This is a genomic window from Alphaproteobacteria bacterium (assembly GCA_019635875.1).
In the GTDB taxonomy this organism is placed as follows: Bacteria; Pseudomonadota; Alphaproteobacteria; order Reyranellales; family Reyranellaceae; genus JAFAZJ01.
Genome location: JAHBYP010000005.1, coordinates 1 through 105,647, shown reverse-complemented (window position 1 = coordinate 105,647; position 105,647 = coordinate 1). Strand labels below are relative to the sequence as shown.

The window sequence follows — 105,647 nt, the reverse complement described above, 5'->3', positions numbered from 1 at the left end:
GAACCTGATTGGCGGCACGGGCGAGATCTCGGCGGCTGTCGCTGTCCTGCGTCGAGTTATAGCCCCGAACCACCGCGCCGCAAGAGGGCGGCGTGCTCAGTCGCGCCAGGGATTGACGATCTCCATCACCACCGACTGGAAATCCGCCGCGTTGCGCGTCACCAAGGTCAACCCGTGGACGGCGGCGGTGGCGGCGATGAAGGCGTCCATGGCGCCGATCGGCCGGCCCGCCGCGTCGCGTCGCGCCACCAGCACGCCCCACCGATCGGCGATGGCCCGGTCGACCGGCAGGATGCGGTCCGCGAAGCGCAGCGGCAGCTGCTCGCGCAGCCAGGCATCAAGGCTGTGCCGCCGCCTGCCGTCGGCCAGGCGATCGATGCCGTGGCGAAGCTCGGCCAGGCTCACCACGCTCAGGAACACGCGGTCCTCGTCGGCCGCCGCCAGCCAGGCGACGACCCCGGGGTCGGGTCTCGGCCTGACCCACTCCGACACGACATTGGTGTCGAGCAGGAAGCTCACAGCGCGACCTTGCGCGCCCGATCCTTCCTGCGTGCGACGGCGAGACCCGAGCCGCGCAGCGGCGAGGCGGCGAAGAACTCCGCCAGATTGCCGGTGCGCTTCGACTTGCGCTCCCATTCCTCGGCCGACACGACGATGGCCGCGGCCCGGCCGCGGCGGGTGATGGTCTGCGGCCCCTTGGCCCGCGCCTGCTCGATCATCTCGCTGAAGCGCGACTTGGCCTCGGCGACGGTCCAGTTGTCCATGGCCACCTCCCGGCTCAAATGACTATATGGTCATGATAGTCATCTGGCGGAGAAACGAGAATACCCTTCCCCCGGAGGGGGAAGGTGCCCGAAGGGCGGAAGGGGGATGTTGAAGACGAACGCAGGAGTCCGTCTTCGACATCCCCCTTCCGTCGCTGCGCGCCACCTTCCCCCTCCGGGGGAAGGTATGAGCTCACCACGACGGCAGGAAGCTCGCGAACTTCTGCGCCATGAAGGCCTTCACCTCGGGCGAGCGGTAGCTCTCGACCAGGATCTTCACCCAGGGCTTGTCCTTGTCGGCCGTGCGCACGGCGATGACGTTGACGTAGGGGCCCTGCGGGTCCTCCTGCAGGATGGCGTCCTTGGCCGGGTCGAGGCCGGCCTGCACGGCGTAGTTGGTGTTGATCGCCGCGGCGGCGACGTCGTCGAGCGAGCGCGAGGTCTGCGCCGCGTCGATCTCGACGATCTTGAGCTTGCGCGGGTTGTCGACGATGTCGAGCGGCGTCGGCTTCAGCCCGACATTCGGCTTGAGCTTGATGATGCCCTTGGCCTGCAGCAGCAGCAGCGCGCGGCCGCCATTGGTCGGATCGTTGGGGATGGCGATCGAGGCGCCGACCGGCACCTCGGCCCAGCTCTTGTGCTTCTTCGAGTAGATGCCGAGCGGCACGGTGTAGGTCTGGCCCACCGAGTCGATCTTGAACTTGCGGTCGTTCTTCTGGTTGTCGAGGTAGGGCTGGTGCTGGAAGGCGTTGGCCTGGATCTCGCCCGAATCGAGCGCGGTGTTGGGGATGATGAAATCGGTGAACTCGACGATCTGGATCGTCAGTCCCTTCTTGGCGGCGACCGCCTTCACCGCCTCCATGATCTGCGCCGGCGGGCCGGCGGTGACGCCGACCTTGATGGTGGTCTGGGCCGCGACGCTCGCGGCGCCGGCGAGCAGCGAGGCGGCGAGGGCCGTGATGAACAGACGACGTGAGGACATTGGGGGCTTCTCCTTATGAATGTCGCTTGCGCTTGTCGAGCCGGCGCGCCAGCCGGTCGCCCAGGCTCTGCACGGCCTGGACGATGAGGATGAGGACGACGACCACGGCGGCCATCACGTCGGGCATGAAGCGCTGGTAGCCGTAGCGGATGCCGAGATCGCCCAGCCCGCCGCCGCCGACGGCGCCGACCATGGCCGAGTAGCCGATCAGGCTGACGGTGGCCAGCGTGAGCGCCAGCGCGATGGCCGGCAGCGCCTCGGGCAGCAGCACCTTGATGACGATCTGCAGCGGCGTCGCGCCCATGGCCCGCGCCGCCTCGATCAGGCCGTGGTCGAGCTCGCGGATCGCCGCTTCGACGAGTCGCGCGATGAACGGCGTGGCGGCGACGGTGAGCGGCACGATGGCCGCCGCCGTGCCGATCGAGGTGCCGGCGATCAGCCGCGTGAAGGGGATGATGGCGACGACGAGGATGATGAATGGCGTCGAGCGCGTGGCGTTGACGATCAGGCCCAGCACGCGGTTGGCCCACGGCGAGGCGAACAGCTCGCCGGTGCGGCTGGTGGCGAGGAAGACGCCCAGGGGCAGGCCCAGCGCCGTGCCCAGGCCGGCGGCGACCGCGACCATCATCAGCGTGTCGAGCGTGGCGTGGAAGATCGCCAGCAGGACCTCAGGCGACATGGCCGAGCACCTCCGTGCGCAATTCCTGGCGCGCCAGCTCGGCGACGACCGCCTCCAGCGCCGCATCGGGGATGGCGATGGTAAGCGTGCCGAACGGCCGGCCGGCGATCGAGTCGATCTGGCCATGCAGCAGCGAGACCTCGATCGACAGCGCGCGCGCCAGCTGGCCCAGCACGCGATCGCCCGACTGCTCGCCGCTCCACACCACCTTCACCACCGCCTGGCTGCCGGCGAAGGGCTGCGGCTTGAGGCGGCCGGCGATGTCCTGCGGCAGCGTCGAGCCGGTCACCGAGCCGACGAAGGATCGCGTCGTCGGGTGCGAGGGATGGGCGAAGATGTCGAAGGTCGCGCCCTCTTCGATGATGCGCCCGGCCTCGAGCACGACCACCGTCTCGGCGATGCTCTTCACCACCGCCATCTCGTGGGTGATCAGCAGGATGGTGAGCCCGAGCTCGCGGTTGATGCGCTTGAGAAGCGCCAGGATCTGCGCGGTGGTCTCGGGGTCGAGCGCCGAGGTCGCCTCGTCGCTGAGCAGCACCTTGGGCGCGGTGGCCAGCGCGCGCGCGATGCCGACGCGCTGCTTCTCGCCGCCCGACAGCTCGGCCGGGTAGCGGTCGCGCTTGCCGGCAAGGCCGACGAGCTCGAGCAGCATGAGGACGCGATCCCTGATCTCGCTCGCGGGACGCCCGGCGATCTCCAGCGGCAGCGCCACGTTGCCGAAGGCGGTGCGCGAGGACAGAAGATTGAAGTGCTGGAAGATCATGCCGATCGAGCGCCGCGCCTCGCGCAGGCCGCGCTCGTCGAGCGCCGAGATCACCGTGCCGTCGACCGTGACGGTGCCCGAGCTCGGCTTCTCCAGCCCGTTGACCAGGCGGATCAGGGTCGACTTGCCCGCGCCGCTGCGGCCGATCACGCCGACGATCGCGCCGGCGCCGACCGAGAGCGACACGCCGTCGAGCGCGCCGACCTCGGGCGAGGCGCGGCGCGCGGCGTAGGTCTTGCGCACGTCCTCGAAGACGATGACCGGCCGCGAGCGGGCGGCTGGCGACTCGAGGTCGTGGGTTGCGGGCGGGGCGGTGATGGCGGTCACAGGGGCGAAACCGGGGGAAGGCGGCGCGCGGCTATTGCATCGACCGCACGCGGACGTCAACCAAGACGCCTGCAAGATAATCTATCCATTGGATATTACAGGGATTTATCGGGGCCCGAAATGGCGTCGATCGGGCCGCGATGACGGCAGTCGTGGTGCAGAAACGGATCGGGTCCGCGGGAATGTCCGCGTCCTCAGCACCGCGAATGATTTAAGGCAGGGCCGGCGACGGAACCGGGCGCGGGGCATCGTCATTGTTGGCGATGTTGGTGGCAGCGCGGGAGGAGCGAAGCGTGACGGACCCGGAAACATTGCTCGAGCGCGCGCGCGAGGGGCGCGCCAGCGCGGCACGTGCCCGGCGTCTGTCGGCGCAGCTGCTGTCGCAGGCCGACCGGGCCAACCTCGGCACCTACGCCGACTGGCTGGAGGCCGAGGCCGAGTCGCTGGAGCGCGCGGCCAATGCCACGACCGGCATGATGCGCGCGCGAAACACCGAGCCGCGGCGGCGATCGTCGTCGCACTGAGCGGGATCACGCCGAGGCGCGCGCCGCCATCAGCCGCGCGATCTCTTCGCCCAGCTGTGCCTGGTGATAGGGCTTCGACAGCCGCGGCAGGTCGGTGCCGGCCGGCGTCTCGGCATAGCCGGTCGCCAGCAGGATCGGCAGCCCTGGCCTTGCGTCGCGCGCCTTGCGCGCCAGCTGCACGCCCGTCATGCGGGGCATCGCATAGTCGGTGATCATCAGGTCGAACGGGCGGTCCTGGGCGAGCAGCTCCAGCGCGCGTTCGCCCGAATTGACCTCGATCGCCTCGTGGCCGAGATCCTCGAGCATGCCCACGGTGCTCATCGAGATCAGCACGTCGTCGTCGACGACGAGGATCTTCAGCCCCTGCGCCGGCGTCGCCCCGGGCGCGGCCGCGGGGCTCTCGTCCCGGCGCGGCGCGTCGCCGCCGGTGGCGGGGAACCACAGCTCGGCCACGGTTCCCTTGCCCGGCTCGCTCGACAGGCGCAGCGCGCCGCCGAGCTGCACGGCCAGCCCGTGCACCATCGACAGGCCCAGCCCGGTGCCCTTGCCGACCTCCTTGGTCGAGAAGAAGGGCTCGGTGGCCTTGGCCAGGGTCTCGGCATCCATGCCGCAGCCGGTGTCGGCCACCGACAGCCGGACATAGGTGCCGGGCGCGAGATCGGTGCCGGCCGGCGCCTCGATGCCCTGCGCGCGGATCGACAGCGAGCCGCCCTCGGGCATGGCGTCGCGCGCGTTGACCGCGAGGTTGAGCAGCGCCAGCTCGACCTGGTTGGCGTCGATCATGGCGCGCGGCAGGCCGTCGGGCACCTCGATGGCGATCTCGATGCGCGCGCCGACCGAGCGCGCCAGCAGGTCGCTCATGCCGCGCACCAGGGCGGCGACGTCGCTCGGCTCGACCTGCAGCTCCTGCTGGCGCGCGAAGGCGAGCAGGCGCTGCGTCAGCACGGCGCCGCGCTGCGCGCCCTGCGCGGCGCCCTCGATGAGCCTGACGATGCGCGCGTCGGGCGGCACGCGCTTGCGCAGCAGCTCGAGATTGCCCATCACCGCCATCAGCAGGTTGTTGAAATCGTGCGCGATGCCGCCGGTGAGCTGGCCGATCATCTCCATCTTCTGCGCCTGGCGCAGCTGGTCCTCGGCCCGCTGGCGCTGCGTCATCTCGGCCACGACCGTCTTGTGCGCCTCCTCGAGCTCGCGGGTGCGCTCGGCGACGCGATCCTCCAGCGTCTCGTTGAGCTGGTGCAGGCGCTCCTCGGCCGTCTTGCGCTCGGTGATGTCGGCGGACACGCCGATCAGCCGCGCCGCGCGTCCGTCGTCGCGCACGACGCGCGCGCGGATCTCGGCCCATTGCACGCTGCCGTCGCGCCACACCGTGCGGTACTCGATGGCGTAGTCGCCGCCGACCTCGATCGAGCGGCGCAGCGCGTCCTGCGCCCAGCCGCGGTCCTCGGGATGGATCGCCGCCACCAGCTCGTCCCACGACAGGCCCTCGTGCGGCTGGCGGCCGTACAGCGCCTTGCATGCCTCCGTCGCCGTCAATTGCCGGCTGTCGAGATCGAGCTCCCACGATCCGAGGCGGCCGGCCTGCAGCGCGCTCTGCAGGCGCCGCTCGCCCTCGGCCAGCGCGCGCATGTGGGTGCGTGCCTCGTACTGGCGACGCCGGCTGCGCACCGCCGTGCGCGCGAGGCTGACGAAGGTCGTGGGATGGAACGGGCGTTCGAGGAACGTGACGTTGCCCAGCACCTGCGAGAGCCGCGCCGCGGCGGGATTGCGCTCTATGTCGCCGCCGCGCCGGGTGAGCACGATGAAGGGCAGGTCGGACCACGCCGGCTGCGCCGCCAGCAGCTTGGCGATGCCGCGCAGATCGCCGGCCGCGGCCGCGCCCTCGGTGAGGATCACGAACGAGGTGCGCTCGTCGATCGCCCGCTCCAGCGCCGCAAGGTCGGCGCAGATCAGCGCGGCGATACCCGCCTCCTTCAGCAGGGCGCGTGCGACCTCGGCGTCGCGTCCCTGCGGCGCGAAGATCAGGGCGAGGGGTTCGGCGTCGGGAATGGCTCTTACTCGCTGTCTTTCGGCTGATCCAGCAGCGGCACCGTGCCGCCCATGAGGGTGGGCACGCCGCGCAGGATGCCCTGGAACTCGGTCAGCGGCGCGCCGAGCCGCAGCCCGCCGCGCCCGATCTGGAACTCGCGGATCGTCGCCTCGTGCCAGCCGGTGCGCTTCTTGATCACCGAGATCGCCCGGCGCACCTTGCCCAGCGCCTCGAAGTAGCGCAGCAGGATCACGGTGTCGGCGAGGTAGGTGACGTCGACGGGCGATTTCATGTCGCCGACCAGCCCGTGCTGCGCCACGGTGAGGAAGGTCGAAGCGCCCTGGCGGTTGAGGTACTGCAGCAGCTCGTGGATGTGCAGCGCCAGCGCGTTCTCCTCGGGCATCGCCGCCTGGTAGCCGTTGAGGCTGTCGATCACCACGGTCTTGGCCTGCGCCGTGTCGACCCGCTCGCGCACGCGGTGGGCGAACTCGCCGGGCGCCAGCTCGGCGGCGTCGATCTGCTCGATGTGCAGCAGGCCGCGCTCGCGCATGCCCTCGAGGTCCATGCCCAGCGCCTTGGTGCGGTCGAACAGCAGGCCGAGCTCCTCGTCGAAGGCGAAGAACGCCGCCTTCTCGCCGCGGGCGATGGCGGCGGCCATGAACTGCAGCGCGATCAGGCTCTTGCCGGTGCCGGCCGGGCCCAGCACCAGCGTGCTCGAGCCCTGCTCGATGCCGCCGCCCAGCAGGCTGTCGAGCTCGGCGATGGCCGAGCTCATCCGGCCGCGGGTGAACTTGGTGCGGTGCTCGGACGAGACGAGGCGGGGATAGACCGCGACGCCGCCGGTCCTGATCTTGAAGTCGTGGTAGCCGCCGCGGAAGCGCTGGCCGCGATACTTCGAGACGCGCAGGCGGCGGCGCTCGGCGCCGTAGACCGGCGCCAGCTCCTCGAGCTGGACGACGCCGTGCACCACGCTGTGCACCGTCCTGTCGAGCGTGTCCGACGTCAGGTCGTCGAGCAGCAGCACTGTCGCTTCCCTGCGCGCGAAATAGTGCTTGAGCGACAGGATCTGCCGGCGATAGCGCAGCGAACTCTGGGCGAGCAGGCGGATCTCCGACAGGCTGTCGAGCACCACGCGCCGCGGCCGGGCGCGCTCGAAGGCCTCGAGGATCAGCTTCGTGGTCTCGCCCAGCTCGAGGTCGGAGGAGTAGAGCAGGCTCTGCTGCTGGTCGGAATCCAGCAGGCTCTCGGGCGGCGTCAGCTCGAAGATCTCGATGTTGCCGTCGATCGTCCAGCCATGCGAGCGCGCGCTCTCGCGCAGCTCCGCTTCGGTCTCCGACAGCGTGACGTAGAGGCCCTTTTCGCCCTTCGCCGCGCCCTCCATCAGGAAGCTGAGCGCGATCGTCGTCTTGCCGGTTCCCGGATTGCCCTCGAGGAGGAACACCTTGCCGGCCGAAAACCCGCCGGCGAGGACCTCGTCGAGACCGCTGACCCCGGTGCCGGCCTTGACCGTAGCGTTGCCTGCAGAATCCATGGCCATTCCCCGCTGCCGGCCCGTCCCGGCCGCGGTTTCAGCGAGCGGCCCGATATGCGCTAACGCCGCCCGGCGCCTTTGGCTCCCTGGGGATCACGGCCGGGACGCTGGCGCGAGCCGGGCGCGCAGCCTGTCGCGCTCGGCCAGGCTGGCGACGAGCCTCGCCGCAAGCACCGCCAGGTGGGCATGGGCGTCCGCTGTCGCGCGGCCGGCGGCGCGCAGCTCGCCGATCAGCCCGAGCTGGACCTCGATATCGACCTCGCCCAGCGCGATGCGGTGCTCGACGATCTCCAGCCGGGCGAGGAGACTGGTCGGCGGCATGCGGCTCACGCCGTGCGCGGCTCGGCCGCGAGGAAGTGGCCGAAGGCGGCCAGGCCGCGGATGCGATCGCAGACGATCTTGATCGTGGCCAGCATCGGCACCGCCAGCACCGCGCCGGGAATGCCCCACATCCAGTACCAGAAGACGATCGAGACGATGACGATCACCGGGTTGAGGATGAAGCGCCGCGCCAGCAGCAGCGGCGTGATGAACTGGCCCTCGAGCAGGCTGATGGCGAGGTACAGCATGGTCGGCAGGATGGCGAGCAGCGGGTCCTCGAACGTCGCGACGCCGACGATCAGCAGCATGCTGCAGCTGACCACCGTGCCGAGGAACGGGATGTAGTTGCAGACGAAGGCGAGGCTGCCCCACAGGATGGGATCGGGCAGGCCGCAGGCCCAGACCGCGAGTCCCGTAGAAATGCCGACGGCGGCGTTCATCAGGCTGATGGTCAGCAAATAGCCCGAGACGCTGACGCGGATCTCGCCGGAGATCTCCACCGCCTGCTTCTTGTCGCTGAACGTCGGCAGGACCTCGACCAGCCGGCGCAGGAAGATGTCGCCCGACAGCAGCAGGAAGAAGAGCAGGAGGACGGTCGTCGCCAGGCCGACGACGATCTGCCCCGTGCCGGCGAGGATGCGGCTCGACAGCGGCGGACCCTTCACGGTGAGCGCGGTCGCCGGCGCATCGTCGGCGATCCTCGCCTCGACCTGGCGGCCGGCGCGCTGGATCAGGCCGACGATGCGGCTGATCCCGGAGAAGCGCTCCTCGACCTTGTCGAGCGTTGACGGCAGCCGCTCGGCCCACTCCGAAACCGGATTGGCCAGGGTGAGCGCCAGCCCGGCGACGCCACCGCACAACGCCACCAGCACCACCAGCGCGGCCAGGCCGCGCGGCAGATGATGGCGTACCAGCACGCGCATCGCCGGCTGCAGCACCAGGGACAGCATGAACGCCATCGCGATCGGGATCGCGATCTCCGCGACCAGCCGCAGCGCGAAGATCGCCAGCAGCCCGAAGACGCCGGCCAGCAGCAGCACGATCGGGTTGCTCGGCAGCGGCATCGGCTGGTCGTCCGGCGGCGGCGTCGGCATCTGCGTCTGCGTGCCGGGCAGCTCGTCGGTCAGCAGGGAGGGGATCGGAGGAGTGGGTTGCATCGATCGGCGCCTGCGTGGCCTAACGCCGCGGCTCGAACGCTGTTCCCTGCACAGGGGAGGGCGCCGGCAACGTCCGCGACGATGGTGACGTTCACCGAAGCGGCCAGCCGGCCGCGAACACGCGTCCACAGGAGTTCGTCATGAACAATCCGAATCAGAAGCCCGGCCAGCAGCAGGACCAGCAGGAGCAGCAGCGCCAGCGCGAGCAGCAGCAGCGCGAGCAGCAGCAGCGCCAGGATCAGCAGAAGCAGAACGAGGACGGCAAGCGCCAGGGCTTCGACAAGGACCAGGACCCGCAGCGGGGCGGCCAGCGCCAGTAGATCTGCGAGACCAGCGCCCGCCGCGCATCGAGGCGCGGCGGGCGGCGATGGTGCGGCGAGGATGGGCGTGGGATTCGCCACGGTCAGCGACTTAACGCTGACGTCGGGCCTTGTCTTTCGCGCGGCGGGCCAATCACTCCGGCGTCCGTGTGGCGCGCGCGGGTGGGGTCCACCCCGACCCGGGACTCCACGTGCCGCCGGCCGATCCGGGATGCGCCGCGGCGCGCAGCACCGGACCGATGAAGCGCCGCAGCTCACCCAGGACGTCTTCGAAGGGCGGCGGGCTCACCGCGGGCGGGTTGCGCGCGAGAAATGCGTCCCACATCCGGCGCTTCTCGGGCAATGCGGCAAAGGCGGCGGTCAGCGCGAACGGGATATCGGCAGGCAGCGTGGCCTGCCGGCGCTCGAAGGTGCCGCGCAGCGCCTGGACCAGCGTGGCCATCTCGAAGCCGAACGTGTTCGCGATCGCCCAGATGTCGTTGAAGTCCTTCAGTCGCCCGTTGGCCTCGCCGAAGCGAACCATGGCCTCGAACTTCTCGGCCACGACGGTCTCGGGGGGATAGGCGAGGATCCGGGGCACGCCCATGTCGGGAAGCAGGCACGGAAAGGTGATCTCGCGAGGCGCGGGGTGGACCGCGTCGCCGAACCCCATGTCGATGCGCACGGCGATCCTGATGTTGCCGAGCTTCGCCGTCACGGCGACGCGAAGACCCTGATACACCTCGTCCTCTCGCATTGCCTCCACGATGATGCTGCCGGTGTCGAAGACGATCGCATCGTCGGGTACGGCGATGGCGCAAATCTCCGCGACGATCGCTTTCATCGCCTCCGGATCGGCCGGCGCATAGGCGAGCAGGTCCAGATCGCCGGTGGGCCGATACACGGCTTGCGACCAGGTGACGAACAGCATCGCTCCTTTGAGGACAAAGCGGTCGCGATCGGTGTAGCGGGAGAGCCGAAACAGGAAGCGCTCTATTCCGTAGCGGACGAGGACGCGGTTGAAGACCTCGCCCTTCGCCGCCGCACCTGCGAACAGCCTGGCCCTGACCGAGGCGGGCAGGTTCTTGATCTCCTTCATGTCAGCGTCTCGACATAGGGGTGCATCACGTTGGCGACGCGGTCGAGCGCGGCCATCCGCATCACCTGCGCCGGCGTCGCCTTGCGTTGCCGGATCGCGTCGCGCAGCGCTTCGATGGCGACATCGAGTCCGACCCGGCGGCGGTGCTTGAAGCAATCGGCGACCGTCTTGGCGACGTCATAGATCGGCACCCGGACCCCTTCGATGTCGGCATGCTCGACATGGGCGTAGAGGGCCGGCTCGCTGGCATGGACGACCTCGATCGGAAACGGCGCCGATCGCGCGACGCGGGTCTTGCGCGGCAGCGTCATCCACACGGCGTGGGGAAGCTGGGTAGTGAGGCCGTGGTGGCCCAGCGCCGAGAGCAGGCACACGACACCCCTCGGCATCAGCCGCGCGGCGACGGCCAGGCTGTGCGCGGCGTCGGTGCCGGCGAGCTGCGGAAGCTGGTACAGGCCGCGCGCGAGCTGAACGAGCCGGCCCTCGTTGCAGAGGCGCTTCAGATAGACGAGGGGGATACCCGCTGCGTCAAAATCGCGTGCGCGGGCGATCCCGCGCCTCTTGGCGAGGGCGAGCGCCCGGGCAGCCGGAGATGCCGCAATGACGTTGGCCATGGCTTGTTATATAATGACGTCAATTAGTATCCAATGACATCAAAATATAACAGTCGACTCTTCGGCGGGAGCCGAGGCGGACGGGGTCGAGCATCTGGACGTCGGGCTTGCGACGAGTCAGCACCGGGCCTGGCCTGACGTGGCCATCGCGACGTCCACCACGGCCATCAGCTCGGCGTCGAGCGTCTATCTCCCGTTCGTAGTCCCGCTTGAAGCGCGTCGCGTGCCTGATCGTCGGCTATTCAGGCCTGCGATCAGCTCGTCCAGCGAACCTGCCGTAACGAGATCGCCCCGACGCGCCGCCTTCGTCGCCTCGATCGTCTCGGCGTTCGGCGTGAGAGGCTCGAAGGGCAGGGCCTTCTCAGCCGCGATCTTCATCATCAGCAGGCGCAACGCGTCGGACACGGTAAGGCCCATCGCTGCCAGCACCGCGGCGGCATCGTTCCTGACGCGCTGGTCGATGCGGGCGCGGACAATTGCGGTCTCGGCCATGGTGTCTCGATTACTCCGGCGCCTGCATCGCGCGCACCGGTGAGGCCCAGTCGAGCGCCTGGTCCTCGAGCAGCGCGGCGTTGGTCGAGATCAGGTTGAATCTGCCCGGCGTGGCGCCGCGGCGCACCTGCTTGAGCATGGTCGGGCCGCCGTCGGCGAGCTTGACGACGCAGAGCTTGCCGACGACGCCGGCGACGTCCTGCTCGGGGTCGCGGGTGTAGAAGACGCGCCAGCCGTCGGGGATCGAGGGCTCCATCGAGGAGCCGCGCACGATGGCGGCCACGGTGCGCTGCGGGTTGAGCCCGCTGGGGCAGGGCACCTCGTCGAGCCCGCTGCCCTTGGGGAAATCGTCGATCGGCAGGATCTGCGCGCCGGCGCCGATATAGCCGACGATCGGCACCTTGGGCCGCTCGCCGCCGAACATCACGTCGGCCGGATCGACGTCGTAGAGCCGGGCATAGGCCATCGCCCATTTCCAGTCGACGGCGTTGGGCACCGTCTCGTGGCGGTGCACCACCGAGGCCGAGGTGTTGAGCGCGGCGCCGACCTCCTCGAGCGACAGCTGGCGCGACAGGCGCAGCTTGCGCAGCGCCGAGTCGGTGGGCTGCGGGCGGCGGTAGCGGCGGATCTTGGCGGGCGGGCTGGCCATGGGCTCAGCATGTCCCGACTGTATGAAATTGTCCTTTCTATATTCGCGAAATTAATACTTGATGTAATTCGCGATATGCGAAATTATAGCGCATGAGCGACGACCTCCCCCAGCCCCTGACTCCCCCCGAGTGCGACCTGCGCGGCCTCGAATGGATGCCGCTGTACGGCCACCGCCTGTTCGCCTCCGACTTCGACGCCCATGCCGGCGACTCAGCCTTCCGCGCCGCGCTGTCGCTTTGGTGGTCGGCGTGGAACCAGGTGCCGGCCGCCAGCCTGCCCGACGACGAGGTGGCGCTGTGCCGGCTGGCCGGGCTGGGCCGCGACCTCAAGACCTGGCGCGCCGTGCGGACCCAGGCGATGCACGGCTTCGTGCGCTGCGCCGACGGCCGGCTCTATCACCGGGCGATGGCGCCGATCGCCGTCGACTCCTTCGAGCACCGCCGCAAGGAGCGCACCCGTCGCCTGAAATGGAAGGAGAAATCGGCCAAAGGCGACGTCCCCGCACACGTCCCTGGCGACGACCCGGGGACGGCTGACAGGACACGACACGACACGACAGGACACGACACGACAGGACACGACACGACAGGACACGACACGACCGGACACAACACGACTCAGGCCGCACCGCAGGTGCGGCGCAGCGCCAACGGCCTGCGGCAGGCGCGGGCGGCCGATCTCGGCCTGCAGGCCTCGACCGGCGGCGGGGCGGCGAGGCGGCTGAAGCCCCAGGCGGCGGCCGATCGCGACATGGTGCGCTGGCTGACCGACGAGCTGGGCATCGAGGGCCAGCAGGCCTGGATGATGGTGATCGCCGCGCGCGATCCCGAGGACAGCGAGCACGAGCGGGTGGCGCGCCAGCTCGAGGGCATCAGCCGCGAGCACCGCCTGGGCTGGTTCGCCGACGAGCGGGAGGCGTCGTGATGGCCGGCGACGCGGCGGCGAACCGCGCCCGGCGGCGCGACGAGGATCGCCTGGCGCTCGAGGCCTGGGCGGCGCGCCGCCGCGAGCGGCTGGCGCGCGAGCCCGAGGAGGTGCGCCAGGAGATGCTGAGCGAGGCGCGCGAGCGCCTGGTGCGCGCCGGCCGCATCGAGTGGAGCGGCGAGGTCAGCGAGCTGTGCCGCATGCGCGTGGCCAGCCGCCACCGGCTGAAGCGCTACGGCGCGATCCCCGACGGCGCCGAGTGGCTGCGCCAGATCGGCGAGATCCGCGCCGCGCTCGGCCTGCAGCCGCGCGATCCCCCATGAAGCGCCGCGCGACACGCAAGGGCGCCGGCTCCGATGCGGGCGTAGGCGCCTGGGCGGCCGCCAACGGGCGCGGCCGGCGGCCGGGCCACGTGCCGGTGCTCGCCTCGCCGCCGCTGGTCGAGGCGCTGCGCCTGCTGATCGCCGGGCGCGGCGGCCATCCCTGCCCGGACAACCGGCTGCTGGCCGAGGCGCTGGGCGTGCGGGTGGTGACGGTGCGCGACGCGCTCGACCTGCTCGAGGCCGCGGGCGAGCTGGAGATCCAGCGCTCGGCCTATATCGGCGGCCTGCGCCGGCGCATGCGGGTCAAGGTGGCCGGCCGCTGGCGGCGCTGGACGGCGCTGGGCCGGCGCGGCGCCTACGACCTGCGCATCACCGCGCCCGACCTGCTGCACGGCCCCGACACGCACCACCTGGTCCGCGTGCTGATGGCGGGGAAGTATGATTGAGGCATCGAGCGCCTCCGGCTGTGCCTCGGCAGTGGCGACAAGTATTGCCACGCGCCGGACTTGGCGCGATTGTTTGCGGTCGACTTGCGTCGGCAGGGAGGTCCCGGCGATGGCGCAGCTCATGCTCATGGACCAGGCCATCGGCACGTGGCCGGTCAGCGCGGGCAGGAACGCCTACGTCTACGTCGTCTACCGCGGCTCCTCGGTGAGCGACTTCATCGAGAAGGTCTACCAGGAGACGCCGGACCGCGTGATCACCTCGATGTCGATCTACGCGCATGCCGCCGGCTCCCAGGTGCAGAACTGGGAGAAGCGGCGCACCGAAACGTCGGTGGCCGGCTTCACCCTGGGACAGACCGTGGGCGACATCAATCTCCATCTGTTCGCCAAGCTGAAGAGCCTGTTTCCGAAACCCCGGACGTATATCTGCAATCTGCTGTCCTGCAACCAGGCGACCTCGGGACCGGATTATGCCGATCCGGCCGGGTGGGGCACCTCGGGCAAGAACCTCGAGCTCTGCAAGCTGCTGGCCTACTACCTCAATCAGTACGTCAGGGCATCGGACGCGCCGCAGCACTTCGACACCCACCAGGGACCTCTCGACAGGATCATGGGCGAGCGCAACGTCGATTTCGGCACCTGGGAGGGCAACGTCTATTTGTTCAGCCCCGACGGCAACACGTACAAGGACAAGCCGAAGGGCAGGTTCTAGCGGCGGCAAGGGGAGGCCGGCGATGGATCGCAAAGCGGCGTTGCTGGGCGGCGTGCTGGCGATCGCCGGCCTGTCGTCGCCCGCGCAGGCGGCGGCGACCTTCGTCTGGACCTGCAACATCGAGGGCGCGCCCGCCCGGCTCACCGCGCGGGTCGAGGCGATCAGCCCGGCCGGCGTGTACATGGATCCGCAGGGATTCTTCGCCGGCTCGATCGCCAGCGGCGAGGTGAACTTCTACTACGGCGGCTCGCTGGTCTCGGCCAGCGCGCGCTACAGCTTCACCGGGCAGAACCAGTACGCCGACTTCGTCGACCTGCAGAGCAACGCGCGCTTTCGCGTGCAGATGATCGTGCAGGGCCGCAGCCTGGTGATGGTGGTCAATCCCTTCGGGCCGGGACCCGTGCGCTACGCCTGCCAGCTGGCGTCGTAGCCGGCGCGCCCCCAAGCCTGGCGATGGCCATGTGCGATCGCAGCGCTCCCGCATCGTTACGATTCGATAACGCCGTCGCCTGTGGACTCGCGCTTTTGCGCGGTCTTATCCTGTCGGCATCGGAACACAGGGGAGAGCGCCATGAAGGCCAGCCAGTTGCAGGTCGCCGACGTCATCCTGTCGACGACGTCGGCCGCGGTGTCGAAGGCCATCAAGGCGGGCACGGCGGCGAGCTACAGCCACGCCATGCTCTATGTCGGCGACGGCAAGGTGGTCGAGGCGGTGGCCAACGGCGTGGTGCATCGCTCGATCAAGCTGGCGCTGGGCGACGCGAGGCTGGCGAGCGCCTTCCGGCTCAAGGACCTGTCGAAGGAGAAGGCGCAGAAGATCGCCGACCACGCCATCTCCAAGGTCGGCGGCAAGTACGCCTATGGCGGCGTGTTCGGCGGCTCGGGCCTGGTCTCGATCCTCACCCTGCCGCAGCAGCCCTGGCTGCACCTGGCGCGCTGGGGCGCCAACAAGGTCAAGACCGGCGTCGGCTCCAAGCGCACCTATTTCTGCAGCGAGCTGGTCGAGGACGCCTTCGAATCGCAGGAGCTGACGGTCAGCCGCTACTACCCGTCGATGACCAATCCCGGCGACATCGACGAATACAGCGAGCGCAACCCGACCAAGTTCCCCAAGCTCGGCGAGCTCGAGCTGCCGCCGGATATCGGCTGAGGTTGCGGCCGCGCTCTCTGGCGCCATTCAAGCAATGCCGACAGAACTTGAATAGCGTCGCCGCTTGGGAACGTCGCCTTCAATAAGGGCGGGGCGCGCCGGCGATGCTACGCTCGCGCCTTGAGCACGAAAGGAGGAGCGATGTCGCAGACGACCACCAGGACCGATGTCGACGAGGCGCTGATGCGCGAGATCTCGGCGGCGTTCAACAGCCGCGACGCCGACCGCATCGCCGAGTGCTTCGCCGACGACGCGGTGTTCTATCTCTCGCGCGGCCCCGAGCCGACCGGCCGGCCGCGGGGTATCCGGCCGCTTGCGGAAATTGCGTAAACTACGTATTTTACGCAGCAAGTGAGGAGGCCAGCCATGGCGGCGACACGCGGCGTGCCGGCGACGGAGTTCTCGCGCAACTTCGCGCGCTACAGGGACGAGGCGATCGAGGCCAAGGTCATCCGGGTGACCAGTCATGGCCGGGTGATCGGCGCCTATCTGTCGGCCAGCGAGGCGGCGCACTACGAACGGCTCAAGCGCCGCGAGCGGCAGTCGCTGATCGTCGGCGCCTTGCCCGACGACGTCGTCGCGGCGATCGAGGCGGCGGAGTACGGCCGGGAGCCTGAGTGAGCCTGCCGGTCCCGAAGCCGGGCCTGGTGATCCGCTACAGCTTCCTGTGGAGCGACGAGCACGCCGAAGGGGCGAGGGAAGGCGCCAAGGACCGCCCCTGCGCGATCGTCGTCGCCGTGCGCCGCGATGCGCACGGCGATATCCGGACCATCGTCGCGCCCATCACGCACCTTCGGCCGCGCGACCCGGCGACGTCGATCGCGATTGCGCCGGCGACGTGCCGGAGCCTGGGCCTCGACGAGGGCCGGCACTGGCTGCGTCTCGACGAGCTGAACAGCTTCGCCTGGCCTGGCTACGATCTGCGGCCGATTCCCGGGCGGCGCGAGCGTTACGACTACGGCATGCTGCCGCCGCGTCTCTTCGAGCGGCTGCGCGCCGGCATCCTTGCCCGGCAGAAGTTGCGGGCCACGCGCGTGCTGCGACGCGACCTCGAGTAGCGGACCTGCATGGGCGACCGGCGCTGTCTAAGCAATGTCGACAAAACTTGAATAGCGCCGCCGCCCGGGAATGTCGGCTTGACCAAGGGCGGAGCGCGCCGGCGATGCTATGCTCGCGCCTTGAGCACGAAAGGAGGAGCGATGTCGCAGACGACCACCAGGACCGAGGTCGACGAGGCGCTGATGCGCGAGATCTCGGCGGCGTTCAACAGCCGCGACGCCGACCGCATCGCCGAGTGCTTCGCCGACGACGCGGTGTTCTATCTCTCGCGCGGCCCCGAGCCGACCGGCCGGCCGCTGCGCGGCAAGGAGGTCATCCGCAAGGCGATGGCCGATCGCTTCAAGGTGATCCCCGACATGCGCTGGGAGCACAAGAAATACGTGCTGGCCGGCGACCACGCGGTCTCGGTGTGGACGGTCAAGGGCCGCGGCGCCGACGGCGAGGAGCTCAACTACCAGGGCTGCGACATCTACCGCTTCAGGAACCGCAAGATCGTCGAGAAGGACACCTACTGGAAGATCGTCGAGCACAAGGACCGGCTGTAGGGCTCTGCGTCCTGGCTTCCCCCGGAGGGGGAAGGTGGCGCGCAGCGCCGGAAGGGGGATGTCCCGACAACACCGCTGTCCGTCTTCGACATCCCCCTTCCGCCCTTCGGGCACCTTCCCCCTCCGGGGGAAGGGCAGGGGCAGCGCTTTACCTCGCGCGTCGTTGATGCTGCCCGGCCGCGGCGTGAGTGTCGCGCGATGGACGGGCTGGTGTACTTCGAGGATCTCGCGGTCGGCGCGGCGTTCGAGAGCGACGCGGTGCAGGTCGATCGCGCCGAGATGCTGGCCTACGCCGCGCGCAACGATCCATGGCCGTTCCACGTCGACGAAGCGGCGGCCACGTCGGGCGCCTATGGCGGCCTGATCGCCAGCGGCGGCTACACCATCACCCTGACGTACCGGCTGGGGCATCGGATCTACAACGTGCCCGGCCGGCGCTGGGCGGTGATCGGCGCGCGCCAATGGCGGGTGAAGTTTCCCGCGCCGGTGCGCGCCGATGATCGCCTGCGCCTGCGCATCACGGTCCAGGACAAGCGTCCCTCGAGCCGTCCCGAACGCGGCCATTTCGACCTGCTCTACGAGCTGCTGAACCAGCACGACGCACTCGTGCTGTGGGTGCTGATGGCCGGCCTGATCGCGCGCCGGCCGGATGACTCACTGTCATCCCGAGCGCAGCGAGGGATCCAGGAGGGGCCGTAGATCCCGCGCTGCGCTCGGGATGACAGGTGCCGCTAGCGTGTCACGGTCTCCGCCGGCAGCGCCGAGAGCAGGGCGAGCAGCCTTGCCCGCTCGGATCTGCGCGAGGCCTCCGACGCCTCGATGACCGCCAGGCTGGTCAGGGCCTGCGCCAGCGCTTCGCCCTCGAGCCCGCTTCCTTCCGCAAGCGCGCGCTGGCCCGTGGCGCTCTCCTGGGCAAGCGCGATCAGCAGGTCGGTGAGCGCGAGCTGCTTCTCGAGCCGGGCTCGCTCGCTGGCGACCGTGGTCGACCTCGGGACCATGAAGCCCAAGCCGTAGCACGGCCGTTCGTTGCAATCGATGCGCAAGAGGGCGTGGAGCCGCCGGCGCGCCGGCTTGTTCGCGCCCTGGCTCACATCCTTGTTGAAGAGAGGCGCGGGCTATGATAGAGGTTGCGATATTGACGATAAGTTAACGATCCCTTCACGGCACGAAAGCACATGCCAAGCGGCCGATGGGGGACAAAAATAACGTAAAAACAACATGATAACGAATACATATCAGGGGATTTGATGATGCCGGCCTCCATTTCACGAGCAGCGCCCAGCGCCCTCGATTCACGCTCCCGCAGCTACGAGAAATCCGAGCGGGCTTTTCGCACGATCGGTGAGGTTGCGATCGAGCTCGACGTGGCCCAGCACGTCCTGCGGTTCTGGGAGTCCCGGTTCAGCCAAGTTCGGCCGGTCCAGCGTGCCGGCGGCCGGCGCTACTATCGCCCCGAGGACGTCGACCTGCTGCGCCGCATCCGCGGCCTGCTCTACGAACAGGGCTACACCATCAAGGGCGTGCAGCGCCTGCTGAGCGGCGGCCGTGCCGCGCAGCTCGCGATGGTCGAGCCCGCCGCCGCGAGCCTGCCGGCGCCGGTCGAGCCCGCCTTGCCGAAGCCGAAGGGCAAGCTCGACGCCGCCCAGCGCCAGGAGGTCGAGACCCTGCTCGCCGACCTGACGAACGCGCTGGATCTGCTGCGCACGACGCTTCGCCAGCAGTAGCCGCGATCGCACCCCTGTCATCCCGAGCCCACCTGTCATCCCGAGCGACTGCGAGGGATCCAGGGCCGGCCGTAGATCCCTCGCACTCGCTCGGGATGACCAAACTGCGTCAGACGCTCCTGCCGGTGGTGTAGTCGGACGAGTCGCTGGGCTGCGCGGCATCGCCGCGCTGGCCTTCGCCCTCGGCGGTCTTCGCGCCGTGTCCGGCCTGCGCGCCGGCGGTGCGGCCGCGCCGGCCGCGAATGTCCTCGTCGCTGCCGCCGGGCAGGGCGGCGCTGTCGCGGCCCTGCGCGTTGTTGCGCGCGGATTCGCCGGCGCCGGGATGCAGGCGCTCGCGCTCGCGCTCCGAAGGCTGATCGTGGTCGATCGGCATCGCTTGCCTCCATCACTGGCAGGTCAACCGCCACGCCGCGGCCGGGTTCCGCGTGCTTGACCTGCGTGGCCCGCCGCCACCAGCCTGCCGGCCTGCGGGCGGATGAAGCGCGCGCGGGCGCTGTCGGCGACGACGATCAGGATCTTGGGCGGACGCCTGGCCATGGTGCTGCCTCGTGGTGTCGGAGGCGTTTTTACTTCCCCCGGAGGGGGAAGGTGGCGCGCAGCGCCGGAAGGGGGATGTCTCAACGAAACCGCTGTCCGTCTTCGACATCCCCCTTCCGCCCTTCGGGCACCTTCCCCCTCCGGGGGAAGGGAATTGGCCTACGCGACGGGCGGCGCGCTGTCGTGGGTCTTCACATCGCCGCGGCGGCGGCGGGCGTGATCCTCGAGCCGGCGGCGCGCGGCGTCGAAGGCGTCGGGGAAGGCCACTGTGCCGCAAGCCCGCTTGCGGCGGGTTGAGCGAGATCAATCAGGGCAGGCGGGTGACCTGGCTGGCGGCGATGCGCCAGACGCCCGCCTCGCGCACGAAGACCTGGGTCCAGCGAACCTCGTAGGCCGGGCCGTCGGCGCTGACCGACAGCGGGCTGCGGCCGGTCAGCACCGCGACGGTGCCGCCGGCGAACAGGCGCAGCCGCCATTCGCCGATGCCGGCATCCTCGATCATCGCCCGGCCGATCAGCAGGCGGGTGACATGCGCGTCGCGATCCTCGATGGCGCCGGACTCGTCGATGTGGCTGAAGCCGTCGGCGAACATCGTCGAGAGCCTGATGGCGTCCTTGGCCCGCATCGCCTCGTGCATCGCATCGCGCAGGGCCATCAGGTCCTTCTCGACGGCCAGCGCCTCGGTCATCGGCCGCGCCTGGGCCGTTGCGCCGGCGAGCGCAAGCACGAGCAGGGCGAGGATCGGAAGGCGCACGATCATGGTGGTCCCGCGAAGGCCCCGGACGGGGCGGGCTGCCCAGATAAACGCGCATCGCGCCTGCGCGTTGCCTCTGTCTTGCTTCCCCCGGAAGGGGCAGGCCCTACTCGATCAGCTCGTCAGCCCGCGCAAGCAGCAATGGCGGCAGCACGACGCCAAGCATGCGCGCGGTCTTCAGGTTGGCCACGAGCTCGAACTTCGACGGCAACTGGATCGGCAGTTCGCCCGGCTTCTCGCCCTTGAGAATGCGATCGACATAGCCTGCGGCTCGGCGAAACAGATCGGCGATGTCGGGGCCGTAGCTGAACAGGGCGCCGGCCCGCACGAATTCGCCGTGCTCGCCCACGACGGCGAGGCCCGCATCGGCGGCGAGGCGACAGATGTCGCGCATGAGAGTCGTGGTGAGAAAATCCCGAATGACGATCAACGCCCCGCCCCCTGCCTCGCGCAGCTTGCGGATGTGCCCTTCGAGCAGAGCAACGGAGGGCGCTTCGACCGACAGGCGCACAGGCTCGAGGCCCTGCCTGCGGGCGTCAGCCATCGTCTGCTCGCCCCATGCCCGGAACGTCGGATCCGTGGCGTTGTGCAGCACGCCGACGACCTTCAGGTGCGGCAAGACCTCCCTGATCATCTGGATGCGCTTGGCCGCGAGGTCCTCGCCGAATGCGGAGAAGCCCGTGACCGTTCCGCCAGGCCGAGCGAGGCTCTCGAACAGACTCTCCTCCGTGCGATCGGCTGGCAACGCGATCGCGACGATCGGGATCTTCGTCATGCGCAGGATGGCTCGCGTGGCGGCCGGGCCGGGCGAGAGAAATACGTCGACAGGACGGCCTATAAGCTCGGCAATCAGCTGCAGCCCCCTGTGCACATCGCCATCGGAGCTGCGCGCCTCGATCAAGACCGTGCGCCCTTCGATGTGCCCGAGGTCGCGCAAGGCTTCACGAAAGGGATTGAGCGTCCGATTGTCGGCCGGGGTCGAGGCAAAGCCGACAAAGCCCACAGTCGGCAGCCGCGCTGCGGGCTGCGACCAGCCCGGGCTGGACAGCAACAGACCCGCCGAGCCGATCAGAATCTGGCGGCGATTCATGCGCCAACTATAGCAGAGTTCATGTCCGCAGGCACAAAGCCCCGCCGCCTTGATCTGGATCAATGCGGCGGCGAAATCGCCGGTCCAGCCTGCCGGGCCCTGTCGGAGGCCCTGCATGCCGGTGGATCGCGCTTCGGTGCTCGTCGTCGAAGACGAGGCGGCCCTGCGCCGGACCATCGCGGCGTTTCTCGGCCGACGGGGCTTTCGCGTGCGCGACAGCGCGGACGGCGAGACGGCGGCGGCGATCCTGGGCGAGGACAGGCACATCGACATTCTCTTCTGCGACTTCAACCTGGCCGGCACGATGAGCGGGCTCGACCTCGCGGCCTGGACGCGCGCGCATCACCCCGAGGTGCGCATCCTGCTCACCACGGGCGCGAAGCTCCCGGCCGGCTGCGAGCAGGGCGTGCTCGACGCGCCGCCGCTGCGCAAGCCCTACTCGGCCGACGACGTGCTGGGGCGGATCAACGCGCTGATCGGCGGTGGCGCATGAAGGTCACGCCGGTGCTCTTCCGCTGCCCGGCGCGCGGCATGCTGGTGCAGTGGCAGTACACGCCGCAGGAGCCGGCGGCGGACGGTTCCGTCGCCGTTCGCATCGAGCTGGTCGACTGCCCGGCCTGCGCCGGCAAGCACCTGTTCAACGCCGGCACCGGCAAGCTGCACGCGCACCGCGTGCCGGAAGCAAGCGGCGACTGAAATCAGATTCACCCTGTCATCCCGAGCGCAGCGAGGGATCCAGGGCGGCCGTAGATCCCTCGCTGCGCTCGGGATGACAGGGCGGCGCCGAATTCGGGCTCGTCGCTCTAGAGTCTTCTGTCCAGGTCTTCTGGGATCGCCGGCGTCCCGCCGGCATCATCGTCGATACAGCGAAGAAGAGCCGGCGTGACGCCGGCGGTCCCAGAAGACCTGGATCGCTGCGCTGACAGATTGCGGCTATGCCGCCGGCAGGGCGATGACGAAGCGCGCGCCGCCTTCGGGGCGGTTGGACGCGCCGATGGTGCCGCCCATCTCCTCGACGATGCGCCGGCAGATGCGCAGGCCCAGGCCGGTGCCCTTGCCGCTGGGCTTGGTGGTGACGAAGGCGGTGAACAGGCGCGCCAGCACGGCCGGCGTGATGCCCGGCCCGTCGTCGTCGACGACGATGTCGATGAACCGCCGCGCGCCGTCGTCCGTCGCGCGCAGCGCCGCGGCGATCCGCAGATCGCGTGCGCCGGCGTCGCGGGCGTTGTTGATCAGGTTGATCAGCACCTGCTCGAGCTTGCCGGCGTGGCCCAGCACCTTGGGCAGGTCGCGCGCCAGAACGGGCTCGATCGTCAGGCCGGCGTGACGCGCGGCCGCGGCGGTGATGCCGATGGCGTCCGTCACCGCCTGCGCGGCGTCGAAGGGCTGCGGCCGCTCGCCGCCGGTGCCGCGGGCGAAGACGCGCAGATCCTCGATGATGTGGTTGGCGCGCTCGACCTGGCGGTCGATGGCGCCGAGCTTCTCGACCACCAGCGCGGTCTCGTGCGGCTCGTCGAGCGCCGACTCGCAGGCCATCATGATGACCTGCAGCGGCTGGCGCAGCTCGTGCACGACGGTGGCCGCCATCTCGCCCAGGGTCGCCAGCCGGTCGGCGTCGTGCAGCGCGCGTTCGGCCGCCTGGCGCTCGGTGTCGTCGACACCGAGGAAGACGATCTGGCGCAGGCAGCGATCGGCGCCGACCACCGGCTTGGCGGTGACGGCGAGCACGCGATCGGCGCCTGCGCCATCAGGCAGCGTCAGCGTGAAGCGCACCGGCTGCGCGTCCTGCCTGCTCAGCTTGCCGGCGCGCCAGCGCGCCAGGATGGCGGGATCGAGGCCGGCGGTGACGATGTCGGCGGCGGCCTCGCCTCCGGCGCCGTCGGCCCGGCGCAGCTGCCTGAGCTCCTGGTTGGCCAGCCGCACGGTGAGGTCGCGATCGACCAGCAGGATCAGCGCGCCGCTGGCGTCGACGATCGAGCGCAGGCGCTGGCGCTCCTCGCGCAGCCGCCGGGTCATGGTGAAGGCGACGCTGACGTCGCGCAGCACGCCGACCGCGACGGTGCCGTCGGTGTCGCCGGCGAAGGGCCGGCCGTAGCGCATCTCGACATGGCGCAGCAGGCCGTCGGCGGTGACCATGTCGTACAGCCGCTGGCGCGTCTCGTTGTCGCTCGAGCGCCGGAAGGCCAGCGCGTGCCGGCGCGCCTCGCCGACATCGTGCGCGGCGATGAAATCGAAGATGCTGCGCCCGACGATGGCCTGCGGCGAGACGCCGAGCAGGGACAGCACCGTGGGGCTGGCGTAGACGAAGCGGCCCCTGGCATCGAGGCCGAAGAGCGTGTCGGACACCGACTCGAAAAGCGCGCGGTAGCGGCCGACCTGCTGCTGCAGGGCGAGCACGCCCTCGGCGTCGGGCGGCTCGCTCGGCTTGGCCGGCCGCGGCCTCAGGCGCAGGGCGGCCAGCCCGATGGCGCAGGCCGCCAGCGCCAGCACGCCGGCGTGCTCGTCGCCGGCCAGCGCCGCGGAAGGCCGCACGATCAGCAGGGCGGCGAGCCCGGCAATGCCGAGCGCACCGGCCAGCAGGACGAGCCAGACATCGCGATGCGCCGGCCCCAGAAACGGCCAGCGCCGCGCAGGCGCGTCCGGTACGGCGGTGACGCGGCTGACGGTCATCGAAGGCGGCACGAGAGGCCTCCCTGGAGCCCGCCGCTGCCCGGCTGCTTTGCCTCGGTCTGTACCTTCCCCCGGAGGGGGAAGGTGCCCGAAGGGCGGAAGGGGGATGTCGAAGACGGACGCCTGATGCGTTGAGGCATCCCCCATCCGGCGCTGCGCGCCACCTTCCCCCTCCGGGGGAAGGGAAGTCGGAGCTCCATGTGCGATTGCCTTCCCGGGACCGTTGGGCGCGAATGCGCAAAAAGAGGAACGCCGGGCACTTGCTGCCCGGCGTTCATCAAACCTTACATCGCTGGCGGTGGATTTGATCTGGATCAAGCCACACGCTGGAATTGCATCCGATCCGGTTCCTTCGACCCCCGCCGGGCTACTCGACGATGCGCAGGGTCAGCTCGCTGGCGCCGGCGAGGCTCTGGGCGGCGGCGATCTTGAAGGCCTCGATCATGCCGTCGACCGTGCTGGTCGTGTAGGTGTAGGTCTTGCCGTCCTCGTCCGGGCTGGCGCAGTTGATGCGGCGGGCGTTGTTGGTGCTGCCCGAGACCTTGTAGCCGACGGTGTAGATCTTGATGCCGGCGGCCTTGATCTGCGTGCACAGCTGCTCGAACTGGTAGTTCGCCGTGCCGTTGGCCGACTCGTAGTAGGTGTTGAAGTCGAAATCCGAGAGGATGACGATCGCCTTGTAGGTCTTCTCGGCGTCGTAGGTGTTGGGCGCGGTGGTGCCGGTGAAGATCGAGCTCCACTTCGGCGACAGCATGTACCAGGACCAGGCCAGGCCGATATGCGCCGCGGTCGTGCCGCCGGAGGTCAGGCCGTTGACCGCCGTTTCCAGGCTGGTCTTGCTGCTCGACAGCGGGCGGATGACGTTGGCCGCGCCCGGCGTCTGCGAGGTCAGGCCCATGACGTAGCTGGCATAGTCGCCCAGCGCGCTGAGCTTCTTGATCTGGAAGTCGCCGAAATACTTGTTGGTCGAGTTCGGCACGTTGTCGGAGAACCTGTAGGTGCCGCTGCGCTCGACGACGCCGGTCCAGCTGCCCGACACGTTCTTGTTCGTCGCCGTCTTGAAGTAGGTGCTGCCGACGTTGACCGAGGAGGAGAACGGCGCCAGCGCGACGCGCGAGGTGTAGGTCGTCTGGCTCGACTGCACGACGGTGCCGATCAGCTCGATGGCGGCGCTCTGCTGCGCCTGCATCTTGGTGACGCCCTTGACCTCGGTGCCGCTGGCCATCGACGAGGACACGTCGAGCACCATGGCGACCTCGAGGTTCATCTTCTGGATCGGCGGCGAGAAGGCCACCGCGCGGCTGCTCACCGTGCGCGCCGAGGAGCCCATCACGACGTGGCTGAACAGCGAGGGCAGGTTGCGCGTGGCGACCACCTCGACCGCGCCAATCTTGCCGGCATAGGCGCCCGAGGTCGGCGGCGAGTTCACCACCAGGCTCTGGCCGGTGCCGTCGGCGGCATAGCCGTTGCGGGCCGCGTCGCGCTGGGCGAAGGCCGTCGCCGTGGTCTTGTCGAGGCCGGTGGCCAGGGCGCGGGCGGCACCCAGGGCGGCCGAATCGGCGATCTGCCGCACGCGCTGCTTCTCGACGTACCAGGCGCCGGTATCGACGCCGACGCCCAGCGCGCCGACCAGCACCGGCGTGGACAGCGCGACCAGAAGCGTCGTGCCGCCGGACTTGTCGGCGAGCAGACGGCGCGCGGCCTCACGCCACCGACGAGGCAAATATCCCTTGATGGTCATTGTCTTCCCCATTCCCCGGCCGGCGTGAACCCGGCGCGTTCCATTCAGTTGGTTTTATCAATACGTCAAATAAGCGTTATTTGAGGATTAATGATCCATTCTGGTGGTTTCGTCAACAGAGACCGTAAGCTATTGATATTACGGAGATTATGGGGGCACAATTCATCGTTAAAGTGACAAACGAGAGGGCGGGTTTCTTCATATGGAATAACCAGTTAGCGACGAAACCTCGCCTTGATCCACAGGTTGGGCGCTGTCGCACATCAAGTGCGAGGAAAGCCCGCGCCACGATCCCCATGAATCACGACGACGCCAGGCGGGCATTGCCGCCTGGCGTCGGGCAGGCGTCTGTCGTGCGGCCGGCGGCCGCTATTCGACGATGACGGCGGCGACGGTCCTGGGCTTGGGCAGGACGGAGCCCATCGCGCCGCAATCGTGGGCCGCGATGGAGCCCGAGCCATTGAGCACGATCTTGAGCGCGATGATCGACATGCAGGCCTTGCCGATCGCCTGCACCGTGCTGGTGCCGTTGACCAGCACCGAGCGCGACGGCGCGTAGATGACGCCCGACACCTGGTCGCCGCTGCTGCCGGTGAGGTAGACGCCGTACTCGGCCACGGTCGGCGAGGCGCGGCGGTCCTGGTAGACGGCGACGCCGACATAGGGCTCGCCCGAGCCGGGACCGGGCGCCGGCAGGACGACCCGGCCCGAGCCGTTGGAGAACAGGCCGCCGATGTTGCCGGCAGAGTTGGCGGTGAACACCAGGGTGACGCCGAGATTGCCGGTGCAGGTCGGGCAGGTGATGTTGCCCGAGCCGGAGTTCTTCACGTCGCCGCGGTCGATGTAGTAGGTGCCGGGCTCGAGGAAGAGGTTGTTGGAGCCGGGATTGAGGATGCCGCCGCAATAGCGGCCGGGCTGGATGGTGACATTTCCGCTTACGGTGAAGTTGGTCTTGGTGCAGCCGCCCGTCAGGTCCGGCTGGCCGAGGCCGGCGTAGGGATCGGGGACGCCCTCCGGCAGATAGGTGGCGGCCGGCTGGATGAAGGTAATGCTGCCGCTGCCGTTGGCGAAGTGGTCGCCCTTCAGCAGGCCGGTGTAGCCCGAGATGAGGCCGCTGCCGTTGAGGTAGAGCGAGCGCGCGTGCGTGGAGTGCGCCGCTATCGAGCAGTTCAGGGCGACGATGCTGCCCGAGCCGTTCATGAAGATCGCCTTGTCGCCCGAGCCGATCAGCGACATCAGGCAGACCGACTTGTGGATGTCGGGATCGATCATGGTCTTCACCATGCCGACGGCGCGCGCCGAGAGCGTGCGCGCGCTGCTGCCCATGAAGTAGCCGGCGAACATCAGGCTCAGCCGCTTGGTGACGATCGCCTCGACCGCGCCGTCCTTGCCGGCAAAGGCGCCCGAGGCCGGCGGCGAGTTGACTGTCAGCGTCGAGCTGGCGCTGGCGACGTAGCCGTTGCGGCCGGCGTCGTTGGTGGCGACGGCGACGATGACGGCGTTGATCTGGTCGGCCGCCTTCACGCGCGCGCCGCCCAGCGCCGCGGCGTCGGCGACCTGCTGCAGCTTGCGCTTCTCCACGTACCAGGAGCCGACATCGACGCCGATGCCGAGCGCGCCGGCGAGCACCGGCAGGGCGAGCGCGACCAGAAGCGTCGTGCCGCCGGCTTTGTCGCCGAGCAGACGGCGCCATGAGGCGGGAATTGAAAGAGCGGGCATGTTGGTAGTCCGGCGAATATGTGTGTCGGTATGAATACTTGAATCGACTTGTGACGAGTTACGTCCAATGCCGGCCAAATTGCATACGCGCCGAGATCTTGTCACGCCGATGCGGGTCCAGTTTGGACCGATCCTCCTTCGGGCCGCGCCGCTCCAGCGGCGCTCATGATGCGTCGCTGGAGCGACGCGGCCCGAACGCCATGAAGATGCTGCCTGGACGGGGAGCGCCGGTGCTGCCGCCGTGCGCCGCGGCCTATACCGGCAGCGGGTTGCGGTTGAGGCGCTGCGGCCGCTGGCCGACGTCCGGATCGTTGCCGCCCTGGTCGCGGAAATTGTAGGTGAGCTGCTGCGGCGTGGCGACCGGGTGCTGGGGGAAGCGCACCTTGTGCCGGGCGATGCTGCAGCCGAGGTACTTCACCTTGCCGTCGGGCATGAAGTCCCAGACCGGCCCGTCCCAGTCGCCGAACCGGTCGTAGTCGCGCATGATGAAATGGTCGGTGGTATAGGTCGTCTGGAATCCGTTGGTGTCGTAGTTGTCGCCGAACTCCTCGGACTGCACCAGCGAGGAGGCGCGCACGACGGCGCCCGCGGTGCGCGCCAGGGTCAGGCAGAACTCCAGGCCGTTCTCGCGGTACGACATGGGCAGCTTGCGCCACTCCTCGGTCCGCTTTTTCAAGCGGGCCGTTGAGTCCGCGTCCAGGCGGGTGACGACGTTGCGGCCGTTGATGTTCTGCATCCGCACCGGATCCTTGTCCATGCCGCCGTAGTACGCCTCGAGCACATCGGCGCTGTACTGGAGGGTTCCCTCGTTGAACGTGGCGAAGCTGATGCCCGCGACCTTGCAGGCCATGACCTCGATCAGGCCGCCATGGGCCATGACCGCGCGCAGCATGCCGCCGAACTGCGCGACGTTGTCGTTGGTGATGTTGCCGCTGGGCACCACGATCGTGCCGGGCAGGCCATGCGACTGGATCTCGAGATTGGTGATCTTGCCTTCGCGCCGGCGCCGCACCAGGGCGGTGAGGTCGGTCACCGCCGACTGCCAGGTCTTCTTGCCCCAGACCAGGTACTTGCTCCTCTCGTCGTTGACGCCGACGGTGATGGAGCCGTCGCTGAACAGCAGCACGTAGCGCATCGCAGCAGCCTCCCGACACGACAGCGGCCGACGCTATCGGGGCGGCGGGCGGCGCGCGCCCTTCATATGAAGGGGTGCGCCGCCGTGACCGAGTTCTGTCCGCACTTCGGTTCGTGCCGGGCGGGGGAACGGCGCGCCGCATCCGTCCGTTTGATCATCCCGTGAATTGCATGGAGCACGAGCCATGGCTGACCAGATCGTGACCAACCCCGGCGGTGGCGGCGGCCACGGCGGGCTCTACTTCGTCGTCGGTGCCATCGTCGTCGCGCTCGCCGTCGTGGTGGCGTTGTTCACCGGCGTGTTCCGCACCGATCCGCAGACCGCGCGCAACCCGGCGAAGGAGATCGACATCACCATCAAGCCGCAACCGCCCGCCGCGCCGGCGCCGACCAAGTAGCGCAAGTCTTCCTTCCCCCGGAGGGGGAAGGTGGCGCGCAGCGCCGGAAGGGGGATGTCTCAACGAAATCGGTGTCCGTCTTCGACATCCCCCTTCCGCCCTTCGGGCACCTTCCCCCTCCGGGGGAAGGAAAGACCGAGGCGGGATTGCGACGCCGACCGCGACATTGCGCGCACGAACCCGCGTCGCGGCCGGCGCGTTGTCCGGGTCACCTTATCGCTGGAGGACGCGCGTGACCCCACAGGAACGGTCCGCTCGTTGCGAGATGCTCGCCCGCCAGGTGCGGCGAGCCGTGATCGAGCTGACACACGACGACGCCGTGCGCCTGACCTCGATCCCCGAGGTCACGCGCCATCTGGGCGTGCAGGACGGCTACCTGCTGCTCGACGCCCTGGAATTCGCCGCGCGCCAGGGATGGATGACGGTCGCCTCCGGCATCATCTCGGTCGAGGATCGCTGCCTGCGCGCCGAGGCCAGGCAGGCGCGGCGCGCGCAGGCGGCGGCGACACGCCAGGCACGCGCCGGCCGGCGCCGGCACCTCGTTGCCACGCACGCCGCGCGCGAGCGCGCGCGCGGCTAGAGGCGAGGATCAGCGCATCACCGCCGCGCTGTACAGGATGTCGGTTGTACCTTCCCCCGGAGGGGGAAGGTGGCGCGCAGCGCCGGATGGGGGATGTCGAAGACGGACATCGGTGTCGTTGAGACATCCCCCTTCCGCCCTTCGGGCACCTTCCCCCTCCGGGGGAAGGGATGATCGATCCTACGCCGCCCTTCTGAGCGCCGTCAGGTCGTCGTCGGACATCACGACGATGCGCTCGGTGACATGGCCGCAGGCGGCGCAGGTGAAGAACTGGTCCTCGAAGCCGCTGATCTGCGGCTCGCGCCGCACGTGCCAGTTGGGCCCGCCGCAGGCCTCGCATTTGGGCCAGTCATTGAGCTCGCTCATCGCGCCACTCCTCGGTTGACGGCCAAAGCTGCACGCCGGCCATTACGCCTTCGCGTCGGGTCGATCACATCTGCGAGTCGGCCGGCCGCTCGCCCGGCAGCGGCGGCGGATCCTTCGGGCCCGAATCGCGCGGCACGATCGAGCCGACCGCCTGGCCGCGCGACTCGTCGAGCGGGGCGCCGTCGGCGTCGTGCAGCGCGGGGCGGCGATCGCCGGCGATGCTGCCGGCCGGCGCCAGCCGATCGGCGCCGGCGCGCGCCTCGGGCGGCGGCGCGTCGCTGCCGCCGAGCAGGCCGCAGCCCGAGAGCAGCCCGACGGCCACCAGCGCCGCCACCGTTCTCGTCCCATTCGCACCGCGACTGCGCATGTCCTGACGCTCTCGTGTTCGGGCCCGTGTCCGGGGCGCAGAGGGGAACAGGATTGCGGCAACAATCCGTTCCCGTGCCGCGTTCTTGCGGTGATGAAGATCACCATCGAACCCACCGGCGACGTCGCCCAGCTCGCCAATGCCAGCCAGGGCGCGGTGTGGAAGGGCGTCACCGAAACCGGCACGCCGGTGATCGCGATCGTCGTGACGCTGGGCTGCCGTCCCGAGCACCAGGCCGACTTCGACCGCGATTTCGGGAAGGTGCAGCCCGAGCCCGACACCGCTGCCGACGGCGAGACAGACGACGGCGCGCCGCAGGTGCCCAAGCCGCAGCCGGCGTGAGCAACGCGCGCGCGATCGCGGCGTTGTGCCGGATCGACCCGGAGGAACGCCCATGAACGCGACCGGCCTCGCGCTCGTTCTGATCGTCGCCGGCGCCGCCGCGCTGGCGCAGAATCCCACCACCGGCGGCCTGCCCGGACCGGGCGGCGGCAACCCGCCGACCGGCTGGTCGGGCGGCGCGACACCGCCGGGCATGGATACCGGCAAGATGCATCCCGACAGCAAGGGCCAGCCGGCCGGTCCGTCGACTGGTCCGTCGACCGCGACCTCACCGCCGCCTGGGGACGCGGTGCGCGTCACCAGCGAGTCGCAGGCGCGGCGTGTGATCGAGGCCGAGGGCTTCACGCGCGTGCGCGCGCTCAGGCGCGAGGCCGACGGCACGTGGAGCGGCCGCGCCGTCCGCGGCACCTCGCACGTCGCCGTGCGCGTCGATCAGCGTGGCAACGTCAGCGCCGAGTAGGCGCATCCCAAGCGCAGCGAGGGATCCAGGGGAGTTGCCTGGATCCCTCGCTGCGCTCGGCATGACAGAGAGATTTCCGGCTCCGGGAGCGCCGGCGTGCCGTCTCGCCTCAGGGCGAACGAAGCTGCATGCCGGCGATCAGCCAGACCCCGGTGCGCCAGAACGACCAGACCAGGATCAGGGGCGCCACGCCGACCATGCCCAGCAGCGCCAGGCGCAGCCACAGCGGCACGCCGACCTCGTCGGCGAGGCCGGCCGCCTGCTGCTGGCTCCACACCGCGCAGATGTCTGCTCCGCAGGCGACGATGCCCATCGCCCATACGCCGAGCGCGACGAGACCCAGCAGCCGTGTCGTCCTACTCAACAAGGACGAGCGCCAGGGTCTGGGGTTTCGGCAACTCCGCGCCCATCGTGGAGCAATCGGAAACCTCGTAGGCGCCGGAGCCGTTGAGCAGGATCCTGCGCGCGACGATGGACATGCAGGCCAGGCCCGACACCGTGCTGGTGCCGTTGACCAGCACCGTGCGCTTCGGCGTATAGATCACGCCCGACACCTGGTCGCCGCTGCTGCCGGTGAGGTAGACGCCGTATTCCGCGGCCGTGGACGAGGCGGCTCGGTCCTGGAAGACCACGATGCCTGGATAGTCGGGGTGGTTCGATTGCGCCGGCAGCACGATCCTGCCCGAGCCGTTGGAGAACAGGCCGCCGATCGATCGTCCCTGCGTCGCCGTGAACACCAGCGTGACGCCGCCGCCACCCTGGGTGACGATGCTGCCCGAGCCGGAGTTGGTCACGTCGCCGCCATCGATGACATAGGTGCCGGGCTCGAGCGTCAGCGTGCCGGAGCCGGAGTTCAGGATGCCGTTGCAATAGCGACCCGGCGAGATGGTGGTGTTGCCGCTGGCGACGAAGCTGGTCTTGTCGCAAGCGCCGGCATCCGGCGGGGCGAGGTCGGCGTGGGGATCCTCGACCTTGGTTTGTCTCACGCCCGCGGCAAGCACGATGCTGCCGCTGCCGTTGACGTAGTAGGAGCCGCCGGGCAGGAAGCCGACATATGCCGAGATCATGCCGCTGCCGTTGAGATACATGGCGCGGGCATGCTCCGAATGAGTCGCCATCGAGCAGTGCGCCATCATCTTGCCCGAGCCGTTCAGGAAGATCGCCTTCTCGCCCGATTCCATCAGCGCCAGCATGCACACGCCTGTGCGGATCTCGCCGTCGGACACGACCTTCACGGCGCCGACCGAGCGGGCCGAGAGCGTGCGCGGCGCGCTGCCCAGCGCAATGCGGGAGAACAGCGTCTTGAGCTGCGTCGTGACGATCGCTTCGACAGCGCCGACGTGCTCGACATACGCGCCGGAAAGCGGCGGCGTGTTGATCTCCAGCGTGTGGGTGGTGCTCGAATAGCCGTTGCGCGCGGCATCCCTGGTGGCGACCGTGACGACGACGCTGTCGGACTGGTCGGCGGCCTTCAGGCGCGCGCCGCCCAGCGCCGCGGCGTCGGCGATCTGCTGCAGCTTGCGCTTCTCGATGTACCAGGAGCTGACGTCGACTCCGATGCCCAGCGAGCCGATGACCACCGGCAGCGCCAGCGCCGCCAGTGCCGTCGTGCCGGCCGTCCTGTCCTTGACCAGACGCCTGCACCAATCAGCCAGACGCCGCGCGCGCGGCCGCGGCGGCACAGATCGAATGAGCATGTTTGACCCCAATTCGTATCCCGCCGGCGTCGCTGAGTTGGGCGCTTCTGGCGGGTCGTTTCGAAATGACTGGTTAAAACTGCTGTGAATATGTGAACGACTTTAACCGAACTACGGAGAAGAATGCCTCCGTCTGAATGTCCTATTCATCACTGGATATCTTGGGTTTGTCACGTTAATTCAACCATTTTGGATCCTTTTTTTATACTTCATATAAGACGCAAGATTACTCGCGCGACGCATATCGCGCGAGCGCCGACGCAGTCATGCACGCGCCGATCTGCGTTCTTGCCATGCCCATGAACGCACAGGGACGGGCTCTACCAGTGCGTTCGCCGCTCGCGTTGGAGCATCAGGGTCACGAGCGCCGCGGTCAGCGCCGAGACGGCGGCGACGCCGCCGACCGCCGCAAGGGGATGCGCACGCACCGTCTCGCGCGCCGCTTCGGCCTCGTGCTGCACGAACTCCCGCGCGCGATGCAAGGCGGCACCGGCGCGGCCGGCGATCTGCGCGCTCGAGGCATGGGCGATGTCGTCGGCCAGCGTGCGCGCCAGGCCGAGGATGTGCCGGCCCTTCTCGGCGAGGGCGATGGCATCGGCGCCGCCGTCGCGCGCCGCGTCCTCGATCGCGCGTTCGAGCGCCTCGAGCTGACGGGTGATCGAGCCGTTGCCGTTGCCGTGGCGGTCGGAGGAGGTGGCAGTCGCGTTCATTGCAAGAACTCCGGGGGCTAGGGTGGGATCAGCAGCCAGGCGGTGACGCCGCCGAAGAAGACCAGCAGGAATACAACCGCCGCCAGCGCGATGCGGTCGCCGGTGCGCTGGGAGATGGAGAAGCCGCGCATCGCTAGCGCAGGTGGCCGCGGCGCGGCGGCTGGCGCGGACGCGGCCTGGGCGCGGGCGGACAATCCTTCAGCCGGGTGAAGACGGCGACGCGGTAATCCTCCGTCACCAGGCAGCCGTCTCGCCACTCGCCTTCGTGCACCTCGCCGCCGGCGGTGCGGAAGACGCCGTGGCCATGCGGCCGGCCGTTGCGCATTTCGCCGACGAAGCTGTCGCCATTGTCCCAGACGAAGGAGCGCCGGCCTTCGCCGTCGTCGGCGACGCCATAGCCCTGCGCCTGCGCGGGCATACCGGCGCCCAGGGTGGCGGCGATGAACGGGACGACGAGAACAACGTTGCGCACGATCGGCACCTCGCAAGCGCCGATGCAACGGACGTCCATGCGCCGAGGTTGCGCACCAATGCCTCCCTCTCCCCGCACGCGGGGAGAGGGATTGGCTACCGCATATCGATGCGCGGCAGCGGCGCCTTGCGCGGCTTGGCGCGCGGGCAGTCGCTGAGCCGCGTGAACAGGGCCAGGCGATAGCCGCGGCTGCTCGCCAGGCAGCCGTCATGCCACTCGCCCTCGTGCACCTGGCCGGCGGCGGTGCGGAACGTGCCAGGGCCGTTGGGCTTGCCGTCGCGGAACACGCCGGTGAAGCTGTCGCCGTTGGGCCAGACGAAGGAGTGGGTGCCGTCGCCCGGCGTGCGCGGCTGGGCCGGCGCGGCCGCGGGCTGCAGGCTGAGCGCGAAGCCGAGGAGGGCGATGATGAAGGCCGTCCGACGCATGGTAAAATCCTCCTGCAATGGCGATGCAACAGGGTCGGCGGCCGGACCGTCAAGTCGTAACTCGGACTGCAGAATTTCCCCGTGAAAATAGATTGCTAGTGAACTGTATTGATGTTTAACTAGAAGGATATTCAGGCCCTGGGACACAACCCCATGGATTTCGACGGTTTCCTACTGCAGATGCGCATCGAGCTCGAGCGTCTCGAGCAGATGGCCGCGCCGCTGTGGGATCAGGCGCAGCCGGACGACGACGCCGACCTGTCCGACGAGGTCCACTGACCGTCGGATTCGTCGCCCGCCTCAGACCGCTTCCGGCATCTTCTCATCGAGCGCCGCGCGCACCGCGCGGGCGAGATCGACGCGTCTGAACGGCTTGCTCAGCAGGCGCACGTCGCGATCGAGGCGGCCGTTGCGCACCATGGCGTCGTGGGCGTAGCCCGACACGAAGAGCACGCGCAGGCCGGGCTGGCGTTGCCGCGCCTTCTCGGCCAGCGCCTTGCCGCCCATGCCGCCGGGCATCACCACGTCGCTCAGCAGCAGGTCGCATGGCGCGCCGTGGGCCAGCAGCGCCAGGGCCTGCTGGCCGTCGGCCGCTTCCTCGACTTCGTAGCCCAGGCCGCGCAGATGGCCGGCGACGATGCTGCGCACCTGGGCATCGTCCTCGACCACCAGGATGCGCTCGCCGCCGCCGGCCGGCGCCTCGACGGCCGGCGGGGCGGGCTGGTCGGTGGGCGTGACGATGCGCGGCAGATAGAGGCGGATCGTCGTGCCGTGGCCTTCCTCGCTATAGATCGCGACATGGCCGCCCGACTGGCGCACGAAGCCGTAGACCATGCTCAATCCAAGCCCGGTGCCCTTGCCGGTCTCCTTGGTGGTGAAGAACGGCTCGAAGACGCGGTCGAGGGCCGAGGCCGGGATGCCGATGCCGGTGTCGCTGACCGCCAGCATGACGTACTCGCCGGGCGTCACGCCGGGATGGCCGCGCGCGTATTCCTCGTCGAGCACGGCGTTGCGCGTGACGATGCTGAGCGTGCCGCCCTCGGGCATGGCGTCGCGCGCGTTGATGCACAAATTGAGCAGCGCCGATTCGAGCTGGGCGCGATCGACATGGGCGACCCACAGATCCTCGTCGAGCCTGGCCTCGATCTCGATGTGCTCGCCCAGCGTGCGGCCGATCATCCGGCCGGTCTCGGCGACGATGTCGTTGAGACGGGTCGGCGCGGGGCTGAGCGGCTGGCGGCGGGCGAAGGCGAGCAGCTGGCGGGTGAGATCGGCGGCTCGCTCGGCCGAGCCCAGGATGCGTTCGATCGGCTCGAGCCGCGCCGGCTCGTGCGCCAGCTCGTCGGCCAGCGCCTCGGCGGTGGCGATGATCACCATCAGGATGTTGTTGAAGTCGTGCGCCACGCCGCCGGTGAGCTGGCCGATCGATTCCAGCCGCCGGGCGCGGTTCAGCCCGGCCTCGGCCGCCTTGCGCTCGCTGAGGTCGTGAATCACGCCGACAAAGATGCGCTCGCCGTCGAGCATGGCCTCGCCGATCGCCACCGTGACCGGCAGCGGCGTGCCGTCCTTGCGCTGGCCGACCAGCTCGCGCGGGCTGCCGACCAGGCTGCGCCGGCCGGTCTCGCCGTAGCGCCGCAGGTGGCCGTCATGCGCCTCGCGCGTCGGCGAGGGCATCAGCCGCTTGACGTTGTGCCCGATCAGCTCGCCGCGCGCGTAGCCGAACATGCGCTCGCAGGCGCTGTTGCACACGCGGATGGTGCCGGCGGCGTCGGTGACCACCAGCGCGTCGATCATGGTCTCCTGCACCGCCTCGGCGATGCGGCGCAGCGGCGTCGGCTCCGGTGCCTCGCGCACGACCTCGCCGAAGCCCAGCAGCGCGCCGTCGTGCGGGTCGCGCAGCGGCATCAGCGTGACGCGCGCCGCGAAGCTCGTGCCGTCCTTGCGCCGGCGGCGCAGCGTCGTCTCGAGGCGGCCGCGCGCGGCGGCCTCGGCGAGCAGCGCTTGCGGCTTTCCCGCCGCGACATCCTCTGCGACGTAGAGGCTCGCCACCGGCTGGCCGACGACCTCCTCGGCGGTGAAGCCCATCAGCGCCCGGCCGCCGTCGTTCCAGCCCAGCACCCGGCCATGCGCGTCGAGCGTCAGCACCGCGCAATCGCTCAGGGTCTCGAACAGAAGCCGGGGCAGGGCGTCGGTCGGCGCGGTGGCCGGGCGGGCTGGCATGATCTCTCTTGAGCCGCGCGGCGCGGCGAATATGGCCCTTACCTGTGCGGCAGGCCGCCGCGCGCGGCATTGATCCACGTCAAGGGCGGCCGCGCTGCGATGCGGCAGATGATCGCTCATGTGATGAATGCAGATGGTGGGGGAATGGGACGATGATGCGGAGGCGGCCATGGCGCTGACATGGGCGGTCGATCACGACGCCCGTCTGGTCATGCTCGATGCCAGCGGCCCGCTGACGCGCCGCGACGTCGCGCACTACATGGCCGAGGTGACGGCGGCGGGCGCCGCCGACTATCGCGTGCTGCTCGACGCGCGCGCCGCGCAGTTCGAGCTCGGCGCGGCGGAGATCGCCGATTTCGGCCGCCGCACGCAGGGTGGCGGCGACGGTCCCATCGCCCTGGTGGTCGCCTCGGACGCCGAGCGCGAGATGGCCGACCATTTCGCGCGCCGCGCCGGCCGCGGACGGGCCTGCCGGCTCTTCGCCACGCCCGACTCGGCGCGCGCCTGGCTCGACGGCGCGGCGTAGAGATCTGTCATCCCGAGCGTAGCGAGGGATCCAGTCAGCAGCCTGGATCCCTCGCTGCGCTCGGGATGACAAGCGGATTTCGGCTGGCCCGCCGGGCGCGCTTCGTGAAAGGCTGCGTGCAGTTCGATGTCAGCCTCCAGTTCCGCCGTCGTCCTGCTGGTCGAGGACGATGCCATGCTCCGCCTGTCGCTGGCCGAGGTGCTGGAGCGGCTGGGCTATGTCGTGCGCGAGGCGCCCGACGGCGAGACGGCGCAGGCGATGCTCGACGCCGGCGGCATCGACGTGCTGTTCACCGACATCATGCTGGGCCGCGGCATCAACGGCGTCGAGCTGGCGCGCTGGACGCGCGCGCATCATCCGGCGACGCGCATCGCCTATACAACCGGCGCCTGGGACGTCTCGACGCTCACCGACGCGCCGGTGCTGCGCAAGCCCTACGCCTACAAGGATCTGGCGAAGGCGCTTCGCACGCTGCTGGCCGACGCGCGCTGAGACGTCCTTTCGTGCGACGTGCGAATTTCGCGCATAGAGGGTGCGACGAATTGTGCCGACACGCGGATCGCTGTGGCAAAAATTTCTGAGTGATGGCTTACTACGCAAAAGACAAGAAGCAGAAGCAATGGGACCCGCAACGACGGGTGGCCCTTGGGGCCGATGATATTGGGGGATGATATGGCTGAACTGGACAGGCGTCCGGAAGCGATCACGTCGTGCATCGACTTCCTGGAAGACGAACTCTTCGAAATGGGTCTCGACGCGCGCATGGCCGAAAAGGCCCTGATGCGTCATCCGACCTGCGAGCGCTACAAGACGCGGCTGGCGGAGATCTACGCGCTGGTCGGCGGCATCGCCTCGACGCTCGACACGCTGCGCGCCCAGGCGCCCAAGCGCGGCGCCGCCGCGCTGCACTGAGCAACGCCGGCCCTCGCTGCCCGTTGCTCCGCCGTGCAACGCGGCGGAGACAGCGATGGCAGCGAAGAAGGCAGCGAGCCGCAAGCGCACGTTCGTCGAGAGCGACGATGTCGGCCGCTCGCTGGCGCAGGACCGCCGGCGCAAGGCGAAGATCCGCGTCAAGAGCGGCCAGGGCGATCGCGGCGGCCGGCACCAGGGTGGTCACTCCCTCTCCCCGCAGGCGGGGAGAGGGTCGGGGTGAGGGGCTGCATCGAGTAGCGCACCACCATCGTGCGCAACCTCAATCGACCCCTCACCCCAACCCTCTCCCCGCAGGCGGGGAGAGGGAGAAGGAAAGCCCTACGCCCGCAGCCCGCCGTTGGGGCGCACGCCGATTGCTTCGAGGATGGCGGTCAGCCTTGTGCGCTCCGGGCGCGGCTCGAAATCGCCGCGCAGCGCCTTGAGCGCGTAGCGCTCCTGGTTGATCTCGTCGGCGGTGCGCACGCCCAGCCGACGCAGCACCGGCACCGGCGGACACCAGCCCTGGGTGGCGTGCTGGAACAGGAAGGCGCTCACCAGCGCCGGCAGCAAGAGCCAGCGCCGATCGTGCGTGACGCCCAGCGCGATGCCGGCGAAGGCGATGGTCGAGGCATTGGCCTCGATCGCCCGCTCGATGTCCCATTCGTCGTCGAGCTCGCGCAGCCGCGCGTCGATCTCCTCGGGATTGTCGGCATAGTGCGCCAGCCGTTCGGCGGTCGCCGCGCGGATGCGCCGGTTGATGGCCTCGGCGGTGTTGCGCGCGACGCGCTCCTCATGGTCGGCCATGGCGTTGCTCCGGACAATGAAAGGCGGGGCGGGCCATGCGCCACGCCCCGTCCCGGGTGCGCCTCTAGTACGAGCGCCAGACGCCGTAGGAGTCGTAGTAGCCGCCACGATAGCTGGTGGCCCGGCGCTGCTGGACGCGGTCGTCGACACCGTCGCGGTTGCGGTCGACCCAGCCTGGCGGGTTGTTCGGGTCTCGGTAGCCGCTCTGGGTGCGATCATCGATGCCGTCGCGGTTGCGGTCGACCCAACCCGGCGGGTTGCTGGCCGAGGAACGAGGCGGACGATCGTCCATGAGGGTACAGGCCGCCAGCATGGCAGCGGCGACGGAAGCGGTCAGGGCCACACGAATCATGGCAAGTCTCCGGATCGAAAGGTTGTGCCTGCCATTGCCAACGCCCGACCCTGTGGCGAGTTGCCGTCGGCAAGTGGCCCCGCGGAGGAGAGGGACGCGGGGCCACGAGCAGGTGGTCTTCGCTGTCACGGGGGGAGTCGACCACCGCGCGCTTCAACGGCCCCTCGTCTGTCCGGTTGCGCTCCAAACTGCGGACACCAATCGACCACACCGCCGCCGTGCCTGCACGCCGTCGCAACGTCACCGCCGGGTGGGCCGTTGCGGCACACGAGCCGAATTCTCCGCGTGGCTGCGAGTACGATCATGTCGATCGAAGTTGCCCAGGTTCGCGTTGGCGCCTGCTACCGCGCCGGACACGACGAACTGCGGCAGGTGAGAGCGATGGAGAACGACGAGGTGACGTTCGTGGTGATCCGCCACGCCCCGCATCGCACCTGCGTCGGCCCGCTCGAGCGCATGCCAGTCGACCGCTTCGCGCGCGAGGCGGAGCGCGATGAGCCCTGGCCCTGAGCGGGACGCAGGCGGGGCGCTAGAACACCGAGCCGACCCGGAAGGCGAATCGCCACGGGCGCGGTGTCGCAGATGCGGAGGTACGGCCTGCCAGGACGCGCGTCACCTCGACCTCGCCGGAAACCTTGTCGAACAATTGCAGGTGCACGCCGCCGCCGCCCGAGACACCCTCGGCGAAGAAAAGCGCGTTGCGTGAATCGCGCGCCCATAGCCGGCCATAGTCGACGAAGGCATAGAGGTACGAGCCGACGATCGGCTTGAGGGCGTCGAGCCAGCGCGGCGCATAGCGGATCTCGGCCGAGGCGGCGAAGCCGTGATCGCCGAGCGCTTCGGACGCGACGAAGCCGCGGCCATATTGCCGGCCGCCGAATGCGAAGGTCTCCGACACCGGCAGTGACGTGCTGGCCGCCTGGGCGGTGGCACGCACGATCGTGGTGAACTCCGAACCGAGCGGACGCTGGTGCTCCAGACTCACGTTGAGCTTGGCGAAGCCGGCATGGGCCACGGCGCGACCGCCGGTGCGGGCGCCGGCGAGATCAAGACCAAAGCTCAGCTGCATGCTGGCGCTCGATACGCCGCCGCCATCGTCGACGATGGCGCCGCTGCCACCCGCCCGCAGCACGCGCAGCGAGTCGCCGGGGATGTGTGCGCCCTGCAGCCTATAGTCCACCTCGATCACGTCGAAGGTGGCAAAGCCCACGAGGCTCGTCGTCCGTCGCAGGATCAGCGGATGGGAATACTGGGCGCGCGCCAGAAGGGACCGTCCCAGCAGAGAGGCGGGCAGCCCGTTGAGTGTCGTCGGCGGTCGCTGCCAGACCGCCTGTCCGACGAATCCCAGCCGGCCACCATCGGCGCCCACCGGCACGCTGTAGCGCACGTCGCCGAGATGCATACGGTCCCACGGCACCGCGACGATGTAGCGGGCCTCCAGCGCATCGCCCCCCAACAGCAGGGACCGGCCGATGCCGCCAACGCGGAAATTCACCGTGCTGTCGGCCGTCGTCTGGAAGCTGTCGACCTGCACGATGGGCGAGAAGCGCTCGAAGCTGCCGTCGACGACAAGCGCGACGGCACCCGGGCCCGCCGCGCTGTCGGCGAACGTGCCCACCTTCAGGGTCAGGCCGGCAATGTCGTTGGCGATGAGAAGCCGCCGTTCAAGCTCGGCTCGCGTCAGCGGCTTGCGGCCGACAAGCGGTGTCAGCACCTGGTTCAGGCGATCGCGCACGGCCGCGGAGTCCACGCCCTGACCGACGTCGATACGGCTGACGGCGCCCTCGACGACAATGACGCGCAAGCGTCCCGCGCTGAAGTCCTGCTGCGGCAGCAGCACGTTGTAGAAGACGTATCCGGCGTCCGCGTATCGCCCCGCCAACCGGTTGACCGCCGCGACGATCTCGGCGAAGGCCACTTCGCGATTGATCACGGGCGCAAAGACCGGGGCGAGGTCAGCCGCGCTGAAGACGCTCGAGCCTTCGACCGACACCTGCCGGATGGTGACGCGTCGGTCGCGCAGATCCGCGGGCACTTCCAGCACGGGTCCGTCCGGCACCGCGACGTCCGGGCGTTGGCGCGGCAGGGCGGGCTCGACCGGTACGGCGTCCCGACCGACAGTCGACGGCGCCGGCAGTGCTGTCGGCAATTGAGCCGATGCGCCGACGCCGAGCGCGAGATGGGACACCAGGACCACGGCAAACAGGACGAGGCGCATGCTCGTCCTTATGACACCGGCGGATCGGCGCCGTCGAGCCACTCCTGCAGAGCTTGCGCAGCGGAGCGTGGCCGCAAACCCTCGGAGGCCCCGCGACCGGTTCGCGGGGCCTCCGTCATTCAGTGCAGTATGCCCAGCAGCGGGGTAACAGCCGCTCCGGCTGTCGCGCCCGCCGCGACATTCGCCACCGGCGTCAGGGCCACGGCGCCGACGCCGACGCCCGCCGCCGTTTCACGATGCAGGCTCGCCGTGACCGACTTGAGCAGGCCTCGCGCGTGGCTCGATCCGCCGCGGCCATCCGCGATGTTGTTCACGCCATGGCCGAGGTTGGTCGTTGTATCGCCGACCGCGACGATCGGTGGCCCGAGCGGCTGACCGATGCCGGACCCCGTGTCGCTCGTCGCCGTGCCAGTGGTCACGAGCGTATCGCCCACCAGGCCGACCGCGCCATCCGTCACCGTCGGGACGACGCTCACCACGCCGTTGTCGGACGTCCCGTTGCCCGAAGCCGGGCCAGAGCCGTTGGCGCCCGGAGCTGACGCACCGAGATTGGCAGCGGAAGTTCCGGGGCTGGTCGGGCCGCTCTGGTCGTTACAGGCGGCGCACAGGGCAATCATTGAAGCCAGGCACAGAGGTGCCGCGAGGCGAGCAATCATGGACTATCTCCCTTAATCAAATGGATTGGACTATGTCCACATGCCGTCAAATTAACTGACTGAAAACAAGACAATACAGAACAACCTCAAGAGTACAGGCTAACTTAAGAGAGCGAAAGCGCGTTGCGCGCAAGAACGAATATTTGACATTCAATGAACACGTATTCGATGCTGACTCTTCTATACTTGCTTGCGCTCAACGCGTGCATAGGCGCCAAAGAGAACGCCCTGGCGCGATGATCCGATATCGCCGGGAGATGTCTTATCGGCCCTCTCCTCCGCACGCTGGCGGTGGCCCGCTACCGCCATCGTAGAGTGCAGTAGTGGGCACGGATACCAGTTCGGCGCCGCAATGGAGGTGAACGGTGCAGGGGATGCGGTCACGGAGGGAGAATCATATAGCCAGCAAAGTTGTGGGTGATGCCTGTCGCTGGCGCAACTTGTCGGCCGCAATGGCGTTGAAACAGATTGTGCGGAATCAGAACAACGATCCCGGCTCGCTCCTTGACCGTGCTCGCGCGATGCGAATCGAGGCGGCGCGCGCCATGGAGGCAGCGCAGAAGGCAACCAGCGAGGATGCGCGTGCCGGCTTGGCGAAGCAGGCAGCCAGCTTGCTGGAGCAAGCGCTGGGGTTGGAGCAGCGCGCCTTCACCGTTGTCCCGCCGCCGCAAGCCCAAAAGCACGCAAATCCTCAGCAGATGCAGCAAGCGCAACTTGCGCCGGGGACGGCTGGTGACGATGACGAGAAGCCGGAACGTTCAAAGTGACCCACGACTGCAAATGCCAGATGATTATGTTCAGTTGCCACATCAAACGCGCGACAGGTGCGTGACGTCCTAGTCGAAGCTCAAGCCCCGGTCTAAGTTCAACAGGTCGCTGAGTGTCTGAGTGTTGGAGTCTGGTGCGGACCAGCACGAGGGGGAAGCACGTGCCGCTCACCTGGACCATGAACCACGACAGGAAACTCATCATTGTGACGGCGACCGGGAGTCTCGCGAAGCCTGATCTCGCTTCGTATATGGCGGGCGTGATGCGCGAAGGCGGCAAGGGGTATCGGGTACTCTTCGATTTGACCGCCGCCCAGGTAGAACTCAGCGCGAACGATCTCAAGGGCATCAGCCAGGAGGTGCAAAGCCGAAGAGGCGCGGCGGCATCGTATGGCGCCATAGCCCTTGTCGTGAAGTCAGAAGCCGAGCGCGAGATGGCGGGATTCTTCGCAAAGAGAACCAACCGGTCGCGGCTGTGCAAGCTCTTCGACACCTTGGAGAAGGCCAGCGCCTGGCTCGAGCAACCAAAGGAATAGTCCTGATATCCGAGCCGTCAGTCACGGCGAAGCGCGTGGTGACAGGACGCAAGATGCAGTGTCGTGCAATGATGCACCATCACAGCAGCAGCCGGTCGAGCCAGCCGGTGGTGCGGATCGCGGCCCATACCGTGGCCGCGGTGACGGCGAACGAGGCCAGCGTGCCTGCCAGGGCGAAGATCAGCAGGACGCCGTCCTCCTCGAGATGGGCGATCGCCAGCAGCATGATGGCGATGGCCGGCGGGATCTGGCTGAACGGGAAGGGCCACAGCATGGTCGGCGCCAGCAACATGATGCTGACGCCCACGGCGCGGCGCAGGATCTCGAACATCTCCGGCCAGCGCGGCCGGATCACCGCCTCGAGCTTGCGCAGCGGCCAGCGCAGGCGCCGGCCGACGCGGCGCACCTGCTCGCCCGACAGCCGCCTGCGCGCGACGACGCCCGGCAGGATGGGCGTCTCATGCGCGCGCATCAGCTGCCAGGCGGGAAAGAGCAGCAGCACGCCGACGACCGGCGAGGCGCCCGGCAGCATGCCGAGCACCGCCATCACCAGCAGGACGATGCCGAAGGAGCGTTCGTGCAGGTTGTCGATCAGCCAGTCGACGGTGACCTCGTCCGGCGCGCGGGCGAAGAGATCGTCGAGCACTTCCGAGGTTGGGACGTAAGCGTCGGCCCGGACCATGGCGCCACTATAACGCGCGGCGCCGGGGCAGGGTGCCGCGATCGCGATCGCATGGCTGCCTTCGGGCCGCGCCACGTGAGCGGCATATGCGATCTCCCTTCCCCCGGAGGGGGAAGGTGGCGCGCAGCGCCGGATGGGGGATGTCGAAGACGGACACCGACGTTGTTGAGGCATCCCCCATCCGCCCTTCGGGCACCTTCCCCCTCCGGGGGAAGGTAAGACGAAGGCTACAGGCGCTGTCGCCGGGTCACCTGGGCCCAGGCCCAGGTGAACTCGGCGCCCAGCAGGAAAATCAGCGAGGAGTAGAAGATCCACAGCAGCAGCACGATCATCGCGCCGGCGGCGCCGAAGCTCGAGGCGATGTCGGTGTTGCCGATATAGAGCGCGATCAGGTACTTGCCGCCCGCGAACAGGACCGTGGTGATCGCCGCGCCGAGCAGCACCTCGCGCCAGGCGACCGGCGCGTCGGGCAGCACCTTGTACATGGCGGCGAACAGCGCCGTGGTGATGCCCAGCGACAGCACGAGATCGACGATGCCCAACACGATCTCCAGCGCCGGGAACAGCGCGCGCACGTAACCCGACAATGCCGTCAGCGCCGCGCTGGTGGCCAGCGACACGATCAGCACGAAGCCCAGCGCCACCACCAGGCCGAGGCTGACCAGACGCGCGCGCAGCAGGCGCGAGAACCCGCTCCTGCGCGGCCCCTTGACCTCCCAGACGCGGTTGAGGCTCGACTGCACCTCGACGAACACGCCGGAAATCGCCAGCACGATGCTGACCAGCCCGATCACCGTCGCCCAGACGCCGTGCAGGCTCTCGTCGGCGCTGCGGATCATCTCCTGCAGCGCAAGCGCCGTCTTCGCACCCATCAGGCCGGAGAGCTGTTCGACCAGCGCGCCCTGCGCCGCCTCGCGGCCGAACGCCAGGCCGGCGATGGCGATCACCACCAGGAGCACCGGCGCGATCGAGAACAGCGTGAAATAGGCGATCGAGGCGCCGCGGCTGAAGGCGTCGTCGTCGATGAAGGCCTCGCCGGCCAGCCGCGCGATGCGCCACAGCCGGCCCAGCCGGGTGCCGGGTTGGGGCGGGGGCGGTTGGTCCTGCGGAACGGGCTCGGCGGCGGCCGTCATGGCCGCGCAACGCCGGCCGGCCGATCGAGGTTGCCGCGCCTGCTCAGGATCCCGTCAATGCATATGCCAGGCTTCCGGGCGGCGCAGCCATTCCGCCTCGGCCTCCTCGTCGAGCATGGACTGGAGCTGGAGGATGTCGAAGCTCTCGCGGCTCATCGGCGCGATCTCCTGCGCGTCGATCTTCTGCGCGACCTCGGGCACCGGTTTGGGATCGTCGATGATCATGGCCTGCTCGCCTGCACGTCTCGTGCGCCCTGAACGGCACGATGGCCCGCGCGTTGCGCGCAATTCGCACGTGCCGCCCGATCCGTCGCAACGCGTCCGCGACGTGGACGTTAGCCGGCCGCAGCGCACCGCGCTGTGACCGATGGAGACCAGGAGCAATGCGTAGATCGATCGTTGCCGGCGCCGTGGCGCTGGCCTGTCTGGCCGCTCCCGCCCATGCGGCGAGCGAAGCCGAGTGCAACGACATGTTCCGGAAGGCGGACGTCAACGGCGACGGCGTGCTGAGCGACGCCGAGGCCGGCCGCTTCCTCGCCGCCATGCGGCTCGCCAACGTCGCCGAGCCGACCGACGGGCGCATCCCGTCGGCGACCTTCATCGAGCATTGCCGCAGCGACCTGTTCCGGACGGCGACGACCGACCCCGGCGCGCCGCTCAAGGGCGCCAACAGCTTCACCCAGGGCCAGGCGCGCGACCGCGCGGTGGCGCGCGGCTACACCGAAGTCGGCGAGCTGAAGAAGGACGACGACGGCATCTGGCGCGGCCCGGCGACCCTGGACGGCAAGAGCGTCTCGGTCGCCGTCGACTACAAGGGCAACGTCGTCTCCGACGCCGGCCCGGCGATCACGCCCGGCGCACAGCCGATGCCGACCACGCCCGCGACGCCGGCGCCGGCGACCAACGCGCCGACCACTCCCGTCACCCCCGCGCCGACGCGCTGAGGGGACACCGCCATGCAGACCATCAGGGAGGTCGCAGCCATGCAGACCGTCAGCCATGTCTACGATTCATACGGCCAGGCCAGCGCCGTCGTCCGCGATCTCGAGGAGGCGGGCATCCCGTCCTCCGACATCAGCGTGGTCGCCAACAGATACGTCAGCGAGCGCTACGCCGACGTCGATGACGCATCCGCCGCCGGCACCGGCGCCGGAATCGGCGCCGCCGCCGGCGGCGCGGCGGGCCTGCTCGCCGGCCTGGGCCTGATGGCGATTCCCGGCCTCGGCCCGGTGGTGGCGGCCGGCTGGCTGGCCGCGACGGCGGTCGGCGCGTTGGCCGGCGGCGCGGCCGGCGCGGTCGGCGGCGGCATCGTCGATGCGCTGCAGGGCTCGGGCGTCCCCGAGGAGCACGCCCATGTCTACGCCGAGTCGGTGCGGCGCGGCGGCACGCTGGTGACGGCGCGCGTGCGCGACGACAAGCTGGCGATGGCCAACGCGATCTTCGCGCGGCACGAGCCGATCGACTACGGCGCGCGCGCCACGCAGTACCGCGGCGAGGGCTGGGAGCGCTTCGACCCCGAGGCCGATCCCTACCGGCCCAACCAGGCCGAGATCGACCGCATCCGCAGCCGCGGCTACCTCGACGCCGCGTGATCGTCGGGTTGCGTCATCTTGCCTTCCCCCGGAGGGGGAAGGTGCCCGAAGGGCGGAAGGGGGATGTCGAAGACGAACACCGCGCGCGTTGAGGCATCCCCCTTCCGTCGCGCTTCGCGCGCCACCTTCCCCCTCCGGGGGAAGGAGTTGAGCCGGCAACTGCCGTCTGGACGGCGAGTTGATCCAACCACCCAGCCTTCAGGAGGTATCCATGAACAAGGCGCAGCGCGACGACCTGCTACAGCAGATGCTCGAGACCGAGACGGGCGGCGTGAAGATCTACGAGGCGGCCCTGGAATGCGTGCTCAATCCCGACCTCAGGGAGGAATGGGAGAAGTATCTGCAGCAGACGAAGAACCATGTCGAGATCGTGCGCACGCTGATGGCCGAGCTCGGCGTCGAGGCCAGGGAGACGCCGTCGCGCCGAATCGTGCGCCATCTCGGCGACTCGCTGGTCGGCGCCATGACCATGGCCAGGCGCAGCGAGGCGCCGGCGGCGGCGGCCGAGATCGTCGCCTGCGAGTGCGTGGTGCTGGCCGAGACCAAGGACCACAGCAACTGGGAGCTGCTGTCCAGGTTCGGCGAGGCGGCCAAGGGCGAGGAGAAGAAGGCGATCATGGCCGCGATCGAGGCGGCCGAGGACGAGGAGGACGAGCACATCTACCACAGCAAGGGCTGGTGCCGCGAACTCGCCATCGCCGCGCTGGGCATGAAGGCCGTGCTGCCGCCGCCGGAGGAGCAGAAGGACGTCAAGACGGCGATCGGTGCCGCCCGCGCCAAGGGCGCGCGCAAGCAGATGATGTAGCGGATCGGGGCGGGACGGTGGCAACCGCCACTGTCCTGCCATCTGTCGGCGCTTCAATGCTGATGCCATGAGCTTGGTTGTCGGTCATAACTGCCCCGGCTGCGGCCTCGACACGCCGGCGCTCGCCTGCGAGTCGTGCGGTGCGGCGGTGGTGTGGGATCGTGCGCGCGGATCGCATTGCGCCGCCTGCGGGTGCGCAGCCTCGACCCTGACCTGCGCGCAATGCGGCCTGCGCGCCGAGCTCGACGCCCATCAGCCCGAGCGATTGCCGCTCCGGCGCGGCAGCGTCGCAGCCGCGGCAGTGCCGTGGCGCAGGCTCGGCATGGGCGTGCTGGTTGGCCTGCACGGGCTGGTGCTCGCGCTGCTGGTCGGCGGCCACGACGCGCCGGCGCCGCCGCGCGAGCCGACTGTCGCCGCCGCGACGCAAGGGCTGCCGCAACGTCTGAACCGCGGCGCCGTGCAGCTGCCGCTCGACGCCATGCCGGTGCCTTTGCTGCTGCCGTCGCCCTCGCCCTCGCCCTCGCCGTCGCTGGAGCTGCCGCCGGTGCCGACACGCTACCTGGATCCGCCGCCGCCACGCGAAGTCATGCGTGCCAATACCGGCGACAGCCGGCCGCCCAGCCGCGAAACCTGGCTGCAGCGCGCGCTGAGATCGGGACGCAGCTCGGGACCGGACCCCGACCGCCTTCCCGCCGACGGCTATGGCATCGGCCAGTAAGCCACACCCGCAATTTATTTGGCGCCGACACGCAACACGCCGCCCGATGCGTCGTTTGCTGACGCTTGCGGGGTAGTGCCATGACACTGGTCGTCGGCCATAATTGTCCGGGCTGCGGGCTCGACACGCCCCAGCTGGCCTGCGAAGCCTGCGGCGCGTCGATCGTATGGGATCGCGAGAACGGCTCGCATTGCGCCGCTTGCGGGCGCTCGGCCGCGACCATCGCCTGCCCGGAATGCGGCCTGCGCGCCGAGCTCGACAAGCGCCACGCCGAGTACCGCGCGCGCGTGCCCGCGCGACCGGTCGTGGCCGTGGGCGATCCCGACGACGACGATGATGACGTCGACGAAGATGATGACGTCGGCGATGACCCACCGCCGCCGCCCCCGGCGCTCGCCCGGCTGCACGGCGCGCTCACGGCCTCGCCGGTTCGCAGCGCGTTCGCCATTGCCGCCGCGCTGGGCCTGCACGGCGCGCTGCTGGCGCTGGTGCTGGGCGGCGGTGGCGCGCCCGATCGCAAGGCGCTGTCGGCGCCGGCGATCGTCGTCGACAGCGCACCCGTCTCCCCGTCGCCGCCCGCCCGGGCGCATGCCGACGCGCTGCCGCCCGAGGTCCTGCCGCGTGAGGCCCTGCTGCTGGACGACCTGCCGGTGCCGTTACCGCCGCCGCGGCCCGCGATTGCCTCACCATCGCAGCCGCGCCTGGCGCCGCCGCCGCCGCCGCGCGCGATCACGAGGGCCGTGCGCGAGGGCGTCCAGGCGCATGCACCGCAGCGCCGCGAGGGCTGGCTGCAGCGCGTCTGGCGCTCGGGCACCGTGTCGCCGGCCGGGCACGGCGATCCGATCCGTGGCGAATCGCCCGGCCCGAGCGCGGCCGCCAGTGCCGGTGGCGGCGGCAGTGGCGGCGGCGGCAACGGCGGCGGCGGGGGCGGCGGCGCAGGCCGCTGAGCGTCAGCACCGGTGCGTGGCTGCTGCCGCGATCGCAATCTCTCGACAAAGCCCCCTTTGTCATCCCGAGCGCAGCGAGGGATCCAGGGAAGCCGCCTGGATCCCTCGCTGCGCTCGGGATGACACGGGGTGAATCACCCGTCGGCGTCGATCATGCCGCCCGGGACAGATCGCGCGTCAGCGCCGGCAGGTCGAGGCGGAAGACGGCGCCGCGCTCGGGCCGGTTGGCGGCGGCGATCGTGCCCTGCATCTCGCCCATGATCTCGGTGCTGATCGACAGGCCGAGCCCGGTGCCCTTGCCCTTGGGCTTGGTGGTGAAGAACGATTCGAACAGGCGGGGCAGCACGTGCTCGGGGATGCCCGGCCCGCTGTCGCCGACCTCGACCACCAGGCGGCCCGACTGGACGTCGTGGCGGGCGCGGATGTCGATGTGCGCCTGCTCGATCTTGCCGCCGTTGCGCGCGCGCTCCTCGTTGATCGCGTCGCGCGCGTTGATCATCAGGTTGATCACCACCTGCTGCAGGCGGTTGGCGTGGCCGTGCACCGCCGGCAGGTCCGCCGGCAGCTCGAGGTCGACCGCGATGCGCGCCAGGCGCATCTGCTCGCTCACCAGGTCCACCGCGCCGGCGACGGCCTCGGCGATGTCGAAGGGCTGCGCCTGCTCGTCACCCTTGCGCGCGAAGCCCTGCAGGCGGCGCACGATGGCGGCGGCGCGCTGCGCCTGGTTGCGCACGCGCGTGATGTGGCGCAACGCATCCTCGGCGTAGCCCTCGGCATCGTCCTTGTGCAGGCCGTCCTCGATATCGGCGGCCAGCGCGTCGACGCCGAACTGCACCACGGTCAGCGGCTGGTTGATCTCGTGGGCGATGCCGGTGGCCATCTCGCCCAGGGTCGCCAGCCGCGAGGCATCGAGCGCGCGCACCTCGGCCGAGCGGCGCTGGGTCTCGTCGACGCCCAGGAACAGGCTGTAGTCGATGTCGCGATCCTCGTCGTGCACGTGGCTCGCCGTGACGCGCACGACGCGGCGGCCCGCGCCGCTCCTCACCACCTGGTCGAAGGCGAACGATTCGCGCTGCTCGCCGGCGAACCAGGCGGCGAGAGCCCGGGCATCGGCATCGCAATCGACGACGTCGGTGTAGCGCTGGCCGATCACGTGCTCGAGCGGCTTGCCCGCCGCCTCGATGAAGCTGCGATTGGCCAGCACGATGCGCCGATGCGAGTTGACCAGCGCGATCAGCGCGCCGCTGGACTCCACGATGGAGCGCAGCTTCAGCATGTCGTCGCGCTGCGACTGCTCGAGCCGCACCTGGGCTTCGATGTCGCGCACCACGCCGATCAGGGCGTAGCGGCCGTCGGCGTCGGGCGCGCCGGTGGTCTTGAAGCGCAGGTCGAGCCAGTGCCCGGTGGGCAGCAGGCCGCCGGCGCGGATGCGCAGCGCCTGCATCGTGCCCGGCGCGCGCTGGGCGGCGCGCAGGCCCTCGATCATCGCCGGCACGTCGTCGGGGTGGAACAGCCGCGTCGGCGAGACGCCGACGATCTGCTCCGGCGCCAGGCCGAGCACGCGTTCGGCGGCGGGGCTGACATAGCTGACGCCGGCGGCATCGGTGGTGAAGACGGCGTCGAGCATCGAGTCGACGACGTGGCGGTAGCGCGCCTCGCTGGCCTCGAGCTCGGCCTCGCGCTGCTTCAGCGCGGTGATGTCGACGCGGCAGGAGGCGATGTAGCCGCTGGCCGTGTGGATCTCGTTCGAGTCGACGTAGCGGCCGTCCGGCACGCGCTGGGTGTGGCCCGGGTTCTGCGCGCGAAAGCGCGTGAGCAGCAGATTGCGCACGTCCTCGCGGTCGCCGAGCTCGGCCGGCCGCCAGGCGACCAGACGGTCGATGATCTCCTCGTAGTGCAGGCCGATGATGTCGGGCTTGTAGACGGCGGGATTCACCGCCGCCAGCCGGCTGTTGAACATCACCATGCGGCCGTCGCGGCCGTACAGGCCGAAGCCGACGGGGATGGCCTCGATCGCCTCGAGCAGCTGCTGGCGCGATTCGACGGCCTCCTTCTGCGCCCGCTCCGCCGCCAGCCAGCGCCGCCGGTTGGCCGCCGTGGTGCTGCCGAAGGCGAAGAGCAGCACCGCGCTGGCGCCCATGGCGATCCAGGTGCCGTTGTCCGCCGGCAGCAGCGGCAGCGTGCCGGAAGCCGTGCCCGCCGCCAGAGCGAGCAGGACCACCGCCAAGGCGGCGAGGGCGACACCCCGGCGGCCGATGGCGCCGAGATGGTCGTTGGCAAGCTCTTCGCGGGACGCACTCATTGCAGAGTTGCGTAGCTTTGTTCGGGCCGCGAACCAACCGGCGATTAGTCCAATCTGGCGAGGGTCGGCGACATGGCCGAAATGCTGCGCCTGTGGCGCAGGGTGCGCAGCAGCTCCTCGGCGTAGGGCAGCACGCCGAACAGGCCGGTGCCGGCCAGCACGGCGATCAGGTACCAGCCGGGCAGGGGCGGCTGCTTGAGCGCCACGGCGAAGGAGGCGCCGCCGCTCCACAGCGCGCGGAATTCCGGCCAGTGCAGCACGACGACGATGAAGGTCGCCGCCACCGGCAAGGCGCCCAGCGCGCCGTGCACGTGCTGCTCGGCGGGCGCGATGCGGCGCGTGGCATCGGCGTAGGCGATATCGATGGCGGCGGCGAGACTGTGCAGCACGAGGCCCGCCAGCATCAGCAGCATCACCAGGGCGTTGACCTGCAGGAACAGCATGGCCAGCAGCGGCAAGCCGACGGTGGCGAGCTGGACGATGTGCAGCAGCGATTCGCGCGGCCCGGAGGTCCATTCGATGGCGGCGCGGCGATGGCACTGCCAGTCGGCGAGGCCGAAAGCCAGCCACGCCGGGATGATGCCGTAGAGCAGGGCGTAGGCGAGGAGGGAGTCGGTCGACATCAAGGCGCACCCTGTCGGGAAACAAGGCGGCGCCGCGGCAAGGGTTGCGTCAGTTCAGCAGCCAGACCGTGGCGCCGAGAAACGTCGCCATCATGCCGAGCACCGCCACCAGGGCGATGCGATCGTTGCGGGCCGCTGCTTCTCGTCTAGACAATTCCCGGCGCATGACTCACCTGCCGTGCCATTCGTCCCCTTCTGCCAGCAGAAACGGGCGAAGGCATGGCGATGTTGCGCGCAATGCTGTGAGCGTTCGGGGGCGGATGGACGCAGTCCGGCACGGCGGAAAGAAAGGATGGGCGGCCTCCCTTGGGGGGACTCAAAGGGGCCGCCCGAAGTCTGCGTCGTCATCACTGACGGGCGTTGAACGTCGATCGAAGGTCGGAGTTCCAGGCGCGACCACGACCCGGGATCGGCACCCGCCGGTCGCCGGCGCGTTGTGCAAGCCACGACGATCGAGGGAGAGGCCCATGGAACAGACCATCGTGGCGCAGTTCGAGACCCGCCGCGGCGCGGAGATGGCGGTCGAGCACCTTGTCCAGAAGCACGGCGTCAATCGCAGCGACGTCTTCGTGCGCGCACCGGGCGTGGCCAACACCTCGGGCGTGCGCGCCGCCGGTGCCGATGCCGGGAAGAAGGGCGAGCCGGAGCTGGCCGGTCCGATCGAGGTGTCGGTCGATTGCCACGACGAGAGCGGTGAGATCGTGCGCTCGGCGCTGCGGGAGGCCGGCGCGACCCAGGTTCGCGCACGCTAGCAAATGCGACTGTCATCGCGAGCGCAGCGAGGGATCTCTTTGGGACCGCCGGCCTCCCGCCGGCCTCTTCAAGTGCCGGCGAGACGCCGGCGCTCCCAGGAAGACATCCTGGATCCCTCGCTGCGCTCGGGATGACAGGCTGGAGGTCGCCGTCGCCCGGCTTTTCCCCGCTGTTTTCCGTTCTGTCCCCTGGCTGACGCGCAACCGGCGGCGATCCGGCGCGTTGGCGCGCCCGCCGCTCAGGTCATGCGGAAGATCGCCATGTCGATCAGCTCGTGCTGGCTGAAGGGCTTGCCGAGCAGCGGCACCTCCCGCATGTCGTCGGGGAGGATTCCCACGCCATAGCCCGAGGCGAAGAAGAACGGTATGCCGCGGCGGGCCAGCACGCTGGCGGCACCGAAGCATCTCTCGCCGTTCAGGTTGATGTCGAGCACGGCGCCGTCCAGCGCTTCGCTCTCGGCCAGACGTATGGCGTCGTCCAGCTGGCCGACCGGCCCGACGACGATCGCCCCCGCGTCGAGCAGCGTCTGCTCGATCTGCGCGGCGACCATGAAGTTGTCTTCCACGACAAGCACGCGCAACCCGGTCAGCGGAGTGTCGCCGGTCACGGCCTTCTCCCCCGAATCGCATCCCTGATCACTTCCTACCGCGATTGTGGAAGCACGCGCCATGCCACACGACAGTAGCGATGAAAGGAGTGCAATCGCTCACTCCTGCAGGCGGGCAACCGGCGCCAGGTCGCTCCGTTCTTGCTCCACGACCAAGTTACGGAGACGAGAGATGAAGTATGTGATGTTGCTTGCCGCGATCGCCCTGGTGGCGTCGGCGTGCACCGTGAGGACCGAACGTACTGTCGTCGAGAAGCCGGTGGCGCCGGAACCTGCGGCGGCAGTGGTGTACACCCCGGCGCCGCCGCCGCCGACAACGACCGTGGTCGTTCCGACGCGGTAGAACGAGACGCAAACAGGTGCGCCGCTCCCTTGGTGGGAGCGGCGCACCTGTCTTGCATCCTCACCTTTCTGTCGGCTGCGTCCCACCTTGCCTATCGCAGCCCGAAAAACGCCAAGACGGCGAGGACGACGACAACAAGGCCAACCACATAAATGATGCTGTGCATGAGGACCTCCCATTTCGGCGCTTTGCCGCAAATGGTGGCGGCACGGGCCGACTGGCTAAGCTGCATTGTTTCCCGGATGGGTGTTGTGCAACGTCGCGCGGATGGGTGAGTTCCAGGCGGCGCCTCTTGCGTTTGGCGTCCCGGCAGGGGGCGACGCACATGCCTGTGCAGCCAATCGTCGTGCGACCTCGTGTGGGTGATCACGCGATTATCACCCACAGCATCGAGCCCACCGCGGCTGCCATCAACCCGGCGGATGCCCAGCCAAGCCATGCGAGGAGACCGCCGACGGCGAATTGTCCCATGACCGAACGGTTGCGGGATGCCAGCATCAGCATGAACATGACCGGGACCGCCACGACACCGTTGATGACTGCGCTCCAGTACAATGCCTGGATCGGGTTGACGGGCATGAAGTTCAACACCATGCCAATCGCTGTCGCGGTTGCTATCGTCGCATAGAAGCCCGACGCCTCGCGCGGCTTGCGCGCCAGGCCGACGCGCCAGTGCCGTGCCTCCGCCAGTGCATAGGCCGCCGAGCCGGCCAGCACCGGGATCGCGAGAAATCCGGTCCCGATGATGCCGAGGGCAAAGATCAACTCGGCATAGGGGCCTGCCACCGGTCTCAGCGCCTCGGCAGCCTGCGCCGAGCTCTGGATGCGTTCGATTCGCCCATTCAGCGCCGCAGCGGCAGTGATCACGATGGCAAGTGCGATGGCGTTCGAGAAGCCCATGCCGATCAGGGTGTCGATGCGGATGCGCTCCAGCGCCATCGGCGCCTGCGAAGGGGCGCAGTTCAGCGGCCGCCGTCCAGGCACGACACGAACGTCCTCCGCTTCCTCCGAAGCCTGCCAAAAGAAGAGATAGGGACTGATCGTCGTGCCCAGAATGGCCACGATCGTGGTCAGCGTCTCGCGCGACGGGGTAACGGTTGGAATGGCCAGCCCTCTCACTGCCGCCGGCCAATCGATCTCGACCAGAAACAAGGTAGCGACGTAGGCGAAGAGCGCGACTGTGAGGTACTTCAGCATCCTCACATAGCGCGTGTACTGCATGAAGACCTGCAGCACGATGCAGAGCGCGCCGAAGCCCAGCAGCCACAGCGCGCTCGATCCGCCAATCACGAGCCTGGTCGCGTCGGCCATTGCGCCGAGGTTGGCGCCGATATTGATGATGTTGGCGATCAGCAGCGCTGCCACGATCGCCTGTAGCAACGCAACCGGGTAGTGCCTACGCAGAACTCCGGCGATGCCGTGGCCGGTAGTACGGCCCAGCCGGGCGGCGATCATCTGAATCGCCGCCATCAGGGGCCATGTCAGCAGAAGTGTCCAACCGAGCGTATAGCCGAACTGTGCGCCTGCCTGGCTGTACGTCGCGATGCCGCTGGGATCGTCGTCGGATGCGCCGGTGATCAGGCCTGGGCCGAGCATCCGCCAAAGGCGCGGCTTGCTGGGTCCAGGCGTCTGCTTCGGCGCCTCGCTGTCCTCGATCGTCTCTGCCATGGCGGCGGTGAGAACGTCGAGTCCGGCTGGAGTGTTCCGCCGATTTGTGTTCAGCGGGAACTCGCCAGTGGATGTGACGTTGCCAGACGCAATCGTCGGAGGCGACACATGAGCAGCGAGTCGAGTGGACCGCGCGATACGCAAACTGATCTCGGCAAGCTCGGCGACGGCCTGCGAGAAGCAGGAAGCAGAGCAGGCAATGCGGCGCTCGATGAGGCCGAAGCCGCCGCGGAGGGTGTCAAGAGAGCAGGTGCCGACGAGGTACGGCAGATCGCCGAAACGGCCGAACGTGTCGCGGACGATCTGCAGCAGCAAACCCCGCTTCTGGCCGACTACGTCCGCGACGCTGCGCACCGCATAGAAAGCATGGGCGAAGCCCTGCGCGAGCGCACCGTGGGCGACATGCTGTCGGCAGCCACCGATTACGGTCGCAAGCAGCCGATCCTTCTCTTCGCTGGCGCTGCCGTCGTGGGTTTCGCCCTCTCGCGCTTCGTGCGCAGCGGCCTGTCGCCATCATCGACCGACGCGGCGGCTGCTCGCGAGACGATCAACAAGGCAACCGGCATCGACGTCTGACGGAGGCCACCATGCTGCATCCCAGAACCGCCTCCCGCCGTGGCGTCGTCGGCCTGGCCAGTGACGCCATTGCCGGTGTGAGCGACCTCGTCGCGACCGAGTTCGCACTGGCCCGCGCCGAGTTGGGCGAGAGGCTGGCGGCGGTTCGTGGCAGCCTCGTGTTCCTGCTGAGCGGTGTCGTCCTGCTCATCGCCGCGCTTTTCTTCGGCCTGCAGGCCGTCGTGCACGCACTCGCAGCCTCCGGCATGGAGCCGCACTGGGCCGCGCTGCTGGTCGCGGGCGGCAGTGCGCTCGTGGGTGGTGTGCTGCTGTCGGTCGGTCTCAAGCGCTTCGATCCGGTTCCCAGGCGCTCGCTGCGAGAGCTGGAACGAGACAGAGCCCTGGCAGAGGAGCATTTGCCATGAAGTCCAGCGCACAGCTGCAACGCGAGGCCGCCGCGCAGCGAGCCCAGCTTTCCTCCACGCTCGACCAGCTCGGCGACAGCATGACCGCCCGGCAGATCTCCAACGAAATACTGTCGCTGGCGAAGGACAGCGGTCTGTCAATCGTCCGCAGCCTGGCGCATGGCGCGCGAGACAATCCCGTACCGGCGCTGCTGATCGGCGCCGGGCTGCTGATGATGCTGACAAAGGGGACAGGCGACAAGGGAGGCACCGAACTCGCGGGCAAGGCAGGAGACATCCTCCGGGATTTCGCCTCGGCCGGCGCGACGGCTGCCAAGGGCGCGGCAGCCGGAATCGCCGGCGCTGCCAGCAATGTCGCGAGCGCCGCCGGGGATGCCGTCGATTCGGCACGGCACGGAGTTGAAGACACGGCGGCCAGGGCGAAGCACGCCGCCGACTCCGGTTTGGGCGACGCCGAGGGCCTCGTGGGTCGCGGCAAGGAGCAGGCCAGGCACCTGGTGGACGAGGCGCAGCACCTCGCCGGCCAGGGCCGCGACGCGCTGCAGAAATTGGCCGATGAACAGCCCATCCTGCTCGCCGCGGCGGGCGCCGCGCTCGGGGCTGCGCTGGGCGCGGCCCTGCCGATGAGCGATGCCGAGCGGCGCTATTTCGGCAGTGCGGGCTCGCGCGCGATTCGGGCTGGGCGAGAAACCGCGGCCAAGGTGGCCGATGTGGTGAAAAGCGAGACCCTGGGTGATCACCCCGAAACCAAGGTCGCTGACGTGGCCGAGAAGGTGGTCCGTGTCGTCACCAAGGACATCAACAAGCCCACGACCAACGTACCGACCGAGCAGGGAGGTCACGGTGGGCCTGTTTGACCTGCTGTCCGGACGCCCCGATCGCATGTTCGGTCGTGGCGGCGGCATGTCGCCCGTTACCATGGGCGTGCTCGGCCTGCTTGCCTACAAGGCGATACAGAGCATGAACAAGCCGGGCAGTGGCGAGTCCGGCGGCGGCATCGGCGACTGGCTGCACAGGACCCTCGGTGGCGACACTTCCAGCCGGCGCGACACAGGCGGCATCCTGAGCGGCGGTCTGCGGGACCTGATCGGGCAGTTCCAGCAATCCGGACATGGCGACATCGCCAGGAGCTGGGTCGGCGCGGGCGCTAATCGCTCGATCACGCCGGACGTACTGGCGAAGGTGCTGACCGAGGAGCAGATCGCCACGCTGATGGCCCACACGGGCCTGGGTCGCGACGAGCTGCTGCGCGGCATGAGCGAGGAGCTGCCACCTGCGGTGGACAAGCTGACGCCGGAGGGCGACGTGCCGTCGCCGCTGGAGATGGACGAAGTCATTGGCAACAAGCCTGCCTAGGTATCGAATTCCCGCGAGGCGCTTCAAGTTGCCAGAGGAAGCAGGGCTCGTCAGACCAGGCGAGAGATCAGCGGCGGCGGTCGCCCTTGTCACCCTGGCCGCGCTTGGCGACGGTCGTTGCCTTCCGCCGTCGATCGGCCGCGAGCGATTTTCCTACGTCGTCGACTTCCTTGAACGTCCCTTTGGTGCTGCGTCGCACGTAGCGCTTGTCCGTGCCCGTGTCGATCAGCTCACGCTTGGCAGCCTTTCGTCTGGCAGGCGTTTTCGATCGGGTCGTGACCTTTTTCGCAGCCTTCTTCTTCGCGGCCTTCTTCTTCGCGGCCTTCTTCCTGGTGGCCATGGTTACCTCGGGGCGAGAACGTGAAGTTTGCGGCACGGTGACCGCTTTGCCGGTAACGGCGGAGGCGTGCATCCGTTCCTGCCGGGGCGGGCCGGTCAGTATCGGTCCGGGTCTCAACCTACTGGCCGCGCCTGTGGTGGCGCCACGACCTGAACTCCGGCAGATCCGAAGGGTCGAACAGTGTGCCCTCGACGGGACTGAGGGCCGGCAGGTCGGCGTTGCTGGCTTCCGCATGGGTCATGTCGATCAGCCGTCGCGCGGCACGCAGATCGACCTCGATCGGCAGGCCGAGATCATGGGCGATGTCCGCCATGAGGTCGGCCAGCGTGGCCAGCTCGTCGACGGCCGATGCCGCGATGGCGCGTCTCGCCGAGTCGACGAGGCGCTGCGCGTCGGACGACGCCATCACGCGATCCAGCGCCAGGTCGTGGGCGGCGTAGCTGGCGACCATTTCGAGCAGCGCCCGGGCATCCGACATGAACGCGTCGCGACCGCGGCCACCCGGGGCGTAGCTGTCGCGGTCAATCATGGCTGGGCTTCTTGGCCCGCTCGTTCCTGACCTCGCGATCGTCCTTGCCGTGATCCGGCTTGTGATGCTCGCGCTGGACCTGCGTGTCCTGCTCGTCGTCGTCCGCCGGCTGGTCGGGCTTGTTGTGCCGTTCCCGGTTCGTCATGCCGTCCTCCTTGCGATCTTCCAGGCCGCCGGCGCCGGGCGGCGTCAGTGCCTGGGATAGCTGGGTGGCGTCGAGCCGTCGGGGCCGCGGCCCGCGCCGGTGCTCGCCGTGCCGCGCCGCGCGCGCCAGGCGCGGTACTTCACGATGCCCACCGCGGCGGCGACGATGAAGGCGCCGAAGCCGATCAGCACGAAGATCAGGTAGCCGTAGTCGCTGGTTTCCATCGACCGTCTCCCTGTCCGGCAACGCCGCCCGCGCAAGGCAGGTTCCGAGCGCCGCGGGCCGTCCGCGGAACTGCCGCCCGGAAGTCCGCGTTCAGCGTGACGTCACGGAATGTCGGAGCGGCAGCATGGCGGCGACCCGGATGAAGCGGCGGCGGCCACGGCGCAAATCCGCGCCGCTCTCGCGCCGCGCCGAACGCGAGAGGCAGGAACGCAAGCTCGACGACGCCCTGCGCGACAGCTTTCCGGCGAGCGATCCCGTGTCCTTCCTCGAACCCTGCCCGAGCGACGAGAAGGGCGCCGGCGACTGACGCGAGCGGCAGGGATTTCGGACTTCCCTTCCCCCGGAGGGGGAAGGTGGCGCGCGCAGCGCGACGGAAGGGGGATGCCTCAACGAAGCCGGTGTTCGTCTTCGACATCCCCCTTCCGCCCTTCGGGCACCTTCCCCCTCCGGGGGAAGGCAAGACCGCGGCAGCGCTTGCGGGGTGAGGGAGCAGAACCCCCTCACGCGCGTTGCGCGCGCTTCTCGTCGGCCGGCGTGATCGACGTGAGGCTCGCGCGGCCCTCGCGCGGCCGGCCGTCGGAGGGCCCCGGGCCGGGTGCGGCGGCGATCTCGGCGCGCTGGCGGGGCAGGGCGTGCGGATACTCCGCCTGCAGGAACTCGATCAGCTTCTCGCGCACCTCGCAGCGCAGGTCGAAGGCCTGGCCGGCGTCGCGCGCGCTCACCAGCGCGCGCAGCTGGACCATGTTGGTGGGCACGTCGGTGACCTGCAGCACGACGACCTGGCCGTCCCACAACTTGCTGCCGCGCGCAATCTCCTCGAGCTTGGCGCGCACGCGCGCCACCGGCACGGTGTAGTCGACATGCAGGAACACCGTGCCCAAGAGCTGCGAGCTGCCGTAGGTCCAGTTCTGGAACGGCTTCTCGATGAAGTAGGTCAGCGGCAGCACCATGCGCCGGAGATCCCACAGGCGCACCACGACATAGGTGCTGTTGATGGTTTCGATCCAGCCCCACTCGTTCTCGACGATCACCGCGTCCTCGACGCGGATCGGCTGGGTGATGGCGATCTGGATGCCGGCCAGCAGGTTGCTCAGCACCGGCCGCGCCGCCAGCGCCAGCACCAGGCCGGCGGCGCCGGCCGAGGCCAGCAGGCTGACGCCGTACTGGCGCACCGATTCGATGGTCATCAGGGCGGCGGCGACGACGATGATGATCAGCATCGTCTTGGCCACGCGGCGCAGCACGCGCACCTGCGTCACCTGCTTGCGCACCGCGAGGTCGGCGCCGGCGCCGATCGTGTCGGCGTTCAGCTGCACCAGGTAGCGGTCGGTGAAGAAGTCCAGCGCGCTCAGCATCGCCCAGCCCAGGGTCAGCACGTAGGCGACCAGCAGGAGCTGGCCGATCGTGTCGGCGACCCCGCGCTCGAAGCCGGCCAGCGGCAGCGCCAGGCTGAGCGCGGTCAGCAGCACGATGCCGGTGGCCGGCGCGCGCGCCCGCATCAGCATGATCTGCAGCGTCTCGCTCAGCTTGCCGGCGAGCCGGATCATCTGGCGGATCAGCCAGCGGTAGACGGCGAGCACCAGCAGCGCCGGCAGGGTCAGGATGACGGTGCTGACGATCCAGGCGGGAATCTCGATGCCGAACAGGTCCATGTCGCGGTGCTTCCCCTGCGCTGTGACGGTCGAGCCCGGATCGGCCGCGAATGTGGCGATGGTTTGGCGGGCGCCGTCGCCGTGGCGGGAGGTCCAATCCGCCGGGAAAATACACTACATTGGCGCGGACAGTGGGGAGGATCGACGATGTTCGGCAGGAGCACCCTGCAGGCCTACCTGGTCGTGGCGGCGTTGGGATTGATCGGCGTGCTGGTCGCGATCGTCATGGCGCGCAAGCCCGAGATATCGGCGCTGATCGTCGGCGGGCTCGTCGCGCTGATCGTGCCGGTGCCGCTGATCTGGCTGATGCGCAGGCTCGGCTATCCGATCGGCCGGCCGATGAGCTGCGCGCGCTGCGGCGCCGAGCAGCCGGTGATGCGCCGGCCGGCGAGCTTCCGGCAGGCCATGCTGGGCGGCATCACCTGCGCCCAGTGCGGCGCCGAGCTCGACGCGCGCGGCCGCCTGCGCCCGCCGCAGACGGGCCCAGGCTGATCCACAAGGATGGTTGCGCATAGAGGCGTTTATTGCGTATACGCTTCATTATTGCGCAGAAGGGTGTATAGTTGCGCATATGAGATTATGCGCAACGAAGGGCGACCATGGCCCGGCCGATCGATGAGGCAGGCCTGGCGGCCATTGAAGAGGCGGCCCGCCGCCGTCCCGAGGGGCTGACGGCGCGGCAGATCGCCGACACGCTGGAGACGGTACCGCCGCGCCGGACCCTGCAATACCGCCTCAAGCACCTCGTCGACCGCGGCCGCCTGCTCATGGATGGCGAGCGCCGCGCAGCGCGCTATCGCGCGCCGCGCATCGCCGCGGCGCTGGGTCTGGCCGAGGGACGCGACGAATCCTGGGAGGCAGGAGCGATCGAGCCGCCGCTCTCCACCGCCGCCGCCGTCATCCGCAGGCATGTCCGCCAGCCGCCGGCACGCCGAAAGCCCGTCGGCTATCACCGCGCCTTTCTCGATGGTTACCGGCCGGGCAAGAGCTTCTATCTGGGCGCACGCGAGCGCGCGCATCTGCGCGCGGTCGGCACGCCGCGGATCGCCGACCAACCCGCCGGCAGCTATGCCAGGCAGATCCTCAGCCGGCTGCTGATCGACCTGTCGTGGAACTCGAGCCGCCTGGAGGGCAACACCTATTCGCTGCTCGACACCAGGCGCCTGATCGAGTTCGGCGAGGAGGCCAAGGGCAAGCGGCGCCTCGAGGCGCAGATGATCCTCAATCACAAGGACGCGATCGAGTTCCTGGTCGGCGCGGCGGACGGGATCGGCTTCAACCGCTACACGATGCTGAACCTGCACGCGCTGCTGGCGAACAACCTGCTCGGCGATGCCAACGCGCCGGGCAGGCTGCGGCGCATGGCCGTCGGCATCGGCGGCTCGGTCTTCCATCCGCTCGCATCGCCGCCGCTGATCGAGGAATGCTTCGACCAGATCCTCGCGACGGCGGCCGCGATCGACGATCCGTTCGAGCAGGCGTTCTTCGTGATGGTGCAGCTGCCCTACCTGCAGCCCTTCGACGACGCCAACAAGCGGGTCGCGCGGCTGGCCGCGAACATCCCGCTGATCAAGGCCAATCTCTCGCCGCTCTCCTTCGAGGACGTGCCGCGCCAGGCGTATCTGGAGGCCGTGCTCGGCGTCTACGAGCTGCGCCGCTGGCACATGCTCAAGGATCTGTTCATCTGGGCCTATGAACGCTCGGCCGCGCGCTATGCGGCGGTACGGCAATCGCTCGGCGAGCCCGACCCCTTCCGGTTGCGCCACCGCGCGGCGCTGCAGGAGGTCGTCGGTGCGGTCGTCCGCGGGCGCATGGACAGGAAGCGGGCCGTGGCGCACGTCGCCACCTGGACGAAAGACCATATCGACCGGCCGGAGCGTGAGCGGTTCCGCGACACCGCCGAAAGCGAGCTGCTCGGCCTGCACGAGGGCAATTTCGCGCGCTACCGGATCCGGCCATCGGACTTCGCGGCGTGGGCGAAGGCGTGGAAACGGTAGCCGCCGCCGTTCAGCGCGAGGGCGCGGGCGCCGCGACGTGGCGCGAGGGCAGCAGGAAGGTGATCGCCCAGCAGGCCAGCAGCATCGCCGCCGAGCCGAGCAGGCAGGCGATCATGCCGCCCCACTGGTAGAGCGCGCCCGACAGCAGCATGCCGGCCAGCCGGCCGGCGGCGTTGGCGGCGTAATAGAAGCCGACATCCTCGGCCGCCTTCTTCGAGCCGGCATAGGCGAGGATCAGGTAGGAGTGCAGCGCGGAGTTGACCGCGAAGGGCAGGGCGAAGAGCGCCAGCCCGGCGGCGACGACGAGGTCGGGGCGCCACAGGCCGGGATCGCGCAGCAGCAGCGCCAGCGCCACCGGCACCGCCGCCAGCAGGCCGGCCCAGATGCGCGCATGCGGGATCTCGCGGCTGAGCCCGTCGGCGCTGCGCGCGATCAGCGCCGGGGCGGCGGCCTGGACCAGCCCGTAGCCGATGGTCCAGGCGGCGAGAAAGCCGCCGACCTCGACGAAGCGCCAGCCCGCGGCATAGAGGAAGACCGGCAGGCCGACGACGAACCACACCTCGCGCGCGCCGAACAGGAAGACACGCGCGCCCGCCAGCAGGTTGACGCCGCGCGACTTCGACAGGAACTCGCGCATCGTCCTCGACGATTTGCCCCTGCCCAGCGCACGCGGCAGCAGCGCCACGCCGGCGAGGAAGATCGCGCCGATCAGCCCGGCCATCAGCCACAGCGCGGCGCGGAAGCCGACCAGGTCGAGCAGCAGGCCGCCGAGGAAGAAGCCGATGCCCTTCATCGCGTTCTTCGAGCCGGTGAAATATGCCACCCATTTGAAGAGCTGCCCGGCGCCGGACGCCGAGGTCGTCTTGATCGCCGTCTTCGACGCGGTCTTGGTGAAGTCCTTGGCCAGGCCGGCGATGCCCTGGGCGATCACCACCCAGGCGACGGAGGCAGCCGCGCTCCAGCCGGCATCGAGCATCGAGAGCATCACCAGCCCCGCGACCTGCAGCGCCTGGCCGGCCGCCAGCATGCGCGGGATGCCGAAGCGGGTGGCCAGCCAGCCGCCGGCGAGGTTGGCGACGATGCCGGCGAGCTCGTAGAGCAGGAACAGGAAGGCGAGCGTGAACGGCGAGTAGCCGAGCTGGAAGAAGTGCAGCAGCACCAGCATGCGCAGCGCGCCGTCGACCAGGGTGAAGCCCCAGTAGGACGCGGTGACGATCAGGTAGTGGCGCATCGTCTGTGCCTCTTGCTCCCTCTCCCCGCAGGCGGGGAGAGGGCAGGGGTGAGGGGGAGTCTCAGGTTGCGCAGAGCGGCGATGCGCCACTTGATGCAGCCCCTCACCCCGACCCTCTCCCCGCAAGCGGGGAGAGGGAGGGTTGTCCTCACGACTCACCCCGCGCGATCACGATGTTCGCCAGGTCGACCATGCGACAGACATAGCCGATCTCGTTGTCGTACCAGGCGTAGACCTTGAGCAGCGTGCCGTCGGTCACCAGGGTGCTGGGCGCATCGACGATGGCGCTGCGCGTGTCGTTGCAGTAGTCGGCCGAGACCAGCGGGCGCGTCTCGAAGCCGAGGATGCCGGCCAGGCCATCGCGCGCGGCGGCGGCGAACAGCGCATTGATCTCGGCTTCGTCCGTCCGCCGCCTGAGCTCGAAGACGCAGTCGGTCAGGCTGGCGTTGAGCACCGGCGCGCGCACCGCGTGACCGTTGAGCTTGCCCTTCAGCTCGGGATAGATCAGCGCGATCGCCGTGGCGCTGCCGGTCGTCGTCGGCGCCAGCGAGGTCATCGCCGAGCGCGCGCGGCGCAGATCCTTGTGCGGCGCGTCGACCACGACATTGGTGTTGGTCGGATCGTGGATGGTGGTGATCTGGCCGTGCACGATGCCGATCGCCTCGTGCACCACCTTGACCACCGGCGCCAGGCAGTTGGTCGTGCACGACGCCGCCGTCAGCAGGCGGTGGCGCGCGGGCTCGTAGAGCGCGTCGTTGACGCCGACCACGACGTTGAGCGCCGCCTCGTGCTTGACCGGCGCGGCGACGATCACGCGCTTCGCGCCGCGCGCGAAATGGCCGGCCAGCGCGTCGGGCGTGAGGAACCGGCCGGTGCATTCCAGCACGATGTCGCAGCCGAGATCGCCCCACGCCACGACGCCGGGCTCGGGCTGGGCGCTGAAGCCGATGCGGCGGTTGTCGATGCGGATGGCGCGCTCGTCATCGGCGGCGATGTCGGCGTGCCAGCGGCCGTGCACGCTGTCGAATTCCAGCAGATGCGCGCTGGCGGCGGCGCCGCCCTTGATCTCGTTGACGTGCACGATGTCGAGCCGGTTGGCGGCGCGCGGATCGTCCGGCGGCCGGCGCACGCCGCCCAGCGCCGCGCGCAAAGCCAGCCGCCCCATGCGACCCATGCCGTTGATGCCTACGCGCATCTTCAAACCCCGTCGTCCTGAGCGCAGCGAAGGACCTTGCGATGACGCCAGCGCGCGCCCTGTTGGTGTGTGACCGCGATACCGCCGGATCCTTCGCTTTGCTCAGGATGACGGAGAAGCCGTCAGGCCGGCGCGCGGGCGGTGTCGCCCAGCTCGTCGAGCCGCTTCTTCAGCGCCATCTCGTCGAGCGAGGCGATCGGCAGGTTGATGAAGATCTCCAGCCGCCGCCTGATCATGGCGTAGAGTGCGTTGATCATCGTCGCGTGCTCGGCCGCCGAGCCGCTGAACTTCGCCGGGTCGGGCAGCGGCCAGGCCGAGGTCACCGGCCGCGTGCCCATGTCGGGGCAGTCCTGGCCCTGCAGGACGTCGCACAGCGTGATGACGAAATCCATGCGCGGCGCGTCGGGCCGCGCGAACTCCTCCCACGACTTGCAGCGCAGATGCCCGACCGGGTGGCCCAGCGTGCGCAGCCGCTCGATCACCTCCGGCATCGGCGCGTCTGCGGGCTCGGAGCCGGCCGAGTAGGCGTTGAAGCGGTCCTTGCCGAGTTGCTCGAGCAGCGCCTGGGCGATCAGTGAGCGCGCCGAGTTGCGCGTGCACAGGAACAGCACGTTGTAGGCGGCGGTCATGCGGCGATCCTCCTGGTCGTCATCGGGCAGCAGCCGCGCGAGATCGCCGCACAATTCGGGGCGACCGCCGCAGCAGGTCTCGGTGAGAAAGCCGAACAGCGCGCGCAGGCCGGCGAAGCGCACGGCGTAGATGATCTGCCGGCCCTGGCGGGTCGATTGCACCAGGCCGGCCTGCTCGAGCTGCGCGAGATGAAAGGACAGCGTCGAGGGCACTTGGCCCAGCGTCGCCGCCAGCTCGCCCGCGGCCATGCCCGAGGCGCCGCGGCTGGCCAGCAGGCGCATCAGGCCAAGCCGCGTCTCCTGCGCCAGGGCAGCGAAGCCCCGGCTGGCGTCTGTCGATTCCATTCTTCGAGAATAGTCAAAAAGTATTGCAGAACGATGACGGGGGAGGAGCGCGTCCGCGCCTTTCGCCACGGATAGTCCTGTCATCCCGAGCGCAGCGAGGGATCCGGGCCCCCTTGGATCCCTCGCTGCGCTCGGGATGACAGGTGCGCTCGATGAGCCGCGCAGGGCTTCAGCGGATGGGATTCGTATCCGGCTGTTCGCAGCGCCCCGCCTCCGCATCGCGCCGGCGGGCGACGGCGGGGCCGGATTCGTACCAGCGCTTGCTGGCGTTGACGATGCGCACGACCGACAGCATCACCGGCACCTCGATCAGCACGCCGACCACGGTGGCGAGCGCTGCGCCCGAGGTGAAGCCGAAGATGCCGATCGCCGCGGCGACGGCGAGCTCGAAGAAATTGCTGGCGCCGATCAGGGCCGAGGGCGCCGCCACGCAATGCGCCTCGCCGGTGGCGCGGTTGAGCAGGTAGGCCAGGCCGGAGTTGAAATAGACCTGGATCAGGATCGGCACGGCGAGCAAGGCGATGATCAGCGGCTGGGCGATGATCTGCTGGCCCTGGAAGCCGAACAGCAGGACCAAGGTCGTCAGCAGCGCGACCAGCGACACCGGCTGCAGCGCCGCCAGCAGCCGGCCGAGGCCGACCAGGCCGCCCCGCGCCTGCGCGAGGCCGCGGATGATCTGGGCGAGGATCACGGGCACGACGATGTAGAGGCCGACCGACAGCATCAGCGTCTGCCACGGCACGGTGATCGCCGACAGCCCGAGCAGCAGCCCGACGATCGGCGCGAAGGCGAAGACCATGATCGTGTCGTTGAGCGCGACCTGCGTCAGCGTGAAGCCCGGCTCGCCGTCGCTGAGGCTGCTCCAGACGAAGACCATGGCCGTGCACGGCGCCGCCGCCAGCAGGATCAGGCCGGCGATGTAGCTGTCGATCTGGTCGGCCGGCAGCCAGGGCGCGAAGAGGTGGCCGATGAAGAACCAGCCCAGCGCCGCCATCGAGAACGGCTTGACCGCCCAGTTGATGAACAGGGTCACGCCGATGCCGCGCCAGTGCTCGCGCACCCGCCCCAGGGCGGCGAAATCGACCCTGATCAGCATCGGGATGATCATCAGCCAGATCAGCACCGCGACCGGCAGGTTGACCTGCGCGATCTCGGCCGCGCCGACGGCCTGGAAGACCGCGGGAAACCAGTGGCCGAGCGCGACGCCGGCCACGATGCACAGCGCGACCCACAGGCTCAGGTAGCGTTCGAACAGGGACATGGAATGCCTACCTCGCCGCCGGGGTCATCGCCGCGCCGCGCGCGCCGCGGGCCGGCGCACGAGCCTGCCCGCCTCGGGCTCGCAGACCGGCACGCGCAGGCGGGGGCTGTCTCCGGCGCAGCAATTGTCGGCGAGGTACGCCATCAGGCCGTTCATGCGCGCGTAGTTCGCGGTGTAGATCAGCGAGCGCCCGTCGCGGCGGACCTGCACCAGCCCGGCGTGCCTGAGCTGGGCGAGATGGAAGGAGAGGGTGGGGGCCGACAGGTCCAGGCGCTCGACGATCTGGCTCGGCGGCAGGCCGGCGCGGCCGGCGCGCACCAGCAGCCGGAACACGGCGAGCCGGTGCTCCTGGGCGAGCGCGGCGAGGGCCGCGACGGCGTCTGGGGATTTCATGGTTAATGAATTATCGAAGTATCGAAGCATCGGCAAGCGCCGCGTGTGGGTTGGCCTTGTGCTCCCTCTCCCCGCGTGCGGAGAGAGGGTCGGGGTGAGGGGTCGATTGAGGTTGCGCACGATCGTGGTGCGCCACTCCATGCAGCCCCTCACCCCAACCCTCTCCCCGCAAGCGGGGAGAGGGAGTGATGCGGGTGCGACCAGGGAAATCCGCAGATCACAATGACTTGGATCAAGTTCGATCACATTCGCGGCTTTGCGCCACAGTGGATCGGCGGCGCGCTGACAGGCGCGGGCGCGCGCGCTAGAATGACCGGATGCTTCGGCGCCTGCTCGCCTGTCTCGTCGTGCTCGCCATCGCCCTGCCATCGGCCGCGATGGGCACGAATCTGCGCGCGGCCGTCGCCGATTGCGAATGCCCGGTCGGCAAGAGCACGTGCGACGACACGGCGAAGGCCTGCGACTGCGCCCTGGCCTGCTCCGCGCGCGTGGTGGTGGCCGAACCCGCCCTGACGGCGGATGCGGCAGCGACCCTGTCGATGCCCTTCACCGTCCTGCGTCCGGCGACGAGCACCGGCCCGCCATCCGGCGCGCCGCGCGACGCGCCGTTCCGCCCACCGCGTTCGACGATCCACCTCTGACGAGCGGCGCCGGTCGCTGAAGGCCGGCGCCTTGGGCGCCCGCGACGCCGATCCGGCACGCGGGTGCGGCCGGGCCGTGCCCGGCATCCGGGATCGATCGACATGCGCATTCGTCTGGTTCTTGTCCTCGTCGCGACGGCGCTTCTCGCCGCCGCCGCCGTGCTCTTCTTCATTCCTTCCGCCTCGCAGGTACTGCGCGCCGTCTGGCCCTCGGGGCCGGGCTGGGAGGCCGTCAGCGCCGAGGTGCCGGCCGGCAAGGCGGTGCGTCTCGAGGTGCGGCTGACCGGATTGCCGGCCCTGCCGCCGGCCGATTCCGTGCGCCTGACGTCGACCCGCCTCGACATGGCGCCGGACGGCATGGCGGCGATGACCGCGCCGCTGCGCGCGCTGCCGTCGCCGGCGCCGGGCGTCGTCGCCTTCGAGACCGACCTGTCGATGGCCGGGCGCTGGGCGCTGTCGCTGTCGGCCGAAATCGCCGGCCAGAGCCGGCCGGTGCGCGGCACGGTGATCTTCCGCGCCGCCGACGGCGCGGCGCCGGCCGAGGCCAAGGGCGGTGCGCGGCGCATCGTCTACTACCGCAACCCGATGGGTGCGCCGGACATCTCCAAGACGCCCAAGAAGGACTCGATGGGGATGGACTACATCCCGGTCTACGAGGACGAGGTGTCGGGCCCGCCGGGCACGCTGCGCATCGCGCCCGAGAAGGTGCAGCGCGCCGGCGTGCGCACCGGCATCGTCGGCCGCCGGCCGCTGACGCGCACGGTGCGCGCCTACGGCACCATCGAGCACGACGAGCGCCGCCAGGCGGTACTGACCGCCAAGTTCGACGGCTTCGTCGAGGAATTGCTGGTGCCGCTGACCGGCGCCGATGTCACGGCCGGCCAGCCCTTGGCGCGCATCTGGGTCGAGAGCCGCGAGATCCTGCAGAAGCAGTCCGACTACGCCGCCGCGCTGCGCGGCGGGCGGCCCGCCGACCTCGAGCGCGCCGCCGCCAATCTGCGCCAGTTCGACATCCCCGAGGCGGTGTTCGAGACCCTGCGCCGCACCGGCGAGCCGGTGCGCAGCCTGACGATCAACGCCTCGATGGGCGGCACGGTGCTGGAGCGCCCGGCGCTCAACGGCATGCGCTTCACCGCCGGCATGACGCTGTTCCGCATCGCCGACCTGTCGGTGGTGTGGGCGATGGCGCGGGTGGCCGAGCGCGACCTGCCGGCGATCGCCGTCGGCCAGAGCGTGCGCGTGATGCCCAGTGGTACCGTCGGCGAGCCGATCGAGGGCCGCGTCGATTTCGTCTACCACGACCTCGACGCCGCCACCCGCACCGGCCTGGTGCGCATCGAGCTGGCCAACCGCGAGCGCCGCCTGCGCATCGGCCAGTACGCCGATATCGCCATCGCCACCGGCGGCGGCAGGGCGGCGCTGGTCGTGCCCGATTCGGCGGTGATCGACAGCGGCACGCGCCGCGTCGCCTTCGTCGTGCGCGGCGAGGGCCTGTTCGAGGCGCGCGACCTGGTGCTGGGCCGGCGGGGCGACGGCTTCGTCGAGGTGCTGGTCGGCCTCGCCGAGGGCGAGCGCATCGTCGTGACGGGCAATTTCCTGATCGACGCCGAAAGCAACCTGCGCGCCGCCATCGGCGGGCTCACCGCACCGGGAGCCCCGCAATGAGCGGCGTGTTCTCCCCTACCTTCCCCCGGAGGGGGAAGGTGGCGCGCAGCGCCGGATGGGGGATGCCTCAACGAAGCCGGTGTCCGTCTTCGACATCCCCCTTCCGCCCTTCGGGCACCTTCCCCCTCCGGGGGAAGGCAGAGCCGGCGCAACTTGGCCCTGAAGGCAGGATCGTCGGCAGGAGCGCACCATGATCGCCGCGGTCATCGCCTGGTCGGCGCGCAACATCGCGCTCACCCTGCTGGGCGCGCTCATGGCGACGCTGGCCGGGCTCTACGCCGTCAGCCGCGTGCCGCTCGACGCGCTGCCCGACCTCTCCGACACCCAGGTCATCGTCTACGCCGAGTATGCCGGCCAGGCGCCGCAGGTGGTCGAGGACCAGATCACCTTCCCGCTGACCACGGCGATGCTGAGCGTGCCGCGCTCGCGCGTGGTGCGCGGCTTCTCGATGTTCGGCGTGTCGTTCGTCTACGTCATCTTCGAGGACGGCACCGACATCTACTGGGCGCGCAGCCGCGTGCTCGAATACCTTAACACCGCTGCCCAGCGCCTGCCGCGCGGCGTCACGCCCAATCTCGGGCCTGACGCCACCGGCGTCGGCTGGGTCTATCAGTACGCCCTGGTCGGCGACGAGCGCGACCTCGCCGAACTGCGCTCGCTGCAGGACTGGAGCCTGCGCTTCGCCGTCGCCAAGGCCGACGGCGTCGCCGAGGTGGCGGGCGTCGGCGGCTTCGTCCGGCAATACGCCGTGGTCGTCGATCCCAACCGGCTGCGCTTCCACGCGCTGACGCTGGACGCCGTGCGCGAGGCGGTGCGCGCCAGCAACATGGATGTCGGCGGCCGCACCATAGAGCTGGCCGAGACCGAGTTCATGATCCGCGGCCGCGGCTATCTCAAGGGCGTCGGCGATCTCGAGCGCATCGTGCTCAAGGTCGATCGCGGCACCGCCGTCCTGCTGCGCGACGTGGCGCGCGTCGAGCTGGCGCCCGACGAGCGGCGCGGCATCGCCGAGCTCAACGGCCAGGGCGAGGTGGTGAGCGGCATCGCCCTGCAGCGCCACGGCGCCAACACGCTCGACGTCATCCGCTCGGTGAAGCAGCGACTGGCGGCGATGGCCGCCAGCCTGCCCGAGGGCGCGCGCATCGTGCCGGTCTACGACCGCTCCGACCTGATCCACCGCGCCGTGCGCACGCTGCTGACGACGCTTGCCGAGGAGAGCGCCGTGGTGGCGCTGGTCTGCTTCGTCTTCCTGCTGCACGCGCGCAGCGCGCTGGTCGCCATCGTCACCCTGCCGCTGGGCATCCTGATCGCCTTCGCCGCCATGCACGTCATCGGCGTCGGCTCCAACATCATGAGCCTGGGCGGCATCGCCATCGCCATCGGCGCCATGGTCGACGCCGCCATCGTCATGGTCGAGAACGCGCACAAAAGGCTCGAACGCGCCGGGCCGGGCACCTCGCGCGTCGAGGTGATCGTCGCGGCGGCGCAGGAGGTCGGGCCGGCGCTGTTCTTCAGCCTGCTGGTGATCACCGTCTCGTTCCTGCCGATCTTCGCGCTCGAGGCGCAGGAGGGCAGGCTGTTCAAGCCGCTGGCCTGGACCAAGACCTTCGCCATGGCCGCCGCGGCGCTCCTGTCGGTGACCCTGGTGCCGGCGCTGATGGTGCTGTTCGTGCGCGGCCGCATCGTGGCGGAGGCGCGCAACCCGATCAACCGGGCGCTGATCTGGCTCTATCGCCCGGTGATCGCCGTCGTGCTGCGCGCGCGTCTGCTCACCGTGGCGCTGGCGCTGGTGATCCTCGCCAGCGCCGTGGTGCCGCTCAAGCGCATCGGCACGGAGTTCATGCCCAATCTCGACGAGGGCACGCTGCTCTACATGCCGACCACCTTGCCCGGCCTGTCGATCACCAAGGCCGCCGATCTGCTGCAGATCCAGAACCGCATCATCAAGTCGTTCCCCGAGGTCGAGTCGGTGTGGGGCAAGGCGGGACGGGCGCAGACCGCGACCGATCCGGCGCCGGTGGAGATGTTCGAGACCGTCATCAACCTCAAGCCGCGCTCGCAGTGGCGGCCGGGCCTCACGCTCGACGGGCTGATCGCCGAGATGGACGGCGCCCTGCAGTTCCCCGGCGTCAGCAACGCCTGGACCATGCCGATCAAGGCGCGCATCGACATGCTGGCGACCGGCATCCGCACGCCGGTCGGCGTCAAGATCTTCGGCCGCGAGCTGAACGAGCTGGAGAAGGTGGCGCGCGAGATCGAGGCCGCCCTGCGCGAGGTGCCGGGCACCAGCAGCGCCTACGCCGAGCGGGTCAACAGCGGCTACTTCGTCGAGATCACGCCCGACCGCGAGCGCCTGGCGCGCTACGGGCTGTCGGTCGAGGCAGTGCAGCGCACCATCGCCAGCGCCATCGGCGCCGAGCCGGTGACGACCACGGTCGAGGGCCGCGAGCGCTACGCCGTCGTGCTGCGCTACCCGCGCGACCTGCGCGCCGATCCCGAGGCGATGGCCGCGCAGGTCATGGTCTCGCTGGCCAACGGCGCGGCGGTGCCGCTGGGCGAGGTGGCCAGGGTCGAGCGCACGCAGGGGCCGACGACGATCCGCACCGAGGATGGCCAGCTCGTGGTCTATCTCTACGTCGACATCCGCGACCGCGACCTCGGCGGCTATGTGCGCGAGGCGCAGCGCGTCGTCGCCGACAAGGTGAGCCTGCCGCGCGGCGTGCATCTGCGCTGGAGCGGGCAGTTCGAGTATCTCGAGCGCGCCGCCCAGCGGCTGACGCTGGTCGTGCCGGCGACCCTGCTGGTGATCTTCCTGCTGCTCTACCTCAACTTCCGCCGCATGTCGGACACGCTGATCGTCATGCTGTCGCTGCCGTTCTCGCTGGTCGGCGGCCTGTGGCTGATGGACTACATGGGCTTCAACCTCAGCGTCGCCGCCGCCGTCGGCTTCATCGCGCTCGCCGGCGTCGCCGCCGAGACCGGCGTGGTGATGCTGATCTACCTCGACCACGCGCTGAAGGACGCGCGCGCGCAATGCGTGGCGGAAGCCCGCGCCTTCACCCGCGTCGATCTGCGCGCGGCGATCATGGAGGGCGCGGTCGAGCGCGTGCGGCCCAAGATGATGACCGTGGCGGCGATCATGGGCGGGCTGGTGCCGGTGCTGTGGAGCACCGGCGTCGGCTCCGAGGTCATGCAGCGCATCGCCGTGCCGATGATCGGCGGCATGGTGTCATCGACGGCGCTGACGCTCGTCGTGATCCCCGTCCTGTTCGCCATGATCCACGGGCGCGCATTGCGGGCGTGAGCGGAACGATCAGGTGCGACCGCCACGCCGGCCTGCCGCCTCGATCCTCGGGGCGCTCGCCTGAGTCCGATCGCGCCGCTTGATGCAGCTCAATGCAATGGCGATGCCGGTGTGCAAGCTGGCGGGCGATCACAAGGGAGATCGCCATGCGCGTCCTGATCGCTCCGGCAATCGCCGGCCTGCTCGCCTTCGTGCCGCTCGCCGCGCAGGCGCAGGCACCCAAGCCCGATGCCCATCACCCGCCGTCGGCCGCAGGCGCGCCGTCAACGGGCGGCGGCACGATGGGCGGCGGCATGATGCATCGCGGCGCGATGATGCCGGACGGCATGATGGGCGGCATGATGGTGCGCCACGTCGAGGGCCGGCTTGCCTTCCTCAAGGCCGAGCTGAAGGTCACGCCGGCGCAGGACGCGCCGTGGAGCAAGTGCGCCGACGCGGTGCGCGCCGCGACCACGGCCGCGCGAACGGCGTTGAAGCCCATGATGCAGCCGGGCGGGTCGCCGCCGCGCACGGCGGTCGAGCAGATGTCGCGGCACGAAAGCCTGCTGTCGGTCCGGCTCGAGTCGGTTCGCCGCGTCAAGGCCGCGTTCGAGCCGCTCTACGCCGCGCTCGACGAGGAGCAGAGGAAACTGGCCGATTCGCTTGTCGGCGAGGTCATCGGCACGCGGTGAGCGCAGCGGTCGCTCGGGGCGTCGCGGAGCTACGGCGCCTTGCGCATCTTGGTGACCGTGATCCGGCCGTTGACGCGTTCGGCCTCGAAGACCACGCGGTCGCCGGGCTTCACGGTCTTGAGCATCGCCGGGTCGGCGACGACGAACACCATGGTCATCGAATCCATGTCGAGGTTCTTGATCGGCCCGTGCTTGAGCGTGATCTTGCTCTGCGCGGCGTCGACCTTGGTGACCTCGCCGTTGGCCGGCACGGCCTGGGCCAGCGCGACGGACGACAGCAGCGCGAGCGCGACGGCGAGAATGGGCATGCGCATGATGGACCTCACTTGACGATGATGGTGCCGGTCATGCCGGCTTCGCGGTGACCGGGGATCAGGCACGAGAAATCGAACGTGCCCGCCTTGGTGAAGCGCCAGACGATGGCGCCGGTGGCCTTCGGCTTCAGGCGCTTGGCGTTCGGATCGTCGTGCTCCATGTCGGGGTTCTTCTTCATCTCCTCCATGTGCTTGAGGTTCTCCTCCAGGGTCGCCAGCACGAACTCGTGGTCGAGCTCGCCGTTGTTGCGCAGCTGGAAGCGGATCTGCTCGCCGCGGCGGATCTCGATGCGGTCGGGCACGAACAGCATCTTGCCGTCGGACTCGCGCATGGTGATCTGCACGATGCGCGCCGGCTTTTTCGGATCGCCGGGCATGCCGTAGGGCGTCTCCTCGCCGCCGTGCTTGTGGCCGGGATCGGCGAGCGCGCCGCCGGCGAGGCCGGCGCAGAGCGCCAGGGTTGCAAGCGTACTACCGGTGTTCAAGAAGGGCTCCTTCAGTGCTTGTGGCCATTGGGTTTCACCGCACGCAAGGGAGTCGGCGCGGTCGGTGTCGGCGTCGGGGCGCGCGGCGCGTCGGCGGCGGGGCCGGTCCATTCGTAGGCGACCGTGCCGGGCGGATGCTTGTAGTGGCCGGGATCGGCGTAATCGTCGGCCGCCAGCCCGTCGCGCACCTTGACCACCGAGAACATGCCGCCCATCTCGACCGGCCCGAACTGGGCGAAGCCGGTCATCATCGGCAGCGTGTTGTCGGGCAGCGGCATCTCCATCTCGCCCATGTCGGCCATGCCGGCCATGCCCATCGCCATGTAGTCGGGCACCAGGCGCTTCATCTTTCGCGCGAACTCGCGCTTGTCGACGCCGATATAGGTCTTCACGTCGTGGCCCATCGCGTTCATCGTGTGGTGCGATTTGTGGCAGTGGATCGCCCAGTCGCCCGGCTCGTCGGCGACGAACTCGTAGGCGCGCATGGCGCCCACCGGGATGTCGATGGTGACCTCGGGCCAGCGCGCCTCGGGCCGCACCCAGCCGCCGTCGGTGCAGGTGACCTCGAAATCGTAGCCGTGCATGTGGATCGGGTGATTGGTCATGGTCAGGTTGCCGACCCGCACGCGCACGCGATCGCCCTTGCGCACCACCAGCGGGTCGATGCCGGGAAAGACACGGCTGTTGAACGCCCACAGATTGAAGTCGAGCATGGTGTTGACCTGCGGCACGTAGCCGCCGGGCCTGATGTCGAAGGCGTTGAGCAGGAAGACGAAGTCGCGGTCGACGCGATGCAGGGCCGGATCCTTCGGGTGCACGACGAAGAAGCCCATCATGCCCATCGCCATCTGCACCATCTCGTCGGCGTGCGGGTGGTACATGAAGGTGCCGCTCTTCTTCAGCTGGAACTCGTAGACGAAGGTCTTGCCCGGCCTGATATGCGGCTGGGTCAGCCCGCCGACGCCGTCCATGCCGCAGGGCAGCAGCTGGCCGTGCCAGTGGATGGTGGTGTGCTCGGGCAGCTTGTTGGTGACGAAGATGCGCACCTTGTCGCCCTCGACCGCCTCGATGGTCGGGCCCGGGCTCTGGCCGTTGTAGCCCCACAGATGCGCCGACATGCCGGGCGCGATCTCGCGCACCACCGGCTCGGCGACGAGATGGAACTCCTTCCAGCCGTCCTTCATGCGCCACGGCAGGGTCCAGCCGTTGAGCGTCACCACCGGCTGGTAGTCGGGGCCGCTGGTCGGCCTCAGCGGCGGGCGCATCCTGGCATCGCCCACGGTCGGCGCTTCGGGGATGGCCTGCGCGGCCACGCGGCCGCTCACCGCGCCGGCGCCGATCAGCGCCAGGCCGGACGCGGCCATGATATCGCGACGGGATAGGGTCATGGGTTGGTCTCCTGGTGTTGTTGTCATCCCGGGCGCAGCGAGGGATCCAGGGTGGAGACTGGATCCCTCGCCGCGCTCGGGATGACAGACATGCTCTAGTGACCGCCGCCGGCGTTGACGGCCGGCGCGGCGATCGGGGAAGAGATCGGGAAGGCCGACGGCCCGCCGCCGATCACGGCGGCGCGCAGGTCGATCTCGGCCAGCAGGAAGGCGCGGCGCGCCTCGATCGCCGCGACGTTCGAGGCGACGCGCTCGCGTGTCTCGACCAGCAGCTCGAAGACGTCGGCGAGCATGCCGTTGTAGCGCAGCAGCGTCTCCTGCGAGATCACGCGCCGCAGCGGCAGCACGCGGTTCTGGTACTGCGCGGCGATCTCGTGCGAGGCGCGCCAGGTGTGGTAGGCGGAACGCGCCTCCGAGCGCGCCGCCGCGGCACGCGCCGCCAGCCGGTTGACCGCGCGCATGTAGCTCTCGCGCTCGCGCCTGAGCTTCACCTGGCCGCCGTCGAAGATCGGGATCTCGAGCTCCAGCTCGAAGCCGCCGCGCGTCTTGCGCCCGTCGTCGTCGCGCTCGGTCTCGACGATGCCCGAGAGCTCGAGCAGCGAGATGAAGCGCGTCGCCTCGGCGAGATCGACGCTGCGGGCGAGGATCGCCAGCTCCTGCCTCGCCATGGCGACGTCGACACGGCTGCGGATCGCCTCGGCCTCGACGTTGTCGATCGGCTCCAGCCGCGCCGGCAGCGCCGGCAGCCGGGCCGGCAGGCGGATGTCCTGCGCGCCCCACAGGCCGAGCAGCCGCACCAGCGCCTCGCGATCCTGCCGCGCCCGCATCCGGGCATGTGCCAGCTGCGCCGAGAGCTCGGCATAGGCGGCGGCGGCGCGCGCCTGCTCGATCCTGGTGGCGCCGCCGGTCTCGCCCAGCTTGCGCATCAGGTCGGCGGTGGCGTCGGCCGCCATGCGCGACTGCTCGAGGTAGCCGACCACGGTCTGCGCCGCGACGGCGTTGATCCAGGCGCGGCGCGTCTCCAGCGCCAGGCGGTAGGTCGACTCGACCGCGGCCTGCTGCGCCTGGGCGAAGCGCTGGCGCGCGATCTGCCTGCGCGCCGGCAGCGTGGCCAGCGCCAGGATGTTGCCGAGCAGCTGGAACTCCCACTCGACGGCGCCGGTCCTGGCCAGGCGCGACAGCGAGATGCGCGGATTGGGCGGCAGGCTGGCCTCGACGCCGGCGATCTCGTTCAAGCCCAGGTCGTTGTAGGCCGCCTGCAGGTTCCTGTTGTTGAGCAGCGCGATCTGCACGGCGCTGTCGGGCGTCAGCGGCTGCGCGAGCAGCGCGTCGACCCGCGTGCGGACGCGCTCGGCATCGGCGGCCGAGTTGATCTTCACCGCCTCGCCGCCCAGCTTGTCGCGCACCGTCGTCGAGACCATCGACATGCCGCCGTCGGGCGAGAACTCGGCGCAGGCGGCGGCGAGCAGCAGCACGCCGATCGTGAGCACGCGCCTCATGGTGACCGTCCTGTGCGCGGCGCCACGCGCTCGTTCATGTCGCGCCATGGCTTGGGCCCGACCGGCTGGTGGTGGACCGTGCCCGCGGTCACCGGCGTGTATGTCGCCGACGCGCCGCCGGCGCCCGGATCGGCGGGATCGGCTCCCGAGGTGATGGTGGGCAATGAAGCGCCGCAGCCGGCGAGCGCCAGTGCGCAGCCCATGGCGGCCAAGCGCCTCCGCGCGGCGCGGATGCGCGATACGAAACGGATCATGGTCGAGGCTCCCGGCGGCGCGAAGCCGCTCGTCGGCGAGCGCGCGGGCCAGGCGGCCGGCGCGCGGACTCGTGGGGAGGCTCAGCGTCTGGGCGGCGGCGGATCGACGCCGATGGCGCGCGGAAGCGGGCGCGTCGGCAGCAGGCTCAGCATCGGCTCGCCGACCGGCAGGGCCAGCGCGATCGTGGCATCGGCGGCGGCGGCGAGCGGAATGCAGGCGGTGAAGCAGCACAGGTGCTGCAGCGAGGAAGGCTTGTCTTCGTCCTGCGGCTGCGCAGTCGCCGGCTCGTGGCAGGACATCGCCGGCACGTCGGCCGGGCCGCGCTCGGGCACGACCAATGCGGCGAATCCGGCGGAAAGCGGCAGGTTGATCGCGAACAGCAGCGCCACCAGAACCGTGAACCAGTTCCGGGGACGCAGGCTGTGACGGCCGCGATCGCGCATGGCGCCCTATATAGGAGTGCGCGCGGGAACCGGCAACGGCGTTGGTCGTTACATCCAGTCAAGGAATAATGGGAGGAGCCTGATGCGTGCCGCGTTGTCGATAGTCCGGGTCATGCCAGAGCGGATTCCGACTGACGGGGCCGAGGACGGCGACAACGAGAGGGTGGGCAACGGACAACCCATGGCGTCGACGATCCTCGTGGTGGAGGACGAAGTCCTCGTCCGTCTCGCCGTTGCCGACTATCTCCGACATTGCGGCTACCGCGTGCTCGAGGCCAAGACGGGCGAGGAGGCGCAGGCAATTCTGCGTGCCGGCGAGCGCGTCGAGATCCTGTTCTGCGACATCGACCTCGGACCCGGCATCAACGGCTTCGAGCTGGCCAAATGGACGCGCGAGCACTACGGCGACATGCGCATCCTGCTGACTTCGGGCGTGCACCGCACGGCGCAGGTCGCCGCCGATCTCTGCGACGGGCCGCTGCTCACCAAGCCCTACGGCTACGACGTCCTCGCCGAGCGCATCGGCAAGCTGCTCGGCGCGCTGGGCAAGCGCATGTAGAATCATCCCTGGATCCCTCGCTGTGCTGCAGGGGCCGCGGACGGCCCCGACGATGACAGAGTTCCCCGGATTCACCTGCCGCGGTCGCCGGCCAGCTCGCGCGGGCGGATGGCGAGGAAGATCGCCAGCGCCACCACCATGAACGCCGCCACGACGAGGAAGGCCAGGCCCCAGGCGAAGGGCGACATGCCGCCGGCAAGATCGAGGGTCAGGCCGACGGCGAGCGGGCCGACGAAACCGCCGGCATAGCCCAATGTGGAATGGACAGCCAGAGTCGCGCCGCGCCGCGCCGGCTCGGCGTTGCCGGCGGCGCCGGCGGTCAGCGAGGAGGAGTCGAGCCACACCACCATGCCGTAGACGACCAGCAGCACGACGGCGAGCCAGTAGCTGGTCGAGCCGACGAAGCCGATGCCGGCGGCGAAGACGATCGACAGCATCATCGCCGCGGCGACGAGTCTTCGCCGGCCGAAGCGGATCGAGGATTCGTTGCCGACGACGCTGGTCAGCGTGCCGAGCAGCGCCAGCACGGTGACCACCAGGGCAGGCGACAGCAGGCTGCCGTCGAAGCCGGTATGCGTGGCGACGAAGGCGAGGAAGGCGACGCCCCAGCCGCGCAGCGCGCTCATCTCCAGCGTGTGCACGCAGTAGCCGAGGGAGTAGGCGAGCGCCGAGCGGTTGCGCAGCACCGGGCGGAAGTCGAACAGCGCCGCCTGTCCGGCGGCTTTCGGCGGCGGCTTGCGCGGCGGCACGACCAGCGTGACGGTGAGCCAGGCGATCGCCGCGGTGATCGCCGAGATCGCGAAGGCCCAGCGCCAGCCGAACTGGTTGGCCAGGATGTCGCCCAGCAGGAAGGACAGCGCGCCCGATATGCCGATGCTGGCGGCGTGACCGGTGACGGCGCGCGACATCATCCTCGCGTCGACCTGGTCGGCGAGCAGCTTCAGCCCGGTCATGTAGGTGCCGGCCCAGCCCATGCCGGCCAGCGCGCGCGTGATCAGCGCCGTCCAGAAGCCGTCGGCGAAGAGCGCGAAGGCGGCGTGGCCGATCACCGTGCAGCCGACGCCGAACATGTAGACACGCTTGGCGTCGACGCGGTCGGTCAAGGTCACCAGCACCGGCACGCTCAGCATGTAGGTGCCGAAGAAGATCGCCGTGACCCAGCCCGCCTCGCTGTTGCTGAGCGACCACAGGCCCATCATGTCGGGCAGCAGCGCCGGCCAGAATCCGGCGCCGAGCTGCACGAAGACCTGCGCCGTGCAGACGACGGCGACCAGCCGTGCGCCGGAGATGGTCACAGCCATGCGTTACCTTCCCCCGGAGGGGGAAGGTGGCGCGCAGCGCCGGATGGGGGATGCTTCAACGCACTCGGTGTCCGTCTTCGACATCCCCCTTCCGCCCTTCGGGCACCTTCCCCCTCCGGGGGAAGGGACGGTGTATCGAGTCACTCAACCGCAGCCCTTCGTGCCCTGCAGCTTCTTCTCGGCGTCGACGACGCAGCAGGCGTCGGGCACGACGGCCTTGACCTCGGCCGGCGCCGGGCCGCCGCAGCAGCCGGCGGCGACGGTCTGCGCCTGGGCCAACGGACCCGGTCCGCTGCACACGCCGGTCTCGGGCAGCACCAGCTCGACCTTGCGCGCCGCTTCGTGGTCGCCGGCGATCTCGGCGACGATCGAGCGCACCTGCTCGTAACCGGTGAGCATCAGGAAGGTCGGCGCGCGGCCGTAGGACTTCATGCCGGCGAAGTAGAAGCCGGGCTCGGGCTGCGCCAGCTCGCGCGCGCCGTGCGGGCGCACCGTGCCGCAGCTGTGCAGGTTGGGATCGATCAGCGGTGCCAGCTCGGGCGGGCACTCCAGCGCCGGATCGAGCGAGAGCCTGATCTCGCGCAGGAAGTCGAGCTCGGGGCGGAAGCCGGTCGACACCACCAGCTCGTCGGCCTCGACATGGCGGCCGCAGCAGGCCGAGCCGGCGCCGATGCGCAGGCCGTCCTGCATGCGGCTGAGATGCGTGATGCGAAAGCCGCTCTCGACCGCGACCTTGCCCGAGGCGACGAGGGCGGCGAAGGCCGCACCCAGCGCGCCGCGCGCGGCGAGCTTGTCGTTGGCGCCGCCGCCGAAGGCCTTGGCCGGATCCTCGCCGCGCAGCAGCCAGATCGCCTTCGTGCCCGGCGCCTCGTCGGCCAGCCGCGCCAGATCGATCAGGGTGCCGATGGCGGAGTGGCCGGCGCCGGCGACGGCCACCGTCTTGCCGGCATAGCGCGCGCGATCGCGGCCCAGCACGTCGGGCATGCCGTAGGCCAGCCGGTCCTGCACCTCGCCTTCGCCGACCGCCGGTCGGCCGTCGGCGCCGGCCGGGTTGGGCGCCAGCCAGGTGCCCGAGGCGTCGATCACCGCGTCGGCGCGCAGCGATTCCGGTCCCTTGCCGTTGCGGTAGCGCACGTCGAACGGCGCGGCCTCGCGGCCTTTCGTCCTGACCTTGTCGAAGCCGACGCGGCCGATCGATGTGACCGTGCTGCTGGTGCGGATGCGGTCCTTCAGCGCCGTGCGGCTCGCCAGCGGCTCGAGGTAGCGCTCGACCAGCTCGGCGCCGGTGGGATAGTCGCCGGGCTCCGGCGGGTTCCAGCCGCTCGCCGCCAGCAGCCGCTCGGCCGCCTTGTCGATGTTGTATTCCCACGGCGAGAACATGCGCACATGGCTCCACTGACGCACCGCGTGCGCCGCCTCGGGCCCGGCTTCGAGCACGACAGGCTCCAGGCCGCGCTCCAGCGCGTGCGCGGCGGCGGCGAGGCCGACCGGGCCGCCGCCGATGATGGCGACGGTGAGCGGGCGGGTGAGGGCGTCGGGCATCCTGTCTACTCCTGTCCTTCCGGAATCATCGAAATAGTCGGGCAAATTTTTTTACGCGGCCCTGGGTTTGGTCAGGCCCACCGGCACGCAGGTTCCCTCGGCGCAGCACTGCTCGACCATGTAGCCGACCAGGTCGCGCATCAGCACATAGTTGGCGTGGCAGATCAGGGTCGTGCCCTCGCGCGTCTGGCGCACCAGGCCGACGGTGATCAGCGACTTCAGGTGATGCGAGAGCGTCGAGGCGGCGATGTCGAGGCGGTCCTGCAGCCTGCCCACCGCCATGCCCTCGGCCCCCGCGCGCACCAGGGCGCGGAAGATCTTGAGCCGGGTCGGGTTGCCCAGGGCCTCGAGCCGGGCGGCAGCGTCGTCGAGCTTCATGGATACCAATATAGGCGGCGGGCGCGGAGAGTCAACGGTATTTCCGGAAGTATAGAAATAGAGCTGGCGATCCTCGGCGATGTCACTCGGCCGTCATGCGCCGGGCCGCATCAAGTCTCACTTGAACCTGTCCGGCGAGGCGATTTTCACGAACTTGTCCTTGCCGCGGCCGACGATGTCGAACTTGCCCTCCGCCGTCTTCCCCGTGGGCCTGCCCTTGGAGTCCTTGATCACGTGCTGGCGCACGCGCCAGAGGTTCGATTGCGGGCCGCCGTGCACCAGGCTGGACGATCGCGCTTCGGAGAGGATGACCAGCGTCTCGCCCGGCAGGTGCATCAGCACGGCGCCCACCATCGCGACGTGGTGATAGGAGCCGTCGTTGAATGCCACGATGTCGTCGGCCTTGATGTCGGCGGGCGTCTTGCGGTTGTGTGCCTCCCGGCTCACATACGCCTCCTCGGTGGTCTGGGAAGTGACCGTGAGCTTGGGAAACTTCGCCTTGAGATAGAGCCCGGTGAAGCCGTTGCAGTCGACGCCGAGATAGTCATCGACCATCGTCTGCAGGTCCTCGATGGCGTAGTCGTGCGTCTCCCGCGCGTCCTTCTTGCCGATCTTGGCTCGCACGGTGCTGCGCCCCAGGACCTCGCTGCAGAGCACGATCCAGATCTGCAGCAGCTCGATCGTCCTGGCCATCATCCGCGGCGAGCCCTTGCCGTTGAAGCTGGCGTTGACCTCTCCCCAGCCGACCGAGAGAAGGGTCTTGCCGTCCTTGCTGATCGTCAGCGTGCGGTCGCGGCTGTCGACATCGAGATGACCCTTCAGCATCCCGGGCAGCTGGAACAGCAGGATGTCCTTGAGCCCGAGTCGAACCTTCGGCGCGTTGCCGGCGCGGTTGGTGAGACGTGTGTTGGCATATTCGCGCACCGAAACGGTGATCGTGCCGGCGGTCCGCTCGATCTTGCCCGCGGCCGCCTGGTACTGCGAAACGGTGATGTTGTGATAGGCGTTGACGAAGAGCATGGCATTGCCGAGGAACAGGCCGCCACGCTCGACGAGTTCCACGATCGAGTCGCCCGCGTCGCTTGCGGCCTCTTTGGCCAAGTCCGACAGCGCTGCGAAATTTTGCGCCGTGAGGTCCAGCACGGAGTCAGCACCGGCGTGCTTTGGCGTGGCCATCGGTACCTCCCTGCCTCGGGCGGTGTGGCGCCTCCCTGGACGCTGACACGACGATCGGCCCTTGGGTCAGTCAGATTGACGTCAGACTCGAGGGTTGGCAAGGTTGCCAAGCGGGTGGAAAACCCAAACTGAGATGCTACCCATGCCTTGCTTGGCTGGCGCGCCGCGCCGGCCTGATCAGAGGGGCCCGTACCATGCACCGCGGACGGGCCCCGATGGCATTCGAACCGCTCTTCGGCCGCCGCTTGTGTCGACCAGGATGCCGGCGGCGGATCCGTCTCAGACCCAGTTTTCGGTCCGTATCCTCGGCATGCGGGCGAACTCCCGCATGTTGTTCGTCACGAGGATCAATCCCTCGCTGCGGGCGTGGCCGCCGATCCGCATGTCATGCGATCCGCAGGGCGTTCCGGCACGCTCAAGCTCGGCCCGCAACTGGCCGTAATGCGCGGCGGCCTTGTCGGCGAAGGGCAGCACCTCCAGGCGCGCCACGAAATGCTCGATCGCCGTCAGGTTCTCGACTGGAGGCCGAGGCTTCGCAGGTACCGGGCGACGATCCGATAAATCGCTTGTTGTGATGGCAACCTGACGACACACGACCGTCACCGAATGATACGCAAAAGCGGATGAGGCGCCGCCGCCGGTCATCTAGTCAGTGGCTCGACTGGAGAGGCGGTGCATGCGGGACGTGGCGACATTCATCGCGCTCAACCGATTTGGGCTCGGCGCGGCACCCGGCAAGGCGCCGGCCGTCGACAGCGATCCGCGCGGCTGGGTGGCAGCGCAGATCGACAAGCGTGCGGCGCCCGGCACGGCCGGCGGACGGGCTTCGGCCGGCACCCTGGCGGAGATGCACCGCGCCGCGAACGAGGGACCCGAACGGCTGAACGAGACGGCGCGCCGCCTCTATCGCGCCGTCTTCTGGCCCGAGGTCGCCGCCCGCGCCCGGCACGCCATCGACACCGCGCAGCCCTTTGCGGAAAGGATGGCACTCTTCTGGTCGAACCATTTCACCGTCAGCCGGACCCGCGCCATCGTCGGCCCGGCCATCCCGGCCTACGAGCGCGAGGCGATCCGCCCGCATGTCTTCGGCCGCTTCGCCGACATGCTCAAGGCGGTCTGCCGCCACCCGTGCATGCTGAGCTACCTCGACAACATCATCTCCATCGGCCCACGGTCGGACGCCGGCCGACGGCGGCTCGCGCGCGGCGCCGACGCACGAACCCTCAACGAGAACCTCGCCCGCGAGATCCTCGAGCTGCACACGCTGGGCGTGAACGGCGGCTACGGCCAGCCGGACGTGATCGAGCTCGCCAAGGCGATCACCGGCTGGAGCCACGGCGGCTTTCGTCCCAACCAGGACAAGCGTCCGGTGCATGGCGACTTCGAGTTCAACCCGGTGTTCCATGAGCCCGGCCCCAAGACCGTGCTCGGCAGGACCTACGCCGAGGCCGGCGCGGACGAAGGTCTGGCGATTCTCGACGACCTCGCGCGCCATCCCGCGACGGCGCGACATCTGGCGACCAAGCTCGTCCGCCATTTCCTCGCCGACGACCCACCGGCGGACGCGGTAGCGCGCATCGCCGGCGTCTTCCAGTCGAGCGACGGCGATCTGGCGGCGGTCTGCCGCGCGCTGATCGATCTGGAGGCGGTCTGGCGCGCGCCGCTGCCCAAGGTCAAGACGCACTACGAGTTCGTCGTCGCCGTCCATCGCGCGCTCGGCAACACGACGGCAAGAGCGGCGGATGTCGTCGCGCCGTTCCAGACACTGGGACAGGCGCCGTTCACCGCGCCGTCGCCGCAGGGCTGGGGCGACACGGCCAGGCATTGGATCGCGCCGGAATCGCTGTTGCGGCGGATCGAATGGGTCCGCAGCCTCGCCGGCTCCGTGCCGGCGACCCTGCAACCCGCACGCTTCCTCGACGACGTCATCGGCCCCGTCGCCGGCGAGCCGACGCGGCAGGGCGTGACGCTCGCGCCCTCGGGCGACGCGGCGATCGCGCTCGTGCTGGCGAGCGCGGAATTCCAGAGGAGATGAGCATGCTGGAGCGTCGGTCTCTTCTCGCGGGTGCCAGCGCGCTCGCTGTCCTCACCGCCGCGCGGGCGACCTTCGCCGCCGCGCCGACGGACAGGCGCTTCGTCCTGGTCCTGCTGCGCGGCGCGCTCGATGGCCTGCACGCTTTGCCGCCGCACGGCGACAAGGATTATCGTCGACTGCGGCCCACCCTGGCGCTGCCGCCCGATGCGGCGCTCGATCTCGACGGCCGCTTCGGCCTGCATCCGGCGCTGGGCGATCTCATGCCGCTCTACCGGGCGGGCGAGCTGCTGTTCGTGCCGGCCGCCGCCACACGCTATCGCGACCGATCGCATTTCGACGGCCAGAACATGCTGGAGAACGGCAGCGGCAAACCCTATGGCGCGCCGGACGGCTGGCTCAACCGGGCGATCCTCGGGCTCAACGGCGGCGATCGCCGGCTGGGCCTGGCATTGGGGCCGGCTGTGCCGCTGATCCTGCAGGGGCCGGCGCGCATCCGCAGCTGGTCCGAGAGCGGTCTGCCCGCGGTCGACGAAGATTTCCTCTCGCGCATGACGATGGCCTATCGCAACGATCCGCTGTTCGCGGCCGCGCTTGGCGACGCGCGCGGACGCGCCAGACCGGCGGCCGGCATGGGCGACGCGACGGGCGACCAGGTCTTTGTCAAGGCGGCAGCGGTCGCGGCCGATCTGCTCGCGCGGTCGGACGGCCCGCGGGTGGCGGTGCTCGAGTCGCAGGGCTGGGACACCCATTTCGCCCAGGAGCGACGGCTGAAGGTGCTGCTGAGGGACGTCGCGCGCGGCCTGCTGGAGCTGAAGCGCGGCCTGGGCGAGGCCTGGCGCGAGACGGTCGTGCTGGTCGTCTCCGAGTTCGGGCGCACGGCGGCCGAGAATGCCAGTGGCGGTACCGATCACGGCACCGGCGGCCTGGCCATCCTGGCGGGCGGCGCCGTTGCCGGCGGCCGCATCGCCGGCGACTGGCCGGGGCTTTCCGACCGGGCGCTCCACGAGGGCCGCGATGTCCCGGCGGCGAACGCCTACGAGCGCCTGTTCAAGGCGGCCCTGATCCGCCATCTGGGTCTCGATGCGGGCTTCGTCGAGGATCGCGTGTTTCCCGCGAGCCGCGCGCTCTCGCCGCTGGACGGGCTGTTGCGTCGGGCATAGCGCGGTCTGCCGACGGCGTGCCGGGCCCGGTGCGCGGCCCGATCCTGAAGGCCGTGTCTGCGTTCCACTTCAAGAGCGGCGGGATCCGCGCAGGCTTTACGCAAGGCCGTACCATGCGCTGCGTTCGGCCCCGTGCAGGGTGAGTGGCCCTGCTCGACCAGCGCTTTCAGTAGATCCTTGAACCTTGGTGTCGTGCGAGGCGCGCGAAGCGGGTTCGGTGTCTTCAATGCCGGCCGTCTTGTGACGCGTCGTACCCAATCCCATACCCGCAGATGCCCGATAAGGAGCGCGCCAAATGGTACTCACTATGGGCGCCGTTTCATTCGAGATGGCTCTGCGAATATCGCGCCGGCAACGCCGTCGAGACAGGAGGACAACACTTCGCAGGTGCTCGACAACGATCCGACTCGATCGCTTGTTGTGGTGGCAACCTGACGAAGAATGCTCGGCGTGGCGACGTTCATCGCCCTCAATCGCTTCTGGCTCGGCGAGGTGCCCGGACAGGCGCAGGCCGTCGCCGGCGATCCGTGCGGCTGGGTGGCGGCGCAGATTGACGCCCTCGCTCCCGCGCGCACCAGGGCGCGGAAGAGTTTGAGCCGGATCGGGTTGCCCAGGGCTTCGTGCCGGGCGGTTGCGTCGCCGGGCTTCATCGATGGAAATATGGACCGTGCGCCGACAGAGGAAACTATATTTCCGGAACTATCGAAATAGTGACGAGGCCGCCCAGCCTAGGGAGCGATCGGCGCGTTCACGTCAATCTTTGGCATCGGAGCGTCCTTCACTGCTTCGACGAGGTAGTCACGATACCGAGGGTCACCGGCAAAGATTAGCGGCGACTTCTTGTCTGTCAGGCCGTGGAACCAGATAGCTCCCCCGCTGTAGTTCCCTTTTGGGAGGTTTCGGGTCACCCAGCCGGTGGCCGCCTCCTGGCTGTCCGTCAATGCCTCGACCTTGATCGAGTTTTCACTGATCGTGTGGTGGTACGCGAAACGACCCGAAGAAAACGTTTGGACATTCGCACCTGGGTGGGAAGCCAACCATTTCTCCCATACCTTCGCATCCTTCGTTGGCGATCCGAGATCCATGAGCCCATAGAAGTCGTAGGCCTTGGGCGCGCAGCAGACGGCGCAATTGAAGATCTTCTGCAGGTACCACATGACATCGGGTTCCTTGCCGACGACACATGCGCGGAGATCGACGCGATTGAGCTCCAGTGCCTGCATCTTCAGCATCTGATCTTTCAGACTGCTCCAGTCGGCTGGTGTCAGTTTCAGGAGCTTGTGTGTTACGTCGTCTTCGGTTCGCCCCTCCAGCCCCATTACCAAAGCACGCATGGCAGCGGCGTTGAAGCCGATCCCCGACGCTATCCTGACAAAGAGGCCCGCGTCATTGCCATGCATGACGATAACCACGTCGCCACCGGCTTTGGCCTTGTCGAGGATCGCTTTGAGCAGCGTCGTCAAGTTCGTGAGATTCGAGGTCGTGGCTTTCCCTTTCACGACAACCGTGTCGCGAAGCTCGCCGAATTTCTCGATGGTCACGAATTTATTGTTGGGAATGGGCTCCAGCGGATACCGCGTGAAATAGGGAATCGCTGCGGGGTGTACCGCAGGGTTGATCAAGGCAACAGCCATCTCTTGATCTCCTCTATGGGAGCGGACACTCACTCACTTTATATGACTCCCGACGGGACAGCAAGTGGCCGTACGCCGGTGCTCCAGGAACGAAGTGGGGAATCGGGTACTATCGGGTATGGAATCGGATATGCGTGGCGCAGGCCACCCGAAGGTCGCCGAGTCTTCGCTGCATCGCGGATACGCTGACGTCGCGCGTCCGCGCCCTCGGACCCGGGAGTGCCGGCTCCGGCTTGCCTTTCCCTGCGCGTACTCACCCAGCGCTCGATTGATGCGTGCTTGATACCCCTCATCGGACGGCGTGTGGCTCTTGAACCAGGCCGCAATGTCGGCATCGAGCCGACGGGTCTGCTCCCGCAATGCAAACGCATCTCGCTCCATCAAGGAAGCAGGCTCCGGCCGCCCGGAGCCTGCGCGGCCCGCGAGGATCATTCCGCCGGTTGCGCGAGGCATTCGGGCGGGGCGTCGCGGCGCCCGCCCGCCAGGCTCCTCTGGCCGACGAGCACCGTCAGGAGCGATGCCGCGCCGGCGACCACCGAGACCCAGAAGCCGTTCTGCGGGCCGAAGGTGTCCACCGCCCAGCCGGCCGCGAACGAGCCGAGCGCCATGCCGATGCCGATGCCCGTCATCACCCAGGTGATGCCCTCCGTCAGCGCCGCGGCCGGCACGCGCCGCTCGACCAGGCCGAAGGCGGTGATGAAGGTCGGCGAGATCGCCAGTCCGCTGGCGAACACGGCGAGGGCGAGCAGTGCCACGGTGTCGGCAAACAGCAGCGGCACGGTGGTGAGCGCGATGATCGCGACCGCCACAGCGAGTTGGCGCTGCAACGGCATTTTCAGGTTCAGCGCGCCCAGGATGATGCCGACGATGAAGGAACCGACGGCATAGACGCCGATGACCAGGCTCGCCGCGCCCGGCTGGCCCAGCGCCTTGGTGATCGCCACCGCGCTCACCTCCGCCGTGGCGAAGATGGCGCCGACGAAGACCAGCGCGAGCGTGATTACCTGCACGGGCCGCTGCCGGATCGCCGAACCGCCCACGCCGCCCGCCGAGGGCTGCACGCGCGGCTCCGTCGATCGCTGCAGGACGAATGCGGCGGTGCCGATGGCCAGGAGCAGCGTGCTCACCATCATCCCCGCCTCGGGGAAGAGCGCGACGCTCAGGCCAACCGACAGCGACGCGCCGGCGATATACATCAACTCGTCGGCGACCGATTCGAAGGCGAAGGCGGTAATGAGTTCGGGCCGGTCGCGGAAGAGTCCGGTCCAGCGCGCCCGCACCATTGCCGGAATGCTCGGCATTGCCGCCGCCGCCAGCGCCGACACGAAAAGCGTCCAGGCCGGCCAGTCCTGGTTGGCGGCGACGATCAGCACCAGGAAGGCGGCCACGGAGATCGCGGTGGCCGGTGCCAGCACCGCGGCCTGGCCGCGGCGGTCGACCAGCCGTGAAATCTGCGGCGCGGCGAAGGCGTTGGCCAGCGCGAAGGTGGCCGAGACGGCGCCGGCGAGCCAGTATTCGCCACGGGTCTGCGACAGCATGGCGACGATGCCGATCGGCGCCATGGCGATCGGCAGCCGGGCGACGAAGCCGGCCGCGGCGAAGCCCTTGGCGCCGCGAGCCTTGAATATGGCGACATAGGGGTTGGGCATCGGACCGGTCCTTGATCGGGCGTGGAACAGGGTTTACATACGCGTCGTATGCGAACCAGGTAGTGACATACGCGGCGTATGTCAAATGATATGCGTTGCGTATGTGGATGAGGTTGCCCATGGCGCACAAACCACGCAGCGAGATGATCGCCGAAACCCGCGCCAAACTGGTCGCGGCGGCGCGCCACGCGTTCGCCACGGTTGGCTATGCGAATGCCTCGATGGATGATTTCACCGCCGTCGCCGGGCTGACGCGGGGTGCGCTCTATCACCATTTCGGCGACAAGAAGGGCCTTCTTGAAGCGGTCATCTCCGAGATCGATGCCGAAATGAACGCGCGGCTGAACGCCGTTTCCGCCAGGGCCGGCAGCCACTGGCAAGGTTTCGTCGACGAATGCACGGCCTATATCGAGATGGCGCTCGAGCCGGAGATCCAGCGCATCGTGATGCGAGATGGCCCTGCGGTGCTCGGCGATCCGTCGCGATGGCCGAGCCAGGGCGAATGCATCCGCTCCATGACTGCCAGCCTGCGAAGGCTGGTCGAGAACGGGACCATTGTCACGATCGATCCGGAAGCGACGGCGCGCCTGCTCAGCGGAGCCTCGCTGCATGCGGCGCAGTGGATCGCCAACTCTGCGGAACCGAAAGCCACCTCGAAAAAAGCGGTAAAGGCGTTCAACGTCCTGCTGGAGGGGCTGCTTGCGAAAGGTTGCGGGCCTGCGGCTCGGCCGCGGAAAGGGCGAGATAAAGCGAAAGCATCCTCAAAGGCCTAGAAGGCCTTGCAGGCCGGCGGTCGTGTGCCTGGTCGTGGTGTAGCTGGTCGGAGCAAGGCCGCCCGCGAAGCGCACTCCCCAACAGCGCCGAGCCGCCAGCCATCGAAGACGACGGTGCGCTGCTGCTGGGCTCGCAGGGTTCGGGCGTCACGGATGAGAAGTGCGCCATTGGTCTGCGCTGCGAGCAGGTCAGCGACGGCAGGAGCCTTTTCCTGACGGTCGAGAAGCAGGTCGGCGACCACGACATGCGCGGTCAACTGCTCACCAAAACAAGGGCTTGGGCGCTCCGGCCGACAACCGTAGGGGTGGAAATTCCGGGGTCAGGGCGAGGGCGGTAGAATGGCGGATGATCCGGTCATGCCGCCATCCCACCCGCCATGCCGCGCTGCGCGTTGCCGCGCAGCCGGTCGGCTCGTGCGCCCGGCAACCACGGAAAACCATGGCAATCGGCTTGTCCTCGTCGAGGCCATTGCAGGCCATGGCAATCCGGCGGCGCTCGCCGAGACAATGGCAAACCATAGAAACCGGGGAACACGCGGCGGGACGATGGCAACCCGTAGCAATCCGGCGGTCCCCGCCGAGACAATGGCAAACCATGGCAATCCGGGCGTCCTCGCCGGGGCCATCGCAGGCCATGGCAATCGGCGCTCCGGCGACACCATTGCAAACCATGACATTCGGTGCAGGCTGCGGCGATGACCACGCTCTATCTCATCAGCGGCAAGATCGGCGCCGGCAAGTCGACCCTGGCGAAGCAGCTGGCGGCGCGGCCGGCCACCCTGCTGATCAGCGAGGATCACTGGACCTCGCATCTCTTCGCCGACCAGCTGCGCACGATCGACGATTACCGCCGCCTGTCGGCGCGGCTGCGCGCGGCGATGGCGCCGCACATCGTCGCCATCCTGAAGCTCGGCCTGTCGGTGGTGCTGGATTTCCCGGCCAACACGCCGACGCAGCGCGGCTGGATGCGCGGGCTGATCGAGGCGACGCAGGTGGCGCACGAGCTGCACCTGCTCGACATGCCCGACGCGCTCTGCCTGCAGCGGCTGCGCCAGCGCAATGCCAGCGGCGAGCATCCCTTCCAGGTCAGCGACGCCGACTTCGCGCAGTTCACCCGGCACTTCACGCTGCCTTCGCCCGAGGAGGGCTTCAACGTCGTGGTCCACGCGCCCTGAGTATTCCCTTCTCCCCGCGAAGGCGGGGAGAAGGTGCCCGAAGGGCGGATGAGGGGCTTCGCGGAGTCCCGACAACGACGGCGTTGGTTGGTGCACGAGGAAGCCCCTCATCCGCCTCGCTGACGCTCGGCACCTTCTCCCCGCCTTCGCGAGGAGAAGAAATAAGGTCAGGCGTTCGTCTTCGGGATCCGCACCAGCAGCAGCGACACCAGCGCCCCCAGCATCAGCGCCGTCGAGACGATCAGCACGCCCGCGCCCCAGCGCTCGATCAGGATGGCGAAGAGCAGCGGCGAGACGCCCTGCAGCATGCGCGCCGGCAGGCCGATGATGCCCAGGCGGTAGCCGTAGTTCTGCGGCCCGAACAATGCGAGCGGCACCGTGCCGCGCGCGATGGTGACGATGCCGTTGCCCAGCCCGTGCAGCACGGCGAAGGCGCCGGCGATCAGCCCGCCGCCGGAGAACGCCACGACCAGCGCGCCGATCGGATGGGTGATGGTCGCCAGCCTCGCCGAGACCAGCGGATGGAAGCGCGCCAGCACGCTGGCCTCGAAGATGCGCGCCGCGACCTGCGCCGGGCCGATCAGCGCCGAGGCGGCGATCGCCTCGGCGGGCGTCGCACCGGCTGCCTCGAGGATGCGCGGGCAATGCGCGGCGATGCCGCCGGTGACGATCCAGCAGAAGGCGAAGGCGATGCCGAGCAGCACCATGGTGCGGTCGATCGGCACCGGCTGGTCCTGCGCCTTGCGGTCCTCGGCGGTGATCTTCGGCCTGGGCAGCAGAAAGAGATTGAGCGGCAGGCCGAGCACCATGTGCGCGACGGCCCAGGCGAGGCAGGTGTCACGCCAGCCGATGGTGGCGATGCCCCAGGCGGTGAGCGGCCAGCCCACGGTGCTGGCGAAGCCGGCGATCAGGGTGATGCCGGTGATCGGCTTGCGCGCGTCCTTGCCGTAGATGCGGCCCAAGGTGGCGAAGGCGGCGTCGTAGAGCCCCATGCCCATGCCCAGCCCGAGCGCCAGCCAGGCCAGGCCGAGCAGCACCGGCCCCTCGGCCAGCGCCAGCAGCACCAGGCCGGCGGCGAAGGTGACGTTGGAGATCGCCAGCACGGAGTGGCCGCCGACCGCGTCGATGCGCCACCCGACGCGCGGCCCGAGAAAGCCCGAGAGCAGCAGCGCGGCCGAGAAGGCGGCGAAGAACCACTGCGTCGACACGCCGGTGTCGCGCGCGATGACGTCGCCCAGCACCGCCGCCAGGTAGTAGCTCGAGGCCCAGGCCAGGGTTTGCGTCGTGCCGAGAACGATGACCGTCGGCAGCGTTCGATCGGACATGGCGCTGTCATGCCATGTTTCCAGAAGGATGGAAACACGAACAGACGCGGCGCTTGTCGGCGGCCAGTTGGCGTGGCATCAGCCTGGCGCCATCATCGTCGCGACAAGGGGGAGTTCTGAATGCGGCGCTTCATTGTGCTGCTGGCGCTGACACTTGCGGCGCCGGCCTGGGGGCAGACGCCGCGGGCGGGCTTCGTCAAGGATCCGCGCACCGGTTGCCAGGCCTGGGACGGGACAGGCACGGCCAACGGCGTCACGTGGTCGGGTTCCTGCAGTCGCGGCTACGCGTCGGGCACCGGCGTCCTGCAATGGTCGGTGAACGGCAAGCCGGCCGACCGCTACGAGGGCGAGCTGCGCAACGGCAAGGCGCACGGCCGGGGCGTCTACAGCTATTCCGATGGCGGTGTCTACGACGGCGAGTTCGTCGACGACAGGCGCCACGGGCGCGGCGCCTATCGCTACCGCGACGGGAGCGTCTACGAGGGCGAGTTCGCCACCGACAAGCGCCACGGTCGCGGCGTCTTTCGCTTCGTCGACGGCGGTGTCTATGAAGGCCAGTACCGCAACGACCGGCGCGACGGCCAGGGCGTCTATCGCTTCGCCGATGGCAGTCGCTACGAGGGCGGATGGCTGGACGGCAGGCGCCACGGCCATGGCACGATGGCGTGGGACGGCGGCGATCGCTACACCGGCGCCTGGCTGGCCGACAGGGTGCATGGACAAGGCACCATGACGACCGCCGACGGCCGCACCTTCAGCGGCATGTGGGTGAGCGGCTGCTTCAACGACGGCGGGCGACGGATGTCCGCCGGCCGGCCGCCCGACGAATGCGGCATCCGTAACCGTTGAAGGGGGCGCGCCGGGAGCGGCGTCGCACCGCCGCTCCCGGCGCTGATCGCTAAAGGTACCCCGAGCCCCTGATGCGGTCGATCTGCGACTCGCTCGCGCGGGCCGGGTCGCGGCGCGGGTCGCCGCGATAGTCCCAGCCGTCCTCGCGATAGGCGTCGCCGCGCAGCGAGGGATCGATCGGGCCATGCCGTTCCATGATCGCGCAGGCCATGTCCCACTGCGAGTCGGGAACGCGCGCCGTCACCAGCGTGCCGCCGCGCCTGACCGCCTCGGTGTATTCGTGCGCATGCTCGGGGGGAATGCCCGTGTCGCGCAGCGCGCTGACCAGGCCGCCGACGCCCGCGCCGGCCGCGCCGCCGGCCACCGCGCCCACGGCAGCCGCCGCCAGCCAGCCCGCGGCGACCACCGGACCCAGGCCGGGAATCGCCAGCAGGCCGATGCCGGCCAGCAGGCCGGCGGTGCCACCGGCGGCCGCGCCGATGCCGGCGCCGGTGCCGGTGGGCGAGCCCGGCAGCTCCGTCACCTCGGCATGGCCGCGCGCGACCTCCTTGCTGGCAATGATGCTGATGTCGACCGTCGGGATGCCGGCGGCCTCGAGGTCGCGCACCGTGTCGTTGGCGGCGCTGTATGAGGCATAGACGTGGCTGAGGGTCTTCATGGCCTCCTCCTTCGTCAGCGGGTGGGGGTGGTGGGCGCCGGCGTGGTTGCCGGCGCGGGCGTCGCGGGCGCGGGCGTTGTGGTCGGCGTCGCGGCCGGCGCGCCGCCGGCGTCGCTCACAACATTGCCCTTGTAGTCGATGGCGATGCCGACGCTCTTGCCGTCCATGGTCGCGGTGCCGCGCCAGATGCCGGCGTCGTCCTTCTTCAGCTCCGAGACGTCGGTGTAGCCGCGCGCCAGGGCGCGATCCTTGGCCTGGCCCTGGGTGAAGGAGTTGGCGCCCTTCAGCGGCGCGCCGGGATCGTTGGCCGCGGTCTTGAAGACGTCGCGCTTGCAGTTGTCCATGAACACCTGCTGGTCGATGCGCCCGTCCTCGGGGATGCGCACCTGGTGCATGCGCATGCCGGCGAGATAGCGGCCGGTTTCCTCGTCACTGAGCACGCCGTCGCCGTTGGCGTCGGCCTTCTTCCACAGATCGGTGCACTCGGTTTCGCTCATCGCGAACGCCGGCGCGGACAGGCACGCCAGCGCGAACAGGGCGGCGATGGGGCTCCGCATGGTGACCCTCCTCGATGATTCCGACCGCGGCGCAGGGGGAGCGCCGCCGACGCATCAACGCCGGAAATCGTCGGAGGGTTGCGCGCGAGCCCATGCTGAGGGGGGCGCAAAGATGGCCCCGCACGCAGGGGGAGAGGAGCGGCGGGGCCATCTGGAGCGGATGCCATTCAGTCGACAATACTCGCTCGCACCCACAACGCGCCGGACCTCGCGGGGTTGCACGGCCGGCGGCGCGATGAAGAGCAAGTGCCCGCCGCCTTGTGCTAGGGGGCTACCCAGCGGCGGGACACCCGCCATCGCCGGGCCGGTCAGAACCCGACGACAACTGCACGAATCAATGAGCCGTCGACCTGCGGGTTCCGTCGCCCCGGTGCCGTCGCCCCAGTTCCGTCGCCCCAGTTCCGTCACCATTGCGCGGCGCGGGCGAATCGGGCTTGCTCCCGGCGGGACGACGCCCGCACGGGAGGCGGCGATGCGGTTGAAGATCGTTGGCATGGCGCTGGCGTTGCTGTGCGCGACGTCCCCGGCGGCGGCGCAGGATCGCGGCGAGAACTGGCGGCTGTGCGCCAACAAGGACCGCGCGCCGCCCGACGTGCCGATCAAGGCCTGCACGGCGATCATCGAGGCGGCGCAGGAAACGCCGATCGATCTTGCCTCGGCCTACTACAATCGCGGCATCGCGCACGACGACAAGAAGATGTACGACCAGGCGATCGCCGACTACAGCGAGGCGATCCGGCTCGATCCCAGCGACGCCAGCCACTTCTACAATCGCGGCAACAGCCACAGCGCCAAGCGCGACCACGCGCGTGCCATCGCCGACTACAGCGAGGCGATCCGCATCAAGCCCGACCACGCCAGCGCCTGGGGCAATCGCGGCAACCAGTGGCAGCGCCAGGGCCAGTTCGACAAGGCGCTGGCGGACTACACCGGCGCGCTGCGCATCAATCCGCGGCACCTCAACTCGCTGAGCAGCCGCTGCTGGACCTATGTGCGGCTCGACCGGCTGGAGGATGCGCTGGCCGATTGCGACGCCTCGCTCGGCCTGCGGCCCCGGCACGCCGACACGCTCGACAGCCGCGGCTTCGTGCATCTGCGGATGGGCAATCTCGACGCGGCGATCGCCGACTACGACGCGGCGCTTCTCCTCGATCCGCGACAGGCGACCTCGCTCTACGGCCGCGGCATCGCAAAGCGGCGCAAGGGCGACGCCGCGGGCGCCGCCCTCGACATCGAAGCGGCGGTGAAGCTCAGCGCCAACATCGCGCGCGAGATGCAGCGATACGGGCTGAAGTGAGTCCGGGTCGGGCGCGCCATGATCGAGTGGACGATCTCGCAGCCGCGCCGCCTGGTCAGCGCCACCGTCGTCGGCCGCGCGCTGCCCGAGCACTTCGAGGCCTATATCGTGGCCGTCGATGCCGCCGGCGCCGCGCCCTATCGCAAGCTGTTTCGTGTCATGACGGCGGACGCCGTCGATCCGCGCGACATCCCGGCAATCGCCGCCGTGGTGGTGAAGCACGGCAGGAGTGCCGCCAAGGTCGGCCCGGTGGCCATCGTCGTGAACTCGCGCGAATCGAATCTGCTGGCCGACTGGTTCAAGAGCCTCGCCTCGCTCGAGCGACCGGTGCGCATCTTCCAGCAGGAGGGCGCGGCGCTGGCCTGGCTCGACGGTATCGCGCCGCCGCCGGCGTCAACCTAGGGGGTGCGTCGCCGGCTGGCGCTGCCGCGCGAGGAACGTGCGCATGCGGTCCTGCTGGCGGTTCCAGCGCTTCTTGTAGAGCTTGGCGATAACGAGATCGTTCTCGTCGCGGGCGACCGTGTACTTCCGCTGCAGCGCCTGGTTGATGCGCACCAGCTCGTCCCATTCGCGTTCGCGGCTCAAAGGCGCAGTCATGGCTGGCCTCCTTTGCGAGTGCCGCCATCAGCGCATGCCGGGCCGGCGCTGTCACGAAGCGGCCGGCCGAATCCTGTGAAAGAGCGGTCGCTCGATTAGACTGTCCAGTCGACAGAATCCGGCATCTCACGCGCCAGCCGGGCGCAGCCGCGCGACCGGGCGGTCGGGTCGGGCAAAGTGCAGCAGCTCGAGCACCGCCTCGTCGTCGAGCGTCACGCCGTAGCTCGCGACCACGGCCAGAAGGTGCGGGCGGGCGCCCAGGATCTCGAGCACCTCGTAGGTGCGGCTCACCAGTTCGGGAGGCGGCAGTGCGGTGAGCTGGTCCGCCGTCTCCTGGTCGCAGCCGTGGTGCTGCAGCAGGGCGCGCAGCTCGCGGGCGATCGCCTGCTGGGTCGGGGAGGGCGGGGCGGCCTGGTGCATGAGCCATGAACGCCGAACCCTGTGCAGTGGTGCCCGATCGCCGTGTGACGCCGTACAGGGGCGGAGTTTCACGGGCGGGATTTCGCAGCGATACCGCCGATTTGGATCATTCTGCGTTGGCTGGGCGACCCGGCCCGGGCGTATCTGTTGGCATTTCAATCAGGGCATTTGCGCCATGGCGACCGGCAAATTGACGATTCTACTGGTCGAGGACGACACCGACATCCTCGAGGAGATCGCGGGCTACCTGAGGCGACGGCAGTACGAGGTCGTGACCGCGCCGGATTTCGGCAGCGGCCGCCTGGCGCTGGCCGACGAGGGTCGCTACCCCGATGTCCTGGTCACCGACGTGCATCTGCCCGACGGCGACGGCCTGGACCTGCTCGAGCACGTCAACAGCCGCACGCCGCCGCCGCCCCGGCCGCGGGTGATCGTCATGACCGGCCATCTCGACGCGCAGAAGGTCGGCCAGGCCCAGCGCGACGGCGCCGAGACTGTTCTGCTCAAGCCGTTCAGCCTCGGCACGCTGCTGCAGCAGCTGCGCACCGGCGAAGCATGAGCGCAGCCGTCGCCCTGTGGCGGCAGCGCCGCGAGTATCTCGGCGCCATCGGCCGCAAGGGCGCACTGCTGGCGGCGGTCGCCGGGCTCCTCCTGCTGCTGGCCTTCGCCGCCGCCGTGGCGACGGTACAGTCGCTCAGCCGGCCGGCGAAGCCCTATGAAAGCGTGACGGCCGAGCTCGCCCAGCTGCTGACCGAGGTCGGCGGCTCCGGCATGGCGCTGCTGGCCGCGATCGCCACGATCGATGGCGTGGGGCGCATGGACGAGGCGCGCGAGCGCTGGCAGATGGCGTCCGCCCGCATCGGCCAATTCTGCGATGGCAGGGACAGGGCCGACGGCGTGCCGCGAATCTACCTGTGCGACCGCCTGCTCGGCGCGCGCGCGTCGATCGATCGCGACCTGCTGCGCACCTATCCGCTATCCGCCGCCGACATCGACCGCGTCGCGACCGAGCTGACGCGCCTGGTCGACTTCCTCAGAGCCTATGGCCGCGCGCATCGCGAGCAGGCCGCCGAGGCCCAGGCCGCGATCGGCGAGCAGCGTTCGCTGATGGTGATGCTGGTGATCGGCACCGGCGGCGCCATGGCCGCGAGCTTCGTGCTGTTCTACGTCGTCGCCGGCGCCGCCACCGCCAATCGCAACGGCCGCCTGGCGGCCGAGCGCTCGGAGAAGGCGGCGATCGAGACCCGCCAGCAGCTGATGGAGGCGATCGAGGCGATTCCGGTGGGCTTCGGCCTCTACGACCGCGACGGCCGCATGGTGATGTTCAACGAGCGCCTGGCCGCGCTCAGCCCGCAGAGCTATACGCCCGACATCGTCGGGCTGCACTTCGAGGAGATCATCGACCGGCACATGGCCTGCCGCCAGACCGACGAGGAGGAGCGCCGGCGTGTCGGCGACCGGCTGCGCGCCCGTTTCCGCAGCCAGCAGCCCGGAGACCTGCAATGGATGCCGGGCGGCCGCTATTTCGAGTCGAACGAGATCCATACGCCGAGCGGCTACATCGCCTCGTGTCGGGTCGACATCACGGCGCTTAAGCAGCGCGAGGCTGAGCTCGAGGCGAGCGAGGCGCGCTACCGACAGGTCGTCGACTCGATGATCGACGCCGTCTTCACCTCGGGTTCGGACGGGCTGACCTATGTCAGCGGCGCCGCGCAGCCCGTGCTCGGCATGCCGGCCGGCGAGGCTATCGGCCTGAAGCCCGCCGACATGTTCCACGCCGAGGACATGCCGCGCATGCTGGATTGCCTGCGCGCCCTGCGCCGCGATCCCGGCTCGGTGCAGACCGTGCGGCTGCGCACCGGCGGCCGGCTGGCGAGCGGACGCTGGATCGAGATGCGCTTCACCGCCTCCGGTCCGGCCGATTCGCGCGGCCACTATCCGCTGATCGGCGTGCTGCGCGACATCGATGCCCAGGTCCAGCTCGAGCAGGCGCAGCGCGACGACATGATGAAGATGCGCTCGATCGTCGAATCGAGTGGCGCGCTGATCGCGCTGGTCGACGGCGAGCAGCGTGTCGTGCTCGCCAACCGCACCTTCCTCGACGCCGCCGGCAGGACTCTGGGGCAGGTCATCGGCCGGCGCTACGAGGAGGTCGTCGATTGCGGCGACGCCGCGCCGGCGCTCGCCGCCTGGCTCGCCGGCGAGCAGCGCGAGACCTTCGCCTTCGACCAGGTGATCCGCTCGGGCGGCCGGCGCCGCGTCGTGCGCGTCAGCGCCAGCCACGTGCACGACGTGGACGGGCGCGTGAACTACAGCCTGCTGCTGGGCGTCGACGAGACCGAGCGGCGTCAGGCCGAGACGCGCGCCATCGACGCCTCCAGGCTGGCGACGCTGGGCGAGATGGCCACCGGCATGGCGCACGAGATCAACCAGCCGCTGACCGTCGTGCAGTTCGCCGTCGACGCCATCGAGGCCGACCTCGAGGACAACCTGCATCGCGACGATCCCGAGACCTATGTCGCCGAGGCTGCGCGCCACATCGCACGCGTGCGCAACCAGGCGCAGCGCGCCGCCGGCATCGTGCGCCGCCTGCAGGGCTTCGCGCGGCGCGGCGACGAGGTGGCGCAGGCCTTCGACGTCGCCGAGGCGATCCGCGTCGGCGTCGACCTCGTGGCCGAGCAGATGCGGCTCGAGCGGATCGCGGTCGCGCTCGACCTGCCGGCCGACCTGCCGCCGGTGCACGGCCACGCCACCCGCCTGCAGCAGGTGGTGATCAACCTGATGATCAACGCGCGCGACGCCATCGTCGAGGCGCGCGCCGGCGCCGAAGGACCGGTGCGCCACGAACGCATCGACATCCGCGCCGCCCACGACATGAAGGCCGACCGGGTGGTGATCGAGATCGCCGACAGCGGCAGCGGCATCCCCGAGCACGTGCTGCCCCGTCTCTTCGAATCGTTCTTCACCACCAAGCCCAGGGGCAAGGGCACCGGGCTCGGCCTGTCGATCAGTACCGACATCGTCGCCGAGATGAAGGGCGCGATCACCGCCGAGAACCGCGCCCAGGGCGGCGCGCTGTTCCGGCTCAGCTTCCCCACGATCGAGCGGATCCCGGCCGCGGCGTGAGCCGCCTGTCGCGCCAGTCGCCGACGTGGCCGGTCGCGGATGCCGGCAGGCGTGGCTGAGAGCGGACGTTGCGAGCTCGACCTGCGAACCGATGCCCGTCGCGATCAGGACTCGTCCAAAGCCCGGTGGGGCATGAGCGGGGAGGGCTGCAGAACGTCGGCAGCCGCCAACAGGCGAACGAGCGCGCTCCTGCGGTTCACGCCGGTCTTGGCGTAGATGCGCTTGACGTGCGTGCGCACCGTCTCGGGCGCGACCTTCAGGGCGAGCGCAGCGGTACCGATGCTGCCCGCCTTGACGATTTCCAGCGCAACACGCGCCTCGGTTGGCGTGAAGCCGTAAAGCGCGCGCAGGGTTTCCACGGACGGTCCGGCCTGCCGTTCCGGGTCGATCAGGAAGATCGCGGCGACACTGCCGCGCGCATCGGCGGCGAGAATGGACGCAAGGATGCCCTTGAGCGGGCTGACCAGGACGGAAAGCGGCAGCCGCCCGGACTCGCGCGCCAACGGCAGGGCACCGCCCGGACCGCCATTGAGGGCGGAAGCGATCAGTCCAAGCAGCAGGTGGTTCTGGGCGCGGTGTCTGGCCCTGACCGTGCCATCCTCAAGCACGATGGCATCGCGCGCCGCGGCGAGTCGCGAAACGGACGCATTGGCGAACAGGACGCGCCCGCCGCGACCGACCAGAAGCACGGCGGATGTCAGCTGATCGAGCGCACCGAGTGCGATGCGCTCCGTCGCCTGGCTGCGTTCCAGCACGGAGCGCAGTTGCACGGCGCGCCGTATGTGCGGCAGGAACCGTTGAGTGCGCGCAAGCTCGCTGCGGGTGAACGGCCCCTGGTCCGCCGACCGGTGGATCGAAAAGCCGACCAGAGAGCTTGGACCATCGTTGGTCTTGAACAGCGCACCGTGGGCAATATCAAGAGGTTCGAGAACTTCGCCGTAGAACCCGGTCCTGCGCATTCTGTCGAGGGGTGCAAACGAATCGCCCGCCACGGGTACGCACACCGGGTGTGCAAGCATGTGCCGCGCCCAGAGATTGTCAACGTGCCTCTCGCTCCACGTCTGCGTCGCTCGGGGATCGACGCGATAGAGACTCACGAAAGGCACGGGGCCGGGTTTCCTCGACAAGACGTGAAAAACAGCGTTCCGGCCGCCGATCCGATCGCACAACAGGGACAGCACATCCGGCAGCGCGTCGAGGTCTTCGACCGTATCGTAAATGCGCTCAACGAGCTCGTTGTCGTCCCTGAGCATGGCACCGAATCCCCCGCTCCGCGCGCCAACAAACATTATACCCGAACGGCAATGCCTCAGCCAGTTCAGCACTCTTCACCGTGCTGCCGCATGACGGCGCGATCAGCCAGTTTTCAACCTGCGAACGGTGCGCCGTCCCCCGATCGGGGGACGCACGCCGCGCTCAGCTTGGACATCATGGGAGCATGCGGATATGGATGCGCCTGGCGTTCTTCAGCATGACCTTGGTCTTCTCCGAGGCCGCCCTGGCTCATGGTGACGCCGACTGGATCCAGAAGAACTCGCAGTTTGTCGACCGATTCGGACGTCATTGCTGCGGCCCCAAGGATTGCGAGCGAATCCCTGAAAGCTGGATTCGCGAGGAGGGTATCGACATCTACGTGCTGCCCACGCGACAGCGGTTCAGAAAGGGTCAGCGCGGCACCTACCAGAGCCGGGACGAGCACTGGTGGTGGTGCAAGGCTCGCCAGCTGCCGGGTCAGAGCCGGCCGCCGGCAGCCTGCATCTTCTTCCCGTTCCACGGCCACTAGCGTGGGGAGTCGGATTGCGCCGATATCAGTTGCGTCGTGCGCCCGCGCTCAAATCGCCAGCGAATAGCTCGTGCTGCGGCCGCCCGCCGGATCGCGGACCAGGATGCCACGCGCGAGGAGGTCGTTGATGTCGCGCAGCGCGGTGTCGGGCGAGATCTTCGCCAGCCCCTCGCCCATTTCGACGAGGTCAGCTTGCCCTCGAAGCCGTCGAGCAGGCGGTTGACGACAAGGCGCTGGCGCTCGCTCGGCGCCTGGTCGGCGAGCGCCTTGAAGATGCGCGCCTTGCGCAGCACCTGGGCGGGGATGTGCTCGGCGCCGTCGAAGGCGCGGTCGAGGCAGCCGAGGAACCAGCGCAGTCACGCGCCGATGTCATGGATATTGTTCACCGCAAGCGCAACAGTATTCACCGCAGAATGTGCGGCGAACATTCCGGCATTCGCCGCATCCGTATGCGGTTCAGCGAATAATCAAACTAAATACGATATGGCGCATAAGCTATTTGCGAACGCCGGCCACGCTCCTCTCGGATGCCCGCTCGATCCCCCGGGCGATCGCATATGCCACTCAAGTGGTCGGAGCGCGCCACTCCAGAGTGGCGCGCCCCGACCAGGGAGCTTCGTTCAAGGCGTTTGGGTTGCGGCGCTCCAGCACCCCGAAGACGATCGTCCCGCTCAGTCGCCCGACGCCAGCCCGTCGAGCCACTCGCTGGCGAGCTGGCGGGTGGGAAAGACCGCGATCGGCCGGAGGCTCGACTCGGTGCCGTCTTCGAACTGCATCACCAGCTCCAGGGCCCTGGCGGAATCGAGGACGAAGGCCACGGGGCCGAGCGCGCCGTCGTCCGCCGCCGCGTTGGTCATGCGGGCGAGCTCGCGGATCTGCGCCGGGTTGATGTCGACGGAGGCGTGCGAGAGGTCGTGGAGCTTGGCGTAGCCCGTCGCGCCCGTCCGGCGCATGTCGGCGATGAACGCCGCCCAGTCCGCGGCGGAGACCCTTCCCGACCACATCGCTTCCACTCTCCGCGTCTCGGTCGACACGCTCCATTCGATCGGCATGCACGGCTTCCCGGGCGGCAAGAGGGGCGAGGACGCTCTGCTCGGCACTACGTCGACCGGACGCAGCAGACTTGATAGACTCGATCGGCGGCTCGTTCATTTGAAATATTGCCAGGTGTTTTCAGTGATTTCTGTCGCCATGGGCGTGGTCGACGGGTGCCACTCTCCCGGTGGTGGTCGATCCGGTGCATCGGGGCGAATACTGACACCGCCTAGTATCGAACGCCGGACACGGTATAGACTTGGGTAAAAGAAGAGGACGACTCCTGCGGAGTATTCTGGGAGTTCGACGATGGGTGGGGATACGCCAGTTCGCGGGCAATCGCTGACGGTCGATGTCGAGAATTCGATCAACCGGCGCGTGTTCGAGACTTCGCTCGACCTGATCATGGTCACTGATCGCGGTGGCCGGATCCTGCGCATCAGTCCGAGCGTCAGGGCATTGCTCGGCTACGCCCCGGCCGAGGTCGAAGGCCACGTCGCCAGCGACTTCATCCACCCCGAGGATCTCGATCCGACCCGTTCGGAGATGCGGGTGGCGCGCAAGGGCCGCGCGACGCGCTATTTCGACTGCCGCTACATGCACCGCGACGGCCATGCCGTGGCCCTGAACTGGACCGGCGTGTGGTCGGAGGCGGACCAGCATCATTTCTTCATCGGCCGCGACATGACCGAGGTCAACCGCATCGCCGGCGTGCTGCGCCAGTCGCAGAAGATGGAGGCGGTCGGCCAGCTCACCGGCGGGCTGGCGCATGATTTCAACAACATCCTGCTGGTGATCCTGGGCAACCTCGACGTCATCGAGGAGGCGCACGACATCGGCGAGGACACGCGCGCCATGCTGGCCGAGATCGGCAGCGCCGCGCTGCGCGCCGCCGAGCTGACGCGCCAGCTGCTGGCCTTCTCGCGCCAGCAGCCGCTGCAGCCGGAAATCACCAACCTCAACGAGCTGGTCGCCGCGCTGGGCAAGCTGCTGCGCCGCACGCTGGGCGAGCAGATCGTCATCGACGAGCGGCTGAGCCCGACGCTGTCGCCCACGGTGGTCGATCGCACGCAGTTCGAGTCGGCGCTGCTCAATCTGTGCGTCAACGCGCGCGACGCCATGCCGCTTGGCGGGCGGCTGATGGTCGAGACCGGCAATGTCGAGCTCGACGAGGACTACGCGGCGGAGAACCCGGACGCCAGGCCCGGCCGCTACGCCATGCTGGCGGTGACCGATACCGGCACCGGCATGTCCCGGCAGGTGCTGGAGCACGTCTTCGAGCCGTTCTTCACCACCAAGGAAGTGGGCAAGGGCACCGGGCTCGGCCTGAGCATGGTCTACGGCTTCATCAAGCAGAGCCACGGCCACATCAAGATCTACAGCGAGGTCGGCCAGGGCACCTCGGTGAAGATCTACCTGCCGGCGGCCGCCGGGCAGCACGCCGAGGACGCGCCGGCCCGCGGCGCGGCGCCGGCCGGCGGCGGCGAGCGCGTGCTGCTGGTCGAGGACGACGCCCAGGTGCGCGCCAGCGTCCGCCGCCAGCTCGACAGTCTCGGCTACCGCGTGAGCGAGGTCGACAGCGGCGAGGCCGCGCGGCGCCTGCTGGGAGAGGACGGCGCCTTCGCCTTCGACCTCGTGCTGAGCGACGTGGTGATGCCGGGCAAGGTCAACGGCATCCAGCTCGCCGAGGCGATCGCGCGCACCCGGCCCGACGTGCGCATCATCCTGATGTCGGGCTACACCGAAAACGCGATGCTGCAGGACGGCCGGCTGGGTGAGGGCACCCGCCTGCTGATCAAGCCGTTCCGCAAGGTCGAGCTCGCCCAGGCGCTGCGCGAGGCGCTGTCGGCCGCGCGCTAGCGCGACGAGCCCGAATTCGGCGCCGCCCTGTCATCCCGAGCGCAGCGAGGGATCCAGGCTGGCCCTGGATCCCT

Annotated in this window: 130 protein-coding genes and 2 pseudogenes; 59 read left to right on the top strand and 73 right to left on the bottom strand. The window is 69.3% G+C overall.

All coding sequences use genetic code 11. The annotated features are described in order from the left end of the window. Window positions 1-96: 96 nt before the first annotated feature. From KF889_18550 to KF889_18530, 5 genes are all read right to left on the bottom strand, one after another. Window positions 97-519: a type II toxin-antitoxin system VapC family toxin gene (locus tag KF889_18550; GenBank protein ID MBX3501445.1), complete on the bottom strand. Its 423-nt coding sequence runs from the start codon at window positions 517-519 to the stop codon at window positions 97-99. Beyond that, entirely contained in the window at window positions 516-764 is a 249-nt protein-coding gene (locus tag KF889_18545) for a type II toxin-antitoxin system Phd/YefM family antitoxin (protein MBX3501444.1), read from the bottom strand. Before KF889_18545 ends, KF889_18550 begins: the two co-directional genes overlap by 4 nt. A 193-nt stretch (window positions 765-957) precedes the next feature. Next, window positions 958-1,746 (bottom strand): MetQ/NlpA family ABC transporter substrate-binding protein, encoded by a 789-nt coding sequence (locus KF889_18540; GenBank protein ID MBX3501443.1) that lies wholly within the window; start codon window positions 1,744-1,746, stop codon window positions 958-960. 13 nt (window positions 1,747-1,759) lie between these two features. Further along, the gene (locus KF889_18535) at window positions 1,760-2,425 is read right to left on the bottom strand and encodes an ABC transporter permease (GenBank protein MBX3501442.1); all 666 of its coding nucleotides are present in this window, start codon (window positions 2,423-2,425) and stop codon (window positions 1,760-1,762) included. Then, window positions 2,415-3,506 (bottom strand): methionine ABC transporter ATP-binding protein, encoded by a 1,092-nt coding sequence (locus KF889_18530; GenBank protein MBX3501441.1) that lies wholly within the window; start codon window positions 3,504-3,506, stop codon window positions 2,415-2,417. The genes KF889_18535 and KF889_18530 overlap by 11 nt, the downstream gene beginning before the upstream one ends. A gap of 302 nt (window positions 3,507-3,808) precedes the next feature. Between KF889_18530 and KF889_18525 the strand changes: the two genes are divergently transcribed. Continuing rightward, on the top strand, window positions 3,809-4,039 hold the full coding sequence (locus KF889_18525; GenBank protein MBX3501440.1) for a hypothetical protein: 231 nt from the start codon (window positions 3,809-3,811) through the stop codon (window positions 4,037-4,039). A gap of 6 nt (window positions 4,040-4,045) precedes the next feature. Here KF889_18525 and KF889_18520 read toward each other — a convergent pair whose 3' ends face one another. From KF889_18520 to KF889_18505, 4 genes are all read right to left on the bottom strand, one after another. Next, complete coding sequence (locus KF889_18520) at window positions 4,046-6,064, bottom strand: response regulator (protein MBX3501439.1); 2,019 nt, start codon at window positions 6,062-6,064, stop codon at window positions 4,046-4,048. Between the two features lie 29 nt (window positions 6,065-6,093). Beyond that, window positions 6,094-7,599, bottom strand: coding sequence for an AAA family ATPase (locus KF889_18515; GenBank protein MBX3501438.1), 1,506 nt, complete (start codon window positions 7,597-7,599; stop codon window positions 6,094-6,096). A gap of 93 nt (window positions 7,600-7,692) precedes the next feature. Further along, window positions 7,693-7,920: a hypothetical protein gene (locus tag KF889_18510; GenBank protein MBX3501437.1), complete on the bottom strand. Its 228-nt coding sequence runs from the start codon at window positions 7,918-7,920 to the stop codon at window positions 7,693-7,695. 5 nt (window positions 7,921-7,925) lie between these two features. After that, the gene (locus KF889_18505; protein ID MBX3501436.1) at window positions 7,926-9,077 is read right to left on the bottom strand and encodes an AI-2E family transporter; all 1,152 of its coding nucleotides are present in this window, start codon (window positions 9,075-9,077) and stop codon (window positions 7,926-7,928) included. Between the two features lie 140 nt (window positions 9,078-9,217). Here KF889_18505 and KF889_18500 point away from each other — a divergent pair, with 140 nt between their 5' ends. Further along, window positions 9,218-9,397 (top strand): hypothetical protein, encoded by a 180-nt coding sequence (locus tag KF889_18500; GenBank protein MBX3501435.1) that lies wholly within the window; start codon window positions 9,218-9,220, stop codon window positions 9,395-9,397. A gap of 133 nt (window positions 9,398-9,530) precedes the next feature. Here the strand turns inward: KF889_18500 and KF889_18495 are convergent, their stop codons facing one another. The 4 genes from KF889_18495 to KF889_18480 form a co-directional block, all read right to left on the bottom strand. Next, entirely contained in the window at window positions 9,531-10,475 is a 945-nt protein-coding gene (locus KF889_18495; protein MBX3501434.1) for a nucleotidyl transferase AbiEii/AbiGii toxin family protein, read from the bottom strand. Beyond that, a complete protein-coding gene (locus KF889_18490) occupies window positions 10,472-11,089 on the bottom strand; it encodes a type IV toxin-antitoxin system AbiEi family antitoxin domain-containing protein (protein ID MBX3501433.1) in 618 nt (205 codons plus the stop codon). The genes KF889_18495 and KF889_18490 overlap by 4 nt, the downstream gene beginning before the upstream one ends. Before the next feature lie 186 nt (window positions 11,090-11,275). Further along, window positions 11,276-11,581 carry a type II toxin-antitoxin system RelB/DinJ family antitoxin gene (locus KF889_18485; protein MBX3501432.1) on the bottom strand — a complete coding sequence of 102 codons (306 nt, stop codon included), beginning with the start codon at window positions 11,579-11,581 and terminating at the stop codon, window positions 11,276-11,278. Between the two features lie 10 nt (window positions 11,582-11,591). Next, window positions 11,592-12,230 (bottom strand): LexA family transcriptional regulator, encoded by a 639-nt coding sequence (locus tag KF889_18480; GenBank protein MBX3501431.1) that lies wholly within the window; start codon window positions 12,228-12,230, stop codon window positions 11,592-11,594. 92 nt (window positions 12,231-12,322) lie between these two features. Here KF889_18480 and KF889_18475 point away from each other — a divergent pair, with 92 nt between their 5' ends. The 11 genes from KF889_18475 to KF889_18425 all read left to right on the top strand — a co-directional run bounded on the left by KF889_18475 (window position 12,323) and on the right by KF889_18425 (window position 18,090). Continuing rightward, window positions 12,323-13,156 carry a DUF1376 domain-containing protein gene (locus KF889_18475; GenBank protein ID MBX3501430.1) on the top strand — a complete coding sequence of 278 codons (834 nt, stop codon included), beginning with the start codon at window positions 12,323-12,325 and terminating at the stop codon, window positions 13,154-13,156. Beyond that, a complete protein-coding gene (locus KF889_18470; GenBank protein MBX3501429.1) occupies window positions 13,156-13,479 on the top strand; it encodes a hypothetical protein in 324 nt (107 codons plus the stop codon). Before KF889_18475 ends, KF889_18470 begins: the two co-directional genes overlap by 1 nt. Further along, window positions 13,476-13,925, top strand: coding sequence for a GntR family transcriptional regulator (locus KF889_18465; protein ID MBX3501428.1), 450 nt, complete (start codon window positions 13,476-13,478; stop codon window positions 13,923-13,925). The genes KF889_18470 and KF889_18465 overlap by 4 nt, the downstream gene beginning before the upstream one ends. Before the next feature lie 109 nt (window positions 13,926-14,034). Then, window positions 14,035-14,637 carry a hypothetical protein gene (locus KF889_18460; GenBank protein MBX3501427.1) on the top strand — a complete coding sequence of 201 codons (603 nt, stop codon included), beginning with the start codon at window positions 14,035-14,037 and terminating at the stop codon, window positions 14,635-14,637. 22 nt (window positions 14,638-14,659) lie between these two features. Then, a complete protein-coding gene (locus KF889_18455; GenBank protein MBX3501426.1) occupies window positions 14,660-15,067 on the top strand; it encodes a hypothetical protein in 408 nt (135 codons plus the stop codon). Between the two features lie 141 nt (window positions 15,068-15,208). Continuing rightward, window positions 15,209-15,787: a hypothetical protein gene (locus tag KF889_18450; GenBank protein MBX3501425.1), complete on the top strand. Its 579-nt coding sequence runs from the start codon at window positions 15,209-15,211 to the stop codon at window positions 15,785-15,787. Between the two features lie 141 nt (window positions 15,788-15,928). After that, window positions 15,929-16,117, top strand: coding sequence for a nuclear transport factor 2 family protein (locus KF889_18445; GenBank protein MBX3501424.1), 189 nt, complete (start codon window positions 15,929-15,931; stop codon window positions 16,115-16,117). Window positions 16,118-16,153: 36 nt separating this feature from the next. Further along, window positions 16,154-16,408 carry a hypothetical protein gene (locus tag KF889_18440; GenBank protein MBX3501423.1) on the top strand — a complete coding sequence of 85 codons (255 nt, stop codon included), beginning with the start codon at window positions 16,154-16,156 and terminating at the stop codon, window positions 16,406-16,408. Beyond that, entirely contained in the window at window positions 16,405-16,845 is a 441-nt protein-coding gene (locus KF889_18435; protein MBX3501422.1) for a growth inhibitor PemK, read from the top strand. The genes KF889_18440 and KF889_18435 overlap by 4 nt, the downstream gene beginning before the upstream one ends. Window positions 16,846-16,986: 141 nt before the next feature. Then, window positions 16,987-17,391 carry a nuclear transport factor 2 family protein gene (locus KF889_18430; protein ID MBX3501421.1) on the top strand — a complete coding sequence of 135 codons (405 nt, stop codon included), beginning with the start codon at window positions 16,987-16,989 and terminating at the stop codon, window positions 17,389-17,391. 198 nt (window positions 17,392-17,589) lie between these two features. After that, window positions 17,590-18,090: a MaoC family dehydratase N-terminal domain-containing protein gene (locus tag KF889_18425; protein MBX3501420.1), complete on the top strand. Its 501-nt coding sequence runs from the start codon at window positions 17,590-17,592 to the stop codon at window positions 18,088-18,090. Between the two features lie 32 nt (window positions 18,091-18,122). Here the strand turns inward: KF889_18425 and KF889_18420 are convergent, their stop codons facing one another. Beyond that, on the bottom strand, window positions 18,123-18,389 hold the full coding sequence (locus tag KF889_18420; GenBank protein MBX3501419.1) for a hypothetical protein: 267 nt from the start codon (window positions 18,387-18,389) through the stop codon (window positions 18,123-18,125). Between the two features lie 249 nt (window positions 18,390-18,638). On the opposite strand from KF889_18420, the gene KF889_18415 reads away from it, so the two are divergent. Next, complete coding sequence (locus tag KF889_18415; GenBank protein MBX3501418.1) at window positions 18,639-19,115, top strand: MerR family transcriptional regulator; 477 nt, start codon at window positions 18,639-18,641, stop codon at window positions 19,113-19,115. Between the two features lie 109 nt (window positions 19,116-19,224). Here the strand turns inward: KF889_18415 and KF889_18410 are convergent, their stop codons facing one another. From KF889_18410 to KF889_18395, 4 genes are all read right to left on the bottom strand, one after another. Next, window positions 19,225-19,488, bottom strand: coding sequence for a hypothetical protein (locus KF889_18410; GenBank protein ID MBX3501417.1), 264 nt, complete (start codon window positions 19,486-19,488; stop codon window positions 19,225-19,227). Between the two features lie 23 nt (window positions 19,489-19,511). Further along, window positions 19,512-19,652, bottom strand: a complete 141-nt coding sequence (locus KF889_18405) for a hypothetical protein (GenBank protein ID MBX3501416.1) — start codon at window positions 19,650-19,652, stop codon at window positions 19,512-19,514. A 307-nt stretch (window positions 19,653-19,959) separates the two neighbouring features. Next, window positions 19,960-20,412: a nuclear transport factor 2 family protein gene (locus tag KF889_18400; protein ID MBX3501415.1), complete on the bottom strand. Its 453-nt coding sequence runs from the start codon at window positions 20,410-20,412 to the stop codon at window positions 19,960-19,962. 100 nt (window positions 20,413-20,512) lie between these two features. Then, window positions 20,513-21,613: an ABC transporter substrate-binding protein gene (locus tag KF889_18395; protein MBX3501414.1), complete on the bottom strand. Its 1,101-nt coding sequence runs from the start codon at window positions 21,611-21,613 to the stop codon at window positions 20,513-20,515. Here KF889_18395 and KF889_18390 point away from each other — a divergent pair. Both KF889_18390 and KF889_18385 read left to right on the top strand, forming a co-directional pair. Further along, on the top strand, window positions 21,612-21,989 hold the full coding sequence (locus KF889_18390) for a response regulator (GenBank protein ID MBX3501413.1): 378 nt from the start codon (window positions 21,612-21,614) through the stop codon (window positions 21,987-21,989). The genes KF889_18395 and KF889_18390 overlap by 2 nt on opposite strands. Beyond that, complete coding sequence (locus tag KF889_18385) at window positions 21,986-22,192, top strand: hypothetical protein (protein MBX3501412.1); 207 nt, start codon at window positions 21,986-21,988, stop codon at window positions 22,190-22,192. The genes KF889_18390 and KF889_18385 overlap by 4 nt, the downstream gene beginning before the upstream one ends. 237 nt (window positions 22,193-22,429) lie before the next feature. Here the strand turns inward: KF889_18385 and KF889_18380 are convergent, their stop codons facing one another. The 4 genes from KF889_18380 to KF889_18365 form a co-directional block, all read right to left on the bottom strand. Further along, the gene (locus KF889_18380) at window positions 22,430-24,178 is read right to left on the bottom strand and encodes a PAS domain S-box protein (GenBank protein ID MBX3501411.1); all 1,749 of its coding nucleotides are present in this window, start codon (window positions 24,176-24,178) and stop codon (window positions 22,430-22,432) included. Between the two features lie 355 nt (window positions 24,179-24,533). After that, complete coding sequence (locus KF889_18375; GenBank protein MBX3501410.1) at window positions 24,534-25,907, bottom strand: hypothetical protein; 1,374 nt, start codon at window positions 25,905-25,907, stop codon at window positions 24,534-24,536. A 369-nt stretch (window positions 25,908-26,276) separates the two neighbouring features. Beyond that, window positions 26,277-27,626 carry a hypothetical protein gene (locus KF889_18370; protein MBX3501409.1) on the bottom strand — a complete coding sequence of 450 codons (1,350 nt, stop codon included), beginning with the start codon at window positions 27,624-27,626 and terminating at the stop codon, window positions 26,277-26,279. A 253-nt stretch (window positions 27,627-27,879) separates the two neighbouring features. Beyond that, window positions 27,880-28,761: a hypothetical protein gene (locus KF889_18365; GenBank protein MBX3501408.1), complete on the bottom strand. Its 882-nt coding sequence runs from the start codon at window positions 28,759-28,761 to the stop codon at window positions 27,880-27,882. A gap of 184 nt (window positions 28,762-28,945) precedes the next feature. Between KF889_18365 and KF889_18360 the strand changes: the two genes are divergently transcribed. Then, window positions 28,946-29,158, top strand: coding sequence for a hypothetical protein (locus KF889_18360; protein ID MBX3501407.1), 213 nt, complete (start codon window positions 28,946-28,948; stop codon window positions 29,156-29,158). 232 nt (window positions 29,159-29,390) lie between these two features. Continuing rightward, window positions 29,391-29,738 carry a hypothetical protein gene (locus KF889_18355; protein ID MBX3501406.1) on the top strand — a complete coding sequence of 116 codons (348 nt, stop codon included), beginning with the start codon at window positions 29,391-29,393 and terminating at the stop codon, window positions 29,736-29,738. 180 nt (window positions 29,739-29,918) lie between these two features. On the opposite strand, the gene KF889_18350 is transcribed toward KF889_18355, so the two are convergent. Both KF889_18350 and KF889_18345 read right to left on the bottom strand, forming a co-directional pair. Then, the gene (locus tag KF889_18350) at window positions 29,919-30,104 is read right to left on the bottom strand and encodes a hypothetical protein (protein MBX3501405.1); all 186 of its coding nucleotides are present in this window, start codon (window positions 30,102-30,104) and stop codon (window positions 29,919-29,921) included. A 64-nt stretch (window positions 30,105-30,168) separates the two neighbouring features. Next, window positions 30,169-30,438 (bottom strand): hypothetical protein, encoded by a 270-nt coding sequence (locus KF889_18345; GenBank protein ID MBX3501404.1) that lies wholly within the window; start codon window positions 30,436-30,438, stop codon window positions 30,169-30,171. A gap of 126 nt (window positions 30,439-30,564) precedes the next feature. Between KF889_18345 and KF889_18340 the strand changes: the two genes are divergently transcribed. Further along, window positions 30,565-30,813 (top strand): hypothetical protein, encoded by a 249-nt coding sequence (locus tag KF889_18340; GenBank protein ID MBX3501403.1) that lies wholly within the window; start codon window positions 30,565-30,567, stop codon window positions 30,811-30,813. Between the two features lie 52 nt (window positions 30,814-30,865). Continuing rightward, window positions 30,866-31,273 carry a hypothetical protein gene (locus tag KF889_18335; GenBank protein MBX3501402.1) on the top strand — a complete coding sequence of 136 codons (408 nt, stop codon included), beginning with the start codon at window positions 30,866-30,868 and terminating at the stop codon, window positions 31,271-31,273. Window positions 31,274-31,382: 109 nt separating this feature from the next. Here KF889_18335 and KF889_18330 read toward each other — a convergent pair whose 3' ends face one another. The 6 genes from KF889_18330 to KF889_18305 all read right to left on the bottom strand — a co-directional run bounded on the left by KF889_18330 (window position 31,383) and on the right by KF889_18305 (window position 36,797). After that, entirely contained in the window at window positions 31,383-31,637 is a 255-nt protein-coding gene (locus tag KF889_18330) for a hypothetical protein (protein ID MBX3501401.1), read from the bottom strand. After that, window positions 31,630-32,970, bottom strand: a complete 1,341-nt coding sequence (locus tag KF889_18325; protein MBX3501400.1) for a Tad domain-containing protein — start codon at window positions 32,968-32,970, stop codon at window positions 31,630-31,632. The genes KF889_18330 and KF889_18325 overlap by 8 nt, the downstream gene beginning before the upstream one ends. A gap of 320 nt (window positions 32,971-33,290) precedes the next feature. Then, window positions 33,291-33,680, bottom strand: coding sequence for a hypothetical protein (locus KF889_18320; protein ID MBX3501399.1), 390 nt, complete (start codon window positions 33,678-33,680; stop codon window positions 33,291-33,293). A gap of 133 nt (window positions 33,681-33,813) precedes the next feature. Next, window positions 33,814-34,152 (bottom strand): hypothetical protein, encoded by a 339-nt coding sequence (locus KF889_18315; GenBank protein MBX3501398.1) that lies wholly within the window; start codon window positions 34,150-34,152, stop codon window positions 33,814-33,816. 95 nt (window positions 34,153-34,247) lie between these two features. Beyond that, a complete protein-coding gene (locus tag KF889_18310; protein ID MBX3501397.1) occupies window positions 34,248-34,577 on the bottom strand; it encodes a hypothetical protein in 330 nt (109 codons plus the stop codon). Window positions 34,578-34,877: 300 nt separating this feature from the next. Then, window positions 34,878-36,797: a PAS domain S-box protein gene (locus KF889_18305; protein ID MBX3501396.1), complete on the bottom strand. Its 1,920-nt coding sequence runs from the start codon at window positions 36,795-36,797 to the stop codon at window positions 34,878-34,880. A gap of 169 nt (window positions 36,798-36,966) precedes the next feature. Here KF889_18305 and KF889_18300 point away from each other — a divergent pair, with 169 nt between their 5' ends. The 4 genes from KF889_18300 to KF889_18285 all read left to right on the top strand — a co-directional run bounded on the left by KF889_18300 (window position 36,967) and on the right by KF889_18285 (window position 38,476). Beyond that, window positions 36,967-37,323 (top strand): hypothetical protein, encoded by a 357-nt coding sequence (locus KF889_18300; GenBank protein MBX3501395.1) that lies wholly within the window; start codon window positions 36,967-36,969, stop codon window positions 37,321-37,323. Between the two features lie 126 nt (window positions 37,324-37,449). Continuing rightward, window positions 37,450-37,815, top strand: coding sequence for a response regulator (locus KF889_18295; protein ID MBX3501394.1), 366 nt, complete (start codon window positions 37,450-37,452; stop codon window positions 37,813-37,815). A 180-nt stretch (window positions 37,816-37,995) separates the two neighbouring features. Continuing rightward, window positions 37,996-38,235, top strand: coding sequence for a hypothetical protein (locus KF889_18290; GenBank protein ID MBX3501393.1), 240 nt, complete (start codon window positions 37,996-37,998; stop codon window positions 38,233-38,235). 55 nt (window positions 38,236-38,290) lie between these two features. After that, window positions 38,291-38,476, top strand: a complete 186-nt coding sequence (locus tag KF889_18285; protein ID MBX3501392.1) for a hypothetical protein — start codon at window positions 38,291-38,293, stop codon at window positions 38,474-38,476. Window positions 38,477-38,574: 98 nt separating this feature from the next. Here KF889_18285 and KF889_18280 read toward each other — a convergent pair whose 3' ends face one another. Both KF889_18280 and KF889_18275 read right to left on the bottom strand, forming a co-directional pair. Continuing rightward, entirely contained in the window at window positions 38,575-39,039 is a 465-nt protein-coding gene (locus KF889_18280) for a hypothetical protein (GenBank protein ID MBX3501391.1), read from the bottom strand. Window positions 39,040-39,103: 64 nt separating this feature from the next. Continuing rightward, complete coding sequence (locus KF889_18275) at window positions 39,104-39,391, bottom strand: hypothetical protein (GenBank protein MBX3501390.1); 288 nt, start codon at window positions 39,389-39,391, stop codon at window positions 39,104-39,106. Window positions 39,392-39,694: 303 nt separating this feature from the next. Between KF889_18275 and KF889_18270 the strand changes: the two genes are divergently transcribed. Further along, entirely contained in the window at window positions 39,695-39,901 is a 207-nt protein-coding gene (locus KF889_18270) for a hypothetical protein (GenBank protein ID MBX3501389.1), read from the top strand. A 19-nt stretch (window positions 39,902-39,920) separates the two neighbouring features. On the opposite strand, the gene KF889_18265 is transcribed toward KF889_18270, so the two are convergent. Next, a complete protein-coding gene (locus KF889_18265; GenBank protein ID MBX3501388.1) occupies window positions 39,921-41,609 on the bottom strand; it encodes a ShlB/FhaC/HecB family hemolysin secretion/activation protein in 1,689 nt (562 codons plus the stop codon). A gap of 119 nt (window positions 41,610-41,728) precedes the next feature. After that, entirely contained in the window at window positions 41,729-42,265 is a 537-nt protein-coding gene (locus KF889_18260; protein MBX3501387.1) for a hypothetical protein, read from the bottom strand. A gap of 452 nt (window positions 42,266-42,717) precedes the next feature. Between KF889_18260 and KF889_18255 the strand changes: the two genes are divergently transcribed. After that, window positions 42,718-43,032, top strand: a complete 315-nt coding sequence (locus tag KF889_18255) for a hypothetical protein (GenBank protein ID MBX3501386.1) — start codon at window positions 42,718-42,720, stop codon at window positions 43,030-43,032. A gap of 161 nt (window positions 43,033-43,193) precedes the next feature. Next, complete coding sequence (locus KF889_18250; protein ID MBX3501385.1) at window positions 43,194-43,568, top strand: hypothetical protein; 375 nt, start codon at window positions 43,194-43,196, stop codon at window positions 43,566-43,568. Window positions 43,569-43,647: 79 nt separating this feature from the next. On the opposite strand, the gene KF889_18245 is transcribed toward KF889_18250, so the two are convergent. The 3 genes from KF889_18245 to KF889_18235 all read right to left on the bottom strand — a co-directional run bounded on the left by KF889_18245 (window position 43,648) and on the right by KF889_18235 (window position 45,608). Further along, window positions 43,648-44,250, bottom strand: a complete 603-nt coding sequence (locus KF889_18245) for an exopolysaccharide biosynthesis protein (protein MBX3501384.1) — start codon at window positions 44,248-44,250, stop codon at window positions 43,648-43,650. A 227-nt stretch (window positions 44,251-44,477) separates the two neighbouring features. Beyond that, a complete protein-coding gene (locus tag KF889_18240; GenBank protein MBX3501383.1) occupies window positions 44,478-45,383 on the bottom strand; it encodes a YihY/virulence factor BrkB family protein in 906 nt (301 codons plus the stop codon). A 54-nt stretch (window positions 45,384-45,437) separates the two neighbouring features. Continuing rightward, window positions 45,438-45,608, bottom strand: a complete 171-nt coding sequence (locus KF889_18235; protein MBX3501382.1) for a hypothetical protein — start codon at window positions 45,606-45,608, stop codon at window positions 45,438-45,440. A gap of 158 nt (window positions 45,609-45,766) precedes the next feature. Between KF889_18235 and KF889_18230 the strand changes: the two genes are divergently transcribed. The 5 genes from KF889_18230 to KF889_18210 all read left to right on the top strand — a co-directional run bounded on the left by KF889_18230 (window position 45,767) and on the right by KF889_18210 (window position 49,445). Then, window positions 45,767-46,327 carry a hypothetical protein gene (locus KF889_18230; protein MBX3501381.1) on the top strand — a complete coding sequence of 187 codons (561 nt, stop codon included), beginning with the start codon at window positions 45,767-45,769 and terminating at the stop codon, window positions 46,325-46,327. Window positions 46,328-46,366: 39 nt separating this feature from the next. Next, entirely contained in the window at window positions 46,367-46,975 is a 609-nt protein-coding gene (locus tag KF889_18225; GenBank protein ID MBX3501380.1) for a hypothetical protein, read from the top strand. 211 nt (window positions 46,976-47,186) lie between these two features. Continuing rightward, a complete protein-coding gene (locus KF889_18220; protein MBX3501379.1) occupies window positions 47,187-47,780 on the top strand; it encodes a demethoxyubiquinone hydroxylase family protein in 594 nt (197 codons plus the stop codon). A 67-nt stretch (window positions 47,781-47,847) separates the two neighbouring features. Then, window positions 47,848-48,498 carry a hypothetical protein gene (locus tag KF889_18215; protein ID MBX3501378.1) on the top strand — a complete coding sequence of 217 codons (651 nt, stop codon included), beginning with the start codon at window positions 47,848-47,850 and terminating at the stop codon, window positions 48,496-48,498. Between the two features lie 80 nt (window positions 48,499-48,578). Next, window positions 48,579-49,445 carry a hypothetical protein gene (locus KF889_18210; protein ID MBX3501377.1) on the top strand — a complete coding sequence of 289 codons (867 nt, stop codon included), beginning with the start codon at window positions 48,579-48,581 and terminating at the stop codon, window positions 49,443-49,445. Between the two features lie 151 nt (window positions 49,446-49,596). Here the strand turns inward: KF889_18210 and KF889_18205 are convergent, their stop codons facing one another. Together KF889_18205 and KF889_18200 are read right to left on the bottom strand one after the other, a co-directional pair. Then, entirely contained in the window at window positions 49,597-51,747 is a 2,151-nt protein-coding gene (locus tag KF889_18205) for a PAS domain S-box protein (protein MBX3501376.1), read from the bottom strand. Between the two features lie 44 nt (window positions 51,748-51,791). Continuing rightward, on the bottom strand, window positions 51,792-52,370 hold the full coding sequence (locus KF889_18200; GenBank protein ID MBX3501375.1) for a diguanylate cyclase: 579 nt from the start codon (window positions 52,368-52,370) through the stop codon (window positions 51,792-51,794). A gap of 467 nt (window positions 52,371-52,837) precedes the next feature. On the opposite strand from KF889_18200, the gene KF889_18195 reads away from it, so the two are divergent. Beyond that, window positions 52,838-53,122, top strand: a complete 285-nt coding sequence (locus KF889_18195) for a hypothetical protein (protein MBX3501374.1) — start codon at window positions 52,838-52,840, stop codon at window positions 53,120-53,122. 239 nt (window positions 53,123-53,361) lie between these two features. Here KF889_18195 and KF889_18190 read toward each other — a convergent pair whose 3' ends face one another. Further along, entirely contained in the window at window positions 53,362-53,673 is a 312-nt protein-coding gene (locus KF889_18190; GenBank protein MBX3501373.1) for a response regulator, read from the bottom strand. A 229-nt stretch (window positions 53,674-53,902) separates the two neighbouring features. Between KF889_18190 and KF889_18185 the strand changes: the two genes are divergently transcribed. Continuing rightward, entirely contained in the window at window positions 53,903-54,073 is a 171-nt protein-coding gene (locus tag KF889_18185) for a hypothetical protein (GenBank protein ID MBX3501372.1), read from the top strand. A 366-nt stretch (window positions 54,074-54,439) separates the two neighbouring features. On the opposite strand, the gene KF889_18180 is transcribed toward KF889_18185, so the two are convergent. Next, window positions 54,440-55,741, bottom strand: coding sequence for a divalent metal cation transporter (locus KF889_18180; protein ID MBX3501371.1), 1,302 nt, complete (start codon window positions 55,739-55,741; stop codon window positions 54,440-54,442). Between the two features lie 108 nt (window positions 55,742-55,849). Between KF889_18180 and KF889_18175 the strand changes: the two genes are divergently transcribed. Genes KF889_18175 through KF889_18160 form a run of 4 tightly spaced genes read left to right on the top strand, consistent with a single transcriptional unit; the run spans window position 55,850 to window position 58,077 of the window. After that, window positions 55,850-56,317 carry a hypothetical protein gene (locus KF889_18175; protein ID MBX3501370.1) on the top strand — a complete coding sequence of 156 codons (468 nt, stop codon included), beginning with the start codon at window positions 55,850-55,852 and terminating at the stop codon, window positions 56,315-56,317. An 11-nt stretch (window positions 56,318-56,328) separates the two neighbouring features. Then, window positions 56,329-56,721 (top strand): phage holin family protein, encoded by a 393-nt coding sequence (locus KF889_18170; GenBank protein ID MBX3501369.1) that lies wholly within the window; start codon window positions 56,329-56,331, stop codon window positions 56,719-56,721. After that, window positions 56,718-57,578, top strand: a complete 861-nt coding sequence (locus tag KF889_18165) for a DUF3618 domain-containing protein (GenBank protein MBX3501368.1) — start codon at window positions 56,718-56,720, stop codon at window positions 57,576-57,578. Before KF889_18170 ends, KF889_18165 begins: the two co-directional genes overlap by 4 nt. Continuing rightward, a complete protein-coding gene (locus tag KF889_18160) occupies window positions 57,565-58,077 on the top strand; it encodes a DUF937 domain-containing protein (GenBank protein MBX3501367.1) in 513 nt (170 codons plus the stop codon). Before KF889_18165 ends, KF889_18160 begins: the two co-directional genes overlap by 14 nt. Window positions 58,078-58,144: 67 nt before the next feature. Here the strand turns inward: KF889_18160 and KF889_18155 are convergent, their stop codons facing one another. The 4 genes from KF889_18155 to KF889_18140 all read right to left on the bottom strand — a co-directional run bounded on the left by KF889_18155 (window position 58,145) and on the right by KF889_18140 (window position 59,315). Next, window positions 58,145-58,417: a hypothetical protein gene (locus KF889_18155; GenBank protein MBX3501366.1), complete on the bottom strand. Its 273-nt coding sequence runs from the start codon at window positions 58,415-58,417 to the stop codon at window positions 58,145-58,147. A 118-nt stretch (window positions 58,418-58,535) separates the two neighbouring features. After that, the gene (locus tag KF889_18150) at window positions 58,536-58,946 is read right to left on the bottom strand and encodes a hypothetical protein (GenBank protein ID MBX3501365.1); all 411 of its coding nucleotides are present in this window, start codon (window positions 58,944-58,946) and stop codon (window positions 58,536-58,538) included. Beyond that, window positions 58,939-59,091 carry a hypothetical protein gene (locus tag KF889_18145; protein ID MBX3501364.1) on the bottom strand — a complete coding sequence of 51 codons (153 nt, stop codon included), beginning with the start codon at window positions 59,089-59,091 and terminating at the stop codon, window positions 58,939-58,941. The genes KF889_18150 and KF889_18145 overlap by 8 nt, the downstream gene beginning before the upstream one ends. Before the next feature lie 44 nt (window positions 59,092-59,135). Beyond that, a complete protein-coding gene (locus KF889_18140; GenBank protein MBX3501363.1) occupies window positions 59,136-59,315 on the bottom strand; it encodes a hypothetical protein in 180 nt (59 codons plus the stop codon). 125 nt (window positions 59,316-59,440) lie between these two features. On the opposite strand from KF889_18140, the gene KF889_18135 reads away from it, so the two are divergent. Beyond that, on the top strand, window positions 59,441-59,623 hold the full coding sequence (locus tag KF889_18135) for a hypothetical protein (GenBank protein MBX3501362.1): 183 nt from the start codon (window positions 59,441-59,443) through the stop codon (window positions 59,621-59,623). A 193-nt stretch (window positions 59,624-59,816) separates the two neighbouring features. On the opposite strand, the gene KF889_18130 is transcribed toward KF889_18135, so the two are convergent. Next, window positions 59,817-60,968 (bottom strand): mechanosensitive ion channel family protein, encoded by a 1,152-nt coding sequence (locus KF889_18130; GenBank protein ID MBX3501361.1) that lies wholly within the window; start codon window positions 60,966-60,968, stop codon window positions 59,817-59,819. Window positions 60,969-61,115: 147 nt separating this feature from the next. Here KF889_18130 and KF889_18125 point away from each other — a divergent pair, with 147 nt between their 5' ends. After that, window positions 61,116-61,460 carry a hypothetical protein gene (locus KF889_18125; GenBank protein ID MBX3501360.1) on the top strand — a complete coding sequence of 115 codons (345 nt, stop codon included), beginning with the start codon at window positions 61,116-61,118 and terminating at the stop codon, window positions 61,458-61,460. 107 nt (window positions 61,461-61,567) lie between these two features. Next, on the top strand, window positions 61,568-62,965 hold the full coding sequence (locus KF889_18120; GenBank protein MBX3501359.1) for a Fic family protein: 1,398 nt from the start codon (window positions 61,568-61,570) through the stop codon (window positions 62,963-62,965). Between the two features lie 10 nt (window positions 62,966-62,975). Here the strand turns inward: KF889_18120 and arsJ are convergent, their stop codons facing one another. The 5 genes from arsJ to KF889_18095 form a co-directional block, all read right to left on the bottom strand. Beyond that, the gene (gene arsJ / locus KF889_18115) at window positions 62,976-64,196 is read right to left on the bottom strand and encodes an organoarsenical effux MFS transporter ArsJ (GenBank protein ID MBX3501358.1); all 1,221 of its coding nucleotides are present in this window, start codon (window positions 64,194-64,196) and stop codon (window positions 62,976-62,978) included. 148 nt (window positions 64,197-64,344) lie between these two features. Continuing rightward, window positions 64,345-65,391, bottom strand: coding sequence for an ArsJ-associated glyceraldehyde-3-phosphate dehydrogenase (locus KF889_18110; protein MBX3501357.1), 1,047 nt, complete (start codon window positions 65,389-65,391; stop codon window positions 64,345-64,347). A 122-nt stretch (window positions 65,392-65,513) separates the two neighbouring features. Beyond that, entirely contained in the window at window positions 65,514-66,365 is an 852-nt protein-coding gene (locus KF889_18105; protein ID MBX3501356.1) for a metalloregulator ArsR/SmtB family transcription factor, read from the bottom strand. 169 nt (window positions 66,366-66,534) lie between these two features. Continuing rightward, window positions 66,535-67,626 (bottom strand): ACR3 family arsenite efflux transporter, encoded by a 1,092-nt coding sequence (gene arsB, locus KF889_18100; protein MBX3501355.1) that lies wholly within the window; start codon window positions 67,624-67,626, stop codon window positions 66,535-66,537. Between the two features lie 24 nt (window positions 67,627-67,650). Then, on the bottom strand, window positions 67,651-68,019 hold the full coding sequence (locus KF889_18095; protein MBX3501354.1) for a winged helix-turn-helix transcriptional regulator: 369 nt from the start codon (window positions 68,017-68,019) through the stop codon (window positions 67,651-67,653). A 317-nt stretch (window positions 68,020-68,336) separates the two neighbouring features. Here KF889_18095 and KF889_18090 point away from each other — a divergent pair, with 317 nt between their 5' ends. The 4 genes from KF889_18090 (at window position 68,337) to KF889_18075 (ending at window position 74,300) form a co-directional block, all read left to right on the top strand. Beyond that, window positions 68,337-68,660: a hypothetical protein gene (locus tag KF889_18090; protein MBX3501353.1), complete on the top strand. Its 324-nt coding sequence runs from the start codon at window positions 68,337-68,339 to the stop codon at window positions 68,658-68,660. A 102-nt stretch (window positions 68,661-68,762) separates the two neighbouring features. Continuing rightward, the gene (locus KF889_18085; protein ID MBX3501352.1) at window positions 68,763-70,325 is read left to right on the top strand and encodes an efflux RND transporter periplasmic adaptor subunit; all 1,563 of its coding nucleotides are present in this window, start codon (window positions 68,763-68,765) and stop codon (window positions 70,323-70,325) included. A gap of 190 nt (window positions 70,326-70,515) precedes the next feature. Further along, entirely contained in the window at window positions 70,516-73,629 is a 3,114-nt protein-coding gene (locus KF889_18080) for an efflux RND transporter permease subunit (protein MBX3501351.1), read from the top strand. A gap of 146 nt (window positions 73,630-73,775) precedes the next feature. Beyond that, window positions 73,776-74,300 (top strand): Spy/CpxP family protein refolding chaperone, encoded by a 525-nt coding sequence (locus tag KF889_18075; GenBank protein ID MBX3501350.1) that lies wholly within the window; start codon window positions 73,776-73,778, stop codon window positions 74,298-74,300. A gap of 29 nt (window positions 74,301-74,329) precedes the next feature. Here KF889_18075 and KF889_18070 read toward each other — a convergent pair whose 3' ends face one another. The 6 genes from KF889_18070 to KF889_18045 all read right to left on the bottom strand — a co-directional run bounded on the left by KF889_18070 (window position 74,330) and on the right by KF889_18045 (window position 78,684). Then, window positions 74,330-74,614 (bottom strand): copper-binding protein, encoded by a 285-nt coding sequence (locus KF889_18070; GenBank protein ID MBX3501349.1) that lies wholly within the window; start codon window positions 74,612-74,614, stop codon window positions 74,330-74,332. A gap of 8 nt (window positions 74,615-74,622) precedes the next feature. Then, window positions 74,623-75,210: a cupredoxin family protein gene (locus tag KF889_18065; GenBank protein MBX3501348.1), complete on the bottom strand. Its 588-nt coding sequence runs from the start codon at window positions 75,208-75,210 to the stop codon at window positions 74,623-74,625. Then, window positions 75,111-76,487, bottom strand: a complete 1,377-nt coding sequence (locus KF889_18060; GenBank protein MBX3501347.1) for a copper oxidase — start codon at window positions 76,485-76,487, stop codon at window positions 75,111-75,113. Before KF889_18060 ends, KF889_18065 begins: the two co-directional genes overlap by 100 nt. Before the next feature lie 95 nt (window positions 76,488-76,582). Continuing rightward, window positions 76,583-77,986, bottom strand: coding sequence for a TolC family protein (locus KF889_18055; GenBank protein ID MBX3501346.1), 1,404 nt, complete (start codon window positions 77,984-77,986; stop codon window positions 76,583-76,585). After that, window positions 77,983-78,189, bottom strand: coding sequence for a hypothetical protein (locus KF889_18050; protein MBX3501345.1), 207 nt, complete (start codon window positions 78,187-78,189; stop codon window positions 77,983-77,985). Before KF889_18050 ends, KF889_18055 begins: the two co-directional genes overlap by 4 nt. Before the next feature lie 132 nt (window positions 78,190-78,321). Beyond that, window positions 78,322-78,684, bottom strand: coding sequence for a hypothetical protein (locus tag KF889_18045; protein MBX3501344.1), 363 nt, complete (start codon window positions 78,682-78,684; stop codon window positions 78,322-78,324). Window positions 78,685-78,865: 181 nt separating this feature from the next. Here KF889_18045 and KF889_18040 point away from each other — a divergent pair, with 181 nt between their 5' ends. Continuing rightward, window positions 78,866-79,243, top strand: coding sequence for a response regulator (locus KF889_18040; GenBank protein MBX3501343.1), 378 nt, complete (start codon window positions 78,866-78,868; stop codon window positions 79,241-79,243). Window positions 79,244-79,314: 71 nt separating this feature from the next. Here the strand turns inward: KF889_18040 and KF889_18035 are convergent, their stop codons facing one another. The 5 genes and pseudogenes from KF889_18035 to KF889_18015 all read right to left on the bottom strand — a co-directional run bounded on the left by KF889_18035 (window position 79,315) and on the right by KF889_18015 (window position 84,159). Continuing rightward, complete coding sequence (locus KF889_18035) at window positions 79,315-80,544, bottom strand: MFS transporter (GenBank protein MBX3501342.1); 1,230 nt, start codon at window positions 80,542-80,544, stop codon at window positions 79,315-79,317. Between the two features lie 144 nt (window positions 80,545-80,688). After that, a complete protein-coding gene (locus KF889_18030) occupies window positions 80,689-82,086 on the bottom strand; it encodes an NAD(P)-binding domain-containing protein (GenBank protein ID MBX3501341.1) in 1,398 nt (465 codons plus the stop codon). Window positions 82,087-82,137: 51 nt separating this feature from the next. Continuing rightward, complete coding sequence (locus tag KF889_18025) at window positions 82,138-82,464, bottom strand: helix-turn-helix transcriptional regulator (protein MBX3501340.1); 327 nt, start codon at window positions 82,462-82,464, stop codon at window positions 82,138-82,140. Between the two features lie 117 nt (window positions 82,465-82,581). Further along, window positions 82,582-83,640: a hypothetical protein gene (locus KF889_18020; protein MBX3501339.1), complete on the bottom strand. Its 1,059-nt coding sequence runs from the start codon at window positions 83,638-83,640 to the stop codon at window positions 82,582-82,584. Between the two features lie 279 nt (window positions 83,641-83,919). Further along, window positions 83,920-84,159 (bottom strand): annotated as a pseudogene (locus KF889_18015) (VapC toxin family PIN domain ribonuclease). A gap of 166 nt (window positions 84,160-84,325) precedes the next feature. Between KF889_18015 and KF889_18010 the strand changes: the two are divergent. The 3 genes from KF889_18010 to KF889_18000 all read left to right on the top strand — a co-directional run bounded on the left by KF889_18010 (window position 84,326) and on the right by KF889_18000 (window position 87,546). After that, a complete protein-coding gene (locus tag KF889_18010) occupies window positions 84,326-85,675 on the top strand; it encodes a DUF1800 domain-containing protein (GenBank protein MBX3501338.1) in 1,350 nt (449 codons plus the stop codon). A gap of 2 nt (window positions 85,676-85,677) precedes the next feature. Beyond that, complete coding sequence (locus KF889_18005) at window positions 85,678-86,835, top strand: DUF1501 domain-containing protein (GenBank protein ID MBX3501337.1); 1,158 nt, start codon at window positions 85,678-85,680, stop codon at window positions 86,833-86,835. Between the two features lie 450 nt (window positions 86,836-87,285). Beyond that, the gene (locus KF889_18000; GenBank protein ID MBX3501336.1) at window positions 87,286-87,546 is read left to right on the top strand and encodes a hypothetical protein; all 261 of its coding nucleotides are present in this window, start codon (window positions 87,286-87,288) and stop codon (window positions 87,544-87,546) included. 17 nt (window positions 87,547-87,563) lie between these two features. Here KF889_18000 and KF889_17995 read toward each other — a convergent pair whose 3' ends face one another. From KF889_17995 to KF889_17985, 3 genes are read right to left on the bottom strand one after another with little or no spacing between them, the layout of a single operon-like run. Next, window positions 87,564-88,469: a hypothetical protein gene (locus KF889_17995; GenBank protein ID MBX3501335.1), complete on the bottom strand. Its 906-nt coding sequence runs from the start codon at window positions 88,467-88,469 to the stop codon at window positions 87,564-87,566. Between the two features lie 33 nt (window positions 88,470-88,502). Next, a complete protein-coding gene (locus tag KF889_17990; GenBank protein ID MBX3501334.1) occupies window positions 88,503-88,901 on the bottom strand; it encodes a BrnA antitoxin family protein in 399 nt (132 codons plus the stop codon). Beyond that, window positions 88,898-90,118 carry an MFS transporter gene (locus KF889_17985; protein MBX3501333.1) on the bottom strand — a complete coding sequence of 407 codons (1,221 nt, stop codon included), beginning with the start codon at window positions 90,116-90,118 and terminating at the stop codon, window positions 88,898-88,900. Before KF889_17985 ends, KF889_17990 begins: the two co-directional genes overlap by 4 nt. A gap of 119 nt (window positions 90,119-90,237) precedes the next feature. Here KF889_17985 and KF889_17980 point away from each other — a divergent pair, with 119 nt between their 5' ends. Continuing rightward, on the top strand, window positions 90,238-90,891 hold the full coding sequence (locus tag KF889_17980; GenBank protein MBX3501332.1) for a TetR/AcrR family transcriptional regulator: 654 nt from the start codon (window positions 90,238-90,240) through the stop codon (window positions 90,889-90,891). A gap of 695 nt (window positions 90,892-91,586) precedes the next feature. Continuing rightward, entirely contained in the window at window positions 91,587-92,066 is a 480-nt protein-coding gene (locus tag KF889_17975) for an ATP-binding protein (protein ID MBX3501331.1), read from the top strand. Between the two features lie 167 nt (window positions 92,067-92,233). Here the strand turns inward: KF889_17975 and KF889_17970 are convergent, their stop codons facing one another. After that, window positions 92,234-93,391, bottom strand: a complete 1,158-nt coding sequence (locus tag KF889_17970; GenBank protein MBX3501330.1) for an MFS transporter — start codon at window positions 93,389-93,391, stop codon at window positions 92,234-92,236. 120 nt (window positions 93,392-93,511) lie between these two features. On the opposite strand from KF889_17970, the gene KF889_17965 reads away from it, so the two are divergent. Further along, window positions 93,512-94,240 carry a hypothetical protein gene (locus KF889_17965; protein MBX3501329.1) on the top strand — a complete coding sequence of 243 codons (729 nt, stop codon included), beginning with the start codon at window positions 93,512-93,514 and terminating at the stop codon, window positions 94,238-94,240. A gap of 49 nt (window positions 94,241-94,289) precedes the next feature. Here KF889_17965 and KF889_17960 read toward each other — a convergent pair whose 3' ends face one another. Continuing rightward, entirely contained in the window at window positions 94,290-94,898 is a 609-nt protein-coding gene (locus KF889_17960) for a hypothetical protein (GenBank protein MBX3501328.1), read from the bottom strand. 14 nt (window positions 94,899-94,912) lie between these two features. Then, a complete protein-coding gene (locus KF889_17955; GenBank protein MBX3501327.1) occupies window positions 94,913-95,455 on the bottom strand; it encodes a hypothetical protein in 543 nt (180 codons plus the stop codon). A 472-nt stretch (window positions 95,456-95,927) separates the two neighbouring features. Between KF889_17955 and KF889_17950 the strand changes: the two genes are divergently transcribed. Further along, window positions 95,928-96,752, top strand: a complete 825-nt coding sequence (locus tag KF889_17950; GenBank protein ID MBX3501326.1) for a tetratricopeptide repeat protein — start codon at window positions 95,928-95,930, stop codon at window positions 96,750-96,752. Between the two features lie 18 nt (window positions 96,753-96,770). Then, complete coding sequence (locus tag KF889_17945; protein ID MBX3501325.1) at window positions 96,771-97,154, top strand: hypothetical protein; 384 nt, start codon at window positions 96,771-96,773, stop codon at window positions 97,152-97,154. Here KF889_17945 and KF889_17940 read toward each other — a convergent pair. Both KF889_17940 and KF889_17935 read right to left on the bottom strand, forming a co-directional pair. After that, the gene (locus tag KF889_17940; GenBank protein ID MBX3501324.1) at window positions 97,146-97,349 is read right to left on the bottom strand and encodes a hypothetical protein; all 204 of its coding nucleotides are present in this window, start codon (window positions 97,347-97,349) and stop codon (window positions 97,146-97,148) included. The two genes, KF889_17945 and KF889_17940, sit on opposite strands and share 9 nt — an antisense overlap. A 126-nt stretch (window positions 97,350-97,475) precedes the next feature. Beyond that, on the bottom strand, window positions 97,476-97,769 hold the full coding sequence (locus tag KF889_17935; GenBank protein MBX3501323.1) for a hypothetical protein: 294 nt from the start codon (window positions 97,767-97,769) through the stop codon (window positions 97,476-97,478). A 175-nt stretch (window positions 97,770-97,944) separates the two neighbouring features. On the opposite strand from KF889_17935, the gene KF889_17930 reads away from it, so the two are divergent. After that, on the top strand, window positions 97,945-98,328 hold the full coding sequence (locus tag KF889_17930) for a response regulator (protein MBX3501322.1): 384 nt from the start codon (window positions 97,945-97,947) through the stop codon (window positions 98,326-98,328). After that, a complete protein-coding gene (locus KF889_17925; protein MBX3501321.1) occupies window positions 98,325-100,895 on the top strand; it encodes a PAS domain S-box protein in 2,571 nt (856 codons plus the stop codon). Before KF889_17930 ends, KF889_17925 begins: the two co-directional genes overlap by 4 nt. Window positions 100,896-100,999: 104 nt before the next feature. Here the strand turns inward: KF889_17925 and KF889_17920 are convergent, their stop codons facing one another. Next, window positions 101,000-102,148, bottom strand: coding sequence for a helix-turn-helix transcriptional regulator (locus KF889_17920; protein MBX3501320.1), 1,149 nt, complete (start codon window positions 102,146-102,148; stop codon window positions 101,000-101,002). A gap of 197 nt (window positions 102,149-102,345) precedes the next feature. On the opposite strand from KF889_17920, the gene KF889_17915 reads away from it, so the two are divergent. After that, window positions 102,346-102,678, top strand: a complete 333-nt coding sequence (locus tag KF889_17915) for a hypothetical protein (protein ID MBX3501319.1) — start codon at window positions 102,346-102,348, stop codon at window positions 102,676-102,678. Window positions 102,679-102,726: 48 nt separating this feature from the next. On the opposite strand, the pseudogene KF889_17910 reads toward KF889_17915, so the two are convergent. Further along, window positions 102,727-102,893 (bottom strand): annotated as a pseudogene (locus tag KF889_17910) (cell filamentation protein Fic). 90 nt (window positions 102,894-102,983) lie between these two features. On the opposite strand from KF889_17910, the gene KF889_17905 reads away from it, so the two are divergent. Next, window positions 102,984-103,145, top strand: a complete 162-nt coding sequence (locus tag KF889_17905; protein ID MBX3501318.1) for a hypothetical protein — start codon at window positions 102,984-102,986, stop codon at window positions 103,143-103,145. 204 nt (window positions 103,146-103,349) lie between these two features. Here the strand turns inward: KF889_17905 and KF889_17900 are convergent, their stop codons facing one another. Next, a complete protein-coding gene (locus tag KF889_17900; GenBank protein MBX3501317.1) occupies window positions 103,350-103,730 on the bottom strand; it encodes a hypothetical protein in 381 nt (126 codons plus the stop codon). A 292-nt stretch (window positions 103,731-104,022) separates the two neighbouring features. On the opposite strand from KF889_17900, the gene KF889_17895 reads away from it, so the two are divergent. Continuing rightward, window positions 104,023-105,573: a response regulator gene (locus tag KF889_17895; GenBank protein MBX3501316.1), complete on the top strand. Its 1,551-nt coding sequence runs from the start codon at window positions 104,023-104,025 to the stop codon at window positions 105,571-105,573. Window positions 105,574-105,647: the final 74 nt, after the last annotated feature.

Excerpts from the sequence above, each read along its gene's own strand:
- KF889_18490 (MBX3501433.1), bottom strand. The coding sequence starts at position 11,089 with ATGGCCAACGTCATTGCGGCATCTCCGGCTGCCCGGGCGCTCGCCCTC.
- KF889_18080 (MBX3501351.1), top strand. The coding sequence starts at position 70,516 with ATGATCGCCGCGGTCATCGCCTGGTCGGCGCGCAACATCGCGCTCACC.
- KF889_18320 (MBX3501399.1), bottom strand. The coding sequence starts at position 33,680 with ATGAACGCGACTGCCACCTCCTCCGACCGCCACGGCAACGGCAACGGC.
- KF889_18090 (MBX3501353.1), top strand. The coding sequence starts at position 68,337 with ATGCTTCGGCGCCTGCTCGCCTGTCTCGTCGTGCTCGCCATCGCCCTG.
- KF889_17960 (MBX3501328.1), bottom strand. The coding sequence starts at position 94,898 with ATGAAGACCCTCAGCCACGTCTATGCCTCATACAGCGCCGCCAACGAC.
- KF889_18190 (MBX3501373.1), bottom strand. The coding sequence starts at position 53,673 with ATGGTCGCCGCGCAGATCGAGCAGACGCTGCTCGACGCGGGGGCGATC.
- KF889_18535 (MBX3501442.1), bottom strand. The coding sequence starts at position 2,425 with ATGTCGCCTGAGGTCCTGCTGGCGATCTTCCACGCCACGCTCGACACG.
- KF889_18325 (MBX3501400.1), bottom strand. The coding sequence starts at position 32,970 with ATGCTCATTCGATCTGTGCCGCCGCGGCCGCGCGCGCGGCGTCTGGCT.
- KF889_18505 (MBX3501436.1), bottom strand. The coding sequence starts at position 9,077 with ATGCAACCCACTCCTCCGATCCCCTCCCTGCTGACCGACGAGCTGCCC.
- KF889_18545 (MBX3501444.1), bottom strand. The coding sequence starts at position 764 with ATGGACAACTGGACCGTCGCCGAGGCCAAGTCGCGCTTCAGCGAGATG.
- KF889_17895 (MBX3501316.1), top strand. The coding sequence starts at position 104,023 with ATGGGTGGGGATACGCCAGTTCGCGGGCAATCGCTGACGGTCGATGTC.
- KF889_18290 (MBX3501393.1), top strand. The coding sequence starts at position 37,996 with ATGGCTGAACTGGACAGGCGTCCGGAAGCGATCACGTCGTGCATCGAC.
- KF889_17950 (MBX3501326.1), top strand. The coding sequence starts at position 95,928 with ATGCGGTTGAAGATCGTTGGCATGGCGCTGGCGTTGCTGTGCGCGACG.
- KF889_18085 (MBX3501352.1), top strand. The coding sequence starts at position 68,763 with ATGCGCATTCGTCTGGTTCTTGTCCTCGTCGCGACGGCGCTTCTCGCC.
- KF889_17930 (MBX3501322.1), top strand. The coding sequence starts at position 97,945 with ATGGCGACCGGCAAATTGACGATTCTACTGGTCGAGGACGACACCGAC.
- KF889_18260 (MBX3501387.1), bottom strand. The coding sequence starts at position 42,265 with ATGATTGCTCGCCTCGCGGCACCTCTGTGCCTGGCTTCAATGATTGCC.
- KF889_18245 (MBX3501384.1), bottom strand. The coding sequence starts at position 44,250 with ATGGTCCGGGCCGACGCTTACGTCCCAACCTCGGAAGTGCTCGACGAT.
- KF889_17920 (MBX3501320.1), bottom strand. The coding sequence starts at position 102,148 with ATGCTCAGGGACGACAACGAGCTCGTTGAGCGCATTTACGATACGGTC.
- KF889_18270 (MBX3501389.1), top strand. The coding sequence starts at position 39,695 with ATGTCGATCGAAGTTGCCCAGGTTCGCGTTGGCGCCTGCTACCGCGCC.
- KF889_18205 (MBX3501376.1), bottom strand. The coding sequence starts at position 51,747 with ATGAGTGCGTCCCGCGAAGAGCTTGCCAACGACCATCTCGGCGCCATC.
- KF889_18155 (MBX3501366.1), bottom strand. The coding sequence starts at position 58,417 with ATGGCCACCAGGAAGAAGGCCGCGAAGAAGAAGGCCGCGAAGAAGAAG.
- KF889_17965 (MBX3501329.1), top strand. The coding sequence starts at position 93,512 with ATGCGGCGCTTCATTGTGCTGCTGGCGCTGACACTTGCGGCGCCGGCC.
- KF889_18265 (MBX3501388.1), bottom strand. The coding sequence starts at position 41,609 with ATGCGCCTCGTCCTGTTTGCCGTGGTCCTGGTGTCCCATCTCGCGCTC.
- KF889_18105 (MBX3501356.1), bottom strand. The coding sequence starts at position 66,365 with ATGGAATCGACAGACGCCAGCCGGGGCTTCGCTGCCCTGGCGCAGGAG.
- KF889_18240 (MBX3501383.1), bottom strand. The coding sequence starts at position 45,383 with ATGACGGCCGCCGCCGAGCCCGTTCCGCAGGACCAACCGCCCCCGCCC.
- KF889_18060 (MBX3501347.1), bottom strand. The coding sequence starts at position 76,487 with ATGACCCTATCCCGTCGCGATATCATGGCCGCGTCCGGCCTGGCGCTG.
- arsB (MBX3501355.1), bottom strand. The coding sequence starts at position 67,626 with ATGTCCCTGTTCGAACGCTACCTGAGCCTGTGGGTCGCGCTGTGCATC.
- KF889_18285 (MBX3501392.1), top strand. The coding sequence starts at position 38,291 with ATGGCAGCGAAGAAGGCAGCGAGCCGCAAGCGCACGTTCGTCGAGAGC.
- KF889_18185 (MBX3501372.1), top strand. The coding sequence starts at position 53,903 with ATGAAGTATGTGATGTTGCTTGCCGCGATCGCCCTGGTGGCGTCGGCG.
- KF889_18145 (MBX3501364.1), bottom strand. The coding sequence starts at position 59,091 with ATGACGAACCGGGAACGGCACAACAAGCCCGACCAGCCGGCGGACGAC.
- KF889_17945 (MBX3501325.1), top strand. The coding sequence starts at position 96,771 with ATGATCGAGTGGACGATCTCGCAGCCGCGCCGCCTGGTCAGCGCCACC.
- KF889_18275 (MBX3501390.1), bottom strand. The coding sequence starts at position 39,391 with ATGATTCGTGTGGCCCTGACCGCTTCCGTCGCCGCTGCCATGCTGGCG.
- KF889_18430 (MBX3501421.1), top strand. The coding sequence starts at position 16,987 with ATGTCGCAGACGACCACCAGGACCGAGGTCGACGAGGCGCTGATGCGC.
- KF889_18350 (MBX3501405.1), bottom strand. The coding sequence starts at position 30,104 with ATGAGCGAGCTCAATGACTGGCCCAAATGCGAGGCCTGCGGCGGGCCC.
- KF889_18445 (MBX3501424.1), top strand. The coding sequence starts at position 15,929 with ATGTCGCAGACGACCACCAGGACCGATGTCGACGAGGCGCTGATGCGC.
- KF889_17975 (MBX3501331.1), top strand. The coding sequence starts at position 91,587 with ATGACCACGCTCTATCTCATCAGCGGCAAGATCGGCGCCGGCAAGTCG.
- KF889_18040 (MBX3501343.1), top strand. The coding sequence starts at position 78,866 with ATGGCGTCGACGATCCTCGTGGTGGAGGACGAAGTCCTCGTCCGTCTC.
- KF889_18480 (MBX3501431.1), bottom strand. The coding sequence starts at position 12,230 with ATGGCCAGCCCGCCCGCCAAGATCCGCCGCTACCGCCGCCCGCAGCCC.
- KF889_18070 (MBX3501349.1), bottom strand. The coding sequence starts at position 74,614 with ATGCGCATGCCCATTCTCGCCGTCGCGCTCGCGCTGCTGTCGTCCGTC.
- KF889_18540 (MBX3501443.1), bottom strand. The coding sequence starts at position 1,746 with ATGTCCTCACGTCGTCTGTTCATCACGGCCCTCGCCGCCTCGCTGCTC.
- KF889_18515 (MBX3501438.1), bottom strand. The coding sequence starts at position 7,599 with ATGGATTCTGCAGGCAACGCTACGGTCAAGGCCGGCACCGGGGTCAGC.
- KF889_18110 (MBX3501357.1), bottom strand. The coding sequence starts at position 65,391 with ATGCGCGTAGGCATCAACGGCATGGGTCGCATGGGGCGGCTGGCTTTG.
- KF889_18020 (MBX3501339.1), bottom strand. The coding sequence starts at position 83,640 with ATGGCCACGCCAAAGCACGCCGGTGCTGACTCCGTGCTGGACCTCACG.
- KF889_18165 (MBX3501368.1), top strand. The coding sequence starts at position 56,718 with ATGAAGTCCAGCGCACAGCTGCAACGCGAGGCCGCCGCGCAGCGAGCC.
- KF889_18300 (MBX3501395.1), top strand. The coding sequence starts at position 36,967 with ATGGCGCTGACATGGGCGGTCGATCACGACGCCCGTCTGGTCATGCTC.
- KF889_18225 (MBX3501380.1), top strand. The coding sequence starts at position 46,367 with ATGCAGACCGTCAGCCATGTCTACGATTCATACGGCCAGGCCAGCGCC.
- KF889_18045 (MBX3501344.1), bottom strand. The coding sequence starts at position 78,684 with ATGCGCGATCGCGGCCGTCACAGCCTGCGTCCCCGGAACTGGTTCACG.
- KF889_18460 (MBX3501427.1), top strand. The coding sequence starts at position 14,035 with ATGGCGCAGCTCATGCTCATGGACCAGGCCATCGGCACGTGGCCGGTC.
- KF889_18360 (MBX3501407.1), top strand. The coding sequence starts at position 28,946 with ATGGCTGACCAGATCGTGACCAACCCCGGCGGTGGCGGCGGCCACGGC.
- KF889_17940 (MBX3501324.1), bottom strand. The coding sequence starts at position 97,349 with ATGACTGCGCCTTTGAGCCGCGAACGCGAATGGGACGAGCTGGTGCGC.
- KF889_18280 (MBX3501391.1), bottom strand. The coding sequence starts at position 39,039 with ATGGCCGACCATGAGGAGCGCGTCGCGCGCAACACCGCCGAGGCCATC.
- KF889_18220 (MBX3501379.1), top strand. The coding sequence starts at position 47,187 with ATGAACAAGGCGCAGCGCGACGACCTGCTACAGCAGATGCTCGAGACC.
- KF889_18400 (MBX3501415.1), bottom strand. The coding sequence starts at position 20,412 with ATGATCGTGCGCCTTCCGATCCTCGCCCTGCTCGTGCTTGCGCTCGCC.
- KF889_18485 (MBX3501432.1), bottom strand. The coding sequence starts at position 11,581 with ATGGCCGAGACCGCAATTGTCCGCGCCCGCATCGACCAGCGCGTCAGG.
- KF889_18150 (MBX3501365.1), bottom strand. The coding sequence starts at position 58,946 with ATGATTGACCGCGACAGCTACGCCCCGGGTGGCCGCGGTCGCGACGCG.
- KF889_18125 (MBX3501360.1), top strand. The coding sequence starts at position 61,116 with ATGTTCGGCAGGAGCACCCTGCAGGCCTACCTGGTCGTGGCGGCGTTG.
- KF889_18030 (MBX3501341.1), bottom strand. The coding sequence starts at position 82,086 with ATGCCCGACGCCCTCACCCGCCCGCTCACCGTCGCCATCATCGGCGGC.
- KF889_17935 (MBX3501323.1), bottom strand. The coding sequence starts at position 97,769 with ATGCACCAGGCCGCCCCGCCCTCCCCGACCCAGCAGGCGATCGCCCGC.
- KF889_18495 (MBX3501434.1), bottom strand. The coding sequence starts at position 10,475 with ATGAAGGAGATCAAGAACCTGCCCGCCTCGGTCAGGGCCAGGCTGTTC.
- KF889_18370 (MBX3501409.1), bottom strand. The coding sequence starts at position 27,626 with ATGCCCGCTCTTTCAATTCCCGCCTCATGGCGCCGTCTGCTCGGCGAC.
- KF889_17915 (MBX3501319.1), top strand. The coding sequence starts at position 102,346 with ATGCGCCTGGCGTTCTTCAGCATGACCTTGGTCTTCTCCGAGGCCGCC.
- KF889_18510 (MBX3501437.1), bottom strand. The coding sequence starts at position 7,920 with ATGCCGCCGACCAGTCTCCTCGCCCGGCTGGAGATCGTCGAGCACCGC.
- KF889_18405 (MBX3501416.1), bottom strand. The coding sequence starts at position 19,652 with ATGGCCAGGCGTCCGCCCAAGATCCTGATCGTCGTCGCCGACAGCGCC.
- KF889_18200 (MBX3501375.1), bottom strand. The coding sequence starts at position 52,370 with ATGTCGACCGACTCCCTCCTCGCCTACGCCCTGCTCTACGGCATCATC.
- KF889_18420 (MBX3501419.1), bottom strand. The coding sequence starts at position 18,389 with ATGGTCCCGAGGTCGACCACGGTCGCCAGCGAGCGAGCCCGGCTCGAG.
- KF889_18470 (MBX3501429.1), top strand. The coding sequence starts at position 13,156 with ATGGCCGGCGACGCGGCGGCGAACCGCGCCCGGCGGCGCGACGAGGAT.
- KF889_18005 (MBX3501337.1), top strand. The coding sequence starts at position 85,678 with ATGCTGGAGCGTCGGTCTCTTCTCGCGGGTGCCAGCGCGCTCGCTGTC.
- KF889_18055 (MBX3501346.1), bottom strand. The coding sequence starts at position 77,986 with ATGAGGCGCGTGCTCACGATCGGCGTGCTGCTGCTCGCCGCCGCCTGC.
- KF889_18500 (MBX3501435.1), top strand. The coding sequence starts at position 9,218 with ATGAACAATCCGAATCAGAAGCCCGGCCAGCAGCAGGACCAGCAGGAG.
- KF889_18195 (MBX3501374.1), top strand. The coding sequence starts at position 52,838 with ATGGAACAGACCATCGTGGCGCAGTTCGAGACCCGCCGCGGCGCGGAG.
- KF889_18140 (MBX3501363.1), bottom strand. The coding sequence starts at position 59,315 with ATGGAAACCAGCGACTACGGCTACCTGATCTTCGTGCTGATCGGCTTC.
- KF889_18390 (MBX3501413.1), top strand. The coding sequence starts at position 21,612 with ATGCCGGTGGATCGCGCTTCGGTGCTCGTCGTCGAAGACGAGGCGGCC.
- KF889_18035 (MBX3501342.1), bottom strand. The coding sequence starts at position 80,544 with ATGGCTGTGACCATCTCCGGCGCACGGCTGGTCGCCGTCGTCTGCACG.
- KF889_18340 (MBX3501403.1), top strand. The coding sequence starts at position 30,565 with ATGAAGATCACCATCGAACCCACCGGCGACGTCGCCCAGCTCGCCAAT.
- KF889_18410 (MBX3501417.1), bottom strand. The coding sequence starts at position 19,488 with ATGCCGATCGACCACGATCAGCCTTCGGAGCGCGAGCGCGAGCGCCTG.
- KF889_18475 (MBX3501430.1), top strand. The coding sequence starts at position 12,323 with ATGAGCGACGACCTCCCCCAGCCCCTGACTCCCCCCGAGTGCGACCTG.
- KF889_18295 (MBX3501394.1), top strand. The coding sequence starts at position 37,450 with ATGTCAGCCTCCAGTTCCGCCGTCGTCCTGCTGGTCGAGGACGATGCC.
- KF889_18385 (MBX3501412.1), top strand. The coding sequence starts at position 21,986 with ATGAAGGTCACGCCGGTGCTCTTCCGCTGCCCGGCGCGCGGCATGCTG.
- KF889_18415 (MBX3501418.1), top strand. The coding sequence starts at position 18,639 with ATGATGCCGGCCTCCATTTCACGAGCAGCGCCCAGCGCCCTCGATTCA.
- KF889_18440 (MBX3501423.1), top strand. The coding sequence starts at position 16,154 with ATGGCGGCGACACGCGGCGTGCCGGCGACGGAGTTCTCGCGCAACTTC.
- KF889_18095 (MBX3501354.1), bottom strand. The coding sequence starts at position 68,019 with ATGAAATCCCCAGACGCCGTCGCGGCCCTCGCCGCGCTCGCCCAGGAG.
- KF889_18230 (MBX3501381.1), top strand. The coding sequence starts at position 45,767 with ATGCGTAGATCGATCGTTGCCGGCGCCGTGGCGCTGGCCTGTCTGGCC.
- KF889_18465 (MBX3501428.1), top strand. The coding sequence starts at position 13,476 with ATGAAGCGCCGCGCGACACGCAAGGGCGCCGGCTCCGATGCGGGCGTA.
- KF889_18170 (MBX3501369.1), top strand. The coding sequence starts at position 56,329 with ATGCTGCATCCCAGAACCGCCTCCCGCCGTGGCGTCGTCGGCCTGGCC.
- KF889_17995 (MBX3501335.1), bottom strand. The coding sequence starts at position 88,469 with ATGGCTGTTGCCTTGATCAACCCTGCGGTACACCCCGCAGCGATTCCC.
- KF889_18025 (MBX3501340.1), bottom strand. The coding sequence starts at position 82,464 with ATGAAGCTCGACGACGCTGCCGCCCGGCTCGAGGCCCTGGGCAACCCG.
- KF889_17970 (MBX3501330.1), bottom strand. The coding sequence starts at position 93,391 with ATGTCCGATCGAACGCTGCCGACGGTCATCGTTCTCGGCACGACGCAA.
- arsJ (MBX3501358.1), bottom strand. The coding sequence starts at position 64,196 with ATGCGCCACTACCTGATCGTCACCGCGTCCTACTGGGGCTTCACCCTG.
- KF889_17990 (MBX3501334.1), bottom strand. The coding sequence starts at position 88,901 with ATGATCCTCGCGGGCCGCGCAGGCTCCGGGCGGCCGGAGCCTGCTTCC.
- KF889_18075 (MBX3501350.1), top strand. The coding sequence starts at position 73,776 with ATGCGCGTCCTGATCGCTCCGGCAATCGCCGGCCTGCTCGCCTTCGTG.
- KF889_18365 (MBX3501408.1), bottom strand. The coding sequence starts at position 28,761 with ATGCGCTACGTGCTGCTGTTCAGCGACGGCTCCATCACCGTCGGCGTC.
- KF889_17925 (MBX3501321.1), top strand. The coding sequence starts at position 98,325 with ATGAGCGCAGCCGTCGCCCTGTGGCGGCAGCGCCGCGAGTATCTCGGC.
- KF889_17900 (MBX3501317.1), bottom strand. The coding sequence starts at position 103,730 with ATGCCGATCGAATGGAGCGTGTCGACCGAGACGCGGAGAGTGGAAGCG.
- KF889_18210 (MBX3501377.1), top strand. The coding sequence starts at position 48,579 with ATGACACTGGTCGTCGGCCATAATTGTCCGGGCTGCGGGCTCGACACG.
- KF889_18235 (MBX3501382.1), bottom strand. The coding sequence starts at position 45,608 with ATGATCATCGACGATCCCAAACCGGTGCCCGAGGTCGCGCAGAAGATC.
- KF889_18180 (MBX3501371.1), bottom strand. The coding sequence starts at position 55,741 with ATGGCAGAGACGATCGAGGACAGCGAGGCGCCGAAGCAGACGCCTGGA.
- KF889_18255 (MBX3501386.1), top strand. The coding sequence starts at position 42,718 with ATGGCGTTGAAACAGATTGTGCGGAATCAGAACAACGATCCCGGCTCG.
- KF889_18175 (MBX3501370.1), top strand. The coding sequence starts at position 55,850 with ATGAGCAGCGAGTCGAGTGGACCGCGCGATACGCAAACTGATCTCGGC.
- KF889_18065 (MBX3501348.1), bottom strand. The coding sequence starts at position 75,210 with ATGGACCGGCCCCGCCGCCGACGCGCCGCGCGCCCCGACGCCGACACC.
- KF889_17985 (MBX3501333.1), bottom strand. The coding sequence starts at position 90,118 with ATGCCCAACCCCTATGTCGCCATATTCAAGGCTCGCGGCGCCAAGGGC.
- KF889_18310 (MBX3501397.1), bottom strand. The coding sequence starts at position 34,577 with ATGCGTCGGACGGCCTTCATCATCGCCCTCCTCGGCTTCGCGCTCAGC.
- KF889_18425 (MBX3501420.1), top strand. The coding sequence starts at position 17,590 with ATGGACGGGCTGGTGTACTTCGAGGATCTCGCGGTCGGCGCGGCGTTC.
- KF889_17980 (MBX3501332.1), top strand. The coding sequence starts at position 90,238 with ATGGCGCACAAACCACGCAGCGAGATGATCGCCGAAACCCGCGCCAAA.
- KF889_18215 (MBX3501378.1), top strand. The coding sequence starts at position 47,848 with ATGAGCTTGGTTGTCGGTCATAACTGCCCCGGCTGCGGCCTCGACACG.
- KF889_18375 (MBX3501410.1), bottom strand. The coding sequence starts at position 25,907 with ATGACCATCAAGGGATATTTGCCTCGTCGGTGGCGTGAGGCCGCGCGC.
- KF889_18305 (MBX3501396.1), bottom strand. The coding sequence starts at position 36,797 with ATGCCAGCCCGCCCGGCCACCGCGCCGACCGACGCCCTGCCCCGGCTT.
- KF889_18050 (MBX3501345.1), bottom strand. The coding sequence starts at position 78,189 with ATGGGCTGCGCACTGGCGCTCGCCGGCTGCGGCGCTTCATTGCCCACC.
- KF889_18450 (MBX3501425.1), top strand. The coding sequence starts at position 15,209 with ATGAAGGCCAGCCAGTTGCAGGTCGCCGACGTCATCCTGTCGACGACG.
- KF889_18120 (MBX3501359.1), top strand. The coding sequence starts at position 61,568 with ATGGCCCGGCCGATCGATGAGGCAGGCCTGGCGGCCATTGAAGAGGCG.
- KF889_18395 (MBX3501414.1), bottom strand. The coding sequence starts at position 21,613 with ATGCAGGGCCTCCGACAGGGCCCGGCAGGCTGGACCGGCGATTTCGCC.
- KF889_18130 (MBX3501361.1), bottom strand. The coding sequence starts at position 60,968 with ATGGACCTGTTCGGCATCGAGATTCCCGCCTGGATCGTCAGCACCGTC.
- KF889_18455 (MBX3501426.1), top strand. The coding sequence starts at position 14,660 with ATGGATCGCAAAGCGGCGTTGCTGGGCGGCGTGCTGGCGATCGCCGGC.
- KF889_18335 (MBX3501402.1), top strand. The coding sequence starts at position 30,866 with ATGAACGCGACCGGCCTCGCGCTCGTTCTGATCGTCGCCGGCGCCGCC.
- KF889_18135 (MBX3501362.1), top strand. The coding sequence starts at position 59,441 with ATGGCGGCGACCCGGATGAAGCGGCGGCGGCCACGGCGCAAATCCGCG.
- KF889_17955 (MBX3501327.1), bottom strand. The coding sequence starts at position 95,455 with ATGCGGAGCCCCATCGCCGCCCTGTTCGCGCTGGCGTGCCTGTCCGCG.